Origin of the sequence: Sphingobacterium chuzhouense, assembly GCF_014692525.1 — a bacterium.
Lineage (GTDB): Bacteria > Bacteroidota > Bacteroidia > Sphingobacteriales > Sphingobacteriaceae > Sphingobacterium > Sphingobacterium chuzhouense.
Genome location: NZ_JACNYL010000002.1, coordinates 692,056 through 807,398, shown reverse-complemented (window position 1 = coordinate 807,398; position 115,343 = coordinate 692,056). Strand labels below are relative to the sequence as shown.

Below are 115,343 nucleotides of genomic sequence, written 5' to 3'. Positions count from 1 at the left end.
ACATCGTACCAGTTTACATTGATGGTAAAAATTCTAATTTTTTCTATAATTTAGCTAGACTGAGACAAAAATTTGGATTAAAAGTAAACATGGAGATGTTATATTTGCCGGATGAGATGTTTTCTCAACGAAACCATACGGTAACCATACGTGTCGGAAAACGAATTCCTTATCAGGAATTTGACCGATCCAGAAGTGAACGCGAATGGGCTCATCACGTGAGAGAGATAGTATACAGAATGGGAGACAAAAAATAATATATGCAGGAGATTATACCACCGGTAGACAGAGCGTTAATTAAAGCGGAATTGACACAAGATGCTTTTGTACGCTATACCAATAATGGAAATAATGAGGTTTATTTAATCAACTATCATACCGCTCCCAATATTATGCGTGAAATCGGCCGCCTCCGCGAGGTGACTTTTCGCGGTGCAGGAGGTGGAACAGGATTACCGCTCGATATTGATGAGAATGATACATGCGAACATAACTACGACCAACTTATTGCCTGGAATCCAGAAGAAGAAGAAATCATTGCCGGCTACCGTGTTATAAAATGTTTAGATGCAATTGATAGAGAGGGAAACCTTCATCTGTCTACGGCGCATTACTTTCATTTTTCCGATAAATTCAAAAAAGAGTTTTTGCCGTATACATTGGAACTTGGGCGCTCTTGGGTACAGCCTCGGTTTCAACCTTCTATAGACAACAGGAAAGGACTATTTTCATTAGATAATTTGTGGGACGGCTTAGGTGCGTTGGTTGTTATTAATCCTGATGTAAAGTATTTGTTCGGAAAAGTAACCATGTATCCACACTATAACGAAGTCGCACGCGATTTGCTGATTTACTTCATGGAATACTATTTTCCGGATAAAGATCAATTAGTCGTGCCTTTTGAACATCTCAACTTAAAATATAAAACGGATATTACACCGTTTGTAGGTATGTTCGATGGTTTGGCTTATAAAGAAGGATACAAGCTGCTTAACGCGAAGATCCGGGAATTAGGTGAAAATATTCCACCGCTTATCAATACCTATATGAATTTATCGCCTACCATGCGTACGTTCGGCACCGCGTTGAATGACGAGTTTGGTGAAGTGGAAGAAACAGGTATCATGATTACGTTGGAAGATATTTATCCCGCTAAAAAAGAACGACACATGGTCACTTATGAACGGGATAAAGATAAAGGGGTGAGGTCAACTTAGTAACGACTTCACTACTTCTGATATCGTCTTTCCATCTGCTTGGCCGGCAAGTCTCTGATTTGCCGCGCCCATCACTTTCCCCATTTCTTTGATGGATGTTGCCCCAACTTCTGCTATAATGTCTTTCACAATGTCTTCAATGGCAGATCTATCCAGTTGTTTAGGTAGATACTCCTCTATGACTTGCAGTTCTTCCATCTCGATTTGATACAAATCCTCGCGATTTTGGGTTTTGTAGATATCTCCTGATTCCTTACGTTGTTTTGCAAGTTTTTGTAACACCTTGATTTCTGTATCTTCACTGAGCTCTTCCACTTGGATTTTTTCTGTTTTCGCTAGTAATATAGCTGCTTTGATAGCACGTAGACCACGTAGTTTAGCGTTATCTTTGGCTATCATGGCAGCTTTAATATCCTGATTGATTTTTTGTTCTAATGACATATTTTTATGAGTTAAGCGTTATAAATTATAAGTATATCTTATTGACAAATCACGAACCCGTCATCCGGCGGGCTCATAGAAGATTTAATCACGTACAACGACTGTTCCATTGGCTTGTGCTGTAGGCATAACCAAAAGATCGTTGATGTTGACATGAGCTGGTCTTGAAAGTACAAATGAAATAATCTCGGCAATATCTTTCCCAGAAAGTGGTGTCAATCCTCTGTATACGTCCTTCGCACGTTCTTTATCCCCTTTGAAACGCACTTCCGAAAACTCGGTTTCGACCATTCCCGGGTCGATGGACGTTACCTTAATTCCTTTTTCCAGCAAATCGATTCGCATGGCTTTTGTCAACGCATCCACTGCATGTTTGGTTGCGCAATAGACATTCCCATTAGGATAGACATCCTTGCCTGCAATAGAACCTAAGTTGATAATGTGTGGCGCTACACTTTGCTCCATCAATGGGATGGTATGTTTGGTGACATAGAGTAATCCCTTGATGTTTGTGTCTATCATCCTGTCCCAGTCCCCAATATTTCCATTTTGTATGGGCTCCAGTCCCTGGCTAAGCCCTGCATTGTTAATCAAGATGTCGATATTCCGCCATGCTGCAGGAAGATTGTTCCATATTTTTTCAATTTCGTTGTTTTCACGTACATCAAGTTCAAAGCAAAACACTTCGCAAGTAGGGTGGGCGGATTGAATTTTCTGCTTAACTTCCTCCAGCCGTTCCAGACGACGTGCGCAAAGCAACAGTCTATATTTCGACTCGCTTGCCAGAACCTCTGCACAAGCTTTTCCAATTCCTGAACTTGCTCCTGTTATAAGTACCGTTCTCATCGTTGTTGAAAATTATCATTTGGTGCACTCGTAAATAGTACAGAACCCGAACGTTTGTGGCCTTACCTTGGTTTCCTTAAAACCTACCTTCTGCGTAATGGCGGCAAACCGTTCGCCGTCCGGAAAATTGGCAACGGATTCGGGAAGATAAGAATAAGCGCTCGAATCTTTCGATATCAGTTTGCCCAATGCGGGTGTCAATTTATGAAAATGGAAATGATACAATTGCTTTATTGGAAAGGTGGTCGGATTGGATAACTCCAAGATGACTGCCTTGCCGCCCGGTTTTAATACACGACGGATATCAGCAAGCCCCTGCTCTAAGTTTTCAAAGTTACGAACGCCGAAGGCAACGGTAACTGCGTCAAACGTATTGTCGTCGAATTGCAGTTTTTCGGAGTCGCCAAGCTGAACTTCAAATTGCTCTTGTAGTTCTTTTTTCTCAATTTTTTCACGGGCTACATCGAGCATCCCCGCAGAAATATCTACGCCGATAATCTTTTTAGGATTCAATATCCGAATGGACTCCAACGCAAAATCACCTGTACCAGTAGCTACATCGAGAATAAGTTGCGGATGGATGCTGCGTAATGACCGAATCGCCTTTTTGCGCCAAATTGTGTCGATACCCATAGTCATCATCCGATTTAACATATCGTACGTTTTGGATATGTTGTTGAACATATTTGCTACTTGTTCTTTCTTTCCACCTTCCTGTGCTTTGTAAGGTTTTATCGTTCGGGTATCATTTGCCATAAAGCAAAGATACAATATTGATTTTTATCTTGCTAAAAACCGTTTTCTAATCTCGATAGATAATGATGACATCTTCGTATATCCGCTATACCTGCTTTACCCTTTCTTTAGACCAGCTTCGCCCAATTAACGACGTTTTAATGAAGATTTAAACTCACGGTAGATTCACGTTAAACCGGCGAACAAAGTCTTGATTTGATATGAAGAAAGTCTGAATATAAAAACAAGTTCTTAACACCCTCGGGATTTATTAACATTCCTATAACTAGTTGGATTAAAAGAGACTTTTTTTCGCTTTCACACGTTATTAACAGAGGGTGTGGAAAACGTTGGTATGGAAACCCGTATCCATAAGGAAGTTATAACGGAGCTTTTTTACGATACTCCGAAGTGTGTACAAATAGATGGATTGTTCCTGTTTATTTTTTATATTTTTGTTATTCGTTACGATCAACACTAACAAATAAAACAGAAGAATTTTTTGGAATGGCGATAGAGAATGAATTTTCGAACAATGCGGGGAGCAGAACCAATTTTGCTAAGAAACGGGCTAGCCTTAATAATTTAGTTAGTGGATTAGGAAAATTGCCCCCACAAGCTTTGGATTTGGAAGAAGCTGTTTTGGGGGCCTTGATGCTAGAAAAGAACGCGCTTAGTGAAGTCATCGATATCCTTAAACCCGACTCATTCTATAAAGAAGCACACCAAAAAATATACGAAGCTATTTTTAATTTGTTTCAACAGACTTCTCCTATTGACCTATTAACGGTGACAGCTGAGCTCAGAAAAATGGGTGCATTGGAAATGGTGGGAGGAGCATATTATATTACACAGCTGACGGACAGAGTTGTTTCCGCTGCGAATATAGAGTATCACGCGCGTATTATTTCCCAAAAATATATCCAGCGGGAGCTTATTAAAGTGTCGACAGAAATTATAAACAACTCTTACGACGAAACGACCGATATATTTGATTTGTTGGATCATGCCGAGAAATCCCTGTTTGACATTGCACAAAATAACTTACGTCGTGATTCGCGGAAGATGGATGATATTATGCGGGAAGCGATTACTAATTTGGAAGCGCTTCGTGACCGTACGGATGGATTGACAGGTATTCCTTCCGGATTGACTGCACTAGACCGGATGACCTCGGGTTGGCAGCCTTCTGATCTCGTTATCATTGCGGCGCGCCCGGCGATGGGGAAGACAGCCTTCGTATTATCTGTCGCGCGTAATGCGGCCGTAGACCATCAACGTCCAGTGGCGGTATTTTCATTGGAGATGTCGTCTGTACAGCTAGTTAATCGTTTGATAGCCGGTGAAACGGAAATTGAACAAGAAAAATTAAAAAAAGGAAATTTGGCTGACCATGAATGGCAGCAATTGCATTCCCGGATAGGAAGATTAACGGAAGCGCCCCTTATCATTGATGATACACCGGCATTAAATGTTTTCGAGTTCCGAGCGAAATGTCGTCGTTTGAAAGCACAACATGATATTCAAATGGTTATCGTGGATTATTTACAGCTAATGCACGGAAAGAGCGAAGGAAAAGGTGGTGGCAACCGTGAGCAGGAAATCGGTAGTATTTCACGTGCATTGAAATCTGTTGCCAAAGAATTGAATATTCCAGTATTGGCGCTTTCTCAGTTAAGCCGTGCTGTGGAATCCCGGCCGGGAAATAGTAAACGTCCGATGTTGTCGGATTTGCGGGAGTCGGGGTCTATCGAGCAGGATGCCGATATGGTATTGTTCCTTTATCGTCCAGAGTATTATGGACTCACTGAAGACGAAGAAGGACGTCCTACGGCTGGTGTGGGCGAGGTGATTATTGCGAAACACCGGAATGGTGAAACGGGGATTGTGCCGTTGCGCTTCATCGGTAAGTACGTAAAATTTGTGGATTTGGAAGAGGATTTCGGAGGTGCGGATTCATTTGCAGGAGGAATGGATAACTTTTCTGCAATGGGGCCATCCGATGCATTTGGCGGAGCCGGAGGTTTTGGCGGTGGAGGCATTACTATGCCTTCAAGAATGAACGATATGCCGGACGACGCGCCGTTTTAAAATGAATAGAAAAGCCTACATTACGTAGGCTTTTCACTAAACTAAACATTGAAACAAATACCCAGTTTCTATGGGTAGGTCGTTACTACTTTACTTACTTTCCAGCCGTCTTGGCTGTGGTTTAGCGTAATATAATCTACACGCGTAAAGTTATCGAATTTCATGATGGCCTTGGCGACGCAGGCTTTGCCACTTTCATCTAGCATCTCGTAGGTTGTTTCACAGTTGAATTTCAACCCCTTATTTGCCTTTAAAAAATTAGTGTAGGTCTTTTTATTGTAGCATATATTGTTAGCTGTATTTCGGTATTCAAAATCTTCCGAAAACAGGAATTTGTTGAATTCGATGCTGCCAGCAGTAGCGGCCTCTAAATAAGTCGCGATGATGTTCATTGAATTGAGATCTTTCAACGGGTTAACTTTTTCAGCTGCAAAAGAACTGAATGATGTCATCATGATAAATGCTGTTGCGATGGTTGCGATTGTCGTTTTCATTGTAGTAAGTTTTTAATATTGTTAATTTTGTCTTTATATTTTTTGTCTTTATTCCTTCATCCTTTTCGTTAACTCAAAAGTAGTCTGCTATTGATTGGTACAAAATGCTAATTAGACCAGTATTTGATATTTCTCGGTAAAACCGGTATAATGTTCGGTGAATTTTTTACCGATTATCGTTATGGTTTTATTGTTCATATCTTCTGGTCTATACTATCCAATCGCATTGCCAAAAATTAAAATGTTTCATTATGAGCTGTTTGTGATTTTCTTTGTTTTTCGGATTGTTCGAATATGAACAAAAGGTGTGCATATGCGGACGCATAATCTTGTAAAGGATTTGAGGGGCGTTTACAATTGGATGTTTTTTCTTCCAATTATTTCTTTATATTTTTGCAGTCAGTTTTTAGATCAACTTAAGCGAGGGAAATAGTATGCCAGTCAAGATACCAGATAATCTTCCAGCTATTCAACTTTTGGAGAAAGAGAATATATTTGTGATGAGCGATTTACAGGCGGCCGCACAGGACATTCGCCCGTTACGTGTGCTTATTCTTAATCTGATGCCCCTTAAGATAACGACGGAGACTGATTTCATAAGGCTGTTGTCCAACAATCCTCTACAAGTCGAAATAGAATTTGTACGATTGGACACCCATACTTCAAAAAACACACCTGAAGAGCATTTGGAAATGTTTTACAAGGGATTTAGTGAAGTGCGCGATGATTTCTATGATGGTATGATCATCACCGGAGCACCGGTGGAGATGATGGATTTTGAGGCTGTATCCTACTGGGAGGAGATTAAGGGCATATTTGATTGGGCAAGAACCCATGTTACCTCTACATTGTATATCTGTTGGGCCTCTCAAGCAGCGCTCTATCATTTCTATGGGGTCCAGAAATCACCTTTGGAAGAAAAATTGTTCGGTGTGTTTAAGCATACAGTTACCGAGAAACGACATCCATTGTTCAGAGGCTTTGATGATGAGTTTTTTATTCCACACAGCCGTCACACTACGATTTTAAAAACATCAGTAGCAGATAAAAAATCGATTTCTGTTTTGTCTGAATCAAAGGATGCGGGGCTTGCTATTCTCTCTTCCAGAGGAGGACGTGAATTCTATTTCACCGGTCATTCCGAATATGCACCCCTCACATTGGATGATGAATATAAAAGAGACTTAGAAAAGGGGCTAAACATTGATATGCCACTAGACTATTATGTGGATAATAATCCCGATAATCCGCCGTTGGTGCGCTGGACCAGCCATGCGAACTTATTGTTCAATAATTGGCTGAATTATTATGTATATCAAGCAACTCCGTTTGATTTAAAAGACGTTCCAAATTTGGGAGAAATAAAACTACAGGGATAGGAATATATCTCCAAACTTCTGCGGTCAAAAATAAAAGGAAGTAGTCAGGTACGCGGCACGCCCGGTTCCCGCGACCTGACCTTTCATACTTCCTTGATTTGATGTTTCGATATAAGATGTCTTGCCGATCACAATTCAGTTTTTATTTATTTTTGACATCAGAAACATACAGAATAGCTTTCTTTTTCACGGTGATGCTAAATTGTATATTTAAATTTTTACCGCCAAATAAAACTGGAGGAAGTATAATTTCCACGGTATATGGCTGTTTTTTAGGGGTGAAAAATAGGGGTTAGCTAGTTGCTGTAGATATTTTATATATACGACAAGCGTTCGGTAGCTGTTTTCTTCTTGGGACTAAAAGGCAAAAGATACCCCCATAGCGCCGCCGAGGTGAAAGGTTCCGGGTAGCTTGTTGTCGGAGGTTGTTGATTCGGAATAGGCTAGGGAAGGCGCTGTATAGAGGTGCCAATGCTTGGTGATATGCCAATGAGGAATGACGCTAAATGTAGATCGAAATGCATCGTGAAAGTGTAATCGTTTATTAAAATTGTAGCGTTGCACCAATTCTGTAGCCAAACTGAACTTTTGCCTGTCTATCAGAAATGCGCCTAATCCGAATTCTGCTCCATATTGGAGGTCTTTTTGTTCTAAATAACAGCCAATGCCAATTACACTGTACATAACTCGTCCGCCGGAACGAAACCTAAAACTTATCAAACGGCTTTCGTCCATCTGTAGTAAGATTTCTTTTCGTCCATATTTAATTAAGTTTAAGACGGCAATTGGATAATCACTGCTATCTGCAATGTTCAAAAGAGCAGCTAGTTGTATACCTGTCACTTTTTTTGCAACGTTTATCCCTCCGGCAACTTGGCTACCTGCTTTTTCGTGTGAAATATTCATCGCACCTGCTAATTGTAATCCTGCCGATTCATTGGTGATATTCATACCGCCCGTTACCTGGGCTCCTTTTTTTAAGGTATCGGAGGTATTCCATACACCGGCCATTTGTAATCCTTTCAGGTTATGAAGCAATACATTTCCTGCTCCAGCCATTTGAACTCCCTTCATGTCACCCCCTACTATATTTAAGACGCCTGAAAATTGTGCACCTCGCATGTCGTATTGGTTGACATTGAATCCTCCCGCCAGTTCGGTGCCGTTTACGCCTGCCGTCGAACCTCCAATAATATTCAACGAAAACTTATTGACCACTTGAGCATTGAAAAGACCATGTGTACTTAGGCTAGGAGTTAGTGACACTTGAAATGGACTGTATGCGAAAAAGCCGTTCAGGTTCGTGCTTTGAATATGTTGAGAAGTTGTAGTGAAGAATTTTCCGAAAAAATTGTTGAAAACATTCTTGCTGTCTTGTGCTGCTCGATAATATCCCGTTTTCTTATCCCGGAGGACTATTGCTTCCACGGGCAGCAAAAACATAACGGAGGTGTCCCTATAATTTGTCTTATTCAATGAAATAGCTATCAGGTGGTCTGGCTTTTTGATATCTAACGTAAAATATCCGTTCTTATCGGATAGCGTAGAGGTATTCAGCGTCAGCTTATCATAGACACTGGCGTCTGCTATAGCCCGGTTCGTCCGCAAATCGCGTACATATCCAGAAACTACCGCTCGGTTTTTCTCGTTAGTGTTGACGTCCGCATTTATTGCCATACGTTGCGGGGCGTAACTGATAATAATATGCGAAGCGGTTTCCTTAAAAGCAAAATCTGTTCCGAACAGATATTCCAAATAATCAATACATAAGCCTTTGAAAGATTGTTTGGATAGGATGCTATCCATGGTTAATAGACGGCTATCGTACGAAAATTCCAAATGTTGTTTTTCTTTTAATACACCGAAAATTTGTCGAAGACTCGCTTGTTCAAAATGTGGCATATTGATCGTTTCGCTCAATCGGCTTTGCGCAGAAAGTTGTACAACGAAAAAACATAGGAAGGCCGCAAACAGCTTTGCCTTTTTGATAATATAAATGATAATTTTGATATGTTGGATGATATTATATTTCGACATAAACTAGTTGATATGATATTTGTTTTTCTTTTTTTCAATGTTTAGATTGAATGTTTTTGTGATAACCAGGAGCATTTCAGAAAGTGTCTGCTGTTCAAAGGTTACAGTAAGCGGTAATTGTGCTGTTTTAGGGTTATCAATAACAAATTCCACATCGTAGGCTTTACTCAATGTAGCAAAAACGCGAGCGAGTGATGTGTTTTCAAAAACGAACTGTTGATGAATATAATAACGATACAGATGATCCGGAACCGTATCTACTTTTAGAGCCAGCCGGCTCGTGTCGGAGACGATCACAGACTGTTCTGGTTTCAAAACAATTTCTTGATCGGCATGGTTGACTTTAACGGAGCCGCTGGCCACGATAACTTCCGTTTCAAATTGTTCCCGACGTACATGAAAACTAGTGCCTAAAACAGTTATACGTGTGTTACCACTTTTGATCACAAACGGTCGTTTCGCGTCTTTCTGAACATCAAAAAATGCTTCACCGCGTCGGATATAAACCTGCCTATTTTTATCTCGCCAACCCTGATGATAATATAAGTCGGTATTCTTGTTTAAATGGACCGAACTGCCGTCAGGTAAAGAGTGGTGCTGGAATTGATTCGCCGTTTCGAGGTGTAGGTCGTCCGACAATAGAGGGCGTATTAGCCAAAAAGAAACGATACCCAATATGGCGATGGAAGCGGCCCCCCACCACAGCTTCTTTTTTAAGTTTATGTTGCGGACGGATGCTTGGCGACCTGCTACCCGTTCATTCCGTAAATGAATAAAATTATCCCATGCACGGTTTACATCTATATCGGGCACTTCTTTCTTTAATTCGGTCATTTCCCACATTTCCTTTATATCCAAATACTCTTTTTCATGTAGCAAATCTTCCTTGCGCCACTGTTCTATGTGCATGCGTTCTTCGGGATTTGCGTTGCCGTTGATATATCTTATAATTGAATCCTTTTTCATAGCCTGTCTATACATAATAAAACCAAAACATTTAGATAGTCCACCAGATGTAGACGCAAGTGTTTTAACGCTTTTGTCATGTGACCTTCGACCGTTTTCAAAGGTATGTTGAGCATGTCGGAAATCTCCTGATAGCGTAATTCCTGAAAACGGCTCATTTCGAACACCGTTCTACTTTTTTCAGGCAATCGAGCTAGGGCAATATGCAATTGCTTTTTTAATTCTACATCGCTCACATGCATTTCCTGTTGCGTATCTGCGTGTGTAGCCTGATCGGCTTCATATTGTTGTTGCAATTTGTTTCGCTTGATTATATTTACGCTATGATTATGCACAGCTCTATACAAGTATGCTTTCAATGAGGTTTGTATCGTTTGTTCCCAATCTCGTTCCCACAAACGCAAGAAAACTTGTTGCACAACTTCTTCGGCGATATCAGTATCTTCAAGCATTCGGTATGCATAACGGTGTAATTCCTTAAAGTACTTCCGGAAAACCGTTTCGAAACTTTTCTCTTTTTCTTTGTTTTGTAACATTCCTCGATTACGAATACCTAATATTATGGGTTTCAATATCCCCTTTTATACAATAGACAAACAAAAGGCGTTTTACCCTTAAAATTTTTGTTTTAATTTCTTTTGACAAACTTATGTCTGTGGCAAATATTGTTGAATCGGTGACTAAATGTTCTTTTTTAGGTATGTATTATTTTATAGTGTTCTTTTATAGGCTTGTCACTAAGATAATGAATATTGTCCCTTTATATCTTTATCTTCAAAAGATTTACTTAATTTTTTGGTGTATTTCATGGAACCCCGATCCGGACGGGACTATGGGCATGGGAACTGACCACACCATGAAAGCTTAGTATTAACACTTAATTTGAAAGACATGAAGATTTTAAAAGTATGGTTACGTAAAGCGATCACAGGTCGTCGGGCACAGGTGGCTTTGCCAACAATGGTAGCATTTTGGGATGTTGAAGCTGCTTCTAAGAAAGAACCAAAATGTTTTTTTAGAACGATCTAAATTAAATTAGTTATAGAAAGCCTGACTTGGCACATCGGAGATCAGGCTTTCGTTTTACTTCTAATTTCAGATTCAACAGTAATATGTATGATAATGGATTTTTTGGAAAGAAGCACGACGAGCGAGAATGACGTGGCAACATCTTGGCTTTATGCTTTATTTGCCGCTAACCTGTATAGATTTTGTCCACAGATAGATACCGTTAATTATCCCGATATTTATCGCCGTTTAGTAACGTCCAGGTATCGCGCTTCAGACGATCAGTTGTCGGAAGTACTGCCAGTCAAACAAGAAGTTTTAGTGGGTTTGACCTCATATATTGAACAAATCAAGGGTCGACCTGGTATTGTAGCCACATTTCACACGGGCTCATATCGCCTACTTAACCGTGTTATGTGTATGCAAGGACTACAGGTGGCCGTTGTTATGTCCAGCGAGATTATAGCCGAGCAAGGAGACTACCTGTTTGCGCAACATGCGAAAATGGAAAATGCTGGAGCGTTACAGTTAATCGATGCCGATGCCAGCAATTGTCTCATCAAATTGTTGGGAGCCTTACGGAATGGTTATCATGTTTTGGTATATATGGATGGAAATCACGGGTCAATACCAGCAAAAGATGGTGCAGATAGCGAGGAGGTGCCGTTTTTCAATTGTAATCTTCTTGTACGTAAAGGCTTAGCTGTACTATCACATAAACGGAATATTCCCATCTATCCAATTCTTTCTTCTTTGGACGATCAGGAAAATACACTTTACAAAAGCTACCCCACTATTTCCCCAAATAGTGAAGAACCATTGGAATACTACATCTCGCGTGTGTTTCGGACGTTATATACACATCTACAGGAAGTTATTTCCTCCAAACCAGAGATGTGGGAAGGATGGCTATATGTGCATACTATGCCTGGAAAGCGGGAACGAAGCAACAAAACAAGACGATATCAGTCATACTGGCCTTGTCGTGTGGGAACTCGGTATTATATGATGATCAGTCCTCGATACACCTGTCAGGAAATCGGAAAATTATCTTTTTTGTGTATGCGTAAGTGGAAACGTTTGACAAGGCAGATGAAGAGTTAAATATTTTTTGTAATTTTAGCGGAAGAAAGTTTGTGTTGACATCCTAAACTTATGTGAAGCACTACCTTATTCAACCGCGATGAAGAAAATAGCTGAACTTAAAGTTCCTGTTCACATTCTCATCCATCTATTAGGGTGGGTGGCTTACTATTGGTTAACTGTTTCGCGTAATCAAAACGAATTTGAGGGCAATATATACCTAGCGGTGGGGAGTTTCCTTTTGCTCTACATTCCGCTTTTCTATATTGTTTGGTTTATTATTGGGTACAGCGCGACCCGACGTGCCTGGAAATACTGCATTTTTATGCTGCTTCTACTTTATCCGGCATTGGTGAGCATAGCTTATTTGATGATTTATAAGTTGTTTCCGTTATATGGAATCGTATTCTATAACAATGAATACAGACTGATGTGGAGTGATCTTTTCTCCACATGGATCGTCGAATATTGTAAACTGTTGTCACATGTGTTTCTGTTGAAGCTGATTATATGGGGTATTCATGCAATCACTGTTCTTAAGCAGCAGAAAAATGAGAACAGCGAGCTAAAAGAGCAGCAATTGCGATTTGTATTGGATGGTCATTTTCAATACAATGTGCTTTCAGCGATAGCAAATCAACTAGCGTTGAAAGGAAATTGGGAGTTTGCAAGATCATTGGGCAGGTTAGGGAGCGTCCAACGATACAGTTACGAAAAAACGCAAGCCCGGCTTACGATGATCAGCTTACGGGAGGAGATCAATCAGGTAGAAAGTCTGATCGATGTCATACGTCTCCAACATGGGCGTAATGATGTGGTGGAATACGTGAAAAAAGGAACGCTAGAAGGACATAAGGTACCACCTGTTTTACTGTTGAGTTTCATGGACAATGTCTTAAAGTATGCGTCCGTTAAGGGGAGTGGTCGTTCCGTTAAAATAAAATTAGAATGTCAAGACGATATGTTTACGTTTGTTGCCATCAACAAATTCGAAGGTAAACGGCAGTTCGGACGTAGTAGCGGTATTGGATTATCCAGTGTCCAAGAACGTTTAGATCTTCTGGCACAACAGCGATACAGCTTGCGCTACGGCAAGCGTTTAGGCTATTTCTTTGTGGAGCTGACCATTAAACAAAGTGAACATGGATCAGCCTAGCGGTAGATTACGTGTATTCCTTTTGGATGACGATCCGGTCATGTTGCGTGTATTATATACTTATTTGCAGACGGATAGCCGTTTGATCGTTGTTGGTACCGAGACAGACAGCGTGCGTGCACTCCAATATATGCGAAACAATCCCGTAGATCTTTTGATTTCGGACGTTGTTATGGAAGGGTTCGATGGCATTTCCTTAGTCAAGTCTATGCAGCCCCGCCCCGCGGTAATTTTGGTCACCGCGTATGCAGAGCGCGCCATGGATGCCTTCAATATAGAGGTCGACGACTGTATTCCCAAACCCGTCGATTATGCCCGCTTGGCAGAGGCTATAAATCGTGTGATATGGAAACCCGCTCGTTCTGAAGCCTCTGGAAGAGGTTTTATGTTTGTGAAGGATGTAAAGGAGGGATTTGATACAAAAATCGTTTTTGCAGAAGTAGGTTTGATAAAAAGCGATAAAAATTATGTCTGTTTTCATCTGTCTGACAAACGGAAGATAAAGGCTCGTACTACCCTTCGGGAATTATTGTCTATATTACCTCGCAATATATTTATCCAAGCACACCGTAGTTATGTTGTTAATATCCATAAGGTAATGAAATTTTCCCGGGCGATGAGACAGTTTTATCTACTAGATTATGACATACCTCTTTCTATCGGTGCTGAATACCTAGATGATTTTGTCAAAGCATACTACCCTTCGGAAATGTAATCATTGAGGCAATATAGAGATTTTTCTCATATATATTATTTATATATTTGCTCTTTGTTTGATTTCTAAAATTCAGATTTATTATGTTCAAAAAGATTTTCTTTTTTATTTGCTCTTCAAGACGGATATAAAAAGGGACCAAGTGGTAAAAGTGTGGATCGCTGAAAAATCTAATATCGCTCTTATAAAGGGTGACACCTGGCAGGAAGATGGTTTTGGATATGAAATTCTTGCTGAACCTAATTATTGATTCAAGAGATACTAAAATAGTGATGGTCGGGGTAAACTGTTTTAAAATTTCAAAAAATATACAAACTTTTCCTGTTTTTGGTTACATTTGTTTATGTGTGTCGGCTGCATAGTATAATTATGCAGCCGATGTTTCAATTTATAAACCGTTCCAAAAAAATATTATGCACGTTAACAACACGTCTACAGAAAAAGAAAGTCTGACCAAGCGAAAATCTGCCTTAGGCATACGCTTATTTTTCATTTACCTTATTTGCTATGCCGGTTTTGTGCTGATTGGCGTATTTCAGTATGAATTATTAGCTTTTCAAGTACTCGGGGGGCTTAATTTGGCCCTAGCATATGGAATTGGCCTTATTGTATTTGCTGTTATTCTCGGAGTAGTGTATAACTACTATTGTACGAAATACGAAGATGAAGCGGATGCTGAACAATCTGATGAAATAGAAGAGGGAGGTACTGTATGATTTACGAAATTTCGTACACTGCACTTATATTCTTTTTTATTTTTGTTGGGCTGGTAGTGGGGCTTTCTTTCTATTTTGGAAGAAAAACGCGCTCGTCCTCTTCTTACTATGCTGCAGGCGGACAAATTCACTGGGGAGTCAACGGAATTGCCTTTGCTGGCGATTATTTATCGGCGGCGTCTTTTCTGGGAATATGTGGGATGATTGCTATATCTGGCTTTGATGGATTTTTGTATGCTATCGGTTTTTTAGCAGGGTGGATAGTTGCACTGTTTCTCATTGCCGAACCTTTTAAACGCCTAGGAAAATATACCTTTACAGATGCCCTGAATGCCAAATTTAATTCGCGTGCAATAACGCTATCAGCGTCTATCAGTACGTTGATCGTATCGGTCTTCTATCTCATTCCCCAGATGGTGGGAGCTGGTGATTTGGTAATGCCTCTTCTAGGTATGCCACATTGGGCAGGTGTGTTGTTGGTAGGAGCAATCGTGATCATCATTGTAGCTAGTGCTGGTATGGCCTCTACGACCTATGTACAATTCTTAAAGGGTGGTTTACTGATTATACTTTCTGTGGTGCTTACATTCTTTATTTTGAAGAACGGATTGACGCTAACACCCGATTTTAAAGGTAGCAGTAGTCACTATACATTTATGGAACTGACGCCACAAGTCGAGAATGATAAGGTGACAGCTGTGTCCGGCTGGAATGTCGTTGCACAGCAGACCGTTGGAGATAAAACATTTGTTAAGCTTACACAAAACGGGGTTGAACGATGGTTTGATTGGACGAAAGACCAAAACGGGTCTTCATTGAAAGAAACGTTAACTGTTACGCAACAGGCCAATGGGCAAGCGTTGTACAACGGAGAGCCTAAGGAAAATCGCCGATTTTATCAGGTAGGACATATGAGCAAGATTGTAGTAAATGGGCAGGAAGTACAACAAACAGGTCCAGTTGGGCCATTCGAATTTCTATCGACACTGCAAGAGAGTGAAATTGTCCGGTTCATGCAAGTAAAATTTGCGGATGGGTCGGATCAGGTTTCACTTTATTATCAGGAGCCTACGACGGGTCAGTCTTTTATGCTTCCCGGTCTCAAGTATAAGATCGGTCGTGATGCGAATCTGTGGAGCAAACTGGATTTCATTTCCTTGATGCTAGCATTGTTTTTAGGAACGGCTGCGCTACCACATATCCTTATTCGTTATTATACCGTTAAAACACCACGTGATGCAAGAAAATCAACTATTCTAGCGATAGCTGCCATTGGAGGTTTTTATATTCTTACCTTATTTATGGGACTTGGGTCGGCGGTGAATGGCGTTTTAGATGTGGAATCAAGTAATATGGCTGCTCCGTTATTGGCGCGCGCATTTGGTGCCGTACTATTTTCAATTATCTCTGCGGTGGCGTTTGCTACGGTATTGGGAACGGTAGCGGGATTGATTGTGGCCTCTTCAGGCGCGATAGCGCATGATTTCATTGATATATATCTAAAACGAAATATGAGTGACCATCGGAAAGTTCAAGTCGGAAAGATTGCTGCTTTTGCAGTAGGGATTTTTGCTATCTTACTAGGTATGGCATTCAAAGGAATAAATGTTTCTTTCTTGGTAGGCTGGGCATTTGCTATCGCTGCATCAGCGAATTTGCCGGCTATCCTGTTTTTACTTTTTTGGAAGAAAACTTCGGAAAAGGGAATAGCGGCATCGATCATTGTGGGCATTATATCGTCTTTGTTGATTATCCTTACTTCGCCCACGATGTGGGATAAATACGGGTTGGATCCAACAAATGCACTGCATCAACTGGAAAATCCAGCACTGATTTCTTTCCCGCTCGCGGTATTGACAGTCTATTTGGTGTCCTTATGGTATCCTAAACGAAACGTCGCGGTTACCCAGGCCTAACATAACATAACATTAAAAAGCTCGATCCTTTAAATAGGATCGAGCTTTTTAATGTTCGTCCACTTTGCTTAGGAATATACACTTTCCTTTTTGAACTTCTTAACGAGCAATGCATAAACGATAACACGATATTTGTTCCTGTTTGATTTTCCAACCTGCTCGATAACTTCTTCCATAGCGGCGTCCAATGCCGGACCATCTGCTAACCCCAACTTCTTCACTAAAAAGTTGGTCTTCACACGATCAAGTTCTGCTTTATCGGAGGCGGCGATGGTTTCAGCGTCTGCATTATAAATAGACGGACCTAATCCTTTAGCTACTGCGGCGATTAACTTTTCATCAAGAGAAAGGTTTAGTTTTTTCGCTTCCGCCACATAAGCGGCGATTTTTTCTTCTAATTTGCTCATAATATATTTTTAAGAAATAATGACTAATAATTAAAATTAAAGACTATTTCCTGTATTAGAAAAGGAAAGCGATTTTTAAACCAGATTTGTAGCGATTATTTGATTAACCCCGCTCGTTTCAATAATGCGTCTACATTGGGTTCCTTGCCACGGAACCGCTTATAAAGCGTCATGGGATGTTCGACACCTCCCTTAGAAAGAATATTTTCCTTGAATTTATCAGCAACTGTTCGATCAAAAATCCCTTTTTCTTGAAAATATGCAAACGCATCAGCATCCAATACTTCTGCCCATTTATAGCTGTAATATCCTGAAGAATATCCGCCATTGAATATATGTGAAAATGATGGACTCATTGCATTTTCCTGAACGTCAGGTAGCAGTTGCGTCGAAGTAAAACATCTATTTTCAAATGACTTTATATTGTTGACGCTTGTTGGGTCTTGTGCGTGCCAACCCATATCTAATAGTCCGAAGCCAAGTTGACGTAGAGTCGCCATCCCTTCCATAAACGACGCCGATGCCTTGATTTTATCAATAAGTTCCATCGGTAAAGTTTCTCCGGTTTGATAATGTTTAGCAAAAATCTCCAGTGCCTCTTTTTCATAACACCAGTTTTCCATGATCTGACTGGGCAATTCCACAAAATCCCAAAAGACAGAAGTTCCTGAAAGGTTAGGGTAGACTGTATCGGCCAACATACCGTGCAGGGCGTGACCGAACTCATGGAAGAGCGTGCTAACCTCATTAAAAGTCAAGAGAGAAGGTTTTGTAGCTGTCGGACGTGTAAAATTGCATACAATCGATATATGGGGGCGTTCATCTTGGCCATCTTTGCGGTATTGTGGTTTAAAAGATGTCATCCAAGCGCCGTTACGTTTACCTTTTCTCGGAAAGAAATCAGCGTAGAATATAGCGATTAAGCGCTTGCTATCATCTGTAACCTCAAACGTACGTACCTCTTCGTGGTATTTATCGATGTGTTGCACTTCGTGAAAATGTAGACCGTAAAGCTTCTGGGCTATGGTAAAAACGCCATCCAGTACATTTTCAAGCTGAAAATAGGGTTTTAACAACTCGTCGTCTAAATCAAATCTTTCTTGCTTCAACTTCTCACTATAGTACGCCGTATCCCATTTTTCAAGTTGTTCTATTCCATGTAGTTCGTTCGCAAAAATACTTAGATCCCGAAACTCTTGTTCCGCAGCGGGCCTTGCTTTATACAACAAATCATTTAAGAACGCTTCCACGCTTGAGGGATGCTGTGCCATACGCTCTTCCAGCACGAAATGGGCATGCGTATCATAACCTAGCAATTGGGCACGTTGGAAACGCAAACGCACAATTTTAAGGATGTTTTCTTCATTATTGTATTCATTATCCTGAAAAGCTTTACGTCCGGCAGCAATGGTAATTTCGCGACGAAGTGAGCGGTTATCTGCATACGTTACGAAGGGAATGTAACTTGGATAGTCTAATGTGAATATCCATCCTGCTTTATCCTGTGCTTTGGCTAGCCCTTGCGCCGCTTCGATAGTGCCTTCGGGTAGACCGGCTAGATCCCCCTCATCCGTAATGTGTAGTTGATATGCATTCGTCTCAGCCAATACATTTTCTCCGAATTTTAGCTTTAATACCGCGAGCTCAGCATCTATTTGACGTAACGTTTCTTTCTTTTCATCATTCAATAAGGCGCCGTTTCTAACAAAATCGCGATAAGATTTTTGTAATAACGTTAGCTGCTCGGCGTTTAACGAAAGTGTGTCTTTTTGATCGTATATTTTTTTTATCCGTTCGAATAACTGTGGATTCAACGTGATGTCGTTAGCAAGCTTGGATAGCTTTGGAGCAACCTCTTGGGCTATTTTATCGAGCTCATCGTTCGTTTCGGCGGAATGTAAGTTAAAAAATATATTAGAGATGCGGTCTAGTTCCATGCCAGAGTAGGCCATTGCTGCTACGGTATTCTCGAAAGTAGGTGTATCCGGGTTGGAGATGATGGCAGCGATTTCTGCTTCTGTCTTTTCGATGGCGGCGTCAAATGCCGGTAGATAATCTTCGTTTTTTATTTGTGAAAACGGTGCCGTATCATGCAACGTATCGAATTTTTGGTTTAATATAGACATACGGCAAAATTACAAAAAAAAGGGGTATCATAGTACCCCTATTCAATTCAACGATGCTTGATTACCTTTTATTTTTTTCCTTTGGAGGTCTTTTTCTTTTTGGCATCTTCAAAGTCTCTAAAGATCAATCTTTCGATTGTTTTTTCGATACGTTCCCGACCTTCGTCCTCGTTAATGTCAATACCGCTGACTGTGCTTCCGTTGTTTTTGGCATGTAATGTTAAATAGTAAATTCCACCAAGAATAACGGCGAGCGTGGCTTGAATGTCTACGTCGGTATCCTCAAATTGGGCAGCGATAACATCAAGGGCACTTTTACCGACTTCTTCCCGATCTTCAGCGATTTTTCGTAATAATTTGTTTTTTACACCCATTTCCCAATGGATAATACGTTGCATGGACTTATCTTTTAGGAACGAATCAAATTGTAGTTGGAATAAGTCGTTGGTATCTTGCGCATTAATGGGTTTTGGATTTTCTGCAAACTCTATTATTTGTGTTTTAAGTTTTCCTGCCCAAAAATCTTTTTCTAGGATATATTCCTCTATCAATCCGTCCAAGTTTCCAAAATATAGATATATGAGTTTGGGGTTTAGGCCGGACTCTTTCGCTATATTGGTAATGGTAAGCCCCGCATACGTGTATTTTTGCAAAACCTTGCCTACTGTTGCTATCAACCTACGTTTTGTTCGCTCTTTGTCCCGTATCGGACCAGCTACAATTTTACGTGGTTTTTTTTCTTGTACAATTTCTGACGCTTCAACAGCTTTATTTTTCTTTCTCGCCATGGTATGTTTTTCTTTTTATCTGTTATTATCTATACTTTGTAAAGTTGACTAATTATATTGGAAATATCAATAGGGTGGAATTGTTTTTTATTTGTTTTTTTCCTTGTCTATTAAGGTGTTATTGCAATTATATAGATGAAATTAAATTGATTAATTCTCAACTTATTTCTTCCATTGGAAAACAGGAGGAAGGAAATAGAAAGAATAAAAAAAGGCAGTAGGATAATAAATTCTACTGCCTTTTTTTATTCTTTCTAATAGAAACTATCTATTCTTTTATACTCGGTACTTTGACTACTTCGTTGGTGTCCTTATCATAATCTACCGTGTCAAAATTGAAGCCGAACAAGTTAAAAAAGTCATTACGATAACCGGCTATGTCGGATATTTGCTCCAGATTTTCTGTGGTAATTTCATCCCATAGTTTCGCCACTTCCGTTTGTACGTCTTTCCGCATTTCCCAATCGTCTACTCGGATACGTCCTTTTTCGTCTAACGGTATTTCGCCATTGGCATAAAGACGATCAGCAAATAACCGCTGCATTTGCTCGATAGTACCTTCGTGTATACCTTTCTCTTTCATGACTTTATAGAGCAAGGAGATGTAGAGTGGAACAACCGGAATTGCAGAACTCGATTGTGTTACCAATGCCTTATTTACAGAAACATAACTAATACCACCTATATCTTTCAGCAAATCGTTGAGAACCGGCACAGTACCTTCCAGATCGTCTTTTGCCCTACCAATTGTACCGTTTCTGTAAATTGGATAAGTAAGCTCTGGTCCAATATAAGAATAGGCAACCGTTTTTACACCCTCTGCCAATACGCCAGCTTCTTTCAGTTGCTCTATCCAAAACTTCCAATCTTCGCCTCCCATAACGGCAATTGTGTTATGGATATCGTCTTCGCTTTCGACTGGTTGGATGGAAATATCGGAGACAACACCAGAGTGGAAATCTACCGTTTTATCAGTAAAAGCTTGTCCGATAGGCTTCAAAACCGACGTATGAACTACACCCGTTTTGGGGTGGGTACGGCGTGGGGAAGCTAATGAATATACGACTAAATCCACCTGTCCGAGGTCTTCTTTGATTAGGTCGATAGTCTGCGTTTTGATTTCATCAGAAAAGGCATCGCCATTGATGCTTTTTGCATAAAGTCCAGCAGCATGTGCTTCGTTTTCAAAGGCAGCTGTATTATACCAGCCGGCGGTACCCGGTTTACCTGGGGCGGCGGGTTTTTCAAAAAAAACACCAATCGTGGCAGCGTCTGAACCAAAGGCAGCAGTAATACGGGAAGCCAAACCAAAACCGGTGGAAGCACCGATTACCAAAACTTTTTTAGGGCCGTTTTCTATTTTGCCCTTGGATTTTACATGGTCTATCTGTTGCTTAACATGTTGGGCAGTTCCTTCCGGGTGTGAAGTTAAGCAGATAAAACCTCTTACACGTGGTTGTATAATCATATCGTTTTTCTATTCTATTTCAATTCGTACCGCAAACCTAAATAAATTCGCCGTTATATGCAATATAACCATTTATGCATGTAAGATGAATTATTCATACGTGTTTGTTTTTAATGAAGAACCCCAAAGGGCTCATCAAAGATAATCACAGCAAATTGATATTTTGCGATGCTAATATATCTCGTTGCTCATTATCCCATATACTTACTTGTACTTCGCCGATATGTGCTTTTTTAAGCATAAACATACAAACACGCGATTGACCAATACCACCACCGATAGATGGAGGAAGCTGATTGTTTAATAACATCGTGTGAAAAGGGAGTGTCGCCCGTTCTAGACTACCTCTGAGTTCCAGTTGGTGCAATAAGGCTTTTTTATCAACCCGAATACCCATCGAGGAAAGTTCGAATGCGGCATGTAAAATAGGATTCCATACTAATATGTCACCATTTAAGCCCTTATGTCCGTTTTCATCATCAGTACTCCAGTCGTCATAGTCAGCCGCACGTCCGTCATGTGGAAATCCGTTACTAAGCTCACCTCCAATACCATAAATAAATACAGCGCCATGTTCTTTGGCAATAGCATTCTCTCGCTCCTTCGGCGTTAAATCGGGATACTTCGCTAGAAGTTCCTCGGAAGCAATGAAATGAATATCTTTAGGAAGTACAGCTTGTTTTTCCGGATACCGTTGCGCTACTTCTTGTTCTGTTTCATAAAGCGCTTGATAGATTTTTAATACCGTATTTTTTAGATAAGGCAGCGTACGATCCTCACTGTCGATGTGTTTTTCCCAGTCCCATTGATCTACATAGATGGAATGGATAGGACTATAGTCCTCATCTGGACGTAAAGCACGCATATCGGTCAATATACCTTCTCCTGACTGTATCTCCAATTCTTTTAATCGTACTCTTTTCCACTTCGCTAAGGAGTGTACGACAACCGCACGCTGTTCGTTTAATGATTTGATAGGGAACCCTACGGGGCGTTCGATGCCGTTGAGATCATCATTGATACCTGTCCCATCCAATACAACCAACGGCGAGGAAACAGGGATAAGATTTAATACCTGAATTAGTTTCTGCGAAAAAATGTCCTTAACAAACGTGATAGCTTGTTCTGTTTTTAGTAAGTTACGTCCCATAAAAATGTTAGCGCTCAAAATATCATAATCCAGTTATTAAAGATTGATATTTTTTTAAATTTTATAAGCAAAAATAAAGGTTTTATTAACAAAACAAATGATGTTTTGAAAATTTTACTAAAAAGGGAGTTGTTCAAACAACTCCCTTTTAATAATATCCTGTAGAATAGGGTTATACGGAGAAACTCTCGCCACATGCGCAAGTGCGCGATGCATTTGGATTGTGAAACTCAAAACCTTTACCTGCAAGTCCGTCCGAATAATCCAACTCCGTTCCTGCTAAATAAAGATAAGATTTTATGTCTAAACAGATTCTAATACCTTTGTCTTCACAAAACTGATCTCCCTTTTTCTCTTCATTATCAAACGATAGTTTGTAGGAAAGACCGGAACACCCACCGCTTTCTACTGCAACTCGCACAAAGTAGCTTTGGTCGTATTTTTCTTGCTGCATTATCTGCTCGATGCGTTGCTTTGCTTTATCTGTGATTGTTACCAATTCGTTCATCGTTTTTCTTTATTGAATGTACAAAAATCGTTATTCTTTTTTTTACTTCCAATTATTGGCGGTTGAGGAAATGTCAAAAAATGTAAATGCAATTGCTAAAATCATCACTGTATCAGCCCCTCTTTAAAAAGTTGCCAGATGGGAGAGGAGGAGCGGAGACGTTGAACGGCCTTGGCAAGATCGTTTATGGTCTGTTCCACATCGGCTTTTTTGGTAAATTTACTCAAGCTAAAACGGATACTAGCGTAGGCGTCATCATCGCTAACACCCATTGCTTTTAAAACATGTGATGGATCCAATAAACCGGAGGTACAGGCAGAACCCGAAGAAAGTGCAATATGTGGGAGGGCGGTCATGATCTCGGCTGCTTTAATATGTCGGAAGGCGATGAAGCTAGTGTTGTGTAATCGCGGAGCCTGTTCGCCATGAATAATAATCTCCGGGATTTGAAGCTTGATTTTTTTTTCCAGCTCATCCCGGTATTGTTCGATCTCTGGATAGGCATTTGCCATTTCCAGTGCCTTCCCACAACCTACAATATTTGGAACATTTAATGTTCCGCCACGAAAACCTTTTTCTTGCTGTCCGCCTGATATTAACGGGGGGATTTGTATCGGTTTACGTTTGCGACGTACATATAATGCGCCTATACCTTTGGGACCATGGAACTTATGTGCACTAAAGGTCAGGATGTCAATGGGTATTTGTTGTAAATCTATTTCCTGTTTGCCCACCATTTGTGTCGCATCGCAGAAAAACAGGACATCCTTTTCTCGACAAATCTGCGCTATCGCAGAGATAGGATGTACCACACCTGATTCGTTGTTTGCCGCCATGATACATACCAAAACAGTGTCCGCGCGTATGCTATCCCGAAGCATCTGTAAATCTATTGCGCCGTTATGATCGACGGGCAAATACGTTATTTCGATACCGTTCCGTTCTAATTGGGCACAAGTTGTCAAGACAGCTTTGTGTTCTGTTTGGCAAGTAATGATATGTTTTCCCTTTCGAGCATAAGCGAAGGCAATTCCTCGAAGCACCGTGTTGATACCTTCCGTTGCACCAGAGTTAAAGAAAATTTCACTCTCTTTCACCTGAAACTTCTGCGCGATTTGTTCGCGTGCCAACGCTACGGCTTGGTTGGCTTCACGCCCGATACGGTGCTGTATACTGGAGGCATTTCCATAAGACTCCTGCAAGAAAGGAAACATTGCGTCCAAGACCAGAGGGTCTATTTTAGTGGTGGCATTATTATCCAAGTATATCCATGACATCGTGTTAAAGATAAGCAAAAGGTTTGTTTCTATATAGCGAAATGTCAATCCAGCGAGCGTGTAAGGATGTAATAACGGTAAGCCAGTAGTGCTTGTTCCCATTTGCTCAATTTGCTAGGGTCTTTTCCTGATAATTTAGGCAATGCCGCTTTATTAAGTTTGTTCAAAAGACGAAAAATACTTTTTACCATGACATTCTCTGTTTGGACTATAATACATGATAAACAAACAGCCCGATAAAACGTTTTATCGGGCTGTTTGTTTTTGTTAAATGTCACGTCATTAAGTACTCTAGCTCTTTTGGTCGAATCATCGTTTGTGTATAGGTTTTCCCAAAACAGTCCGTAACTTTGATTACTAAAGTGCTGGTGGCACTAGAAGCCTTCGTTTTAAACATATGGGCTGTTTTGGCGGTTACGAAATCTGCTGTAGGGACTGCATTGACATCCAGACGCTTGGCAGAATAGGAAATGATATGCAACGGATCTTCGATATGTACTCTGGTGACGGGTAGTATGTTCCCTTCTTCTGTCACCTCCACGCTCCATTCAGTGTCATAATTCCAAACGTTGATTAGTATTTCGTTATCTGTTTTTAGATTAGCGTATCCAACAGCATATTTGTTCCACTCTATACCTGTATATTTCGGGGCAAATTTTTCTTTTGTGAGGTGAACTTTGTTTAGGTCGTACACTCTAAATTGATAGTCGGCATTTTGTCGGATGCTTTTATACGTCCATTTTAACTCTTTGTCTTCCATTTCCCATATTGCATATCCCCCTGGTGTACCATCTTTACAAATTTGGTTACCGGCATAACCAGGTCTTCCTGTCCACCACCATGTCGCACATACGGCTGCAATGTTATGTTCCATGATAGAAGATGAGTAACGGATATTGTAGTTCATATGGGTATGCCCAGTAAGCACATGTACATTATCAAAACGGCTCAAACAAGCGATAAAATCCTGAGAATTTGATAAGCGCGCCGTCCGTGTTTCATTACTGCCACTCAATCCGGGATTGGAAAAGAGCTGTATGTGCATAGCTATGATAATGGGGGTATTCTTGTCTGTTAGAGTAGCGAGATCCTTTTTCAGCCACTCCAGTTGATCAGCAACAATTGTTGCATTATAGTTTCTGTCTTTGGTATTAAGGTATTCGATATTATCAAGGACGATATAGTGTACTTTTCCGAGATTGAACGAATAATAAGTTGGGCCAATTACGTCTCTGTACCTATCCTCCGCACCCCAATCGTTGATAATGTTGGGATCATTGTCGTGGTTCCCCATTGTATTAAAAACGGGTGCATTGATTTTATTCATCTGCTGGAGATACTGTGGTAGGCCGAAATTATTGGAATACCAATAACCATCCCAGGTCATATCTCCCAAGGTTAACGCATACACTTTTGTGTCTGATTTTTTAAAGCTTTGAATAGATTGGTTTACATCTTCCAGAAACCCTTCTTGAAATTGGGCTATGTCACTATTTCGATTAGCCAGATGCATATCTCCTAGAACCATAACAACATGCTTATCGTTATTTACTGGTATTAGCTCAAAATCTACAGTTTCGACAGTAGCTGTAGACCGTGTCAATCTTTTAAAGAACTGGGGAGCGCTTTGGATGGTGGCAACTTCGTAATTTGTGGGTATGGAAACGAAAACATAATTACTTTTCTTTGTCGAAGAAAGATAATATATTCCATTTTCATCCGTTTTGGTAACTTCGAAACCATCCGATACAACCACATTAGCGAGACCTACGCCAGCAGCATGGACAGCACCCTTTATTGTCATTCCCTCTTTGTTGGGGATATTAGGATTAAAAACAAAATTTAAATCTATTCGTCCCAATGTGGCCGTTTTCGTGCCGCGTCTCACCGAAATCCTATATTCCTGTGAAGTCAGTTTTTCTGGTAATATGAAAAGAATCGTGCTCGAAGTAACACTTGTTACATCTACGATTTGCCTTTCTCTGTAATTATATAATGAATCGAAAATAATCTGATCTCCTTGTACGAAACCATTGCCTTGGATGGTAAACTCCATCTGTTTGGTGACGTCTAATCGGGAAGGTATAACAATATTCGTGATATTTAAGGATTCCGGGCTATCTCCGTCTGGATCGGAAGCAGACTTTTTACAACCAATCAAGTTCAACGTTAATCCCAAACCAGTCACTAAAGAACTGTGGATAAATACCCTTCGGGTATAAGTGTATTTCTTTTTCATTTTTTGGGTTATAAATTAGTTACGTCAACTATTGTTTCGTCAATCTAAAATTCGCAAAATAATATACGATGGGTTTCGGTACAGTAAATGTTCCACTTGGTTCTCCGCCGATATTGATCACAATCACGCGATTGTGCTTGCCAATCATGTTCGCTAGATTCACCTCCATGTCGTACCATTGTTGTAAATTAGCATCAGGTATTCTATAATCATTGGCCACTGTATTCCATAATTGCTGGCCGTATGAACTTTCGGTGGAAAAAGCCCATAGGTAATTCATAAAGCGTGGCCATAGCCTTTGGAAATTCGCTGCGAAAGTGCCATTAAAAGAAGCTTTATCCGGCGCATATACTTTGAAACGTAAGTATTTATACTCCTCCGCATTAAACTCATATTCCGGTGGTAATATAAATGCAAATGCCGAAGATCTGTCGCCGGGAACAGCTCGTATAATATTGATTAAATCAGTACCAGTGGGATAGGAACCAGGATTTTCTTCCAGTTCTATTTTCCAATTAGCAGCTTGTACGGTACCATTTATTAGGAATTTAAAAGGGATGAGCGCTTCCTGTGGAGTCTGTACCAACTCCACTTTTCCAGACTGAATATATTCGGTTAGTAGATGATCTATACCGAGCGAATGAGGGATGTATTTAACCTTCCGTACTAAATCATTCTCTAGAAGATCAATTAAAAAACGTGCGTTAACATCGGGCATATCACCTACACGTCGTACATAGGGGAGAAATTCACCGCCTCCAAGTGTAGCCACGACGCTGTTTCTATTGTAGGAAATGGTCTTCATTTCAAAGATGTCTCCTCCTGTAAGATCTATCTCCTCTAGATTGGAGAAATAAAACAAATCCTGTAGGCTACTTGTATGGACTGGAAAGACCAATTTACGTATGGTAGATACACCCTCTGCAGAAAATGTGGTAATTCCATTTGCTATTAGCACTTCTGGTTCTGCCGGTTGAAAGAGAGAACTAGCGGTCGGCATGTTGAAAACAACAGGTTGATGGAGCTCGACCGTATCTAATATCGGTTCTCCATTCACCTTAGGTACTACTCTATAATTTACATCGATGGTAATCTGTTGTCCTGGATTCAAATTGCCCGCGAATATTCGTGGATTTTCTTTTCGCTCTCCTTCACGTTTAACACCGGTGTTATCGGTGTAGGAATAGGACAGATCGTAATAGTCCAGTAAAATGGAAGACATGTTGCTGGTCCAATCTAATACAGCGGTAGTGGGGGAGGCGAGAACACGAGGAGATTGAACCGCTATGGTGCTGAGTTCACTTTGTGTATAAGGTATCAAAGCTATTTCTTGGGGAACGGATTTATTGTTGTATTCATCTTCCGTGTAAATTTTGAAACGATATAATTTAGATACTGTCAATCCTGTGATATTCACCCAAGAAACCACAGAATCGATAACGACTTTTTTATTGTCATATTCGACTACAGTCTTTTGCGCTTTCCCCATGTAAATGCGGTTTGAGGGAATTCGCCCAGCTTTCAATAGTTCGATTTCCACACGCTCATAGCCGATGTAGCCGACGATAGTGTCGTATTTAGCGGGATATATACTTTCTTGACTATATGGATCCAGGTTATCATACATGCCTTTACATGAACATAAAAGTATGCTTATGAGGAAAATCCCACTAAAGAAATAAAATAATTTTTTCATCTGTTTATTTTTTGTTTTTAATGATGCCTTTGCTGTTGAAATAATTTATTATCAATCCGTTGCCTTTCTGCCGTACAGCGTAACTTCAGATAAGCAATGTCCATCATCTAGTGTATAATTGGACGTAAAACCTTTTACGGCTTCATAGCGAAACCACCTTGTTTTTTTAGTGTATTTTGGTTCGTCCGGATACATGTAGGCTAAGTCGCCCGCTTCGCCGAGTTTGACATAATCTAGATCGCTCAATCCTTCTACTACCGGTATCTGATGTTCACTGATCAGTTGCCAATCTGCCAAATCATCATCCCAATAATACATGCGGTAATGCCCCACATTATTCGCTTTATAATATTGACCACGATTGATATTGGCTAAGCCACCGGAGTGTCGTTGAACGGTCACGATACGGCTCAATTCATAGTAGTCTCCCAAATCAATCATAAGGTTCCATGGCATATTCCCGTCTGCAATTCTGCCAGTACGTCCACGGGTATTTGTGTGCATAAAATTGAGATTGTCACCCCTATCGATTATACCGTCTATCACATTACGGGTTCTACCTTCCAGTCCGTCACCAAATACCATGGGGACACCTCCAATGGAATCATTTGCATTGGGGAGTGTCCAACCAGCTTTTGGAATTTCCATATCTTCCAACAACGAGATCTCTCCTTTGTCAATTTGGTCGGTCATATTGCCATAGACGTCTTCAACCCTTACCTTGACCTTGATCTTCTCGTCTGATTTTAAATATAGATCGTTAATAAATCGACGATCCTTTTCCAGATTGGAAGAAAATACGGATGTCAATGTCCTATTTCGACCGCTTTCATTAAATTCAAAGTCGACATATACATTGATATTTTGTTTTAGTTCATTTTCCCAATCCACGAAGAAAGAACTAAACCCACTTTTTACTTCCATCGTATTCGCCACACGTAAATAGGCGGGCTCAAGAGGTTCTATTTCTACTTCGACGGGTTTTGATCTATTGCCCGCACGGTCTACCGCAAACAACCGGATAGTATGGAGGTCTGTATCAGGCAAACCGTAAACATCTAAGGAATCAACAAAATAAGATGCCGAAAATTTAAAAACCTGATTTTTAGTATTTGTAAATTCAGCTTCTACGCTGAGTAGGTCTTCATCGTCAGGGAGCATATAAAAAAAACGAGCTCCTCCATACAAAGGTTTGTAAGACTTCAAAAAAGGCTGACCAGGAGGCGTGGTGTCGTTTTTGTTTATATCAAACCGTTCCATTTCCTTACACGAGAAAACTATGAGAACTGAAACGAAAGCATATATTACTGTATATTTCATGTCTATTTTTTTAGAAAAATTACCAACCGGGGTTTTGAATCAATTTACTGTTCGTATTCATCTCATTGAGATCTATCGGCCATAAATAGTCTGTAATGGTAAATCGTCGTTGCTGTTTTACTTCCTGAACGAAGAATGTACTGGCCGTTGTACCCGTATGAGTCCACCCCCAAACAGGTGAAGAAAAACGCTGTGATGCATACTTGTAGCGCCACATATCCCAAAAATGAATTCCTTCGAATGCGAATTCTATCGAACGTTCCTCCAGAATGATGTCCCGTAAACCCTCTTTTGTTAGATGTTTATTAACCGTGCGTGTAAGACTTGGATCCGACCAAACGACTTCTACGTCTGGTATACCGGCGCGCCGTCTTATTTTATTTATATCTTCGTATACCTCGGCGCTGGGTCCATAGTATTCGTTCATAGCCTCGGCACGCATTAGATATAGATCTGCCAAACGTATAATAGGGTAGGGGAATTTAATAGTTCGTTGCCAACCGCCCGATTGGGATTCAGGATGCACGACTTTCTGAATCCCAATACCGGTTGCCAAAAAATCTGTGGCGTTGATAGAGGAGTTAAACCCACCATCCGAATTAGCAAAAAACATAGTGTTAATGCGTACCGCATGCGCTCTCCAATAGCCGCCAGTTATACCTAAATTAGCGTAGAAACGAGGTTCCCGATTAAGATAAAGGTTGATTGTTTCTGCCCCCGGCTGCATATAACCGTAGAGTTCTTTGTAATTTTCATCCATTACACCTGGAGTCTCGACAATTTCATGACGCATATTCATGTCATAAGAAAGATCTTCCTCCAAGGGCAAACCGTTTTTTGTATAATAGCGCTCTGCCATTTTGTATGTGGCACCTAGCCATTGATAGGAGAAACTTGCATTATTCCTTACCCCATCTCCATACCCTTCGGGTAGACGAATATTTGCTCCAGAAGAAAGTCCGCCATCGGCGTAATAATCGATATTGGAATAAGCCCACACCAATTCTCTATTCCACGGATCACATAGTAGCATACGAAGATCGTACAACGTCTGCATTTTTTCGGGATTCTCTTCAAAAGCTTCTCTATCGTATAGAAAAGGTTCGCTTTCAAATCGGTATAACTGCACACCGTTAGCCTCCGCAATTTGAATAGCTTCATTAATGGCATCTAATGTTACTTTCCATTTTTCGCGGTTTTCTTCCAACGGGAAGAACGGTTCGCCCTCTGCATTATAGAAATCTCCAAAAAACTCCCTGTTTCCGTTAAAAAACGGACTGGCGCGATAAAGTAATATTCGAGCTTTGATGGCTTTGGCTGCTAGCTGGTCTACTTGTCCGAGATCGTTTTCATTTACCCGTTCTTTGAGGTGAGGCATCGCCTCATCAATAAGTGACAAAATAAAATTGAATGAATCCTCTACTTTCGCGCGGGGCAGAAAAAGTTCTTCTTTGGTAGATTCGGGAGTTACCATTTTTTCAGGTAGGATAATAGGGCCATATTGGCGAATTAGTAAAAAGCAGTAATAAGCTTTCATAAACTTCACCTGAGCGGACCAATTGTCCTTTTCGTTTTGAGACATATCTCTTACCTTGTCGATGTTCTGTAAGAAGACATCTGCTTGTCTCAAACCTTGATAGAGCGGTTTTCCACCTTGTGTACCAGACCAAAGACCTAGCTGCGGGGATGTCTGAGACTGCAACCCTCTCATGATACGCAACGCCCTCAAATGATTCAGATTATTGTCTAAATCCAATCTTCCTAACCATTCATCGCCTAGTGTCCAAGAGGTCAAGTGTATCTTGTCATCCTGTGGCATATAACTGTATACTTTAGCGAGAGCATTCCAGGCATCTTCCCTAAGGTCGAAGATATTCTCGAGCTTAAGTGTATTATCAGGCACGACGTCCAAGTATTTAGTACAGCCCGTTATAGAGAAGAAAAGACTGCTGACGAGAAAAATATTCTTAAATTTCATAATTTATAGCAATTAAAACATTAATTGAATACCTACATTAAACCTTCTATTGGGTGGATAACCTAAACCATTTCTTCCCATTTCAGGATCCCACAACTTAAAAGTGCTGAAAACCAATGGATTTTCTGTGCTGAAATATATCCTTGATCCCTTTCTAAACCCTATGCTTTCTAGGTTTCTGGGACTATAGCCGAGTTCTACCGATTTTAAACGCATAAAGCCTCCGTTTCTCAACCACCACGAGGATTGCTGGACATTGTTATTTATTGCTTCGGTAGAAAGGCGGGGCCAAAAAGCATGAATGTTTGGGTTGGTTTCGCTCCAGTAATCCTCCGCAATGATGGATAGTGCGTTACGACGGTTTACAAAGGGTGCAATGCCGGAATCGCCCGCATTGATAAAGAAAGAAGTATTTGCATTACCTTGGAAAAAGAAAGAGAAATCTATTGCCTTATAACCCATAGATGCGCCAAAGCCATATTGTATTTCTGGAACTGTTGGATATCCGAGAGCAACTCGGTCATTGCTATTGATAACGCCGTCTCCATTTATATCTTTATACTTAATATCGCCGGCCATATATTCTCCAAAATCCTGGTGAGGTGAATTTTCAATTTCATGTTGATCTACGAACAATCGTTCGGCGACCAGTCCCCATTGTTGATTGATATTATGGCCTAGTCGCTTCAGGTATTGGTCTGGATAGTCCCGCTCATCTAATTCGACGAATTTGTTGACCGCGTATGTGAAATTGCCGCGTAATGATAACCAGAAATCAAGTCCAACATATTTTTGAAATTCGATGGAACCATCAAATCCTTGGGAGGTTACCTTGCCGACATTCCCACTAATGCTGGCCTCCAAACCAGCCGAGGAGGGGAAGTTCTGTCTGGTCATATAAATTTTACTTCGGTAGTCCCGAAAAAAATCACCTTGTATTTTCAATGCACTGTTAAAGAAACCCGATTCGAAACCTAGATTCCACTTCTCGGATTGTTCCCAAGTGATGTCAGGATTGGCGTAGCGGTTTACCGTATAGCCATTATATGAATTCATAAAGGAGGCTCCCCAACGGTATTGTCCTCCTCCAAGATCGATATCGGATAAATAGAAAAACCGACCCGCTCTTCCTGCAATTGCGTCGTTACCAACCAAACCCCAAGTAGCTCGTAGTTTGAACATATTCACGACTGATTCAATGGGTTTCCAAAACTTTTGATTTGATATCATCCAGCCTAAACCGAAAGAAGGGAAAAAACCATAACGCATATTACCCGTAAATTTTTCTGAACCATTGTATCCATAAGCAAATTCCGCAAAATAAGTGTCATCAAAACCATATGAAAACCTGCCCGAATTGCCCATATTACGCTCGGGCAAAGTTTCATAAATGGAAACACTGTTGCCACCCGTGAGGAGTTTTTCCTCCATCATGCCTACCGTCATTGCCGACAGTGTATGCTTACCAAACATACGGTCCCAGTTGACTCTCGCTTCAAAATAAAAGTGGCCGTTTGCATCCCGTATCGGGATTACGTTGCCCAGATAGGGTTGCCCCGACGTTGGGTTTAGAACCATCAACTTATATTCTTCGGTAATTTGGTTATACGATTCCACATCATAATAGTAAGGGTTGTAACTCCTTCGACTCGCGTACCTGCTCCAGGTGTTGGCGGACGCTTTACCTTGAAATTTCAAGCCTTCCGTGATAAAATCAAGGTCTTGTGACAATGTCGCCTGTGCAATTATGGTGGTTTCATTACGATCTTCATAGCCACGGACCATTTGCGCATAGGGGTTCGGCATCAAAGACGCCCCGCTGCTAAAACTGTTACCGAAAAGAATATGCTCGGTATATAGATTCGCTTCATCAGGCTCATATACAGCAGGGAAATCTACAGGGTTGATATTCATAACCATATTAAAAATACTTGTTGCTGAAGCATACGGGCCGTTATAACGTTCAAATCTACTCTGCATACGTGTATCCAATTTCGTTGTAGGTGTTAATTTAAATAAGACATTACTGCGGATATTGTATCGACTTATATCGATATTGTTATTAAAATTGTTTTTCTTATCCACTTTCAATAACCCCGACTCTTTGTCAACTCCGACAGCTACATAATAGGTAGCTACTTGCCCACCGCCCGAGAGGTTAATGTTTGCTTTTTTATTATTGGTGGATCTGTTGAATAATTCGCTGTACCAGTCGGTGTTTGGGTAAATCATGGGATTTTCTCCGTTTTGGGTAGATTGGATCTTTTGCTCACTGTAATAATTTCCCAATAAAGGATTACGATTGATACGCGCCGAATTATAGAGACGCATGTAATCCACCCCGTCTAGCATCTGAACCATAGACACAGGAGTTGTGACGTTGACATCTAATCTAGCACTCACTTGGACTGGGCCCTCTTTCCCTGCTTTTGTATTAACCATGATAATGCCATTAGCACCTCTTGCCCCATATAGAACTGTAGCAGAGGCATCCTTAAGAATACTGAACGATTCGATGTCATCTGGTTGCAATCTGGCGAGGTTATCGGTTGTTGATTCAAAACCGTCAATCAAAATAAGAGGGGATGACTGATAGCCAAAGGTTGTTACGCCGCGTACGAAAAATTGAGCGTTATCTGCGCCCGGTTCACCCGACGGAGAAAAAGAAATAAGTCCCGGTATACGGCCAGCAAAAGCGGATGTGAGATTCGAAGAGGGAACTTGTAGATCACGGGCATTTACGGTCGTAACCGCACCGACGATACTTGATTTTTTCTGCGTACCAAAAGCTACAACAGTAACTTCATCGATCGTGGACTCGTCTTCTTCCAGCTGGATTTCGATGACGTTTCGGTCGTCCACTGGTTCCTTATACGGCTTGTATCCTACAAAGGTAAAATCTAAAGTATCTTTCTGCACGACGGTGATGGAGAAGCCTCCGTTGTTATCGGTGGAAGCAGTGATACCTCCCTTTCGGGCAAGAATGCTCACACCTTCTAATACTTTTCCCGTCTTGACATCTTTCACAATGCCTGAGATAGTTTTTGTCTGAGCCATTAAACTTGTAGGAGACAGGCAGACACAAATACAGATTGATATCAAATAACTGTAGATCTGATTCATATTGGTTGTTATTTTGAAATATTATTTTTTTCTTAATAAATTAATATAATTTAATTTAGGTTATTATTTAGTTGTTTTTAGAAATGTTAGGTAAAAAAATTCTCGCCCTAATCGAATTTTCTCGTAGAGTATAACTAGATTGCGAAATAAAATCTTAGAATTAGGCAATACATTCCCAAAAGCAACTTTCAGGTTGCTATCGGTATTCGTCAAAGCAAATCAATGATAACTTATAATAAAGGTTATTACCGGTTCCAATTGAATTCCGGTGGAGAGTTTATATTTTTAAGAATACCTCTGAAAAAATAAATTATAGGGTTTGAATTACAGTTAGTTAACATCGTTAATTGAGATTTATCGTTAAGTGATCAGTAACAGTTTGTGTTCTTATTCAAAGATAAAATAAAACTATTAACCAAACAAATTTGTTTGGTTGTTTTTTTAAAATTATTTCGTGCTTAGTAAAAATGGATACAGATTTGTATAGTTTTAAGATCAATCTCGGGAAACGGATAAAGGCACTTCGCGAAGAACGTGGCCTTACTCAACCCGTATTAGGGGCTCTTATTGACAAGGATTATCAAGTACTTGGTCGGATTGAAAATGGAAGAGTTAATCCTTCTTCGTTTTTGGTGTACCAAATAGCCTCCGCATTAAAGGTCACTATGAGTGAAATTTTCGATTTTTCGAAGCTCTCCGATTCATAGAAAATATTCTGTGCTCCGTGGATTCCGAGTAATAATTTTGACGAAAAATATAAACAAACAGCCCGATAAAACGTTTTATCGGGATGTTTGTTTTGGAATATGTTTTATACGTTATTATCGCTGTAGAAGAACCTTCTCCCTGTTCCAGGTAAAGGCGGTAAACAAAATCGCCAGTCCGCAGGATAATAATACGATTTCAAAGCTGGCGTTCCACCCACTGTGGTCTACGACAGCACCAAGAGCTGCATTAGCCAACAGGTCGCCGATAAAATAGCCGAACAATCCTGTTAATCCTGCGGCGGTACCTGCCGCCTTTTTAGGTACTAAGTCCAGTGCCTGTACCCCAATGAGCATAACCGGTCCGTATATCAGAAAGCCGATAGCCCATAGTGAACCATTTACGAGCCAAGCCGTTTCTCCAGGCGTTATCCAATAAACGAATACCGCCAGGAAAGTAATCGTCATATAAATAATCGTGACAGGCGCGCGACGTCCTTTGAAAATCTTATCGCTCATTAATCCGCAAAGAATAGTGCCTGGGATAGCTGCCAGTTCGTAGATGGAAGCGGACCACGTAGCTTCGGATGCGGTAAAATGTTTGGCCTCCTGCAAATAGGTAGGTGCCCAATTGATAATTCCGTTGCGGACTAAATAGACAAAAGCATTGGCGATGGCGATAAACCATAACATTTTGTTGTTAAAGACATATTTAAAAAAGATATCCTTCGCACTAAATTCTTTTTCCTGCGATTTGTCATACGTTTTGGGGTAATCCTTGTTATGTTCCTCAATAGGGGGGAGACCGCAGGATTGGGGAGTGTCGCGCACTAACAATATTGATATGAGAGCAACGAGTATTGCCGCTAAACCCGGAAAATAAAGACGGGCTTGCCAATCCATAAATAATTCGACACCCAGAATAGCCAAGGGCCCCACTAAAAAACCACCTACATTGTGTGCCAGATTCCAGATAGACATGGCCGTACCGCGCTCCTTGATGGAATACCAGTGCACCACCACGCGGCCGCAGGCAGGCCAACCCATACCTTGTACCCAACCATTGACAAACAGCAGGGCAAATATGATTCCTATAGACGATGTCGCGAAAGGCGAGAAGCCCATAAAAATCATGGTCAAAGCCGAAAGAATCAATCCGGTTGCCAGGAAATATCGAGCATTGCTTCGGTCAGAAACATTACCCATAAGAAATTTGCTCAGACCATAAGCGATCGATATGGCAGACATCGCAAAACCCAGTTCAGCTTTGCTATAACCCAAGGAATCCTGTAAATCCTTGACGGCAAATGAAAAATTCTTACGAACGAAATAATAAGCAGCATACCCAATAAATATACCGATGAAAACTTGCAGACGTAACCTCTTGTATTCGGCATCTATTTTATCTGCCGGTAATTGGGGTTTATGTGCTGCTGGTTTGAAAATATTAAACATAATTAATTTTGATAAGGTGGTGGGCGTATTTAAAACAAATTAGGATAATCGCTAATAATGCCGTCCACTTGGAGGGTCTCCAATTTTTCTATTTCTTTTTTGTCATTTACCGTCCAGGGAACGACTTTGATGCCGGCTTCGTGCGCTGCTTTGACAAAATGATCGTTTACGAGTGAATAATGAGGGCTAATAATAAATGGGGTAAAACCGAGATCATTGATCAGTTCAGCTATGGATTTCTTATTATTACCGCTAATAAGATAAGAAGTTTTTATCTGTGGATAAACTTTGTTTATATATTGAATGGTGCGTTTGTCAAATGATTGTATTACTGTTCGCGAAGATATTCCCTTGTCTATAACAACTTGCAAGACCAAATCAGAAAACTCTTGCGGTCCGGGGTGATATTTGTTGTCTTTTCCCGCTTGGCTTTTTGTCTCTATATTATAGAACATTGGGCTTTCTCTCTTTTCTTTAGCATAAGCTTCAGCTGCGTCGATAAGTTCAGAAAGTAGAGTTATTGATGTTTTGACTTTCTTTTGTTCCGGAAAATCTTCGTAAAACTTACTGCCAATATCAAATTTTGCCAAATCAGCATAATTATAATCGTATATGACCCCTTTATTGTCTTTTCCAGTAAGGGGCTTACCGTCTGTATATTGAACAAATTTTGGGTTCAAAGAATCGTCATGGTATACAATTACTTTTTTGTCTTTGGTGATATGACAATCCATTTCTAAAGTTGTAATCTTAGGAAGGTCAATCGCTGTTTTCATGGCACCAATAGAATTTTCCGGATAAAGACCACGTGCACCCCGATGTCCCTCATAAGAGAAAGCAGGGAATGTGTTACTATCTAGTTTTTGTTTATTCACAGAAGACAAACTCCCACAAGCACTAAATAAAATAATTGAGCCTATAGCTATGGTTGTCTTAAAATGTTGTTTTTTTATATTCATTTCTGAGAAATCTTAAGATGGATATAGGTATGTTGCATATTAATAGATAGCAACATACATGGTGGAGGCTATCAGCGCACCTATAATAGGACCAACGATGGGCACCCAAGCGTACGGGGCATCAAAAGATGCTTTGTTTCGGATAGGTAGCATAGCATGCATGATACGTGGACCCAAATCGCGGGCTGGATTTATCGCGTAGCCCGTAGTGCCACCTAACGAAAGACCAATAACCCATACTAGAAAAGCAACTGGGATAGCACCTATGGAGCCTAAACCGATAGGAGTGCTTTCATCTGCTCCTCCGAGCGATGCATCCGTGAAATGCAAAATCGTAAATATAAGAACGAACGTACCTACAATTTCACTGATAAGGTTGATGGGCAGGTTTCGGATTGCCGGGGCGGTACAGAATACCGCCTGCTTTGCCCCTGCATCGTCTGTTTGGGAGAAATGGTCTTTATACACTACCCATACGACAAAAGCACCCATCATCGCTCCGAGGAGCTGTGCCGCCATATAAGATAAAGAAGTCATTAAATCCAGTTTGCCGAGGGCAAGGTTTGCGATGGTAACTGCCCAATTCAGGTGTGCGCCACTATAAGGGCCTGCAATAGTCACTCCTACAAATACGGCCATTGCCCAAGCTGTTGTGATAACTATCCATCCGCTGTTATTGCCTTTTGTGTCTTTCAACACGACATTAGCTACAACGCCTCCACCCAATAAAATCATGGATGCTGTACCAATCAACTCTGCCAAAAAAGGTGTCATAATTATGAGATTAAAATCAATGTCTTATTTATAGTCTGCCCAGAATTTTACGGTATCTGTAGCTCTTTTCCACTCTTGAAGTAGCGGTTGATATTTCTTTTTCGTATCGGCGACAAATGTCCTCTCCTCTTGCCATAACGATTGCAATTGGTCTATATCTTTCCAGAAACCAACCGCTAACCCTGCCAGAAATGCTGCTCCCATGGCGGTTGTTTCTGTGATGGCCGGACGAATGACATTTGTTTTTAAAATGTCGGCTTGAAACTGCATGAGGAAACTGTTTTGTGTGGCACCGCCATCTACCCGAAGTTCACGGATTTTCGATTTAGAATCCAATTCCATCGCTTTCAGTATATCGTAGGTTTGATAAGCAATGCTTTCCAATGCAGCTCGTGCAATATGGGCATCATTTGAACCACGAGATAATCCAAGAAGTGTTCCTCTTGCATCGGGATTCCAATGAGGCGCACCTAAGCCTGAAAACGCGGGAACTAAGTATACGCCATCTGTACTCTCTACGCTCATGGCCAGTTGCTCGACTTCACTTGCTTTTTTGATGATACCCAATTCATCGCGTAGCCATTGAACAACAGCTCCTCCGATGAAAATACTTCCCTCTAATGCATAGTTGACTTCTTTACCAATTTTCCACGCGATCGTTGTTACAAGTTTATGCGTGGAAATAACCGGTTTTTTACCGATATTCATCAGCAAGAAGCAGCCCGTTCCGTATGTGTTTTTTGCCATGCCTTTTTGCGTGCACAATTGGCCAAACAAAGCTGCTTGTTGATCGCCAGCGATACCGGCAATAGGAATCGGCCGGGCACCTAAAGTTGTACTTGTTTCTCCATATACTTCAGAACTATCACATACGGTGGGCAACATGGATGCAGGAATGTCAAAGATATCTAAAAGCTCCTCGTCCCACGCTAACGTATGGATGTTGAAGAGCAGCGTACGCGATGCATTGGTGACATCTGTAATGTGCTTCCCTCCATCGGTTAGGTTATAGACGAGCCAGGAATCTATTGTGCCAAAAGCCAATTCACCCTTTTCGGCTAATTTACGAGCTCCTTTAACATGCGCAAGAATCCAGTTGATTTTGGACGCCGAAAAATAAGCATCGATTAAGAGACCGGTTTTCTCTTGTATAGTTTTAGCCAATCCCTTTTCCACAATAGATTGGCAGTAAGCGGCGGTACGTCTATCTTGCCAAACAATAGCGTTGTGTATAGGTTCACCTGTTTTTCGGTTCCAAACAACCGTGGTCTCACGTTGATTCGTAATACCTATGGCTTTGATGGACTCCAATTTTATTTTTGCTTTCGCAATAACTTCCGTTAATACACTAAGCTGTGATGACCATATTTCCTGCGCATCGTGTTCAACCCAACCCGACTGTGGAAATATCTGTGTAAACTCCTTTTGGGCAATGTTTTCAATTTCACCTTTCTTATTGAAAAGGATCGCCCTGGAACTTGTCGTACCTTGGTCTAGCGCTAAAATAAATTCTTTCTTCATTCGAATAACATGTTTAAGGCTTTATCCCAACGTGGGATTGCTATGGTTGCTTATTTCGGGACACAATGTATAATTTTTTACTAAGAGTTCATAATCTGCGAGCTCTCTATTTATCCATTCTTCGTCTTTATCTAATTGTTCTGCCATGATTTTAGCGACCAACGGAGCAGCTTCTAAGGAAGCCTGGGCATCCAATAGTAACAATCGAATCCGTCTGGCAAGAAAATCTTCCACTTTCACGATCATTTCATTTTTACAGGCCCAAATAACCTCAGCCACTGTAAAATCATGATCCTTATGGATTTTTTCGGCAAGGGACGGGTTATTGTCCATCAATTTTTGAATAGCCAGCATATCGGAGCCGTACACTTGCCAGTGTCCCGGATGTTTGTCTTTCGTATATCCATGTAGTGGAAGATGATCGGTCTTACAAGGGCTTTCCGGAAGATTTCCCGTTTTAATTGCTAAATCAACAGTTTCTTCTCCCATTTTCCGATACGTTGTCCATTTACCCCCGGTGATGGTGATAAGCCCCGAATCGCTTTTGATCAGCTTATGATCTCTGGAAATTTCTTTCGTACTGTTGCTATCGCCGTTTGTAGGTGCAGCAAGCGGTCGTAAGCCAGCAAATACACTGCGTATATCTGCACGGGTAGGGGCATTTTCCAAATATTCGTCTGCCGTAGTAAGGATAAATTCAATTTCTTCTTCCAGCGGCCGGGGTTCAATTTGATGCTCGTTTAGCGGGGTATCTGTTGTGCCCAATAAAACTTTTCCATGCCATGGGACACCGAAAAGAACGCGTCCATCGCTTGTTTCCGGTATCATAAGGGCATCCTGATTGCCCAAAAACTTTTGATCAATAACAATATGCGCGCCTTGGCTAGGGCGTACTAAGTTTTTATGTGTAGGTGTATCCAGTTTGAGGATATCGTCTACAAAAATTCCCGTGGCGTTGATGACCGCCTTAGCCTGCACGTCATATATTGTCCCGCTTTCCTTGTCCACAAAAGAAAGCCCATTTACTGTTCCGTTGCCGTCTTTCCGAATGGCTGTTGCCTCCGCATAATTGAGTGTGACGGCGCCGTATTCCGTGGCTGTTTGCGCGAGGTTTATCGCCAAGCGCGCGTCATCAAATTGCCCATCAAAATATTGTATACCACCGCGCAACCCACCGGTTTTTACTTTAGGGAGCTTTTCTACTACTTCCTTTTTACTTAACAGGGAGGATTTACCAATACGTAGGCTGCCGGCCATCCAATCGTACAGTTTAAGGCCGATCAGGAATTTTAATTTGCTGAATACGCTATAAGACGGGATAACAAAGCTTTGTACAAAAGAAACGTGAGGTGCGTTCTGGAAAATCAGACCACGCTCTTTGAGTGCCGAATACACCAGTTTAACATCGCCATTGGCTAGATAACGTACACCTCCGTGCACTAATTTAGTGCTCTTGCTTGACGTACCTTTAGCAAAGTCATACTTTTCTATTAAAAGCGTTTTGTAACCTCGAGCAGCAGCATCTACTGCAATGCCCAACCCGGTTGCTCCACCACCAATGATGGCAATATCCCATGCGCTATCGTTTTTTACTTTTTTTATAGCTTCGGTTCGTGTGAAAATCATTTTGGTTCGTTTCGTTGATATCTTTCTGTGTTGTAAAATTAGTAAAAAACGTAAACAAACGAAACTTTTTGAAATTTTTTTAATATTTTGATTTGCGATTCGGATGGAATGCGTATCTTGGAGCTATGAATAACGTTGAACGCCATCAATTTATAATTAAACAGATTGAAAAAAATGGCCATGTTTCTGTAGTTGATCTATGTGAAGAACTGAAAGTCTCTTCTGTTACTATCCGTAAAGATTTACAATTTTTAGAAGATGAAGGCATGGTGTTTCGCACCCACGGCGGGGCAACCAATGTGAACCCGTATCAAAAAGACCGTTCTATAAATGAAAAGGCGCTTTTACATTCAGATGCTAAGAAATGTATAGGATTAGCGGCGGCTAAATTGGTGGAACCGAACGATTCCATTATTATCGCTTCTGGTACAACGATGCAATATTTTGCTATGGAGATCGTGCCGCAAGAGCGGCTAACGGTCATCACCTCCGCTATTAACGTAACGATGGAACTCATTAAGCATGAAAGTGTAGATATCATTCAATTGGGTGGACCCGTAAGAAAGACATCCTCGTCTATTACCGGACGTTATGCGGAAGATTTATTAGGTGACTTTTTTTGCTCTAAGTTATTCCTTGGTGTCGACGGTATTGATGCAGAATTTGGAATTACCACAACAAATGCGCAAGAAGCCCTTTTGAATCGTAGGATGATGGAATCTGCCCATAAGGTCATTGTTTTGGCAGACGCTTCTAAATTTGATAGAAAGAGTTTGGGCAAGATTTCTTCGCTTTCCAAAGTAGATATGATTATCAGCGATAGTATACCCACCAAATACCAACAATTGTGTGACAATCTAGGGATTGAATATAAAACATGTGGAGGACAAACTTAGATATTTGCTTTCCTTATCTGTGATTCCAGTATGCTGTCGATGACAATGCTGATATTTCCCATTAAACTTGCATCGCGCCGTAGTTCCGAAAGCGTGACTTTCGTGTCTTCTCGAATCTTCGCCATGCTATACGTGTTGATCGATTGGATAATGGGAATGGTAATGTACTGCTTGGCCTCTGCAATTTTCCCGCCAAGTATAATTACTTCGGGATTGAACAGTTGTATCAGGGTGGCAATACCTTTACCCAAGCTGTTTCCTAGTTTGGACAACATGCTTATCGCAAATTGGTCGCCCTGATTAGCGGCTTCGATAACGATATGCGGCTCTATTTCATTGATTTCTTGTCCAGATAAGCGGTTTAGTAGAGAGTGCTGTCCCGACTTGATGCCTTCTTTTACCATTCTGGCAAGGGCAATTCCGGAAGCTACAGTCTCCAGACAGCCTCGCTTGCCGCAGTAGCACAAGGCGCCGTCATCTACAAAAGGCATGTGGCCGATCTCACCGGAAAATCCTTTGGCTCCCTTTCTAACTTTTCCATCCATGATAATGCCCAAGCCAATTCCCCAATCCAATAAGACGACCAGTGCGTCTTTTCGGTCTTTGGCCAATCCGTGACGAGATTCGGCAATGGTAGCCGATTTGACGTCATTTTCAATAAATACCGGATAGGGAAACATCTGTTCGAGATTCTCTTTCAAGTTAAAATTTCCTTCCGAAAGATAGGTGTAATTGATGTATTCCTCACTACTGATCAAGCCAGGCATACTCATTCCGATACCAAGTATTTTGCTGGTATCAATGTCCGAATCCTGGATCAGTGCGTCAATAAAGTCTCGAATCGTATTTAGGACGGATATATCTTTAGAAATGGAAAGCGGTAGTTGTCTAATGCCGCTAACATTATTGTTGTTGTTGTCAAAAATGGCTGCCCGCACATGGAACCGCTCCATGTCTATGCTCACGACATAGTAAGAACCATCCTTCAATCCATAGAGATCCGGTTTTCTTCCGCCGACAGATACACCTTTCCCTTTTTTTTCTATCAGACCAAGATCGGTAAGCTCCGCCACCAGAGTTTGGCACGTGGGATGGCTTATACCAAGTTTCGTAAATAGTTCTAGTATGGAGGACGGGCCATTTTCGTATAACTGTTTTATCAAATTAATTTTTTGAGTATATTTTTTCCGGTCAACATTCCCCATGTCAACAATGTCTTGATCAATAGTACCAAGTATAGGGTCGGCTAGTGGCATTTGATATAATTAAAAGCTGTTATTCTTTGAAATTTTTAATAAAGATAATTTTTATTTTTAAATTTTATATTAATCAGGTAACTTTTTTGAAAAAAATAATTTATGTTTTTGTTTTAGTGGAAAAAATAGTATAATTTGGCTTAAGAAATAGGTTGGGAGGGTAAAGGAGTTGTCGTTGATATCGAAGTAATGAAATTCAAAATATAGCAGTAGAATCTCAAATCATAAAGAATATTTGAAACCTAATTTAATCAATAAACAAGCATGAGTGAAAACAACACATCAAGACGTAATTTTCTGAAGAAGACGTTGATTGGTGCGGCAGCTTTTACCATTGTGCCCAGACATGTGCTCGGAGGTAAAGGTTTTTTGGCGCCCAGTGACCATTTAACTAAAGGGGTAATCGGTGTAGGATCCATGGGAAGAGGGCATTTCAAATATGCCGGTACAAAAACAGTAGCCATTTGTGATGTGGACACTAGACACCTAGCATTAGCGCAAAAGGCGCTCGGTGGCGGGGTGACAGAACATCACGATTTCCGGGAGTTAATCCAAAACCCCGAAGTAGATATTGTACATATCGCGACACCGCCACATTGGCATGGTATCATGGCCGTAGAAGCTGCCCGCTCTGGTAAAGATATCTGGTGTGAAAAACCCATGACACGAACGATTGGGGAAGGCAAAAAAGTAAAAGAGGCAGTAGCCCAACATGGGAATATCTTTAGGTTAAACACCTGGTTCCGCTTTGATGCTAACTTTTATGGGATGAATGTGCCCGTCAAAAAAATCAAAAAATTAGTTGACACCGGTATGTTAGGTTGGCCGCTAAAGGTGACGATTAGTAAGCACACAGGATTTGACTGGAAGTTTTATTGGGTAGGAAGGGAGAATCTACCTGTAGAGCAACCTCCTAAAGAATTGGATTATGAAATGTGGTTAGGACCAGCTCCACACAAACCCTATAGCACACACCGCGTACATACAACATTCCGGGGATACTGGGATTATGACGGTGGTGGACTGGGCGATATGGGACAACATTACCTAGATCCCGTCCAATATTTTCTAGGCAAAGACGAAGAAAGTCCTGTAAAGATCGAAGTAGACGCACCACAACAGCATTCGGATGCTGTGGGAACTTGGAGAAAAATTACCTACACCTATGCTGATGGATGTCAGATTGTATTGGATGGTGCTGGTACAGAAGAAGGATTGGCGTATATTGAAGGACCGAAAGGGAAATTGTATAAAGGATTCATATCTGATATTCCCGATATGGAACGTAAATTAGCGCAATATCCAGATCCTGCTCCGCAGATGACTGATTTTGTGGAAGCCTGCCGAACAAGACAGAAATTCGCATTGAATGAACAAAACGGTTATTATTCAGCCACCTTGGTTAATTTGGGTTTAGCAGCCCTGCGCTTAAACCGGACGCTGAAATTTGATTCTGAAAAGCAGGCATTTGTGGACGATGAAGCAGCGAACAGATTAATTGATCAACCTATGCGTGGTCCTTGGATTATCTAAATTAACCTCTTGAGAACAAATGAAGAAAGTATTTAATACATTATCAGCACTGTTGCTTATACAAGTTGCGGCGTATGCCCAACAACCAGCAAACAGAACTTCAGCAACAAAAATTGCGGATGTGTTGGCGCAGCAACCTGCTGAAGAAATAAATAAATTTACAGCTGCCATGAAGGAACTCCAAAACTTCACGGCAGAAGATGTAGCAAATCTACTCGCGGGACTGAAACCCCAAGGAGGAAATAACGCAGCAACGGAATATGCGGCTAATTCCTATTCCTTCTATGTTATGCAGCCTGGTATGGAAACGCAACGTGAAGCCTTTTCTAAAGGTTTGATATTAGCGTTGGATAGATTGCAAGACAAGGACAACAAGGGCTTTGTATTACAATTGATGAGACAAGCTTCGAAAAATGAAGCAATCGATGCACTCATTCCGTACTTGAAAGATGAATACCTAGTCGATAAAGCGGCGATGGCATTAAACGGCATCCGTACACCGGAAGCGGCACAGGCGTTGTCTAATGCATTAGCATCGTCGGCTTCTGAAAAAACAACAATAGCAATCGTAGGTGCCTTGGGTGATCTACGCTCAAAAAGTGACGAAGAAGCTATTATTGCTACATTGGCGCAATACACATCCGAAAATTACCAACGTAACGCTTATACCGCATTGAGTAAAATTGCCGGTACGAAATCGGCACCGGTGTTCTTGGCAAAGCTAAAGGAAGTCAATTATCAATTTGATAAAACCAATATTGGTGGGCTGACATTGGATTATGCTAACAACCTGCTGGACGAAGGACAGCAAAAACAAGCTATTTCCATCGCCAATATCATTGCTAAAGAAGCTGCAAAGGCAGAAGCTCCAACATTACAAGTGGGTGCATTAACACTATTGACAAAAGCTAACCCTACGAAAACGCGTAAGCAATTGATGAAAGCGGCGTTAAGTAATGATCCGCTGTACCGTGCGGCAGCATTGAATCTTTTAGCGGAAAATGGAACAGATGCAGATACCAAAAAATTGATTGGTACATTGCGTAAATCTTCGCCAGAGGTGCAGGAAAGTATTCTCAACTATCTCGCAATGGAAGGTACTGAAGCACTCGTGCCAGACATTAAAAAATCATTGGGTAACTTAAAGTATACAAGAGCAAAAATTGCCGGCTTAAACACGCTCTCTAAACTATCTAGTGATGGTAGTACAGATTACCTGATTTTAGAGTTGCCAAACGCTGACGAAGCAACGACGCAAGCGATTGAAGCGTTGCTCCTATCTTCAAAAGATGCAGATGTTGTTGAAAAAATAAACAGCGCGGTTGCAGGGGCAGATACAAAAACGCAGTTAGCACTGCTTAAAGTTTTGGCTACCCGCACAAATGCCAATTCGTCTAAAGTAGTTTTACCGTTGTTGACAGCTAGCGATAACAACGTGAAAGTAGCGGCATTAAAAGCACTACCGAATGTGGTAAGTCCTGAAGATGTAGATGCGTTGGTCAATGTATTGGCTAATATGTCAGAAAGTGATGCCCGTTACGTACAAGAAGCTTTGGTCATTGCGTTAAATGCACGTAGTGACAAGGACGCCAAAATAAATCAGTTGGCTGTGGAAACATCACGAAACCCTTCGCCGACTTCTGCTAAACTTTTTCCTGTATTTGCCGGTGTAGGTGGAAAGGAATCCTTAAAAACTGTCCAAGGCTTCTTTAAGAATAACGAACTCAAAAATTCAGCTATCCTTGCACTTGCTAATTGGTCAGACCCCGAAGCTTTGCCTGTGTTGGTAGAATTGTCTCGATCTGAACGCGTCAGCGAACATTTTGGTGCTATTTTCAACGGTTTGGTTAAGCATATTAACGCGAGTGAACATACCAATGCGCAAAAAACGCTGTTGTTAAAAGATGCATTTGAACTGGCAGAAAATGCGGGACAAAAGCGTACTGTATTAAGTAGCTTACAGGCAACCGGTACTTATCAGGCGCTGATGTTTGCTGCAAAATATATGGACGATAAGGACTTGAAAGGTGCTGCCACGAATACGGCGATTAATATTGCAACGGACAGTTATAATTTTATTGGGACAGATGTCCGTAATATCCTGAATAAAGCGATGGAGAATCTGACGGGCAGCGAGAGTTCTTATTTAAGAGAAGCCATCATTCGTCACCTAACGGAGATGCCGGCAGGAGAAGGTTACCTATCTATATTTAACGGCACGGATCTTACCGGTTGGAAGGGACTTGTTGAGAATCCTATTAAACGTGCCGCGATGTCTTCAAAAGAATTGGAGCAAAAGCAAGCCGCGGCGGATAAAAAGATGCGCGATAGTTGGAGAGCTGTTAAAGGTGAACTCGTTTTCTCCGGGGAAGGAGATAATATCGCTACCGTAAAACAATATGGTGATTTTGAGATGTTGGTGGATTGGAAACTGGATCCTAACGGGAAAGAGCCGGATGCAGGTGTTTATCTTCGTGGCACTCCACAGGTGCAGATATGGGATATCTCACGCACGAATGTAGGTGCACAAGTTGGATCCGGTGGTTTATACAACAATAAAAAACATCCATCCACACCGTTGAAAGTTGTCGATAATGCGCTGGGGGAATGGAACACATTCAAAATCCGTATGATGGGTGAGAAAGTATGGGTATGGTTAAACGGTGAGTTAGTTGTAGACAACGTAACACTTGAAAACTATTGGGATCGCAACCAATCCATTTTCCCTGTTGAACAGATCGAACTCCAAGCACACGGCTCACAAGTGTGGTACCGGGATATATATGTAAAAGAGCTAGCGCGCAAAGAAACATATACGTTGAGTGAGGGAGAAAAGAAAGAGGGTTTTGAGATGTTATTCGATGGTAATGATCTAGATAAGTGGACAGAAACGCCAGCTTACGAAGTAACACCGGAAGGTTATATCAGAGCAAATCCGGATGCTAAGTTTGGTAAGAACCTTTATACGAAAAATGAATATGGCGATTTTGTATATCGTTTTGAGTTCAAACTGACACCTGGTGCGAACAACGGTGTAGGTATCCGTACACCGTTGGAAGGAGATGCAGCCTATGCAGGTACGGAGATACAGATTTTAGATAATGACGCAGAGATTTACAAAAATCTGAAAGAATATCAGTATCACGGTTCCGCCTATGGTATTATTCCTGCAAAACGCGAAGGGATGAAGCCAATCGGCGAATGGAATGAACAAGAGATCCGCGTTCAAGGCGATAAGATTAAAGTAACGCTTAACGGCGTGGTTATCTTAGATGGTGACCTTGCGGAGGCTTCAAAAAATGGAACCTTGGATGGCAAAAAACATGCTGGATTAAGCAAAAAATCGGGTCATATCGGTTTTCTAGGACATGGTTCAGAAGTTTTCTTCAGAAATATACGTGTGAAGAGACTTTAATAAATGTTTTTATTAGAGATGAAAAGGGAGTTGCTGTTGAGCGGCTCCCTTTTTGGTTTTAAGCATGAAAGTATAAGTACCTCTGAACGATAAAAAAGTACTTGAATCCATATTAACACCCGCAAACTAAACTATTTTATAACTATCTTGTATTATAAATAAAATGATTCCAATATGTTCGACGTCGACATTAAAAACTTGCTAATTGCAAGCATCGAATGGCATTTTATTGCGGAAATAATTATACGTACCGCCATCATGTTTTTGATGATTTTATTGGTGCTCCGTCTGTCGGGAAAAAGAGGAGTACGTCAGCTTACCTTATTTGAAGTGGCGATTATACTGGGACTAGGTTCTGCTGCGGGTGATCCGATGTTCCAAGAGGATATCCCCGTTTTTCATGCTTTAGTGGTTTTTGCCGTCGTTATGACCATATACAAAACGTTAACGTGGTTAGCTTCTAAATCGCTTTCCATTCATCGAATTCTAGAGGGTAAGGAGATGATTGTGGTCGAAAATGGCGTGTTCAGTGTAAAAAACGAGAAAGACAATGATCTTTCTACTGTAGAATTTTTTGCGGAGTTACGCAATCAATCTATCGAGCATTTGGGTCAGGTTAGGATGGCCGTATTGGAAACAGATGGTACACTCAGTGTGCTTTTTTATGCTAATGAAGCAGTGAAGTTCGGTTTACCATTGTTCCCTGACGTTTACAAGGAAGCTGATTTATCTGCTGCTGATGGCGTGCTGGCTTGTATGCATTGCGGTTGTATACAGGAACCTGAGACCGTGCTGAAAAACTCTACATGTCCGCGATGTAAATACAATAAATGGGCTAAGGCGTTGAACACAAGACGTATAGCATAACGATAGATTGGAAATAGTGGCAGAGAAGATTTGAACGATTTATACTAAACGATTTTTTTAACGTAAATGGATAAATAAATAAACTATTCAATGGACTTAATTGTTGAACTTGAGAAACAAAGGGAAGTAAAGGTTGGAAGTTAAAATGGAAAAGACAAAAATATTATTGGCGGAAGATCATCTAGTGGTCAGAAACGGTATCAAGCTGCTTTTGGATTCTCAGGATAATTTTGAAGTCGTAGCAGATGTAGGCAGTGGTAAGGAAATATTGGATTTGGTAGCAGCTGGGGTAGAAGCGGATATTTTAATTACGGATTTAACCATGGATAACGTGGATGGATTACAGTTGATTAAAGAATTCAACCAAAAAAACATAGGGATACGCGTCATTGTATTAACTATGTTGGATGAGGAACAATATGTCGCGCAATGTTTCCAATTTGGAGCCAGGGCTTATCTTGTTAAAAATGTTACGGCAGATGAAATGCTTTTTTGTATAAACCACGTGGCTAAAGGCGGACGTTATTTATGTGAGGAGCTTACTATGAAATTGGTGGATAAACTTATTAATAAGGAAGAAACTCAATCCTATAAAATAGACCCGGCGGAATTATCACTTTCCTCGCGGGAAATGGAAGTACTGGAACTGCTTGGCGAAGGACTTACTAATCTGGAAATATCCAAGAAATTGTTTTTGAGTAAACGGACAGTAGAAGGACATAGACAGAGCTTAATTGATAAAACAAAATCAAAAAACACCCCCGCACTAATCAAATTTGCTATTCAAAATGGGTTACTGAAATAGTCTATGGATAATACAATGATAAAGCCCATTATGCAAATAGATGAAAAAGCTTTAGCAGCTTGTGGCGAATTTTTCCAAACCCATGGTTTGAAATTGTTGTGTACTGAGAGTATGACAGCGGGATATCTAAGTTCGCTATGGTCGCTGGAATTTCACAGTGGTGATTATTTTTTAGGTTCGTTGGTCTGTTATGATGATCAATGCAAAACCCAACTGCTTTCTGTTCCAAAAAGTAAAATCGAAAAATATTGTGCAGAATCCGCAGTAGTAACCTTACGTATGTTAGATGGGTTAACGGGGGAATCTATTCCCGAAGCCGATGTGTTTATCAGTGTAACAGGATTGGCTTTTAAAACCAACAACCCAAAACAAAAAAGGGAAATAGGCACGGTTTATTATGCCTTTCGGTATAAAAAGGAAAAACGAATCTATAAAAAGCAATTTTCCGGAAACTCCGGTGCCATACTTATTCAGACCTGTAATAGTATATTTACGGACTTGATTAATTGGCTCCCCATGATAACTATGGTAGAGAAAAAACAAACAAATGACATAGCAAAAATTGGATAGGAAAAAGTTATTTTTTTTAAAAATGTAGAACAAAAACGGAATCTGTTGGTTCTTTAAGTAGACAATACATTAAAAGGAGGAAACAATGAATAAATTAACATGGAAAGGTCGTTGGAACGAAGTAAAAGGAAAAGTTAAACAGCAATATGCGGATTTAACAGACGACGACTTGTTATATGCTGAAGGTAAGGAAGACGAATTGTTGGGGAGATTGCAAAAGAAAACAGGAAAGACTAAAGAAGAAGTAGAAGATTGGTTGAATAGTCTGGATTAAACTATAAATCCTGTTTTGTAATTAAACTGACAAGTATGTTGGATGAAAAATAGGCTGTCTTAAAAAGGCAGCCTATTTTTTTGTATATTTTACTATTTAAAATGAATGGATTACGCGTTATACGGTTTGCTTATTTCTTTCTACTGTAGTGATTGAGTATTACTACTTAAATTGGAAAAAACTTCGAACTAATAAGGCAAATAAGGTGTTCTATTTGCAAACAAACATAAATAGATTATGGCACAGATGAATGAAAAAGGCAATATGCCAAATGCACATTTACACGAATTAATGGTAGATGAAATGAAGGACATTTTGGGCGCTGAACGTCAACTGTTGAAAGGGTTAAAGAAATTGGCTAATGCGGCTAACAGTCCAACGCTTAAGAAAGCATTTGAAGAACACTACGAACAGACGGAAAATCATATAGAGCGTCTAAAATCAGCGTTTTCTAATTTAGGCCTCAATGGTCGCGGCAAAAAATGTAAAGCTATGGAAGGTCTTCTAAAAGAGGCTGAGGAGATCATTGAAGAGTTTGAAGACAGCCCAGAGGTAGTAGACGCTGCATTGATTGCCGCAGCGCAAAAGGTAGAACACTACGAAATCGCGAGTTATGGATGTGTTGTTACTTATGCTAAATTGATGGGGCATACCGAGATTAAAGATTTGCTTGGGCAGACATTAGCGGAGGAAAAGGAAACAGATGAATTATTGACCAAAATAGCGATGGAAGAAGCTAATGTAGGAGAGACCGCTTAGATCATAAGAAAGCCAGTAAACACTGGCTTTTCTTTTTTATTTGATGTTTAATAGGTGTATTACACAGTTAGCAAATGACGAAGAAGCAACACTACGTCAGGTGCTCGTTTGTTTTAACAATTTCATCAGCTGATTTTGTACCATTTTGTCGCTGAACTTCTGTTTGTTTTGGATTGTCTTTATCCATTTATCTAATGCCGTACTTTCATAGGCAGAGAGAATTTCAGGATGGATATAGTAGTTACGCGTAACCGTTCTCGTATTGCCCAGTTCATGTGCAACGTAATCAATAATATTTACCAAGTTCTTTTTTCTCTCCGTGATCGTACTAGGAAGAGGTAATGTTGTCATGTAAGACAACGCCAATAAGCAACCGTTCCATGTTCGGAACGTTTTGCAGCTCACTTCTGTTAGCATTGCTTCTTTCAGATAAGCGTTGATCGTACCAGAGTCAAGTGGTTTTACATTACCCTCCTCGTCATAATATTGAAAAAGCACCTGCCCGGGGATATCTTTAACTTTTGTTAAGGTTTTTACCAAAGCTTTTTCACGTAAGTAGCATTGTTGCACAACACCTTTTTTGCCAACGAATTTAAAGAATATTTTATTGCTGGAAATCTGTTTGATATGTTTATTCCGTAACGTCGTCAGTCCATAGGAACCATAATTTTTTTCATAGTATCTATTCCCTGTTCGAAAAGAAGTTTTACCCATAATGGCAATTGCCAGTGCACAAACTTTTTCACGGGATAATTTCCTTTTTCTCAAATCTTGCAATACCCTTTTTTTTAAAACGGGGAGTTTATTTCCAAATGTGAAAAGATCGGCAAATTTTTTTTCACTTCGCAAGGATAACCATTTTGGATGATATTTGTATTGCTTCCGGTTGTTGATATCGAGTCCGGTAGCCTGTAAATGCCCATTAGGAGAAGCACAGATCCAAACCTCTCGCCAAGCAGGCGGTAATACCAATGAACGGATACGGGATAATATTTGTTCGTTGGTAATCTGACGGCCTTGTTTATCCAGGTATATAAAAGAATCCCCCTTAGCTTTTCGACCATATCCTTTCTCTTGGGGAGAAGAATAGCGAAGACCGGATTCCTCCAATTCCAATAGAGCCTCCTGTTTTATGTCCATTGCAGCTCTATCAATGGTTCCGGATTGCATTAATAAGTTCCGACTTATTCATTTTGTGACGGCCTGTAATGCCAATCTTTTTTGCTTCCTGCAGTAGTTCTTCCTTTGTGCGGTCGTCCAATGGGTCTGCTTTTCCACCCTTTTTACTAGCATTGGGAGTATTGGATATACGTGCGGCTTTTTCTTTGCTCATTCCTTTGTCACGTAATGCTTCATACTTCTTATCATCTTTGATATTCTTTCCGTGATCTTTTGCCATGATATTAAAATTTAGTTGTCTCTAAAAATCTTTTTAGAGTGAACCGCAGTAAACCTGAATATGTTTTAGGTTTTTATACGGTTTAATTTGATTAAAATACTGGTTTTTTAGGTTGCATATTGATTTTTTTACGTATAAATACTTGTTATCTGGCACTTTTCAAACCTAAATGTTAAACTGTTTGTTTTTATGTCAACGAGTGTAAGACTTGTAAGAAGGTTTAAACTAAAAAATAAAGTTATGGAAGATAACAGAGAACAAAATGATATGGAAATGGACGAATCCATGCACGGTGTACCACGTAAAGAGGTACCGGAAGTTGCAAAAGAGGAACCTGATGATAAGCCAGCAGCTCGAACAATTCAATGGACGATCATAATTGCTGTCGTTATCCTCGCCATTATTTACTTTGTATTTCTCTATTAGTCTGTTTTTATTCGAATAAGAGAATACAATACTATAAAACATAAACATTTATACAGATGAAGAAGCTTATTTTTTATACACAATTGGTTGCAGCCACGGGTTTTTTATACGCTTGCGGTGGTAATCAAAGAGAGAACATACAGGATACTCCGATTGAACAGGATATACCTTTAGATGAAGGTATCGTACCAATTGACTCACTCGAACGTGATAGTTTGGATACTGTTGAACAGATGATGCCAACACCTCCGTTAAATGAGTAATATTATTAAAATAATAATTATCTAACATATTGATATATGAATACATATAAAAAAGGTAATCCCAAGGATTTGTATCCTAAACCTCCTTTCCCCAAACAAAGCCAAGATCCACCGGGAGTAACGTCGGCTATGCAGCCCCGACCAGATCACGGTGAAGAAAGCTATATCGGATGTGACACATTAATAGGCAAGGTAGCGGTTATCACAGGAGGAGATTCCGGGATTGGCAAAGCTGTTGCTATAGCAATGGCGCGGGAGGGAGCGGATGTTGTGATTTCGTATAAAGATGATATCGAAGATGAAGATGCATTTGATACGCGCGATTGGGTGGAGCGTTCAGGACGTACTGCGTTACTCTTTAAAGGAAATATCCGAAACGAATTACTATGCAAACGTATTGTGAATGAAACAGTAGCAAAGTTTGGGAAAATTGACATCTTGGTCAATAACGCCGCTTATCAAATGAGTTATGATAGTGTAGAGGATATTTCTGAAGAGGAATGGAATAAGACCTTTCAGGTAAATATGAGTGCGATGTTCTATTTTGTAAAATATGCAAAGAAACACATGCCTCCAGGCTCGTCTATCATCAACACCACATCCGTCAATGCCTATAATCCGAATCCCAGTCTGTTGCCTTATGCCGCTACCAAAGGGGCGATCCAAAATTTTACGTCCAGTTTAGCACAAATGTTTTTGCAAGATGGATCAGGGATTCGGGTAAACGCCGTGGCTCCGGGACCGGTATGGACACCATTAATTCCAAGTACAATTCCCGACCATGAGAATTTTGGAGAGGATACACCCATGGGGCGGCCCGGACAACCCGCCGAGATAGCTCCAGTATATATTTTCTTGGCATCAGATGCGGCTTCTTATGTATCCGGGGCTACTATCCCCGCAACTGGAGGAAGAGCAACGATCTGATAACACGGGATATTTTTTTAAACAAAAAAACAAGTCATGATGAATAAAATAAAATATATCGTAGCTTTAATGGCCACTGCACTGTTTTTTTCTTGCTCGGGCGGAAATAGCAATTCTTCTGATGTGGATACAGATACCGTTTCTCCCGGGCCAGTAAGCGAGATGGATAGATCCCGCTACAACCTTAACCAACCTGATGAAATGCTGCACGAAATGCAGGATTCGGCCGGAATAGGAACAGGAACAACAGATTCAGTGGAAAAGAACAAGATGGATACGCTGATTGATTAATTAATCTCAAACTTTAAAAAAATCGGCACTTATTATCCTTTCCGCAGGTACTTAGTCAAAATAACAATTGTCTGTCCTTCTATTTTACCTTCGATTTGTTCAGGGTTGTCTGGTACTAGACGGATGTTTTTGACGACAGTACCTAACTTCGCAGAAAGAGAAGATCCTTTTACATCCAATGTTTTAACAAGCACCACGGTATCTCCCTCATAGAGGCGGGTACCGTTGCTATCTATATGAAATTGTACAGTTCCTTCCTGTTCATGGTCACCTGTTTTTTTCGCCCATTCTAAATTTTCATCATCGAGATACAAAATATCAAGGTTATCGGACGCCCAGCCTTCATGCCGTAGTCTGCTTAACATACGCCATGCTACTATCTGCACAGCAGGGTACGCTGACCACATCGTTTCGGAAAGTACTTTCCAATGTTCGGCATCCAATTGTTCTCTTTTCTCGATTTGATCCAGACAGGTGTTGCATACATAAATAACATTGTCAATTGTTTGCTGATCGAAAGGAGGAACTGTATATATGGATAACGTTGTTGTATTATTACACAATTCACATATATTGTTGCTTCTTTCTATCAATTGTTGTTCTAAAGACATAATAACCGGGTTGAACTGCGAAAATACGAAAAAATATGGATATACATTCTTGGCAAATATTTTGTAGTATTGGAATTTAAACAGATAAAATTATGAAGTGGCAAGGCGGCCGTAGAAGCGGCAATATCGAAGACAAACGAGGAATGAGCGGAGGGCAGAAGCTAACATTAGGTGGGATTGGTGGCGTTATCGTCCTGATTATCGGCTTTTTATTGGGCGGAGATCCGGAGCAGTTACTGAACCAGATGCAGCAAACCGCTCCGACGGAACAGGGCGAATACCGGTCGACACCTGAGGAAGATCGATTGATAGATTTTGCTGATATCGTTTTGGGAAGCACAGAGGACGTCTGGAAAAACATTTTTGCAACCAATGGATCGGAGTATCCGGTCACCAAATTAACTGTATATAATGGTGCGATAGAAACCGCAGGATGTGGTGTAGGACAATCGGCCTTTGGACCATTTTACTGCCCAGGTGACCAAAAGATCTATCTGGATCTTAGCTTTAACGAAGAGTTGTCAAAAAAGTTTGGGGCAAAGGGTGAATTCGCTTTAGCTTATGTTATTGCCCATGAGGTGGGACATCATATACAAAATGTACTGGGTGTACTGCAGCAAACCAATGCTATGCGTGCAAAAATGAGCGAGCGTGAATACAATAAAGTATCGGTCATGACCGAATTACAGGCGGATTTTTATGCCGGTGTCTGGGCCCATCATGTCAAGAATTACTCCGATATCGAACTGACCTATGACGATATTGTCGATGGTATGCGTGCTGCAGCTGCGGTAGGTGATGACCATTTACAGGAGCAGGCACATGGACACAGTAATCCCGAATCGTTTACCCACGGCACTTCTGAACAACGTGCTTATTGGTTTAAAAAAGGTTATGATACGGGAGACATCAATGCAGGAAATACATTTAGTGATCCGAGTTTACAGTGATTTTAATCACTGCACCAATAAATTGCATCCCCGGATATCACTATTGTCGAAGCGACCCAAAATTTCGAAACTACCTTCTTCGTGTAGTTTTCCCAGATCTTGAGTAGCAATAAACGAACAGGAATAATAATTGGCTAGATCAATAACATTGATAGCGCCTGTTTTTCCGTGTTCGATAAGGCTTAATGGATCATTGGTGTCGCGCATCAAAACTTTCATCCAGGGAGGCGTCCGGAAAATTCCGTCTCCAAACGAATACCCCTGTGAGAGCAGTTCCGTCATACCATACTCCGAGTGTATCTTTTCTACACCAAAACCTTTAGTTAGGATCCGGTGAAGCTCTTCCCGGATCATTTCTTTCCGTTTACCTTTCATACCGCCCGTTTCCATAACCATAAGATTGGAAAAATCAACTTGGTACTGTTCGCAGAAATCCAGCAGCGCATATGTCACGCCAATTAACAGCGTTTTCGTGCCGCTTTTTTTCAGTTCAAGGAGCGTGCTGCATAAATCTTCGTGGTTATATAAGAAATAGCCCGATGACGGATGCTGGCTTCCTTCGATCAGATCATCAACCATATAGATTAACGAAGAACCCGAACGTTCCAGATAGGAGGGAAGGAGTGCCAACACTGCGATATTTTCAACCTCGCCGTAAAACCGTTGAAAGCAAGAGCGAAAGCTCTTTTCGTACCATGAAAGGTCCGCTACCTGGTGCTGGCTCGTAACCATACCGGTCGTGCCCGAACTGGTAAAAGTAATTTCCGCTTGATGCCCTTCAGCAAGTATCTGTTGGGTTTTAAAAAAATCGATCGGTAAAAAAGGAATCTGTGTATAATGATTGATATCGGTTTTCGCTTTGCCTAATAAGTCTACGTATTTTCCATAAACGGGACAATTGACCTTTTGATAATGGTATACCTCTAAACAAACCTCATTAAATTTCTCCTCGCTGTCGATCGAAAAAATACGTTCTTGCATGCTTATATTGTTAAAAACAAATATAGGAATGTAAATTAAAAGGGGGAAATCTATCCCCCTTTCTTTAGCAACGGATTTCCTTACGCATAAAAAAATAATAAGAAGCCGCAAAACACACAATAGTACAGGCGATCAATGCCACCATCTGTGACCAGGCTACTTTGATACTTTCCCAAATAGGCAAAGGTGACGGTATTGCTCCCTGCAATTGCTCCATGTGTAAAGGCCCTAGACTTCTGATGGACGGCATGAGTAACATATTCGTTCCATCACTATAGAGCTGGCTCGGAGCAAAGCGCATGAGTGTCAGCATAAAATGTTGGTATTGCATGATTTCTGCGTCCGAAGCGTACGGGTTCGGTTGTACGGCTTTTGCTACGATATTGATAATAATAGGGTAGAATACCGTGAAGAATAACCAAATGGCAATGGCTACCAAAGCAGACGTCGCCGTATGCCTAAAACGAACCGAAAACAGGATGGATAAATTGAGCCAGAAAGCAACATACACGATGGTTAACAGCGTGAACAGGAAAAGCCTGTTGCATTCCATAAAGGTTGGCGGAAAACCTACCAATAAAGTCGCGGCTCCGATGGTTAGGAGAATAAGGGACGTAAATAAAACGCCTATCACAGTTAGTGCGCCAATGAATTTAGCATTGAGGAAATAATCCCGGTGGATAGGCTGGGACAGGATACGGCCCAACATACGTCCGTTAAATTCGGAGTTGACAGCATCAAACCCCAAACAAATGCCGAGCAACGGACCTAAAAAGCCAACGAATAGGTGAAATGAAGGCATCGTGCCATCGGATGTGGTAAAAATCTTAAGGAAGAAAAATGCCGCGTCAGGATCGTTCGGTACTGGTGCGGTATTTTTCAATGCCTGTAAAGCTGTGTATAAAGAGGCTATACATGTCAACAGAATGATAGCCAACAGGATAATGAATTTCCAGCTACGGATATGATCGGCAATTTCTTTCTTCACTAAAATGGAGAAAGCATATAGGTTATTATTTTTATTTAGCGTCATCGGTAGATCCTCCTTCAAAATAATGAGCATAAATATCTTCGATACCATACGTGCGTTGTTGCAGCTGTATTATATGAATATCGTGCTCCACCAGCTTTTTTGCCACATGGTGTACGATAATTTCATCTGCATCGATGAGAAAAAGATCGTCTTTTTGTTCGATTGACTTCATATTTTGCATCTCTTCCAAGATACGGTGGGTTCGCTGCGTATCTGTTTGGTGCACTTTGAGTTGAATATGACGAGGCTTGTCTTGGAATAGACGTGATGCCAAACCTTGAATAGGGCCATCGGCGACCAACTTGCCTTTAATAAACAAACCCACCCGATCACAGATTTGCTGTACTTGATAGAGCTGGTGACTGGATAGGATGACAGTTAGTTTTTCCTCCCGGCTCAGACGTAATATAAGCGACGTGAAATCTTTGACACCCATCGGGTCCAATCCCAATGTGGGTTCATCCAAGATCAAAACTTTGGGTTCTTTGATCAAACTGTCTGCTAAGCCAAGCCGTTGCCGCATCCCTCTGGAAAATTTACCTACTTTTTTTTCAGCCACATCCTGAAGACCTACTTTTTCCAATAAGGAAAGAGAACGTCTTTTCGCTTCCGTGTAAGAAACCCCATTCAATTGTGCTGTCAAGATCAGATTTTCGAGCGCAGTCCAACTCTCATAAAAGCCGATGTTGTCGGGTAGATATCCTACCAAACGCTTGACGGCGATAGGTGACCGGACGGGATCGGTGTCACAAATCTCTATTTCGCCGGATGTAGGTTCGCTTAAACCGAGAAGCATCAAAATAGTTGTCGATTTTCCGGCACCGTTTGGTCCCAACAGACCAAAAATCTCACCAGTTGTGATGTCAAGATCCAGCTGGTCTACTGCGGTGAAATCCCCATACATTTTCGTCAATTTCCTTACGCGAATAATAGGGTTGTCCATTTTATCTCCTTCCATATTTGCGGATCAAAAAATAAACAAGTGCAACAGCGATGGCTATAATCAAAATTCCCACCCAACCCCATAATAGAGAAGTTTCGACGGTCACGCGAAATTTAACACTATCGCTCGTTTCGTTATTTTTTGCATCTAATGTAATTTGATAGTCTCCTGCAATAGCCTTTTTAGCGGGTTTAATGATGGCTGTAACGGTTTGGCTCTCGCCAGCTTTGAGCGTGCTGATCCGGCTGGGCTCGAAGTGGGCTTCCCACTGTGAAGGGGCAGAAGCATTGAGATTGATTTGGCTCAAATCCGAGCTACCGGTGTTTTTAACCAAAAATTGAATCGATTTATCTCGGTTGGCCGTGGCGGTTGTACTCAATAATCCCTCGGGTGTGGTGAGCTGTAATCCATAGGAACCCGTAATCACGACTTCCAAAGAAAGATCGGATTGATTTAGCGGACTTTGGGCAAATAGCGGGATCGTGTATTTCCCCTTTTTGACACTTTCCGGAGGAAGGATTTCAACTAAGATATCCTTCCGTTGATTTCCTTCTATATTAACAGATGAAACTTGCTTTCCATCTACCTTAAACGTTGCGCCCCACCCAGGTTGAAGATTGGCGCCCAAGCGATATACCTGTGCTTCTGAAGAACGATTTAACAAGGAGGCGTTGAACGTAAAGGTTGATTTTGCCGAACCTTCCATATTGGTTTGCGGACTGTTGAATTCTGACGATGATTTCCCATCGGTGGTGACATCAACGGTTAGGGGTAAAGATGATTCGCCTTGCGCGACCAGCTGGAATCGGTACTGCCCCTTCTCTATTTTAGAGGGTACGATCACTTTGAGGTTAAGGGATTTACGTTCTTTCGGTAAAACGGAGATTTCTTCCGCACTATAATTCCCCGACTTCATTTCATAATCCCAATTTTTTGGGAGATTCTGCAAGCTGATTCTTCCGTTTCGTGTAACCGAACTGTTGTTGATCAGTTCCACATTGTAATCAATGACCTCTCCTGGTGACACCGAAATCTTCGGATAGGTCGTGTACAACTGCAAATTTTGAGCAAAGGCAACGTTTGATGCCAAAATCATGCCCAATAAATAGATTATTCGACTTTTTAGCATAAAGCAAAAATTTTAAAAAGAGTTGGTTTTATTAATTATTGGCATAAAATTAAAAAGCCCTCGACATTCCTGTCAAGGGCTTTAACATTTTTTTACATTCTGCACACCTATAACATACCACCATCTACCGGAATAACCTGTCCATTAATATAAGAGGATAGATCAGATGCTAGGAATAGACAGGCATTGGCCACGTCTTCTGCTTCTCCGGCACGTTTCAATGGAATATTTGCTTCCCATCCGGCGACGACTTTCGGATCAAGCACCTCTGTCATCTCCGTGCGGATAAATCCAGGAGCGATTACATTCGTACGGATATTGCGGGAACCCAATTCTTTTGCTACAGATTTAGAGAAACCAATAATCCCTGCTTTAGAAGCAGCATAATTCGCTTGTCCGGCATTACCCTGTACGCCCACAACCGAACTCATATTGATAAACGAACCTTTACGGTTTTTCATCATAATTTTCGAAGCTGCTTTGGTCACATTGAAAATGGATTTTAGGTTGACGTTCATGACATCATCCCAATTTTCTTCCGTCATGCGCATCAACAGACCGTCTTTTGTAATCCCCGCGTTGTTGACGACGACATCGATTGTTCCAAATTCAGCAACGATATCTTCGATTAATTTTTCTGCCTCGTCAAATTTTGATGCATCGGAACGGAAACCTTTTACACGTGCTCCAAAAGCTTGTAATTCCTTTTCTAATGCTTCTCCCTTTTCTACAGAAGATAAATAGGTAAATGCAACGTTCGCTCCATGCTGAGCAAAAACTTCGGCAATTTTTCTGCCGATACCTTTTGATGCTCCTGTAACTAGAGCTGTTTTGCCTTCTAATAATTTCATCTGTTTGTTTTTCTTTTTAAACCCCAATATCCAACAAAGATGTTAAATATCCTAAAATATCACAATTTTATTCGTCTTCTATTTTTGCGGCCTACTAGTCTATAATTCGCCTTGCATCCCGTTCTAGCCTAATATTTCAACACAATAATGAAGACGAAACACTAGTTTTGTTTAGGACATAAATATATGTTTAGGCAATAATATTATTTGTGTGCGTTGTATATATATGGAAGTTTTCGAAAAACGAATAAATATGAACAGAAATAAATTTATTATGCAGAAATTAAAAGTGATTTTATTAGCCGTGATTATGCTGGGAGGTCTTGGAGCTATGGCACAAGCACCCGATCCGATGCAAGCACCGGAATTGAAAGAAGATTTCAAAAAAGACGAATTAGTATCGTTCGTGAAAGCCAGTTCGAAAGTGGAAGCCTTGCAGATGGGAGCACAGGAGAGTATGGCTAACGCTGTTAAAGACGAAGGGTTAACGGTGAAAAAGTTCAATGAAATGGCCCAAGCAAAAGAAAAATCAGAAGACGGGCTTCAAAATGAAAGTGCTGAAGATCAGAAAATGTTCAATAATGCGATTGAAAAAATAATGAACATCCAAGATGAAATTGGAGGGAATATTCAAGCAGCGATAACCGAAGAGGGTATCGATATACAAACATTTGAACAGATTATGTACGCTTATCAAAACAGCGAAAAAGTAAAAGGTGAGTTGGATGGTGTTTTGCTAGAATTGCAACAGGAACAAGGCGCGCAACCTCAGCAGTGATATTTACCAGCTGCAACACTAATATCATCAAACCCATGGATTTAAATATCCATGGGTTTTTTCTTTTTGAAAGAATTTTGACACTTTCATTCGGTTATAACCAATTTGAATGTTAATTTTGTACGCAATTTTGAAACTATGGGTAAAAAAGCTAAAAAATCTGAAGTCGATGTCGTATTGATCGGTGCAGGTATCATGAGCGCCACGTTGGGAACTTTAATCAATGAACTAAGTCCCGACATCAATATCGAAATCATCGAGCGGCTGGACGTTGTTGCCGCCGAAAGTTCAGATGCCTGGAATAATGCCGGTACAGGGCATTCTGCTTTATGCGAATTAAATTATACGCCAGAACAACCCGATGGTAGTGTTAAAATAGATAAAGCAATTAATATTGCAGAACAGTTTGAAATCTCTAAGCAATTTTGGGCTTATTTGGTGGAAAAGGGGATTTTAAAAAATCCAACGGAGTTTATCCGTCAAGTACCCCACATGAGCGCCGTGTTTGGCGAAAAGGACGTCCAGTTTCTGCGCACCCGCTATGCTGCGATGGAAAAAGAAAACCTGTTCAAAGGCATGGTATATACCGAAGATAAGGCAGTCTTGCAAGAGTGGATACCACTCATGATGGATGGCCGTCCGGAAGATGAAGTGATGGCAGCTACACGTATGGAGATAGGAACCGACGTGAATTTCGGTTCGTTGACGCGCGATTTGATTCGCCACTTACAGACGAAAGATAATATTAAGCTGTCGCTCAATCAGGAAGTACGCGATATTGATCGTGAAGATGATGGACGTTGGGAGGTGGAAACCAAAGATTTAAATACAGGCGAAAAGCGTAAGATAAAAGCAAGGTTTGTGTTTATCGGTGCAGGAGGGCGTTCTTTACTTCTCTTAGAGAAATCCGGTATCCCCGAAGCAAAAGGATATGGTGGATTTCCGGTAGGCGGACAATGGTTGCGTTGTACAAACAAAGAAATTATTGAAAACCATCATGCTAAAGTATACGGAAAGGCATCGGTAGGTGCGCCTCCAATGTCGGTTCCTCATTTGGATACCCGTTATATAGATGGTGAACAAGCGCTCCTGTTTGGTCCGTATGCAGGTTTTTCGACGAAGTTCTTAAAGAAAGGTTCTTATTTTGATCTTCCGGCATCGATTAAGCTGTCGAATATTAAACCGATGATTTCTGCTGGTCTGCATAATTTGGATTTAACAAAATATCTAATTACAGAGGTTATGAAAAGTCCTTCAGATAAATTAGATTCGTTGAAACAATTTATGCCAACCGCAAAATTAGACGATTGGAAAGTTGAGGTGGCGGGGCAACGTGTGCAGGTGATTAAAAAAGATCCGAAACATGGCGGTATCTTAGAATTTGGTACGGAAGTGGTATCAAGCGCCGACGGTTCCATAGCAGCTTTATTGGGCGCGTCTCCAGGAGCATCTACATCTGTGCCTATCATGATCAATCTGTTGAAACGCTGTTTCCCGGAAAGAGCCAAATCGGATGAATATCGCAAAAAACTTCGTGAATTGATCCCATCGTGGGGTAAGAGCTTAAATGATGACCCTGCCTTGTGCGAAGAGGTTAGACATCGTTCAAAGGAAGCTTTGCAATTAGCGTAAGCTAAAAACATACTTTATGGGGGTGCTTTCGAGTGATTCGTGAATCGCTTGATTTAACAAGGCTGAGAATATACCCAATCCCGTCGTATAGCGGGAGGAACCTGATCCAGGTAATGCTGGCGTAGGAATAATAGAATATGCATATATCTGAATTTATCGAGCAAATACAAAACGGATTTCTTCAAACCTCCTGGTTGGAGCGATTAGCTGTGCTCTTTGGCATTGTGCAGGTGCTGCTATCCCGTAAAAATAAAATATCCAATTATTTCTTTGGTATCATAGGCATTTGCCTGACCATTTTCGTGTTATATAATGCGAAGCTCTACGCTGAAATCTTACTGCACGCGTATTATCTGATCATGAGTATCTATGGTTTATGGTATTGGAAATTTCGAAACCAAAGTCAGCAACAGGCGTATATCACCCGGTGTAGTAGACAGGATTGGTCAGTTGTCGCCGGCATTGTTGTAGGTGGCTATTTTCTATTGTTTGTTTTTTTGACATACTTTACCGATTCTGATGTGCCGATAATGGATGCCTTTGTCTCTAGTACTGCCTGGGCGGGGATGTGGCTGCTTGCCAAACGTAAAATCGAAAACTGGATATTGTTGAATATTAGTAACTTCGTCGCTATACCTTTGTTGTTTCACAAAGAATTATATCTTTTTGCCTGTTTAACCGTATTCCTGTTTATCGTCGCTATATCCGGCTATATCAAATGGAAGAAAATAATGTCCACTCAATTTTAATATCATCATGCTCCATACCGACATCCGATACACTATTAGAGATAACGTGCTGGCCAGCATCGAGCGAAAGACATTGACGCCCGAATTGTTGGCATTAATATATCAGCAAAATTGGTTTAATTTATGGGTGCCTGACATGTATGGAGGCCTAAATGCGGAGTTGGAAGTGGGCTGCCAACTGTTGGAGGAATTGGCATACATTGATGGTGGTTTTGGCTGGACGGTAACCCTCTGTGCCGGTGCCAATATGTTTGCCGGATTTATTGATCCTGCACTCGCAGAAATAGTTTTTAAAAAAAATAAGGTTTGCTGGGGCGGAAGTGGTAAGCCGTCTGGAAGAGCAGATAAAAAGGGAGACAGCTTTATCATCAGTGGAGCATGGAAATATGCTACGGGCGCTCCACATTTAACGCATTTTACCTTAAACGCTTGGGTATACGAGGAGGGAGAGCCGGTCTCCGATGTCGATGGAAATCCGATCTATCATTCTTTCTTTGTAGACCGGGAGGATGTACTTATACATTACGACTGGGATACTTTTGGATTGGAATGTACGGCAAGCCATAGTTTCTCTATCAACGAATTGCGTGTTCCGAAAGAACGTGCATTTGATCTACGCCCCGATAGGCGCACAAGCGACGAGCCGGTTTTTTATTATCCGTTCATGACTTTTGCGGAATGTACATTAGCCGTTAATTATATCGGTATGTTCCGGCGCTTTCTTGACCTGTTCGAAAAACAGCTTATTGTTAAATCGTCCAGCCCGGAATGGGCTGCGGAGAAAGGAAAAACATTATTTAAAAAAATTGATGGGGTAAGAGGCGCTTTTGAGGAGAAACGTGCGCGTCTTTATGAGCTCATAGATGCAACTTGGAATAAGATAGCCCCCAAAGACGAATATTTGGCGGAAATCGCTACACTAAGCCGGGAGCTGGTGCGCAATATTCGAACAGAAACAGTGGAATTGTTCCCTTACACGGGTATTGCCGGTGCACAGCGTGATAACGAACTGAATATTGTTTTTCGTCATATTTTTACGGCTTCACAACATGCTTTACTGAATATTTAGTCTTTGTGATCTAGCGTGTAGAAATTATCAAAACAACCTTTTCCCGTGTTTGTTCTTTAATCAAGATGCGGTGTGAAGAAGTTTGGTAACGAAAAGACGATAGGATGCAAAGACGGACATTTTTAAAGCATACAGGTTTGGCAACGGCAGGAATGGCAGCTTCCGTGGCACTACCTGCATTTGTAACAGATTTATCGGATAACAGTAATAATAAGACAATGGAACAATTTCAGAATTCAGCAACACATAAGCGATTTAGACCGAAGAATAAAGTGGGATTTGGTGGCGTAGCATTGGGAAACGGCTTTAATGTCAACCCCGATATTGCATGTTTGCAATCCGTAGAAGCGGCTTGGAACGCAGGCGTTCGTTATTTCGACACGTCGCCGTGGTATGGTTTAGGTATAAGTGAACGCAGAATGGGTTTGTTCTTAAAGGATCAACAACGGGAAGACTACGTCATTTCAACCAAAATCGGACGAATCCTTCATCCGCATGATGACTTTAAATTGGAAGAGAACTGGAAAGGTCAATTGAATTTTTCCTATGAATATGACTATACCGCGGAAGGTGTCCGCAGAAGTGTGGAAGATAGCCTGCAACGCTTAGGTATCGGCTCTTTGGATATTGTCTTTATCCATGATCTGTCTCCCGACAATGGCGATATGAAAGATGATTGGTTAAAATATTTTGACATAGCCGCCCAAGGCGCAATGCCAGAACTGACAAAGATGCGGGAAGAAGGACTAATTAAAGGCTGGGGATTGGGAGTCAATACGATTGAGCCTATTTTGAAAACAATCGAAGTTGCCGATCCCGATATCTTTCTTTCAGCTTGCCAATATTCTCTTATTCATCATCGAGATGATTTAAACCAAGTATTTCCGAAAGCCGCAGAGCGCGATATTTCAATTGTAGTAGGCGCTCCGCTGTGTGCGGGATTTCTAGCCGGTAAAGATCGTTACCTATATGGCGGTGATTTTCCGGCTGGGGTAAAAGAAAAGCTTGCTGCTTTGCAACGCGTATCAGATAATCATCGGGTAGATTTACGTACAGCAGCATTACAGTTTGCCGCCGCTCCAGAGGTGGTCTCTGCCGTTATTCCGGGGGCACATACGATTCAGCAAGCAGAAGAAAATGCGGCATCTTTTAAAGAAAAGATACCTGCCGCTTTTTGGGAAGAGTTGAAGCAGGAGAAATTGATTGAAGAAAATGCGCCTGTACCGAAATAGGTGATAGGCGCGCTAGCTAAAATACATCCTTGATGTGCTTATAATTACTTTTAATGATGTTGGCAACATCTTTAAAATCACCATGGAGCATCATCTTGCCCATCGCTGATGCCATCCCTTTCAACTGTCCAAATTCTATTTTTGGAGGCATTGCGAGTGAATCGGGATTGGTATATACATGGATCAAAGCCGGCCCGTTGGCAGCGAACGCATTTTGCAATGTTCTCTCCACGTCATCTGGGGAATCTATCGTAAAGCTATTCATGCCCATCGCATCACCTATTTTGGCAAAATCAGGGTTGAACATATCGGTTTCGCCATCGGGCAGTCCTTCTACTTGCATTTCCAATCTTACCATGCCTAATGAACGGTTGTCGAAAACGACAATTTTTATCGGCAGTTTATATTGCACGACGGTAGCCAGATCGCCCATCATCATGGATAGCCCACCGTCGCCACAAAGTGCGATAACCTGTTGGGCGGGCCTGGCTAAAGCAGCTCCTATCGCATGCGGTAGCGCATTCGCCATTGATCCGTGACTAAACGAGCCTAATAATATCCGTTTTCCGGTTGCGTGTAAGTATCGGGCTCCCCACACACAGCACATGCCGGTATCCACAGTAAAAATAGCGTCGTCATTTGCCAATCTATTGATGGTATCCGTTAAAAATTCGGGAGATATGGCATGTTGCTTCCCTGTATCTTCCACATAGGTACGAAGTGATTTCTTAACATCTTCATATTTATCCAATTGTTTTTGCAGGAATGCATCGTCTTTTTTTTCTTCAATGAGGGGGAGTAACGCATCCAACGTGTCTTTTATGTTTCCTGCTAAACCTAATGATACCTTTGCCTTCCGTCCGAGACGCTCCGCGCGCTTATCTATTTGTATGATTTCGAGATCGTCAGGCATAAATTCCTTATAGGGGAAGTCTGTTCCTAACAGCAACAACAGCTCGGAATGATGCATGGCATAAAAAGCGGAAGGTAACCCAAGTAAGCCGGTCATGCCTACCTCAAACGGATTGTCATACTGTATGCCCATCTTACCTCGAAAGGAATAAGCCACCGGTGATTTTAGCAAGCCTGCCAATGCAATTATTTCTTGATGTGCTTCTGTTGCACCAAATCCACAAAAAATAGTGATTTTGGACGCTTTATTTAACCGTTGGGCAAGTTCTCGAAGCTCATTATCCGAAGGTCGGAAAATAGGTCGTTGTCTCAGCAGATAAGGAGCCGTGCTACCTTCTTCGGCTTTTTCCTTCGTCAGATCTCCCGGAAGTCCAAGAACAGCTACCTCTCCTTTGGTGTGCGCATGCTGTAATGCGGCTTGCAACATGCGGGGAAGTTGCTTCGGGGTGGTCGCAATTTCGTTATAGCCACTGCAATCTGCAAAAAGTTTTATCGTGTTGGTCTCTTGAAAAAAGCCCGTACCAAATTCGTCCGTTGCACAAGTGGAAGCAATCGCCAGTACCGGAACATTATTGCGCTGTGCCTCATATAGCCCGTTGATAAGATGTACATGTCCGGGGCCGCTGCTCCCTGCACAACAGGCGATCCCGTTGAGTTCGGCTTCGGCGGCGGCGGCAAATGCACCTGTTTCTTCGTGCCTCACGTGTATCCATTGTATATCGCCAGACCGTCGCACGGCATCGTTGACCTCATTTAGACTATCTCCCGCAACGGCATAAATCCGCTTAATGCCTGCCTGCGCTATGGTCTCTACTAATTGTTCTGCTATAATTTTTGCCATATTCTTTCGATAAAGAGCGTTAACTGTTTAAGGATTAACTATAAAACACGATAGGCAGTAAATGGTTTTAAAGCAGATGATGTAGCCGTTTTGATAATCAAACTCAAATTTGATTTGTAAATAAAAATATTTAATATTGCGGTTACAATTATAATCCATTGTTCCATTGAATCGGTCAAGACATATATATACAGCCTATAGTTTAGACGAACTTTTGCAGCTTATAAGAGAGTCGGACAGCCTTGCTTTCGACGAACTGTATCGCCGCACCTGGAAGAAATTATATGTTCATGCTTTCCAAAAATTACGAGATGAAGATTTAGCCAAAGATATTGTTCAGGAAGTTTTTGTCGATTTTTGGAACAAAAGACAATTACGGGATATCCAGCGTGTAGAAGCTTATTTAATGCGAGCAGTTAAATTCAAGGTGATTGACAGATTCCGGAAAAAGGATTTTATCGTAGAAGAGATCGAGGATTTTGCAGAGGTATTGGTCAATAGTGAATTTTCCGACAGCAAATTGCTAGACGACGAACTGGACAAACTTCTTCATCATTGGATACACCAACTTCCTAACAAGCGAAAAGAGATCTTTTTATTAAGGTATGAGGAGGACTTGAGTACAGAGGAAATAGGGAAACTATTGAATATATCAACCAAAACTGTTCAAAATCAAATTCTTAATGCTACTACATTTCTCCGTAGTTTGATGCAGAAGATTTTATTTTTATTTTTTTTATTTTTTTTTGGGAGTTAGCACTGCTTTCCACGACATATAAGAAAGCAACGATTATAGATCATTTCTTGTATGTCTGGGAATTCAAATAGAATAAAAAGCAAGCTGTCGGCAATCTTCAAAAGATATGTCAACGGTGAAGCATCAGCCGAAGAGGAGCGTTTCGTAGAACGGTTTTACCAACAGGTTGGTGATCAAAAAGAAAATGCAGATATCAATTTCGACCACTTGGAACAGGAAATTAAACAGACTATTGACAACCAAATCTCTTCAAAAAATAAGGTCATAAAACTTAGCTACAGTCCCTATATCCGGCTTGCCGCTTGTTTGTTGCTGGTATGTACTGCAGTTTTTGTCATTTTCCGGATGAGTGGATCAGATAGTTCTTCGAAGAGTTTGCAAACTACCGGTATAGCGAAAGAAAATCCAATTTTATCGATTGGTGCCGAGAAATCTTATCCGCTGGATGAAGAGGTGCAGGATAGTTCAGCTTATCGCATCATTGACGATCAAAAGGTGTTTTTGCTATCAGCACTAGCAGAGGAAATAGCAGACGATGCACCGCGGAAAATTACAAATCCTACCAAAAAAGTTTTCACGTTTTTATTGGATGATGGGAGTCAGGTTTGGTTGAATGCTCATTCTTCGATCGAATTTATGTCGAGCTTCAATAAAACCGAACGTATGGTGCATGTATCAGGCGAAGTAAGTTTAGATGTTGCCAAGCGTGAGCAAGACGGGAAACCGATGCCCTTTTTTGTCAAAACGCCTTTGCAAACGGTGGAGGTGTTGGGAACACAGTTTAGTATGAATACGCAGGAGGCTGGTGAAGAAAGCGTAGTCTTGCTGGAAGGAAAAATAAGATTAAAGCATAATAAATATAATACTTCTGTAGTGCTCACGCCTAATCAAAAAGCATTTTTGAGCCCGAGCAATAATCGTATACTCGTGGCATCCGCAGATGAGAACAACAAGGTTCGTGCCTGGCGCAAAGGACTCTTTTATTTTGAAGGAGAGCAGGTTGCAGATGTTATGAAGGAACTTGCACAATGGTACGAACAACCTATTCAAGTAGATCAAACAGTACAGGAATTACCTATTACCGGGATGATAAGCCGGTATGAACAGCTAATGGATGTATTGGAAATTATGGAAATGACGAATAATATAACATTTGTGGAAAAGAAAGGAGTTATCTATGTAACAGCAAATGACTAAACCTACAGGGAAGAAAAAATTAGAGGTGCGGCGAACACCTCTAATAAGAGGACGCTTTTTAGCGACCCCATGTATTGATCATGTTTAAATCAACATTCAAATGTATAAATTACTAACGAGAATTAATACACTAAAAAGGTGTAATGGAAGATTGTTATGCCTAATTATTGTTTCAAATTTATTAATAATATCGCCTGTACTGGGACTGGGACAGGCTTTGCGTCAACTAATTAACGTTGAGTTTAAAAATACGGCTATTAAAGATGCTTTTAAGGAACTCAATAGTTTAGCTGGCGTTAAATTTGTTTATTCGCCCAAAGATTTGGACGAGAACAAAAAGGTGTCGGGAAAGTTTGTTAACAAATCAACAGCATCTGTTATTGATTTCCTGCTTTCGGGACAGAACGTGACGTATTCTGTCAAAGATAATACGATTATCATCCGTAAAGTAGCGCAAAGCAAGCGGCAGCCTGTACAGCAGCGATCTATCACGGGACAGGTTCTTGACGAACACGGGCAACCCTTGGGAAATGTCACGGTAAAGACGAATACTAATTCTCATCAAACGGTGACAGACGATGGCGGTAATTTTAATATCGCTGTGGCAACTGAAGACCATCAACTTATTTTTAGCTTACTTGGTTATCGTGCATCGCAGGTTGACTTAAACGGACAAACCAGCTATACGGTACATCTGGCTAACGCGGAACAAGATTTAGATGCAGTAGTGGTAGTCGGGTATGGTACGCAGAAGAAAGTTAACCTAACCGGCTCCGTGGCTGCAATAAGTGGCGATGAGCTTTCAAAAAGATTGGTTGGACAAACGTCGATGGCATTACAAGGTGCATTGCCAGGCGTTACCATAACCCAACGATCTGGACAACCGGGAGCAGATGCCGGCGGAATACGGATAAGAGGCATAGGGACATTGAACGATGCCAATCCGTTGGTACTTATCGACGGAGTGGAAGGCTCTATGGAGAATATCGATCCTTTGACCATCGAGAGTATCAGTGTTTTAAAAGATGCAGCATCTTCCTCTATCTACGGTTCGAGAGCGGCAAATGGGGTAATTTTGATCACGACGAAGAGAATGGCAGGTAAAGGCTTTGCTATAAATTATTCTGGTTATGGTGGAGTCCAATCGCCAACAGATCTAAGGGATATGGTTAATGCGCAGGATCATATGAGCTTAATGAATATAGCGTATCAAAATACGGGCGCCTCTCCAGTTTTTGATCCGGATAGGGTACAGGACTATGCGAATCTGCATGCTTCCGATCCAGACAATAATCCGGATGTGGATTGGCAGGAATTGGTGTACACGGAAAGTGGATTTACACAAAATCACACAGCAACGATCAACGCGGGCATGGATCGAATCAAACTTTTGGGTTCTTTCGGTTATTATAGTCAAAAAGGACTAATCAAGAATACCGATTTCAACCGATATTCGTTGCGGTTGAATACCGATATTGACCTCACAGAGAAACTGTCGTTAAGAACGGATATAATGCTTCGGCAGATGACTCGCGATGAACCCGGATCGAGCGTAGCGTCGGTAATCCAGTGGCTGAACCGTCTACCTGCTACAGAACCGGCGCTTTATACAACGGGGTTGTACGGTCATGGGTGGCAGGGAAATAATCCGCTTGCTATGACATTGTCAAGTGGTTTTATTGAGCAGATCACACCATCCGTACAGCTTAATTTAGGTGCGAACTACAAAATAACAGATAAATTAAAGGTTGATGTTGCTTATGCTCCCCATATATATGAGGAACATTATAGAAGGCTGCAATTGGCGCTACCGACGTACTATCCCGACGGATCTTCGGCATATTCCATACCGGAGAAGACTATGCTCATCCATAAGAACACGCGATTTCATAAGGGAAATGTCAGGGCTACCATTCATTATGATGATAGGTTTGACGACCATGGTATACAGCTTCTCGGCGGATGGCACCAAGAAGATTATTCGGAAAGATGGTTCCAGGGCTCACGTAGGGGATTTGAAATTCCGGGTTATGAAGTGCTCGATGCAGGATCTAGAGATGAGCAATTAGCGTCAGGAGCAGGATCTGATTGGGCTTTACGGTCTTTTTTCGGAAGAGCCAATTACGATTTTAAAGAACGGTACTTGTTCGAGGCTAATCTTCGTGTCGATGGTTCGTCCAGGTTTGCACCCGGTCATAGATGGGGTGTGTTTCCATCCTTTTCAGCAGGGTGGAGAATTTCGGAAGAGTCGTTTTGGGAACCTGTTCGGGACAAGCTCCCTGAATTTAAATTTCGCGCTTCTTGGGGGCAATTAGGTAACCAGAATATTGGAACATATCCGTTTGATGCCTTTGTAGATTTGGATCAACCTTATGTCTTTGATAAGAATGTATACAATGGCGCTGCCTTATTGGCCATGGCCAATAATCAGATAACATGGGAAACGACAGAGATGACCAACTTCGGCGTGGACTTTAGATTTCTCAACAACTTCCAGATGACATTCGATTACTATGTCAAAAACACAAGGGATATCTTGTTGACGCTGGATGTGCCGAAGATTATTGGTTGGACTGCGCCATATCAAAATGCGGGAAAGGTTAGAAATAAAGGCTGGGAATTGGCATTGAATTATGCGAATAAGGTAAACGATTTTTCGTATAATTTTGGATTTAACTTATCGGATGTAAGAAATAAAGTTATCGATTTAAGAGGTGTTAACAATACCGGTTTAACTGTTAATAATGAAGGTTATGCGATGAATTCCATTCTTGCCCTGGAAGCTACGGGCTTCTTTACCAGCCAAGACCAACTAAGTAGCCACGCGCAACAATATGGTAATTATACATTAGGCGATATCATGTATAAAGACCAGTTAACGCGTGATACGGATGGTGATGGCATTCCCGATGAAGCTGATGGGATTATCAACGAGGATGATAAGGTGATCGTAGGGAACACTATACCGCGGTTTACGTTTGGTTTTACGACCAATTTATCCTGGAAAAGCTTTGATTTCCATCTCATGCTGCAGGGTGTCGGAAAAGCCGACGGATATCTGTATGCTGCGTCAGTGATGCCTTTCTATCTGGGCGGAACAGCACAAGAAGCGCATAAGAACTATTGGCGGGAAGATAATCCCAATGCGGCATTTCCCCGGCTTGCATTCAATGAACCTAATAACGAGAATCACTCTACTTTTTGGATGAGGAATGCGGCATACTTGCGCGTTAAGAACATTCAAATTGGATACACTTTGCCCCAGCGGATATTGAACAATATAGGTGTTCAGAAATTAAGGATTTTTGCAAGCGGCCAAAATGTGTTCTCGTTCGATAGCTTTTGGGATGGTTTTGATGTAGAAGCACCGGTCGGTACAGGTAATTATTATCCACAAGTCCGCAATTTTTCAGTTGGTTTAGATCTTAATTTTTAATGAAATGAAACGCATAATATATATAAGTTTGTTTACGGGATTAATTGGCTTTTCAAGCTCTTGCTCCGACTATCTCGAAAAGTACCCGATTGATAAACCTGCAAGTTCAACATTTCTAAAATCGGAAGTCGAATTGGATCACGCAGTTGTCGGTGCGTATCAACGGCTATGGAATGGATATGGCGGGTATAGCTTGCCATTTGAAGTCATGTTGGATTGTACGACCGATATTGCTTGGGAACGTGCAGACGCATCATGGCAAGCATTAGGTAATGGTAAAGTGGATCCGAATAACTGGGTTATTGGTAATGTCTGGACGAGTATCTATGAAGGTATCCAACGTTGTAACTTTATTATTGAAAACGTTGATAGAATTGAAAATATAACTAATCAGACAAGGGTTAATCATAGTGTAGCACAGGCAAGATTTCTACGTGCCTATTGGTACCATCACCTGATCGAGATGTTTGGTGACGTACCCCTCGTGACGACCTTGCTCGATTTAGAAACGGCCTATGTAGGAAAAGATGCTAAAGAAGATATTTATGATTTTATTTTGGATGAATTGGAAGCCTGCTCTGAAATTTTACCGGATAGTTATACGGAATCTAGAGATAAAGGAAAAGCGACTAAAGGCACGGCACTCGCTCTGAAGTCAACTGTCGCACTTTATGCCGGTAGATGGAATGTTGCTGCTGATGCAGCAAAACGCGTGATGGATGCTGGCGTTTACCAATTGGAAAGTAACTATGAAAATCTTTATATTAAGAGCAAACAAGATGTTTCAAAAGAAATCATATTTCAAATCAGTTTTTTAGCGGGTACGCGAAATCACTCTTTTCCGGGTGGTGTTAACACCCGTATGGCAAAAGGTTATTCGTCAAAAGTACCGAATCAGGCATTGATTGACTCTTATATGTGTACAGATGGTTTGCCTATCGATGAATCACCGCTCTATGATCCGAAAAAACCGTTTGAAAACAGAGATCCAAGAATGTATGTTACCAATGTCGTACCGGGAATGATATCCAATGGGTATCAGTTTGAAAGCCATAAAGATAGTACACAGTGCTGGAACTATAATACTACACCCGCGACGAGAGTAGCCAATCAGGACGCCACAAATGCCTATGCTACATTCTCTGGCTATTGTTGGAAAAAATACACGGACATGGAAGACCCAGACTATCTGAACAGAAGTAATACGGCGTTTTTATTGTTACGATATGGTGAAGTCTTGCTAAACTACGCGGAAGCTAAAATAGAAGCTAATACCATCGATGAATCTGTTTATACGGCTATTAATGAAATCAGGAGACGTGCGGGGATGCCTGATATTGACAATGGTCTTACACAAGCACAATTGCGTACAATTATCAGAACGGAAAGAAAAATCGAATTGGCCCTCGAAGGAAAGAGATTATATGATATCAGACGTTGGAAAATTGCGGAAGACGTCCTTAGGGGAAATTTATTGGGGCGAATTGAGAGAGGATTATTGGCTAATGCTCCCCGAATTGATGAGAACGGAAATCCGCACTACGATAACGTAACGAACAGAAATAATATGCGGGTTATAGAGGTACGGCTTTTTAACCAAAGAAACTACTTGTGGCCAATCCCACAAATTGAAATCAATGTCAATAGAAATATAAAGCAAAATACAGGTTATTAGATTATCCTTAAAAACAAAAAAATGAAAAAGTATATCATCATATTCATTGGGACTTTTAGTCTATTTACTAATTGTGGTAGTAAAGAAAACGCCGAAATTCCAATTAATCCGCCGGGTGAAGATAAAGAAACCGTCGATTTGCTCTGGAACCAAGGTGTAAAAAAGAAAAATTATACACATATGAACTCGCACGACCGGGGTAGACAACCTTCCTTATGTGCTGTGAGTGATTTAAGTGAATTGATTCCGGGCAAGCCTTCCAACGTAAACGAGACATATGCCTGTTTGGAAGGTGGCAGCATTGCCGCGACAGACCGATCGGCTCCATCGGTACATCTGGTATCGATAAATTGTGATGGGCATGAATATATATATGACTACCCGAACAGTACACGAAAAACAGGATTTGCGTTTAATCCAAAACGGGAGAATCCGGACGATCCGATCGAGTTTCAGTTTGTGAACTTGGCAAGCGGATACACCAATGCGGATTCCCTAAAATATTTGCGGGAAGTGGGGCTGGTATTTTCCAATTGGGGAAAGAGCAACACGGGTAATTGGGCGTTCAAGCGAGATTTTACGATCGGTGAATTTGATAAAGACATCCAACTGAAATTCTTCGCTAAACTGGATCACGTAAATAAACCAAACGCAAATAACAATATTTATATTACCTGCGATTTGAGATATGTGTTTTGGAATGGTAATCAAAAGGTAAGAGCCGATCTTGTGGGCGTATTGGTGTATGAAAATCTAGCTAATCCAAGCAATCCCGATCCGGTTTATTGGAAAAGTTCGTCTAATGTTGGCTCCGATCCTTCAGAACGATGGTTTATACGAGGTGCGCGTACCCAAGTACCACAGCTGACTAGCGAATGGAAAGAAATCACAATAAATTTCAATAAGTTTATCGAGATGCTTCCAGATCCGCCGGCAGGTGTGAGCTATGATGACGCTGTTATTTCGGGATTTGACCTGTATTCTTCGATGCGGGGCCAAGATGTGGTGTTTAGCGTAAAAGATGTCCGGTTAGTAGGCTATAAACCAACAAACAAATAGGGAAAAAGTAAATAAATCCATCTGTTTTTTTATCTGTTAGCAGTGGAAGAAGTTAATCCCCGCTTCTAACAAAACAGCTGTAGCGACGTTAAAAACGATGCAGCAAGGATACTGTTTTTGTATAAAAACGGCAGATGGCGTGCTGCATATTGCCACGAACCAGTATAAACTAAAAGAATAACTAACGATGAATAAAATAACAATAAGTAGCATCACGATGCTACTTGCCTCCATCATCCTATCTTATGCGCAGCGTTTGGATACGCATACCTATCCGGTGACCGAGAACGGAGAACAACTCCGAAATATTTTTTTGAGAAGCGCTCTTTTAAATTCGGGTAACACGGTTTTTATAAATGATGTGGCCGGTGGGGAATCAAGGGGCTTTGTCGAGAAGAATGGAAAACTATATTTCGCGAACCGAACCTCCAACACCAATCCCGGTCATATTGCACAAATCTTTGAAGTTGACGGCGCAACGGGGGCATTATTGAAGACGTACGACTTACCTAAAGCAGCATATGACGGTCTGACGTTTTCTGCAAATGATATTGCCATTGACGATGCTGGAAATATATTTATTTCTAATATGGTAACCACCTCTGGTGAGTTCCGGGTGACATATATTAATCCAACGCAATCACCTATAGAATGGAAAACGCTATTGAATACGACAGTCAACGGAAGATTTGAAACGTTTGCCGTATCCGGAGATTTAAAAAATGGCAACGGATTTATACTTGTTCCTAAATCTTCCAGTAATATCGTCCACCGGTATAATGTTACGGGTGGGGTAGCCAATCCTACAGCAGAAGAAATAACCTTGTCAGCGTTGTTCCCCGAGCCAGCGGCTACTGCGGTTACAGGATTTGGACAGAGTGCTAGAATCCAGATTATTTCCAGCAGCCGTTTCTATCTGGACGGCGCATTTCGTAATCCTACCCTTTATGATCTGTCAGGCAAACCGGTGGACGGATTTCAGAATAATATGGAATTGGCGCCTACTAATATAACGCCGAAACCCAATAATGCAGATGATAAACGTGGTGGGCCAACGGGCGTTACAGAATTTACGCTCAACGGAAAGCATTATCTTATTGTAGCTTCCGCCAACACAGATTTTGTTACGCCGCAACAGTTTGATCTGTTCCAGTTTAAGGATGATAACAAAAGTTTTAGCGATATGACCTTTATGTATCGTTTTCCGGATGCGGGGATGGGGAGAACAAGCAATGGAATTGCGTCCGTATCCAACGTTCAAATCGTAAATGATGGAGCGGAAGACAAAGCTCGTATCTATATATATGCTTTTAGAAACGGATATGGAATATACGATTTCGTAACAAACGTGGTTGAAGAACCATCATCGGAATACGAGTGGTTAGTTGCTCCCGCTATCTTTTTTGATGGTGACGCAACAGCTAAAGTCGTTGGGGCGGGTTCAACTAACTTCGTTAAGTTTTTTGTCAACAACAACGAGGTAGAGCTTACGAATGGTATGGCTGATCTATCAGCATTCTCGGGAGCAATATCCTTGAAGGCAACAACCGCCAATGGTGATCAGGTAATACGTTTGCAAATAAGAAAATAAACACAACAATTTATGAAGATGAAAAAGATATTAAGATATTGGATATATATACTGGTGCTCGCATCAGTTAGTTTTGCCTGTTCGAGTAAAGATAGCCTTCCGCAACCCAAGGAGTTTTTAGTAGACTTTGATCAGAAGGAAATCTCTTTAAAGGAAGGCAAAAGAGAGACGCTAACGGTCAAATTTAATGAAGAAGCTTCAAAACTGGATTATGATTGGTCCTCCAGCAATTTGGATGTTCTTTCAATAGAGAATACCGACAAAAATCAAGCTGTTATTCGAGGACTATCTATAGGATCGGCTATCGTTAAGCTTGAATCCACTAATAAAGAGGTGGCTGCGCAGTGCGAGGTAGTCGTTACGGAACGGGGTGTTATCAAGATTCTAGCAATAGGAAACAGCTTTACACAAGATGCTGTCGAAACGAATCTGTACGAACTGGCGAAGGCAGCTGGAATTGATTTGACAATAGGCAGTATAACCAAAGGGGGAAGCGCGTTAGCCACACATTGGCAGAATATCTCGCAAGACAAGGCCGATTACAGTTATTTGAAAATTGTAGGCGAAACCAGAACGAGAAACCCCGAGCCGCAGCGTATAAGTTCCGTCCTCCAAGAAGAAGATTGGGATTATATCAGCATTCAACAGGTGAGCGACAATTCTGGGCTGTACGATACCTATAGTAATTTACCCGATATTATGCAGTATTTGCGAGAAAACGCGACGAATCCCGATGTTGAATTTATTCTGCACCAGACTTGGGCGTATCAGGCAAATTCAACGCATGCAGGTTTTCCGAAATATGATAAGGATCAGCTGAAAATGTATAACGCTATTGTGGAAACAACAAAACGGGTAGCAACGGAACAAAACATAGGAATTATTGTTCCGTCCGGAACCGCCATTCAAAATGGAAGAACCAGCTATCTCGGCGATAATTTTACCAGGGATGGTTATCATTTGGATTTAAGCTATGGCAGATATACTGCAGCGTGTGCTTGGTTTGAGAAACTGTTTGGGCTAGATGTGAGAAACAATTCCTATACACCGAATGGTTTGAGTGAATCCCGGTCGAATGTAGCACGTGCTGCCGCTCATCTGGCGGTACAAAAACCTTATGAGATCACCGAGTTGGTGGAATTTAAAGATAATCCAGATATTAAAGAACTAACAAAAGCGGTTTATATCGATTTTGGTAATACCGGAGAAGCCGCGTCTCCCGCGCCCTGGAACAATATCACTTCTCGGACGGTAAATTCATCTGTCGAGTTGCAGGATGAAGATGGAACTGCCCTAGGGATAGAATTGACCATTAAGCAAGGATTTGGAGGTATAAACGGCAACGGTACAACGGACCCGCAGGTTCCTGGATTTGATATGCCGGTAAGTGCATCTAGGGATTCTTTTTTTGGAAATGGTAACCCGTTTAGCGGACAAACAAGCCCACTCGCGGAGATAGAGATAAATGGATTAAATCCCGACAAACAATATGATTTCCTTTTTTTTGGTTCCCGTGATGCCAGTGACAATCGAGAAACTGCCTACACGGTTACAGGCGTGAATGAAGAGACGGTATATCTCAATGCGTCCAGTAATAAAACTATTGCGGTGGGAGTAGAGAACATTAAGGCATTGGCGGACGGAACGATCCGTATAAAGATGACGTATGGGCCAAATAACACCAGCGCCTCTAAATTTTATTATATCAATGCCATGAAATTGTCACCTGCTAAATAATGAAATTGTCATTCTTTATAAACGCTAAAAAAATAGAAAACATGAAAAGAATATTCAAAGTCTTTGCGATGGTACTGCTTGCGGGATTGCTATGGTCTTGTGAAAAAGATATGAAAGATTCACTATCAAGGCTGCAGTTAGATAATACAGATGTGACGATAACATCCATAAATACACCTGTCGTCTTAACGATTACGAGTGGTAACGGAGGGTATACCGTACAATCGGAAGATGAAGGGATTGTTACGGCGGAGATTTCCGAGACATCCGTTATTTTGACCGCTACGGGCGAAGGCACCACCAGAATTTTCGTTACCGATAGTGAGCGAAGATCCGTAGCTGTATCCGTAAAGGTAACCTTTACGTTGCCAGATTCCGAGATTTTTATCTGGAATGGAGCCGTAACACCATTTGATACACCTGATGGTTATGGAATTTCTATCCTATCCAGCAGCATCGCATTGACAGATCTCGTTTCGGAGGAGAAAAAACAGATTGTCCTTTCCTGGAACGGAGGGCTTACCGTAGGTGATAAGACGAGTGGATCGCTTACGATGCTTACGGCAGAGGATGTAGAAACCGTACCGCTTACTTCCGTGAAAATTCTTAGAGCAGATGCTTCGGGTCATTATATCGTCTTTGGAGACGGCACGCGAAGTGGTGAATGTTTTGTAAAAATTAATTAGATGAAACAGAAACTATTGGTTATACTGCTGCTATTTGTCAGTTTGTATGCTTTTCCACAGAAGAATTTCAGTTTGAAATCACCCGATGCCAAGATCGAGATAAAAATTGAAGTGGGGCAAAAAATAACATATACCGTTATTCACCAAGGAGATGTTATGATTAACCCTTCAACAATTGCACTGGAACTGGAAGATGGAAGCTATTTTGGTGTAGATGCAAACGTGATAAAGGAGAAACGAACCCAAATAAATCAAGTGATTGCATCTCCGTTTTATAAGAAAGATCATATTAAAGATAATTGCAATGAGTTGATCCTGTCTTTTAAGGAAGGATTTGATTTGGTATTTAGAGCTTATGATGAAGGAGCAGCTTACCGGTTCGTATCTACCCGAAAAAGAGATTTTGTAGTGAAGGATGAAATAGCAGAATTCCATCTGGGAGAAACAAGTCAAGCGTACGTTCCTTATGTGAAAACAAATATTGCTTCCAAAACAGACCCGGTGTTCAATTCTTTTGAGAATATTTACGTACATACCCCCATCAACCAATGGCAAGGAGACCGGTTGGCTTTCCTGCCTTTGTTGGTCGAAGCGGTCAATAATAAAAAAATCGTGATAACCGAAGCCGACTTGGAGGATTACCCGGGGATGTTTATCGAGAATCAAGATAAAGATACTATTCTCAAAGGACATTTCGCCCGTTATCCAAAGCGCGTAGAACAGGGTGGGCACAATATGTTACAAGGCGTAGTTAAGGAACGGGAAAATTATATGGCTAAATGCGATGCAAAAACACTGTTCCCCTGGCGCGTCATTTCCATATCATCGGATGACAAGCAACTTTTGGATAGCGACCTTGTCTATAAGTTGGCGTCTCCAAACCGGATAGGCGATGTTTCCTGGGTTAAACTGGGTAAGGTGGCTTGGGATTGGTGGAACAGCTGGAATCTATATGGCGTTGATTTCAAGACAGGAGTAAACAATGCCACCTACAAATATTATATAGATTTTGCATCAAAGCAAGGAATTGAGTATGTCATTCTCGACGAAGGCTGGGCGGTAAACCTGAAAGCCGATTTATTTAAAGTTATTCCTGAAATCGATCTTCCTGAATTGATAGCGTATGCGAAAGAGCGAAACGTAGATCTTATTCTTTGGGCTGGTTACCATGCATTTAATAAGGATATCGAAAATATTTGTAAACATTATGCGGAGATGGGGATAAAAGGTTTTAAGGTCGATTTCATGGATAGAGATGATCAGCCGATGGTCAAGTTTCACTATGATGCCGCAAAAATAGCGGCAAAATATAAGCTATTATTGAATTTTCACGGGTCATATAAGCCCACCGGTTTGCAAAGAACCTATCCAAATGTTATAAACTTTGAAGGTGTTCACGGTCTGGAAACAATGAAATGGTCGCAAGATACGATTGATCAGGTTACATACGATGTAACAGTTCCTTATATCAGAATGTTGGCCGGGCCTATGGATTATACGCAGGGAGCTATGAGAAACGCCATTAAGAAAAATTATCGTCCTGTTTTTACGGAAGCCATGAGTCAGGGAACACGTTGCCGTCAGTTAGCGCAATATATTATTTTCGAAGCGCCGCTAACCATGTTGTGTGATAATCCCGCTAACTACGAACGAGAAGAAGAATGTGTGGAATTCATTACCGCTATTCCCACGGTTTGGGACGAAACGATCGCATTGGAAGGCAAGGTAGGAGAGCATGTAACTATCGCCCGGCGAAAAGACGAAGTATGGTATGTGGGCGCGATGACAAATTGGGATGAACGTTCGATTGAATTGGATCTATCATTCTTGGGTACGGACAGTTATCAGGCTGAAATCTTTAAAGACGGAATAAACGCAGATAAGGTGGCAAGAGACTATAAACGACAGATTATAGACGTTCCTACGGATAGAAAATTAAGTGTCTCGCTTGTCAGCGGTGGCGGATGCGCTGTAAAAATATTTAAGAAGAAAAAATAACGAAGGACGCTATATAAATGCTTTAATTTCATAATTTTATAGAAACATGAAGATTTTTTTAACAGGAACGCTAATCTTTTTTTCACTTTTAAATACGATCGCACAGAAACGTTATGATGTTGTTATCTATGGTGGAACGCCAGCTGGAGTCGCTGCCGCTATCCAATCCTCCCGCATGGGGTTGAAGGTGGCATTGCTTGAACCGGGAGATCATCTTGGCGGGATGCTGGTCGAAGGATTAGGTGGATCCGATATTGATAATCATCTGCCTTTTCAGAATAGTGTGGCTGTCGGTGGTATCGCACTGGAGTTTTATCAGCGGATAGCTAAAGCTTACCAACGGGACGCTGCGTTCGAACAAATGATTCGGCATGGCGAGAAAGACCCGGACTTATGGCGCTTTGAATCGAGTGTTGCTGAAAAAATAATAAAAGATTGGGTGGCAGAGGAAAATATTGACGTATTTTACCGACACCCATTGGGTGAAGAAAAAGATGCTGTGGTAAAGCACGAAAGTAGAATACGGACTATCCGGACGACCGATGGTAAGGTTATGGAAGCGGAAATATTTATTGATGCAACGGTGGAAGGAGATTTATTGGCGGCCGCAGGCGTCAGTTATACGATAGGTCGGGAGGCTAATAGTCTATATAAAGAAACGCGAAATGGCATACGTGCCGAAACTACCCACGCCCAGTTTGAGGTGAAGGTGGATCCTTATGTTATCGAAGGAGATCCGAATAGTGGTTTAATTGCTACCGTCCAAGATGAACCGTTAGGGGAACCAGGTAGTGGAGATCACAGAATACAGGCTTATTGTTTTCGGATGTGTCTAACACAAGATGATAACAATAAAATTCCTTTTACAAAACCAGCAAATTATAATCGGGATAATTATACCATCTATCTACGGTATTTAAAAGCAGGAGGCAAACTGTATACACCAGTTAAGGGATTACCTAACGGAAAAACGGATATGGGAGCCTGGCACGATCTGTCTCACAATCTTTATGGTATGAATCATGGATACCCTGACGGAAGTTATTCCCAGCGAAAGGAGATATTACAGTATCACCGCGATTTTACGCAGGGGCTGTTCTATTTCTTTGCTAACGATCCGGAAATTAAAACACTGGATCCCGATTTTCAACAGAAATGGGCTTCCTGGGGTTTGACAAAAGATGAGTTTACGGATAATGATGGTTGGCCCCGGATGTTTTATGTGCGGGATGCGAGGAGAATGGTTTCGGATTATGTTATCACAGAGCACCACGTCCGTAAAGATAACCCAGAACCGGTTCCGGATCCGATTGCAGTAGCGTTTTGGCCACCTGATGTGCATAGTGTCAGACGGATAGTCAAAGATGGTTATGCATACAACGAAGGTTTCGTTTTTGGTGGTGATTTTTGGCAACCGCTACCTATTTCGTATCGGGCGTTGGTACCAAAAGCGGAGGAATGTCAAAATTTACTTGCTCCCAGTTGTCCATCGTCGAGCCATATAGCCTACGGTGCCATAAGATTGGAATGGACATTTATGGCGCTAGGACAAGCTGCAGCGACAGCGGCTAAAATTGCATTAAAAAATAAATTAAGTGTTCAGGAGGTGGAATATGATGCGATTAAAGAGATCCTTCTTCATGATGGACAGGTTCTCCAGCTAAAGAGATAACTAATTAATAAACATACATGGAATATTTAAACGGTGTTAATGCCCTTACCTTAGTGTTTGTAGCACTATTATTATTTGCAATCGCTTACCGCTTTTATGGTATTTTTATGGCGAATAAAGTGCTGCGGTTGAATGAAAAGAATGTCACGCCGGCAGTGGAGTTTGCTGATGGTAAAGATTATGTGGCCACCAACAAGAATGTCCTATTCGGACATCACTTTGCCGCGATCGCAGCAGCGGGTCCGCTCGTGGGACCAGTTTTGGCCGCTCAATTTGGCTATCTTCCCGGAACATTGTGGATTTTGATCGGCTGTGTGCTTGCCGGAGGGATACACGATATGGTCGTGCTTTTTGCCTCTGTAAGACATAAAGGGGAAAGCCTGGCGACAATAGCGGGTAAGGAAATTGGTAAAGGTACGGGCTTAATCACCGGGTTTGCCGTGTTGTTTATTCTCATTTTAACATTAGCGGGCTTGTCTTTGGCGTGCATAAGCGCGATGCACGAAGCTTCTTGGTCTCTATTTACCGTTATTGCAACTATGCCCATTGCAGTTCTCATGGGATTGATTATGCGCTATCGGAAGAATAGTGTCACATTGGCAAGTATTATCGGTGGAATATTGTTAATTGCGAGTATTATTGGCGGCCACGAATTGATGCAGATTGCGGCCATCAGCAGCCTGTTTCATTGGCGGGTAGAAACGATATCCATTGCCATCACCGTATATGGATTTTTAGCATCGGTTTTACCTGTATGGTTGCTCTTGGTTCCGCGTGATTATTTATCAACCTATTTGAAAATCGGTACGATTCTGATGTTGGCCATCGGGATTATTTTTGTGCAACCGACGATAGAGATGCCGGCCCTTACATCCTTTATCCATGGTGGAGGTCCGGTCATCGGCGGTCCCGTGTTACCGTTTATCTTTATTGTGATCGCTTGTGGAGCGATTTCTGGTTTTCATGCCGTCATTGCGACAGGTACGACACCGAAGATGTTGAACAATGAAAAGGAAATTCTTTTCGTAGGTTATGGTGCGATGCTAGTAGAGGGATTTGTAGCATTAATGGCGTTGATTGCTGCTTGTACGTTGGTTCCTGGAGACTATTTTGCGATCAATACGCCCAAAGAAATGTATGAATCCTTTATTGCCGCCCATCCACATTTGCAACCTGTAGATTTAGCACATTTCAGCGAGAAAATAGGGGTTGACTTGCAGGGTAGAACAGGAGGAGCGGTTTCGCTGGCCGTAGGTATGGCGCATATTTTTAACAAAATACCGTTTATGGATGACGTGATGGCATATTGGTACAATTTTGCCATCATGTTTGAAGCGGTCTTTATTTTAACCGCAATAGATGCGGGTACGCGAGTAGGACGATTCTTTTTGCAGGAAATGCTGGGGACAGTAATGCCTAAGTTTAATGACAAGAACTGGATGCCCGGCATTATTATCTGCAGCTTGATTTTTACATTTTCATGGGGATATTTGGTCTATACCGGCAACGTAAGCAGTATATGGCCATTATTCGGGATCAGTAACCAGCTACTGGCAGCTTGTGGACTTATCGTATGTACAACTATGTTGATCCGTATTAACCGAGGCAAGTATGCGTTGTGTGCAGCAATACCCGGCGTATTTATGGCGATTATTACGTTCTGGGCAGGTTATGAACAGGTTCGTTTTATTTATTTACCGCAAGGACAATACCTATTGGCGTCATTGGCTTTGTTAGCAATGGTGTTAATGTTGATTGTTTTTATCAATACGTTTAAACGATGGCATCGCTTGACAAAAATGAGAGCCGATAAAGTGGATCGTTATGGTGATACCGTTAAGGAGTTAGTGGAAAGGTAAGATAAATATTCTCTGTCTATATATAATAAAAAAACTAATATTTTTAGTATTTTTGTGTATGGATTTAAAGGAAGAAGAATATTTTAAGGGAAGAGGGGCGCAACTAAATCCCAACAATAAGTTTTTCGGGCATAGCTACGTGCAGGAATATATAGAAGGATTGGATGAACCTTTTTTAACATCTGATTCCACGAAGATTATAGCGACATATCCGAAAGCAATTTTATCTAAGGTAGATAGTCCGGATATTGGGTTTTACCAATCGCTAAATCCTTATCAAGGTTGTGAGCATGGCTGTATTTATTGCTATGCCCGCAACTCTCATGAGTACTGGGGTTACAGTGCCGGGCTGGATTTTGAACGGAAGATCTTGGTGAAATATAATGCTGTGGAATTACTGGAGAAAGCATTTGACAAGAAGAGTTATGTTCCAGAGCCTGTCTTTATGTCGGGGAATACAGATTGTTACCAGCCGATCGAACGGAAATTGAGGATTACCCGCCAACTTTTAAACACTTTTCTAACCTATAAACATCCGGTTATGATGATCAGCAAGAACGTGCTTATGCTTCGCGATTTGGATTTATTGGCAGCTCTTGCCGAATTAGGATTGGTCAGTGTATCGGTCACGATTAACAGCTTGCGGGAAGAAGTGAGAAGGAAGATGGAACCGCGAACGGCAACTGCGGGGGCACGGCTAAAGCTAATTGAAAAATTGGCAGAGAAGAATATCCCTGTTTCGTTAATGATTGCCCCGATTGTCCCTGGAATAAACAGCGATGAGATGCCGGCATTAATAAAACGGGCCGCTGATGTAGGAGCAAGATGGGCTAGTTATACCATTGTGCGTCTAAACGGAGCGATAGCAAATATTTTTAAAGACTGGGTGTATAAGAATTATCCAGATGGGGCAGAAAAGATTATTCACGGTATAGAGGCGTGTCACGGAGGTAAGCTCAACGATAGTCAATGGGGCAGGAGAATACGTGGGGATGGTGAAACGGCAGAGGGTATACGTCAGCTGTTCAAGGTCGCGGTCAAAAAATATATGGGGCAGCAAGAATATCCGATTTTGCGTACTGATTTATTTGAAAGACCGAATCGTGATGCGCAATTGCGGTTGTTTTGATATAAAAGATGTAGAGACGCGGTATCCGCATCTCTACATAAATATTATTGTTGGATTGGTTCTGGCGCTTCTTCTTCAAATAAAGGCAATTCCTTTATAATATTATACCAAGTTATAATCTTTTTGATATCAGAAGAATAGACTCTTGATTCGTCGTGTCCCGGCGCTACTTCACGGAAGAATTCCCGCAATGCTTTTCCATCCTTTATATCGGGTGTATCACCACCTTTTTCTTTGATGGCTTCAAATACATCAATCAGCCGTATTTCCTCCTCCTCGCCATAAATGGTGATATCTTCCAAGGTAGCCATTTTAGTAGTTGATAGGTTAACGGTGGATTTTATTTTTTTATCATCCAACGTTTCCAATATAAATCCACTTTTACTTTGGCCAATCAATTTAAAAAGACCCGGTTTTCCGGTAACTGATACTAAAGCTCTTAAATTCATGTCTATTTAGGTTTTACTCTTCAATAATTTCCACTCCCAGGATGCGGTCTCCTTGACGGATATCGTCTACAACATCTACGTTCTCAATAACTTTTCCGAAGCAGGTATGGTTTCTATCTAAATGCGCTGTATTATTACGGCTGTGGCAGATGAAAAATTGCGAACCGCCGGTATTTCTTCCCGCATGTGCCATCGATAATACCCCTCTGTCATGATATTGATTATCTCCTGTTAATTCACAATCGATCTTGTAACCGGGACCGCCTGTGCCCGGCATGCCTGTCGCTCCTTCGCGAGTATTGGGACAACCTCCCTGAATAACGAAATCGGGGATGACGCGATGAAATGCTAACCCGTCGTAATAACCAGATTTTGCCAATTTAATAAAGTTGGCTACCGTATTTGGAGCGTCTTCCGTGTAAAATTGCACAGTCATATCGCCTTTTTCTGTCTTGATAATCGCTTTACTCATTGTTTTGATATTTATATGGAATTGCAAAGATAAAGTTTCTCTATGAAATGCAGGACTTGAATCGGTTAAGAATTGTTAATGCGTTTTGTGCCAGTAAGTTTGTTTTTGCTAAAAAAAATAGTAACTTTAGTGTGCCGTTATATACTTGTTGACATGGAAAAACTAATCATCCGGGAATGGTCAGAAGCAGATCGCCCACGCGAAAAACTATTAGAGCAAGGTAGAAGGGCCTTGACAGATGCAGAGTTGATGGCCATCCTGATCGGTTCCGGCTCTAGAAAAGAAACCGCCGTCGAACTATGTCGTCGCATACTATCTGATGCCCAAAATAATTTAAATAATATCTCCAGACTGGAAGTCCCCGACCTATGCCGTTATCGAGGAATTGGAGAGGCAAAGGCAATCAGTATCATTGCCGCGTTGGAGCTAGGACGCCGTCGAAAAGAGATGGAACCGGAGACTGTTTCCGTCTTGAACAGCAGCAAGAAAGTTTACGATTATTTTGGTCCTTATATACAAGACCTGCCCCATGAAGAGTTTTGGGTAATCTATCTAAATACAGGCTGTAAATTGTTAGATAAGAAAATAATAGGCCGCGGCGGTAATGATGCAACGCCAGTCGATATACGGGTTATCCTGCGATTTGCGTTGCAAGTACAGGCAAACTCCATTATCTTGGTTCACAACCATCCATCAGGTACATTACGAGCTAGCAATGCCGATAAAATAATCACCAAGAAAATTGTTGCTGCCGCAGAACTGATGGATATCCGGGTGAACGACCACGTTATTTTTACAGATAACGCTTATTTCAGTTTCCGTGATGAAGGGCTGCTATAAAGTATGCCGTGTTAAAAAAGTCCGAACATTTCGGCTTCGATTTTTTGGATGATATGCCCCAAATCTTCGGGTTTACTGGCAAAGTCGAGATTGTCTTTGTCTAACACCAACAGCTTTCCATCGTTATAATTGCCTATCCACTTTTCGTATTTTTCATTGAGTTTGGAGAGGTAATCTAAACGGATAGCTGACTCATAATCACGCCCTCTTTTTTGAATGTTGCTGACCAGTGTTGGTACGGAAGCCCGTAGATAAATCAACAAATCGGGTGCTTTGATATAGTGAACGATACTCTGAAAAATATTACTGTAGTTCTCAAAGTCGCGTGCGCTCATAAGTCCCATATCATATAGATTTTCGGCAAAAATATAAGCATCTTCGTAAATTGTCCGGTCTTGAACCATATTGATACCGCTATTCTGCAAATCAACAATATGTCTAAAACGGCTATTTAGAAAGAATATTTGCAGGTTAAACGCCCATCGTTTCATATCGCTATAAAAGTCCTCCAAATAAGGATTATCTTCCACCGCTTCAAACTGCGCTTCAAAATTAAGATGACGTGCGATCAGTTCTGTTAAAGTCGTTTTTCCTGCTCCGATATTTCCTACAATTGCTATATGCATATTTTAATACAATTTTTTAATTCCAATGATCTCGCGTACTTCCTTTATTGTTTTAGCAGCACTTTCGTGTGCTTTCTCAGCACCCATCCGAATCACTTTTTTAACGTATTCGTCGTCATTGGAAATTTCTTGAATGCGTGAACGCACAGGTTCAGTAGCCAGCACCATATCTTCGGCAAGCTGTTTTTTAAAATCACCGTAACGTATTTCACACTTGTTGTACAAGTCTTCAAAATGTTGTAAAGTATCCGATGTAGAGACTACTTTCATCAAATCAAACAGATTCTGTATAGGCTCTGGCTTTATTTGGTTCATTTCTGTAGGGCCGGCATCAGATACCGCACGCATCACTTTTTTGCGGATCGCTTCGGGTGAATCACTTAAATATACACAACTTGCCTCACCATTGGATTTACCCATTTTTCCGTTACCGTCTAGCCCCGGGATTTTAACTAGCTTATCACTATAAGAAAAAGCAAAAGCCTCCTTGAAATATTCGACGTTGTACAACCTATTAAAACGGTTACCGAATGTACGTGTCATTTCCAAATGCTGTTCTTGGTCTTTCCCTACGGGAACTTTCGTGCCGTGATGGATCAGGATATCACAAGCCATCAGCACCGGATATGTTAAAAGACCGGCATTTACATTGTCGGGATTAGCCCGAACTTTATCTTTGAATGCGGTGGCCCTTTCCAATTCACCCAAATAGGCGTTCATGTTCATGTATAAGTAGAGCTCCGCTACTTCCGGAACGTCCGATTGTACATATATCGTGGACTGTTCAGGATCAATGCCCGCTGCTAAATATTCCACTACAACTTCTCTTACTGTACGATTTAAGTGCTCAGGAGTAGGATGTGTAGTTAGGGAATGCAAGTCTGCTATGAAGAAGAAGCAGTTGTATTCGTGCTGCATTTTGACGAAATTGTTCAACGCTCCATAGTAGTTGCCCAAATGTAACTTACCGGTACTTCTGATACCGCTAACAACAGTTTCTTTCATGTCGCGAATTTACGGATTAATTGGTAATTAACGGCAAGCTCGCTATATTAGTTTCATAAATGGAAGTTATGCGGTTAAAACAAATTTCGATAGGATCTTTTATAGTGGTATCTCTCTTAAATTTCGCCATTGCCCAAACGAAAACTTGGACATTTGACGATGAATTATGTACATATAAGGGATATTACAATAGCAAAAAATATACAGAACAGCAACTCATCGATACATATAACCTTTTTCGTACCAGTCATTACGTTCATGATAAAGGGACATTTGAAGAGTTAACCGTCCGATATGATAGTGTGATAACATCCGTAGAGAACTTACAGATTGTCCAAACACATTATTTCCAACGTTTGAAAAAGGACGTATTACGTTATTTGCTGGAGACGTATGCCTTAAAGAAAGTACAAAATAAAGCGAAAGAACAACCCGAATCGTTGATCGCGGCAGTGGAAGACGCACAAGCGAGGGAATATGCAGAAGCACTTTATAAAGGAGGTAATGATTTGCTGGAAGCCTACGAACATGTAATAAAAGAGCAGATGAAAAATAATAGTACGCCGGAATATCTATGGCATAACTATGAAGCTACGATGAAACATGCTGATAGGTTAGATCGCGCTTTCGACTATGTATTAGTATATGGTTGGTGGAATAGTGCGAACGATTCGGTACACCATATTAACTATGATGGTACACAAATGCAGCAGTTTCATAAACTATTTGTTAAAGTAGATACTTTAGATTGTGATGAGCCTTGATGTGTATTTTTTAACCTATAATTTCTTCGCTTCATTCCAATACACATCCATTTCGTCTAAGGTCATTTCTTTGAGGTTCTGTCCGTTTTCAGCAGCTCGTTTTTCCAAATGGCTGAATCGTTGTATGAATTTTTTATTCGTACGTTCTAACGCATTTTCTGGATTGATGCCGAGGTGTCGTGCGTAATTAATTAAAGAAAATAGCAGATCACCAAATTCTGCTTCAGCTTTCTCCTGGTCAACAGCCGCGTCGTCTGTAAGGTTGAATTCATTTTTAAATTCTGTCAATTCTTCCTCCACTTTTTTCCAAACTTCGGTTTTGTCATCCCAATCAAAACCGACGCCTCGTACTTTATCTTGAATACGATAAGCCTTTACAAGAGCAGGCAACCCTTTCGGTACGCCGGATAAAACAGACTTATTTCCCTCTTTTAGTTTGATAGACTCCCAATTGTTTTTTACATCTTGCTCGTTCTCTACCTGTGTATCCGCATAAATATGCGGATGCCGGACGACTAGCTTATCACAGATGGCGTTCAATACGTCTACCGTATTAAACTGCTGTTGCTCATCGGCAATCTTAGCATAGAAAAGAAGATGTAGCATTACATCGCCCAGCTCTTTTTTTATCTCGTCATAGTCTTTTTCTAGAATCGCATCCGTCAGCTCATACAGCTCTTCCATGGTAAGATGCCTTAATGATTCCATCGTTTGTTTTCGATCCCATGGGCAGGCAATACGGAGTGTATCCAGGATGGTAATTAATCTTTCGAACGCTTTTCCGGGCGTGTATTGAGGTTCGGGTATAGGATATGCCATGATTGTTTTACGACCTAGTTTAACAAAGATGTCCAAAGCTAGCCAAAAAAATACGAAAACAGAACTACCCTTTGGTGTGTTATCTTATTAAATAAGACAAACTTTAGATATTATGGAAACAAAGCACAATTATGAAACTACGGACGTAGCATTAGCTAGATTGAAAGAGATGGGATATACCATAGATTTTAACGTGGAATTTGACGAAATATTAGAGGATGCAGACAATTATCAGATTGATCATCTTTATCGTTATGAAGGAGCGTCTAATCCGGACGATGAATCGACCGTCTATGGTATTTCAAATAGCAATAACGGTAAAAAAGGTGTGTTTGTTGCCGGGAATTTATCTTTGATAGAAGGCAAAAAACGTGATATTATATTAGCACTGGAAATCAGATATAAAACAGGTAGTAAGGCGTAGGTAGTTTCGTTTTTTTACATAAATTATCTTATTTTAGGGAATGCAGTTGATTCCCTATTTAAAAACCACATTTGGTTTGACAGATGACCTGTTAGAACACCTTGAGCAAGTGGCTGTCACGAAGCGTTATTTGAAAAAAGATATCATTCTAGATGCAGCGCACTATTCGCGAAAGGTGTTCTTTATTGAGCAAGGGTTGGTTCGAATGTTTTACTATAAATCGGGTAAGGCTATTACCCATTATTTTTTTTCAGAGCAAACTTTTGCGGGGGGTACAGAAAGTGTATTCTATAACAAAAAATCAATGTACGGTATTGAAGCGCTGGAGCCATCGATCATTACATTAATCCCGTTTTATGCAATAGCGGAACTTGCATCTCATTCTATAGCCATGAATAAACTTATACAAGCGATATTGCTACAAGCATTGATTGGGTTTTCTGCTCGATTACAAAGCTTACAATTTGAAACAGCCCAGGAGCGTTATCACAAATTAATGGAGCAGCACCCGGATATACTCCTTCGTGCTCCATTGGGAGATATCGCTTCTTATTTAGGAATTTCTCAGCAGACACTCAGTGTGATTCGATCACAACGCTAATCACTTTTTAAGATATCTTAAAAAAAGCAAGCCATATAAATCAGATATTTGTTTCGCGATAAATAAAACAAGTTATGGTAAAAAAATGGGGATGGATCTTTATTATGTTTAGCATTGCTTTTCAACAAACGGGGCGGGCACAATCCATTATAGATCCAAAAGTAAAAGAAATTATACAGCAATCGTTTCAGGCCAATCACGATCTGAAACTCAAAAACTACGAAGTAGATAAAGCGAACCTGGAAGCGGAGGGTGTGAAAGCGAATAAACTGCCCCATGTATCGGCGACCGGCTTGTATGGTTTTATGTACAACAATGGGAGTCTTGATATTCCTACACTCAATCTGCCGGTATTGAATCTAGGACTATTTGACGGTGCGACAGATTTTAACCTTAGATCACAAGCTGCATATGCGGGTGTATCTGTAAGGCAAGTTATTTTTTCGGGATTGCAGATACCCAATGGCGAACGTGCCCTTCAGGAAAAGGCACGGGCACAAGGCTATTTGGCCGAAGCGGGAAAAGAGGGAATGGCGAAGGAGATTGCGTCTACGTTCGATCAGCTGATGCTGTTGAACGAGGTAGATAAACTGATTGTAGATTCCGAGCGGAGGTTGAAAAAGGAACAGGAAAAAGTGAATAAGGCCATCGAAAATGGATTGGCTATTCCATATGATCGGGATAAACTTAAACTTGCTCTGTTGGAATTGGAAGAAAAAAAGGTGGAGTTAGCTGGAAATCGTGCGTTACTGGTCAAAAAAATACAACAACAAACAGGTTTGTCGACATCAGCAGTAGAAGAGGTATTGTATAATCTTTCGCCCATCTATTTATCGGATGTACCAACGGGAGTGGAAGAGCGTTCCGAATTAAAAGCGTTGGATGCGTCATCTAAAGCTTATGAATATCTGTATAAAAAAGAAAAAGGAGCGTCACTGCCGACGGTTTTTGCTTTCGGCTCAGCGAGCTATTTGAATCTTCATAACACGAATTTAACCATTAAAGACAGACCCGTAATAGGTGATATCGACCTTTCTACCAACTATCTAAAAGGTAGGCCTAACTTTATGGTTGGTGTCGGGGTGAGATGGGATATCTTTAACGGTGGGGAGCACCGAAATAAGGTAAAGCAAGTACAATTAGATCAAGCCATCAATGAAACGAAGCTTCTTGACGCAACGGAAAAATTAAATCTGTTGCTGGATAAAAACAAAGTCAGTTATACGACTAGCAATCAAAAATTGAAAGTCGGTGACCAACAGGTAAAAGTTGCCCAAAATAATTTGCAGATGGCTTCGAAGCAATATGAAGCTGGCTTGATTGACGTAACGGAATTGTTGGCAACCGAAAATGAATGGTATAAAGTCAATCTTAATTTTTACAGCCATGTTTTGCAGCAACGTGCAGTGGCATTGGAATTATTACATACATCAGGAAAACTATTACAAACCATATACGAATAGAAATGAAACAGTTGTACCTTATACCCTTGGCTTTCTTATTTTTTGCTTGCAAAAATGAAGTTCGGGAGAAGCCTTTGGAAGGAAAAGTAGAACGTGAACAGATAACGGTTGTGACGAAAGTTCCCGGAAAGGTGGCGGAAATACGTGTTCAAGAAGGAGAGTTTGTACATGCAGGAGATACGTTGGTGATATTGGATATCCCCGAAGTAGATGCAAAAGCAGAGCAGGCACAAGGCGCTTTACAATCTGCCGAAGCACAATATAATATGGCGACAAAAGGCGCTACACGCGGGCAATTGGTACAATTGCAGGCTAAGGTAGACGGATTAAAAGAACAATATGAATTCGCCGAGAAATCTATCAATCGCTTGAAAAACTTATTGCGTGACAGTTTAGTGTCGCAGCAAAAATATGATGAAACGTACGCCAAATACCAAGGAGCGAAAAATCAATACCTTGCGGCGCAAGCGGAAATGGAAGAGGCGCGGAATGGTGCTCGTTACGAGCAGCAGGTTATGGCATTAGGTCAGAAAGAGCGTGCTTTAGGGGCGGTAGCGGAGGTTAAGGTAGCCGCACGGGAAAAATACCTTATCGCTCCGCAGGATATGAGTGTGGAGACCGTTAATTTAAACGTAGGGGAACTCGCCACTGCTGGATATGCTGTTATCAATGGTTACATTAACAATGCGACTTATTTCCGGTTTACCGTTCCTGAAAATAGAGTAGGTAAATTAAATAGAGGAAGTGAAGTTATCCTGCGTGTCCCTTATTTGGATAATAAAGAAATCAAAGGTAGGGTAGTAGCGATGAAAGCATTGAGCTCATATGCGAATATTTCTACGGCTTATCCGGACTATGATAACCAACTCACTGTATTCGAGGTTAAAGTAGTGCCTCAGGATCATGCAGAGGTAAGTGATTTATTAACAAAGACGCTGGTTGTTCTTCAAGCACCATAGAAAGGATTAGAACGTGAAAAAATTTATCGAACTCATTCAACGCGAGTTTAAGCTCTTTTTCAACAACAGTGTGCTGATGATGCTCTTTATCGGCGCACCGATTCTCTATGGTGTATTGATAGGGCATGTGTATCAACAAGGGAAAGTAACAGAAATGCCAATTATTGTTGTCGATGAGGACAGTAGCCCAATGAGCGCTACTTTTGTTGACATGATGAACGACAACGAAAGCATCAAGGTGGTGCGTATGCTGCCATCGCTGTTTGACTCAAAGGAGATTGCTATTGAACATGATGCAACGGTTATCGTACATATCCCGAAGGGCTTTGCCGCAGGTGTCCAGCAAAAGCGCGTTCCGGAAGTGACCATTTTTGTGGATGGTTCCAATACCCTGACTTCCAATACAGCCGCCATGGCGGTGAATGTTTGTGCCATGACACTGAAAGCCGGCGTACAAATAGAAACGCAGATGAAACAAGGCGTTCCTGCCAAGATTGCAGCTGAACAATACGAACCTTTCAAAACGACGATGGTCAGGCAGAATATCCGAAGTGGTAACTACCTTTATTTTATGCTGCCGGGTGTATTGATTATTGTATTGCAACAGGTACTACTGTTGGGGTTGGCGTTATCTTTTTCCTCGGAATTTGAAAACGGCACCTTTGTCGAATTAGCGCAGAGAATGCGGAATCCCGTAGGACTTATCTTTGTCAAGATTATTCCTTATATCCTCATGTCCATTGGTATATTGGTCTTGTATTGGGGATTTGGAAAATGGTATGAGATGCCGCTGCATGCCGACTTTTGGTGGTTTGTGTTGTGTACATTCGTGTTTATGTTGGCCGTATGTTTTATCGGTGTTCTGGTCAGTATCGTTTTGCCGTCACAATTGAAAGCCACGGAAATATTGATGGTTATCGCAACACCAGCATTCATTTTAAGTGGTTTCACTTGGCCGTCTAGTTTGATGCCAACCTGGGTACAGCTTATTGCGGATGTCATTCCTTCTACCCACTACTTACGCATTTTTAGGATTATGTTTATCCAGCACGGAGAAAATTATCATACCTATAGCGGTTTAATCGCCATGGCCATTATTGCTGCGGTATGCTTTATTGTTGCCACTGTAGTGCTGGCCATGAAGATACGGAAAGTGACTCGTCGCTAAATCCCCATTTCCTTTAAAATGAATTGCGCATTGTCGATTTTGTCGGCTATCCATAATACATAACGGATATCTACACCGATGGAGCGGCTATAATCTTCGCTCCAGGCAAAATCGTTTATCGTCGCATCATAGGCACGGTCAAAGTTAACACCGATGAGCTCACCATGCGCATTCATAATCGGCGAACCAGAGTTTCCACCGGTTGTATCCATATTGTAGAGTATATTGACTGGAACATCGTTGAGATCTTTTTTTACATATGCACCGAAGTTTTTTTCCAACCATGCTGCTTTAATACTTTCGGGGTATTCAAATTCGGGCAACCCCGAATTTCCTTTTTCTATAAGCCCTTTTATTGTTGTAAACGGACTCATATACGTTGCATCGGCAGGACTGTATCCTTTGATATTGCCGAAAGTAAGGCGTAGCGTGGAGTTCGCATCTGGAATAAAGTTTTTTGACTGGTATTTTTCCTTCACGGCTACATAATCTCCCATAAGTCTATTTAAAACGCCTTCACGTCGTTTTTGCTCTGCATTGAATACCTCCCGCTCAGCATCCAGCTCTTTTAGAATTGTTAATAAATCATCGTTATAATTCTTTAACGACTGGATATCTTTTAATACCGTGTTGTAGAGTGTCTCTTTGCTGTTAAGTTTGGACTTGTCTAAAGCTGCTACTATATAATCTCCCGCTTCCTCTTTATTGGTGAAGTTTTTCTTGGCGAAGTAATCCAGTTGGTTGGGGCCATCTAATTGATAGGCGTCCTCAAACATACGGCGTCCAATATTTTTGTCGACCGTAAGATGGTAGCTACCGTAGATGTTGTCTAAATATTCCCGTAATTGGTTAATGTTAAGTGCGAATACCTCTTCTTGTGTGTTAAGTCCATTTTGCTTGAGGATAGCTTCTTTAAAATCGTTTATCGTATAAGCTACCCGAAGCAAAGATATACTGTTATAAATGTTATTGAACCAAAGCTCTTTTGGAGCCACCTCAAAAACAGCTTGGTAATGCTTATCGATGTCGGCCATCAATGTGCCGTATTTAGCTTGGAGATCGGGTTTGCTAGTAATGAATTTTGTTAGTGCTTCATCTTCCTCTCGTTTGTCGCCTACCAAATCCAAATTCTGAAGCCCTTTCAATTTACCACGATAGTTTTTCATGACGTTCGCGTTTCGCTTGATACGTGTTGCCAGCGCCAGTTCCGTTTTCGGATCTTCTTTTCCCGCTGCAAACATTTGCTGGTTTTGAAAATCATAGAGTTCGGACGTGTAAGGCAGTAAATACCTTTGTTGGTATTCGATATATTGAGCCGGACGGTGCCTAAATGTTCTGCCTGGATACCCCAATATGAACACAAAATCATTTTCGTTGACGCCTTTTGGATTTACTTTGAGGTGTTTTTTAGGTTGGTAAGGCACGTTCTCTTTGGCGTATTTTGCCGACGATCCGTCTGGTGCTACGTAAGCACGTAGAAAAGAGAAGTCTCCCGTATGCCGCGGCCACACCCAATTGTCTGTTTCACCTCCGAATTCACCGATATCTTGCCGAGGGACATAAACTAGACGTACATCTTCGATTGTTTTGTAACGGAAAAGTACGTAGCTTTTGCCGATGAACATTTCGGATACTTCCGCTTTAATGGTTGGATTGTCCGTCTCTGCTCTTTTTGCAATTTCAGACCGCTTTTTACTGATCATATTGATGCGTTCTGCTGGATCGCTAATAGAAGCTACCGCGCTTAAAATCTCTTCTGATACATCTTCGTAGGATTCCGTAATGCGGATGGTTAAGCCTTCAGCTTCAATCTCTTGTTCGTAGGATTGTGCAACAAAGCCATTTTTCAAATAGTTAAATTCGGGTGAACTCGCTAGCTGCACGGCACTAAATGCACAGTGATGGTTGGTAATGATAAGACCGTTAGGGGACACAAAAGAACCTGAACAACCACTTACCTGTACCAGTGCATCTACCAATCCGATTTGCCCGGGGTTATAGATGTCTTTCTCCGCTATCTTTAGTCCCGCCTTTTTTAATCCTGCACGACTAAGCTCGCTGAGCGGAAACATCCCTTCATCGGGTATGGATGCGGAAAAGTTGAATACACTGGCTCCTAATAAAAAGGCACACAACAAACCGCGCTTTGCTTTTAGTTTGATCATAAACTTCCAAATTTTAGCTTCTCCCCAAAGTTAAGCATTAATTGGTGAATCGTAAATTTGTGAAGTTGTAACAAATTCACATCTTCTCAAATAAAATGTACCTTTGCATAGCTAAAATTGATAGGATGACACTGGTGCAATTGGAATATATTATAGCTGTGGATACATACCGTAGTTTTGTTGCTGCGGCAGAGCACTGCTATGTAACACAGCCTACGTTGAGTATGCAGATTCAGAAATTGGAAGAATCGTTGGGAGCGAAAATATTTGACCGTAGCCGGCAGCCTGTCGTACCGACCGAAATAGGCGAAAAGATCATCCGACAGGCACGTGTTGTGTTGAACGAGAGCAAAAAAATAGGAGAACTATTGCAAGAGGAGAGAGGGGTAATTTCTGGTGAATTAAAACTAGGTGTTATTCCAACCATAGCACCTTATTTGCTTCCCGATGTGCTGACTAGGATATTACAAAAATATCCGCAATTGCAATTGCAGATATGGGAATATACCACAGAAAAGATCATTCAGGAACTTAAGATGGGGCGTTTAGATTGTGGTATTCTTTCCACGCCTTTACAAGAGGCAGGTATCGAGGAAACACAGTTGTATTACGAAACCTTCGTCGCGTATGTCTCAGAAAAGAGTCCACTATATGAAAAAAAGATAGTGACAGCAGACGAAATTTCCAATGAAAAGTTATGGCTTCTTAATGAGGGGCATTGTATGCGAGGGCAAGTGTTGAATATTTGTCATTATAAGCATAATCAAGCAGCTGACGGAACGTTTGAATATAATACGGGTAGTGTGGAGACATTGAAGCGGATGGTGGATATCAATGGAGGAATTACTATATTGCCCGAAATGAGTATTTTGGGATATGATGAAGACCAGCTTAATCACGTAAGGTATTTCAAAATGCCAGAACCCGTACGAGAAATCAGCTTGGTAACGACATCCAACTTTGTGAAGAAGCAGGCGGTGAATGCATTGAAAAATGAAATTTTAGATATTGTACCTGAGCGTTTCAAAACAAAAAAGAAAAGGGAAGTAATGGGGTTTGACCTCTAAAGGAGGCCATGTCAATATGAGCATAAATATTAGAAAAAAATTAGACGAATTGAACCGGTGGCGGATGCAGAAGATTTCAAACCGGAATTTTCTGATTATACTGGCTTTTCTCGTCGGGATTATTGGGGGATTGGCGGCTGCCCTATTAAAAGGTCTGACACATTTTATTGCCGCCACATTGCAGAATGACATTGAATGGCATTATAAATATTCTTTTTATTTGGTCCTGCCCTTACTTGGTATTTTGTTAAGTGTATTATATGTACGCAAGTTCCTCAAAAAGAAAAAATTTGAACATGGCATCACACCTATTATTTACGCCATATCGAGGAAATCCAGCCGTATAGAACCACATAATGTTTATTCGCAAATCGTAACGAGTGCCATCACCGTTGGATTCGGTGGTTCATGCGGATTAGAAGCTCCTATTGCGTATAGCGGCTCGGCCATCGGTTCCAATACAGGGCGTTTCTTCGGCTTACAATATAAAGAAATTACCATGCTATTAGCCTGCGGTGCAGCAGCTGGAATTGCGGGCGCATTTAATAGCCCTATTGCCGGGATGATTTTTGCCATTGAAATTTTGTTGCCCGAGTTTTCCATACCCGCATTTATTCCTTTGTTGATTTCCGCTGCGTTAGCTTCCGTTGTTTCGCGATTGTTATATAGTGAACCTCTTTTTCATACGGCCAGTACCGAATGGGAGGTAGGTGCACTTATCTTCTATATATTACTGGCTGTCATTGTAGGATTGTATACGGTTTATTTTGCAAAAATAAGCACAACGGTAAAATCCTGGTTCTCTAAAATCCGTAATCCCTACCATAAAGTATGGTTTAGTGGCATATCGCTTGGACTGATGATTTTCATCTTTCCGGCGTTATATGGTGAAGGGTACCTTACCATTCAACAAATGCTGGATGGACAGTTTGATGCTATCGTGAAGAATAGTCTCTTTGCCGATTACAGGCATATGGCGGGTGTTATTGTATGCTATACCGTTTTGACATTATTTGCAAAATCTTTGGCATCGCTTTTTACCCTAAACGGCGGCGGAAACGGGGGAGTGTTTGGCCCGAGTTTGGTGATGGGGGGGCTTCTTGGTTTTGCCTTCGCTTACGGCATCAATCAGACCGGTGTTGTGATGCTCAATGTGCCCAATTTTGTGGTGGCAGGTATGGCAGGTGCGTTAGCGGGTATTATGCACGCCCCGCTAACAGGTTTGTTTCTAATTGCGGAAATTACGGGCGGGTATACACTCATGGTGCCATTGATGTTAGTTACATCTATATCCTATCTTATCAATCGTTCGATACTCAAACATTCCATTTATACGAAAGTCTTGGCGGATTCCGGCGACCTGCTTTCTTATGAAGATAAAGATCGAACTGTGTTGAGCATGATGAAACTCCGCTATGTCTTGGAAACAAATTTTATCATATTGCGGCCGAATGAAACACCGCTCGATCGGAAATCAGATATTATACATTCAAAACGTAATATATTCCCGATTGTAGATGACGATGGTAAATTGTTGGGGACAATTTACAGCGAACGCCTTTTTTCCATTTTATTAGGTGAAGAGGAAGGGGCAGATAAAGCTTTCGGACAATTAGCTCAAAAACCAAACGATGTAGTACGGGACAAAGAGAACATGGAAATTGTGATGACAAAAATGAACAAAGACGATGTATGGATACTGCCTGTTCTTGACGAAAATGACCGATATCTGGGATTTATTTCGAAATCCAGCGTATTCAATAAATATCGAGCTTTATTAGTTCGACAAGGGCATTATTTGGAGTGAAACTATAATTCGTAACTAATTACGAACGACGCATAGCCATCATCTTGGAGACGTACTTTCCTATAATATCAAACTCCAGATTAACGGTGTCACCCACGTTAACCTGTTGCAGGTTGGTATGTTCAATAGTGTATGGAATAATAGCTACAGAAAATTGATTGATTAATGAATTGACCACCGTCAGACTAATTCCGTTTACCGTAATAGAGCCTTTTTCCACCGTGATGTTTTGTTCTTGAGGTTCATAGGTAAAGGTGAAAAGCCAGCTCCCGTGTTGTTCTTCCTTCGCAATACATCGTGCTGTTTGATCTACATGCCCCTGCACAATGTGACCGTCGAATCGACCATTAGCGGGCGTACAACGCTCTAGATTAACCAAATCACCAATTTTTAACGCACTTAAATTTGATTTCAGCAATGTTTCCTGTATCGCTGTTACTTTGTGAACGTCCTCTTCGATTCCTACAACCGTTAAGCATACACCATTATGAGACACGCTTTGGTCAATCTTCAGTTCATTAGAAATATGGGATTGCACAAAAAAGTGCAAATTCCCTAATTCTTTTTCGATCTTGGTAACTGTTCCCACAGTTTCAATAATGCCGGTAAACATAATCTTCGTCTTTTTGCAAATATAACTTTTTTTATATTTTCTTTTTTTTATACCTTTGTCATAGGTTTAGGTTGATTACCTCTAACAAGAGGTCATATTTTTAAAGCCTGGGAAATCGCCAGATTACTCCCAGGCTTTTTTAGTACTACAATTTATAGGTAATTTCAATGAAAGTAGCATTATTGTGCATAGGGAAAACAGATGAGAGTTTTGTCAAAACGGGAATAGAAGACTACGTAAAACGGCTAAAGCATTACGTACATTTTGATGTTTCTGTTATTCCCGATATTAAAAATGCCAAACACCTAACGCAGGACCAACAAAAGACTAAAGAAGGCGAGCTTATCTTAAAGCAATTGAATAATGGGGATTTTGTGGTATTGTTAGATGAACGTGGAAAAGCATTTCGTTCTATCGAGTTTGCGAATTTTCTGGAACAGAAAATGGTTGGCTCTGTTCAGCATATCGTGTTTATTATCGGTGGGCCGTATGGTTTCTCGGATGAAGTGTATAAGCGAGCCAATCAACAGTTATCTTTGTCCAAAATGACATTCTCCCATCAGATGGTCCGTTTATTTTTTGTAGAACAGCTTTATAGAGCATTTACTATCTTAAGAGGCGAACCCTATCACCACGAATAAATAATTTTTTATGTAAATTTACAGTTATTATCATCACCATAGAAAAAGGAGGCAATTATGGATATGAATAAATTCAAAAGAGACTATAAATTTAAAAGTGCGGAATCGGATAATGATGGTAAACGGAACCTGATTATTATTATTGTGGGGATTGTTGTCGTTATCGCACTGGCGTATTTTTTGAGATAAAGTAGAGAGACGCGATTATCTTTTATGAACTCGTCAGGGGGTCTGTTAATTGCGTCTCTACAAAATCAATTCTTTGAATTGATGCCATGCCATCTTGTCTGTTTTGAATGTGAGATCCGCTTCTTGTAGGCCATCAATCGGCATAAACCGAAACACCTCCATTTTTTCTTGTTGTTTTTCTTTGGAGAAATCAAAAGGACTTGTTTTTATATCGAATAGGATTGGACTTTTAGCCTGTACTTGATAATAGATAGAAATAATTTGACTATCATTAAAACTGGATTTTTCGTAGAAATCTGTTGTGTATATATGGCGGACGATATCGATTTCCAGTTGACACTCTTCCATGAACTCCCGTTTTAGAGCATCGATCAATCCCTCGCCATATTCAAGTCCGCCACCCGGAAACTTCGTGAAAGACACGTTGAGGGTCTTTTCGTCACTAATAAGAATTTCCTTTGTATCTGTAATCAATAGACCGTAAACGCGTACATTAAAATACATTTGAGTTTATTTTGATTTTGTTAAAGGGGTTGAAATCCGTTTTCGATGGCCAGTTCATCCACGCCGAAAAAAGAGTAGTGCTTAGGTAGAAACCATTGGATGGTATTCATGATGGTGTTAAAATCCTTTTCCGAAGCAAATTGCGTGGGCATGATATTGAATACCAGATCCTGCGATGCACGTTCTTCATCCGTATAATTACGGGCTATTAACATGATTTTTGGATTCTTGACCCCAGAATATTGTAAAAACTCGCGAATTTGTCTTCTAAGAAAATTGGGGAAAACCTCTTCAGAAGGTTGTCCTACCAAAATTTCCTCATCTTTGTTGATGCCTAGGTATTCTTCTGGATTGGAAAAGACACTGTTATCGGTATAAAAAGAACCGTTTAATTTAAGATTTGCTAAATCACCATAGGAAAAAATCCAATCAGGTCGATCCAAATGCGCATTGATAGCGATGCCAAACCCTTGTTCTAATATAGTGTCTAATTGGTTGTTGATAACAAAAGCTTGAAAACTCTCGCCGGTGGTTACTGTCTGGAGTTGGATATAAGGAAAACCGTCTTTGCTAATGGCTACTTCTGGTTCACCAAGCTTTAGGTTTGCCTCATCAATATGACTCAAAAACTGATCTCGCCACTGCTCATCCCGTTCGGAAAACACAGTGCCCATCAATTGGTTGACAACGATGGTTTTTTCTAGGTCTCCTAATAGACTATCCCGCTGTTTGTTGTTGTTATTGCTTATACTCATTGTTTCTCCACCCTAAAAAGAGCCTAAAAGTAAGGATTAAATTTGATTTTACTATATTGCTGCGTAATTCTTCATTCAAAGATAAAAATGTAAGCATTAGATAATACCGTATGATTCCTAAAGAAAAAGCGATATCTTATATCCAAAAGCATCAAAAGATAGTATGCACGAAGCAAGATTTTAACAGTTTCATTGGTCTGTACCAAACATTGGGTCTACTCGTAAGTAACCAATTTCGTGATTATTCTGATGGAAAAATAAACTTAGATGACTTCTATAAGCAGCTTAGCGAAAATACCGGGATCAATCCTTGGAAGTGTGAAGAAGGGAAGAAACTTGCCTTGACACTTTTTGGACCCGTTATTTCCCCTTATATCGCTGATATGTGGCAATTGATGGACCAGTTGCCTTATCAAAACGGTTATTACCGCCGTCCGTTCCGGATAGATCCTAAAAATGGTTATATCACGACTAAAATCCAACAGCTGGTCAACCTATATTACGGTGGTGGAAATGGATTCAATTCCATGTCGATTACGGATCAAATACAATACGCCGTTTATTCCAGCCACGGTGGATTGTCGCTGTTTTTAGCTACGGTTTTGGCAAAAGATCAAACTATATATTATCCGTTGCTGGAGGAAATCTTTTTAGGCGAACATGAGATTGGAGGAGTTTCGGGCGAGTTGATTAAAGCGCTGCTTATCTCGGAAGATAGCGTCAACCACGAGTTGGTCGAAAAGCTGCTGTTGGCAGCCCAACAGCAGGAGGGGTTAAGACAAACCATTTTGGAAACATTGGATTTCACTTCGGTGAAAGCGTTAAAGCGATTTATCAACGTTATATTGGAACATAACTTGGTGCGGTTCAGCAGTGTCGTTAGAGCAGTAGATACCTGGTTTGGGTTTTCTTGGGATGCCCCCAAAGCTAGCACCATTCGACGGGTTTTGGAATTGGCCGACAAGTATCTGAGTAATCCTGGTGAAATAGAACAAGGCCTCAAAAGCCAGGACAATATGGAGGTGTATATCGCATTATGGGCAAAAGGGATTGAGGAAGTAGATGCAGCAAATTTATTGGCTTTCCAGCTTGTTTTTGATGAAAATGCAGAACATATAAAGAAACTTATTGCGCTATTCTTTGTTTACGAAACCCAAAGAACACGTCACGATCTTATTCCTTACGCAGAGAAAAACCTAGGTAAAGATATTGAATTAGATTATTGGATGACCGTGAATTTCCCTGCATTTGATCTGAGCGAAAGCCTGTTTCAAAAAATATTCGCGATCGTACAACTGTTGCCATCAGCGGGCAAAACATTTGAAGGACGTGGTTTTTCATGGAAGAGTTATGTCATCAAACCGGAATATTTCTTCGATATATTGATAAGAAATGCTACTCCGGCGCAAGTAATAGCATTGTCTAAAGAGCTACACACTATTCCCTCTAATTCCAGAGAGCAGTTGATGCGGAAGGTATTTCCGGACCATTATACGTACAGTTGGTCCAGCCGAACGGGTAATAACAAGAGTGCAAAGACGTTCGATCTGGAAAAGGATGCCTGGCAAAGACAGGTAGCACGGCAAGCGTTTACGGATCGGAATGCGAGTGTTGCCGCTACCGGGATGACGGTATTGCGATCCGTCACCTTATACCCGGAAGATATCGATGTGTTGGAAAATGTGCTTAGCCGGAAAGGTAAGGACCTCCGGAGTACAGCTATCGGGCTTTTAGCAGATCAGGCAGATGAAAGGGTAAAGGAGAGTGTTGGAAGGTTGATCCACTCGGGAAATATCGACCAGCGATTGGCAGCCTTAGAAATATTAGTGCTGTTGGATGAATCGGAACGTGTGTCCGATTTTGTACATACGCAAATCGAAACGTACAAAACCCGTCAGCTGACGAAGAACGAGCGGATATTTGTGGATAAGTTTTCTGATAACACCACTGCGTATGGCTTCGAGAACGGATTCGGAGCGATAGACTACAATCAGTTAACGAACTTCAAATTGCCCGAGGAAAAATTCAAAAGAAAGAAGAAAAATATACTCAAACGCTTAACGGGAAATAAATCTGCGTTTCTATTTGGAGAGCTTATCGATACCAGAAAGACCGTTGAGGCAGTGAACAAATTATTTGAGCTGTTCGATAAACATAAGGACTATGAATATCAGCATGAGGGATATAGGAGCGAAACAGCAACGTCCATATTGGTCAATAATTTACGTCCGTTACGTTTGCTTGAACGGGAAGCTAAAGCGGAAGCACATTTAGATAATTTGCCGTTGGCAGAAGTTTGGAAACAATGGTATCATGACACCGGGTTGAATGACTTTGAAATTTATTCGGTTATCCAATACTGTTATGATCACTATTATAATCATCTAGACTACGAGGGCTTGCGGGATTTCAAAGCACAGTATCTACCAGACTTTAAAGGCATAAACTTTGGAGACGAACCCTATTATTACCAGAGCCGTACAGAAAAAATATCGCGCATATTGACCTGTCTTGCGGATGTATACGCGGACAAGAAAATGTGGACAAGCTATAAACTGGATGTCTTGGAAGATTTGATTTTCCATTTTCCGAAAGAGTTAAAAAATAAACCTTTCAAACAGTCGAGCTATTATTATTCGAACGAAGTATATTGGTATAGCTTCGTATTAAATCTGGCGTATAGTATCTATGAACCGGATTCGGAATTTTTAGATGAAGAACAGCAATTCCGTCTTTGGCAATTGCAATACTTTGTATTGGCAAATGAGTTGTCAAAAAATGCGGATATTCAACATATCAAAGAATGTATCCCACATTTACCGAAAGTACTGGCGCCGGAAATTTCCACCAAGTTCATGACACCATATACCGAACTAACGCTTTCTCTATTCAATCAAGGTAAGCTCAATAAGGACGACCTGTTGTTTCTCGGCTTGTTAGACAATGATTTGTTCTACTTCCTGGACGGCGGACAGAATTACCATACCAAGCGATTTGAGCATATCAGCATTCCGCGGATAACAGAAAAGTTAAAAAACAACCTGTTACAGGTTGAATTGGAAAGGGGAGACTTACCTACGGAGGCTTCCCGTTATATATCGAATTTTGCTACAGTAGAAGGTGTACGATTCTTTTTTGAGGTGTTGCAACGTATGGGAAAGGATAAGTTTGATCGAGGATATTCGTATGGTACAAACGTTAGCAAGAAATATACGTTCAGTCAGATACTGAAACTCAGCACACTTTCTGAAGAGGATACTTACGATACTTTTGCTGAAACGCTCCGGGAGAATAAGTTTGACAAAAAGCGTTTGGTAGAAGTATCCTGTTACGCCACACAATGGGCGGAATGGTTAGGCGACTACCTGAAAATAAACAAACTCCAAGAGGCTGTTTGGTGGTTTTTAGCCCATACGACGGATTATATGAATGCCGAAAAGGAAACCATTATTTCGAGGTATTCTAATGTACCCAAAGACGATTTTCAAAAGGGTGCTATCGATATAGAATGGTTTCAAAGGGTATATGGTAATTTGGGTAAAGCGAACTGGAAACTGGTGCACGAGGCGGCGAAATATCTTTCGGATGGTATGGGCTATCGTCGGGTGAAGCTCTATTCATCGGTGTTATTGGGAGAAACCAAGATTACGGAAACATTAAAGAAAATCATAGAAAAAAGAGATAAGGACTATGTGATGGCGCTTGGGCTGATTCCGATTAGCAAGGCTAACCCCGAAGCCGACTTGCTAAAGCGGTATAATCTCCTGCAAACCTTTTTACAGGAAAGCAAACAATTTGGTGCGCAGCGTCAGGAAAGTGAGAAACGTGCAGTCGAGATCGGGTTGGATAATCTTGCCCGGAATGCCGGATTTGACGATAGTGTACGCTTTTCGTGGGCAATGGAAGGAAAAGCAACGCAGCAGATTATGGATAATGCAAGCGTAGAGATAGGAGACACGATATTGGAGCTGGTTATGGATGAGATGGGTAAAGCTGATATCGTGGTCAACAAGAACGGCAAGGTTCTAAAGACTATTCCGGATAAGATCAAAAAAGATAAGCGCGTAGAGCAACTTAAAGAAGGTAAGAACTACCTGCGCAAACAATATGCACGTACACGCCAATCGTTGGAAAATGCGATGTTGCGCCGAGATGAGTTTAGTGTAGAAGAGTTGGGTAAAATCATGGCGCATCCGGTTGTCCATGCCATGTTAGGCAAACTGGTACTGATAGATAGGCATGCTGGAATTTCGGGATTTTGGAAAGATGGCCAGTTATTAGGAGTAGACGGTAATTTGCAATCTCTCCATTCCGAACAACGTTTTGTGGTTGCTCATCCTGCGCATTTATACGAAGCAGTTCAGTGGGACCTGTATCAACGTTATATCTTTGATGAACAAATACAACAACCATTTAAGCAGGTATTTAGGGAGTTATACGTTTTAACAGCGGATGAACGGGAACATAGTAACCGTTCGGAACGCTATCAAGGCCATCAAATTCAACCCAATAAAACAGTTGCCTTGCTGAGAGGGAGAGGTTGGACAGTGAACTACGATGAGGGCTTGCAAAAAGTGTATCACAAGGAAGGTTACCTGGCGACGTTATTTGCCATGGCAGATTGGTTCTCTCCATCAGAGGTAGAGGCTCCCTCATTGGAATATGTTTGTTTTTATTCGTTAAAGGACGGCAAGGTGGTTCCACTGACGGATATCGATCCTGTTATTTTTAGCGAAACGATGCGGGATGTCGACCTGGTTGTTAGTGTAGCCCATGTGGGTGAAGTAGATCCTGAAGCCAGCCACAGTTCGATGCAGATGCGTGCTGCATTGGCCAAAGAGAGCGCCCGTCTGTTCAAGCTGGATAATGTGGAGATCAAAGAAAGACATATACTGGTGAAAGGCAAGTTGGGTAGTTATAGTATACATCTGGGAAGTGGTATGGTCAGTAAAAATGGATTGCAGCTATCGATAATTCCGGTTCATAGCCAACATCGCGGGCGCATGTTTCTTCCGTTTGTGGATGATGATCCTAAATCAGCCGAAATCATTTCGAAAATGCGGTTGTTAGCACAGGACGATAAAATCAAGGATCCGACCATTTTGGTACAAATCAACAAATAGCAGCACATGGAACAAGTTGTTTTGCAATTAAAACGTTTGGGAAAAAAGAAAATCCTAACCGTCCCCTTTCATGTCTCTAAAAAACCGGATACCTTGCGTGCATTAATAGAGGAGTGTGTAACGCAGGAGGTTCAGCGTTATAACAAAGAGCGTGTGGAAATTCAGTTGATTTCCTTTCTCACGCCCAGCGAAATACAGGAACAGTCTGAAAGTGGAAAGATCGGGTTTGGTGATATCGAAAACAAAACACCGGCTTATGTGAATGAAGCGCTTGAAAATGCTTTTTTGGCTTTCCAGGACGGGCTGTTTGTGGTCTTGGTCAATGATACGGAAGTTAAGCAACTAGATGATCTGCTTCATCTCAACGATAAAAGTGTAATATCGTTTATACGACTAACGTTTTTATCCGGAACGTATTGGTAAAGGGCATTGCAAAAAAGACCTGTCGAATTGCTCGGAGAGCCGGAAAGTAAAATAAATAACAAATTTAATTACCACTTAGGGGCGGCAAGACGAGGTATTGACACAGCAAGCTTAGTGATAAAATTTGATGAAACGGGAAAAGTAATTGAGTTTAAAATATGGAGAGGTTAACAAACTGTAAAATCTTTATATATAGAATCTAGCGGTTAATGAACCACATTAGGAGATTTTTTACTTTTGCAGGTAAAAGGCTATCTTTGTATAAGGTTAAGTTAAGCGTATGACTATGCAAACATTAGAAATTAAAGTTCCGGAAGAAAAAGCCCCTTTGATTAAGGCGTTGTTAAAAGAATTAGGTATCACTGTAAAAACGAAGAAGCAGAAAGAGCCGAATAAAGAAACGATTGCGGCTATGAAGGAATTGAAAGAAGGAAAGGGAAAACAATTTGAAAACGTGGAAGAACTATTCAATAGCATCTAGTTTCTCGTTATGTCTACGTTTAAACTTATAACCTCAAAAAAATTTCTGAAAGATCTTAAACTACTTAAAAAACGTTCCCCAAAAGACTTCTGCTTACTTCAAGAGGTTGTGTCAACTCTTGCTGAACACGGGCATGCGGGATTATTAAAAAAGCATAAAGCCCATAAGCTCAAAGGTAGTTATACCGGATACTGGGAATGTCATGTTAAACCGGACTTACTGTTGATTTGGGATGAAAACCAAGAAATAAGACTCCTAGAGCTTGTACGAACAGGCACACACTCCGATTTATTCAAATAAATTTTTGCAGAAAATCCTTATCTTGGATTCCTATGTCAGAAAAAAAACTGGATACTCTTGATCGTCGGGCGTGTGCGTATATATTAGAACACTATATGGAGCCCGATCTGGATCGGCACCGTATTGCTGCTGCTCTTGGCTGTTCAACCAGAAATCTGAGCCGTGCATTTGAAGGAAGTGGTGTTAAACTTCATGCGTATATCCGTTTACTTCGTCTGCATAAGGGCCGGGAATTGTTGCATAAAAGACCGCATCTCTCCATTGAACAGATTGCCGATAGATTACATTTTTCCAGTGCTAGGCACTTTGCAACCCGGTACAAAAAAGCATTCGGACTTTCTCCCGCCGAAGAACGGAAATTGATCCGTAGGAGGAAGTAAAGCGCACTATGCTTTATTATATCAGTGCTAAGTTTTGACTTATTGGTAGCTACTTTGTCTCATAGACGATAGGCTATGACCCATTGATAATATATCCTGGCTTATCGTACATATGCTATAGCTCATGGATGATATGCTATGACGCATTGGTGATGTGCTTTAGCCCATCGCGTATGTGTTTTGGTTTATTGTACATGGGTTTTGGTTCATAGGTGATATACTTTAGTTCATTGTGTATGTCTTTTGACTCATAGATGATATGCTATGACGCATTGGTGATGTGCTTTGACTCATTGCGTATATGTTTTGACTCACTGGTGATATGCTTTGGTTCATTGTGTATGTGTTTTGACTCATTGTACATCACTTTCTATCCCTGTTGTATGCAGGCGTTTTGAAATATAAAAACCCATTAGCACACTGTTAATAACGATTTTAAGCAAGGGGAACGATAAAAGAGAGATTTTTAACCTCCATATTTTAGCCAAAAAAATCAACGTTTTCGGTAGCATCAACAGAAAACGTTTTACCGAACACGCCAAAAAAACTATCTTTGTGCCTAAAATAAAGATTCTAAAATGAATATTTCCTATAATTGGCTTAAGAACTACATAAACATAGATAAAACACCGGAAGAGCTATCCTTGATTTTGACGGATATCGGACTGGAAGTAGAGTTATTAGAGACGGTGCAGAGCATCCCGGGTGGTCTAGAAGGGTTGGTTGTAGGAGAGGTGAAAACGTGCGGGCAGCATCCCAATGCGGATAAATTGAAGGTCACAACAGTAGACATTGGTGGCTCGGAGTTGTTGCATATCGTTTGCGGCGCACCCAATGTACGGGAAGGACTAAAGGTGATTGTGGCCACTGTCGGAACTTATTGCTACCCCACGAATGGAGAGCCGTTTAAAATTACGAAATCGAAGATTAGGGGAGAAGTTTCTGAAGGGATGCTATGCGGTGAGGACGAGATCGGTTTAGGAACTTCACATGCCGGAATTGTAGAGCTGAGCGCTGATGCAGTGGTAGGTTCTCGCGTGAAGGATTATTTTAATGTACAAGATGATTTTCGATATGAAATCGGTTTAACGCCGAACCGTGCAGATGCTGCGTCTCATCTAGGCGTTGCCCGTGATTTGGCTGCATATTTCCGTAAACCTTATACACTAGCTGATGTTTCCGCTTTTCAAGAAGGAAAAGACGCAGGTGTACAGGTAGAGGTAAAAGCACCTACGGCAGCCCCTCGTTATGCTGGCGTGACTATTTCCGATATCACCGTAGGAGAGTCACCCGACTGGCTGAAAGAAAAATTGAATGTCATCGGCGTGCGTCCGATCAATAATATCGTAGATATTACAAACTATATATTGCACGATTTAGGGCAACCATTGCATGCATTTGATGCTGCGAGGATTGCAGAAAATAAGGTAGTAGTACGTTATGCTAATGAAAATGAACCTTTCAAGACATTGGATGGTATAGAAAGAAAGCTTTCTTCGGAAGATTTAGTGATTGCAGACGCAGAAAAGCCGATGTGTATCGCCGGAGTTTTTGGAGGCGAGTATTCCGGTGTTAACGAAACAACAACACGTATTTTCTTGGAATCTGCTTACTTTGATGCGGTATCGGTACGTAAAACGTCGAAACGTCATGGATTAAAAACAGACTCTTCGTTCCGTTTTGAGCGCGGTACAGATCCTAATATGCCCGTATATGCGTTACAAAAAGCGGCACTGATGATTCAAGAAATTGCCGGTGGTCAGGTCGTTTCGGCTGTAACAGACAGCTATCCGGCTCCGGTTTCGCCATTTATATTCCCTGTTGATTATCGTCGGGTACGACAATTGATCGGGAAGGAAATACCAAATACCGAGATTAAAGCTATTATCGAAGCACTGGGAATCGGTATTTCGGAAGAGAGTGGTGAGGAAATTACCGTAAGCGTACCTGCTTACAAAGTGGATGTTACGCGCGAGGTAGACATCATCGAGGAGGTGTTACGTATCTACGGTTATAACAATATTGAATTAAAGCCACAGATTAAATCTTCTTTAAACACAACCGAGAAACCAGACAAGGAAGTTGTATTGAATCAAGTTGCCGATTTATTGATAGGCAATGGCTACCGCGAAATATTGAACAACTCCCTAACGAAATTATCGTTTGTGGAGGACGAACAAACAGCTGTTCGTTTGGTAAACCCATTGAGCTCGGATTTGGATACGATGCGTCAGAATTTACTGTTTTCAGCCTTGACAACCGTAGCCTACAATCAAAAGCGCAAAAGCCCGAACGCTAAGTATTTTGAGTATGGTAAAACGTATTTCAAAACGGACGAGGGATATCGCGAGCGACAGAATCTATCGTTGTGTGTAGCCGGCGATCAACTAGCGGAACAGTGGAGTTTAAAAAGTAAAAAGACGAATTTTTATCATCTGAAAGCTGCTGTTGATGCTATAGTCAAACGTTTGAATATCCAAGGAGTGCAGCTACAGGAAACGGATGGAAAGTATTTTGATTACGGATTGGATTATAAGAAAGGGCAGAAGGTTCTGGTGACGTTGGGTGCTGTCTCCGCTGGTAATCTAAAAAAAGCCGATGTGGATGGAAAGGTTTACTTTGCTCAATTTGATTGGGACCTAGTCATGAAGGTAATCCGTAAGAACACGATCAAATATAAAGAGGTGTCTAAATTTCCTGCGGTGCGACGGGATTTATCGCTGTTGATGGATGATGCGGTGACCTTTGAAGAACTTACCAGAATAGCCGCGAAAACCGAACGTAAATTGCTAAAAGAGGTTGATATTTTTGATGTCTACAAAGGTTCAGGGCTTCCGGAAGGAAAGAAATCTTATGCTTTAAGTTTTACGTTGCAGGACGAAGAAAAAACGTTAAATGACAAACAAATTGACGCCATAATTAAAAAATTAATGCTTAACTTTGAACAAGAGATTGGTGCGGTAGTGCGCTAATGGACACGTTTAACGATTAATTGCGAAAAGATTATATGGCTGGATTATCTACACAAATGAATGTTATCGTCGAGAAGACGAAGAATCTTATTCAGTTGTGCGAGGCCTTACAGGAAGAAAATGATTTGTTAAAGCTCGAAGTACAATCTTTACAAGTAGCGTTTCAGACAAGTACAGATAAAGTACATCAGCTGGAGGAAAAGGTTAAGGCTTTGGCAGTTGCAAA

General features: G+C 41.1%; 103 protein-coding genes (2 of these 103 only partly in view). 59 read left to right on the top strand and 44 right to left on the bottom strand.

Going from position 1 to position 115,343, the window contains the following annotated elements; genetic code table 11:
- Together H8B21_RS09850 and H8B21_RS09845 are read left to right on the top strand one after the other, a co-directional pair.
- Positions 1–257, top strand: the final stretch of a protein-coding gene (locus H8B21_RS09850) for a 1-acyl-sn-glycerol-3-phosphate acyltransferase (protein ID WP_190313580.1). 577 nt of this gene lie to the left of the window's left edge; only the last 257 of its 834 coding nucleotides appear in the window; the start codon falls outside the window, past its left edge; the stop codon is at positions 255–257.
- Positions 258–260: 3 nt separating this feature from the next.
- On the top strand, positions 261–1,217 hold the full coding sequence (locus H8B21_RS09845; protein WP_190313579.1) for a GNAT family N-acetyltransferase: 957 nt from the start codon (positions 261–263) through the stop codon (positions 1,215–1,217).
- Here the strand turns inward: H8B21_RS09845 and H8B21_RS09840 are convergent.
- From H8B21_RS09840 to ubiE, 3 genes are all read right to left on the bottom strand, one after another.
- Positions 1,209–1,658, bottom strand: coding sequence for a GatB/YqeY domain-containing protein (locus H8B21_RS09840; RefSeq protein ID WP_190313578.1), 450 nt, complete (start codon positions 1,656–1,658; stop codon positions 1,209–1,211). The two genes, H8B21_RS09845 and H8B21_RS09840, sit on opposite strands and share 9 nt — an antisense overlap.
- Before the next feature lie 84 nt (positions 1,659–1,742).
- The gene (locus H8B21_RS09835) at positions 1,743–2,504 is read right to left on the bottom strand and encodes an SDR family NAD(P)-dependent oxidoreductase (RefSeq protein ID WP_190313576.1); all 762 of its coding nucleotides are present in this window, start codon (positions 2,502–2,504) and stop codon (positions 1,743–1,745) included.
- 15 nt (positions 2,505–2,519) lie between these two features.
- A complete protein-coding gene (gene ubiE / locus H8B21_RS09830) occupies positions 2,520–3,260 on the bottom strand; it encodes a bifunctional demethylmenaquinone methyltransferase/2-methoxy-6-polyprenyl-1,4-benzoquinol methylase UbiE (RefSeq protein WP_190313575.1) in 741 nt (246 codons plus the stop codon).
- A 486-nt stretch (positions 3,261–3,746) separates the two neighbouring features.
- Between ubiE and dnaB the strand changes: the two genes are divergently transcribed.
- On the top strand, positions 3,747–5,330 hold the full coding sequence (gene dnaB, locus H8B21_RS09825) for a replicative DNA helicase (RefSeq protein ID WP_190313573.1): 1,584 nt from the start codon (positions 3,747–3,749) through the stop codon (positions 5,328–5,330).
- A 68-nt stretch (positions 5,331–5,398) separates the two neighbouring features.
- On the opposite strand, the gene H8B21_RS09820 is transcribed toward dnaB, so the two are convergent.
- Entirely contained in the window at positions 5,399–5,824 is a 426-nt protein-coding gene (locus tag H8B21_RS09820; RefSeq protein WP_190313572.1) for a hypothetical protein, read from the bottom strand.
- A gap of 434 nt (positions 5,825–6,258) precedes the next feature.
- Here H8B21_RS09820 and metA point away from each other — a divergent pair, with 434 nt between their 5' ends.
- A complete protein-coding gene (metA, locus tag H8B21_RS09815) occupies positions 6,259–7,203 on the top strand; it encodes a homoserine O-acetyltransferase MetA (RefSeq protein ID WP_190313571.1) in 945 nt (314 codons plus the stop codon).
- 357 nt (positions 7,204–7,560) lie between these two features.
- Here metA and H8B21_RS09810 read toward each other — a convergent pair whose 3' ends face one another.
- From H8B21_RS09810 to H8B21_RS09800, 3 genes are read right to left on the bottom strand one after another with little or no spacing between them, the layout of a single operon-like run.
- Positions 7,561–9,240 carry a peptidase associated/transthyretin-like domain-containing protein gene (locus H8B21_RS09810; protein WP_190313570.1) on the bottom strand — a complete coding sequence of 560 codons (1,680 nt, stop codon included), beginning with the start codon at positions 9,238–9,240 and terminating at the stop codon, positions 7,561–7,563.
- Positions 9,241–9,243: 3 nt separating this feature from the next.
- Complete coding sequence (locus H8B21_RS09805) at positions 9,244–10,206, bottom strand: FecR family protein (protein WP_190313569.1); 963 nt, start codon at positions 10,204–10,206, stop codon at positions 9,244–9,246.
- A complete protein-coding gene (locus tag H8B21_RS09800; RefSeq protein WP_190313567.1) occupies positions 10,203–10,742 on the bottom strand; it encodes an RNA polymerase sigma-70 factor in 540 nt (179 codons plus the stop codon). The genes H8B21_RS09805 and H8B21_RS09800 overlap by 4 nt, the downstream gene beginning before the upstream one ends.
- Positions 10,743–11,097: 355 nt before the next feature.
- On the opposite strand from H8B21_RS09800, the gene H8B21_RS09795 reads away from it, so the two are divergent.
- The 6 genes from H8B21_RS09795 (at position 11,098) to H8B21_RS09770 (ending at position 16,800) form a co-directional block, all read left to right on the top strand.
- The gene (locus H8B21_RS09795) at positions 11,098–11,235 is read left to right on the top strand and encodes a hypothetical protein (RefSeq protein WP_190313566.1); all 138 of its coding nucleotides are present in this window, start codon (positions 11,098–11,100) and stop codon (positions 11,233–11,235) included.
- 87 nt (positions 11,236–11,322) lie between these two features.
- The gene (locus tag H8B21_RS09790) at positions 11,323–12,318 is read left to right on the top strand and encodes a lysophospholipid acyltransferase family protein (RefSeq protein WP_190313565.1); all 996 of its coding nucleotides are present in this window, start codon (positions 11,323–11,325) and stop codon (positions 12,316–12,318) included.
- A 79-nt stretch (positions 12,319–12,397) separates the two neighbouring features.
- Positions 12,398–13,453, top strand: a complete 1,056-nt coding sequence (locus H8B21_RS09785; protein ID WP_190313564.1) for a histidine kinase — start codon at positions 12,398–12,400, stop codon at positions 13,451–13,453.
- Positions 13,440–14,168: a LytR/AlgR family response regulator transcription factor gene (locus tag H8B21_RS09780; protein WP_190313563.1), complete on the top strand. Its 729-nt coding sequence runs from the start codon at positions 13,440–13,442 to the stop codon at positions 14,166–14,168. Before H8B21_RS09785 ends, H8B21_RS09780 begins: the two co-directional genes overlap by 14 nt.
- A 413-nt stretch (positions 14,169–14,581) precedes the next feature.
- Positions 14,582–14,884 (top strand): DUF485 domain-containing protein, encoded by a 303-nt coding sequence (locus H8B21_RS09775; RefSeq protein ID WP_190313561.1) that lies wholly within the window; start codon positions 14,582–14,584, stop codon positions 14,882–14,884.
- Positions 14,881–16,800, top strand: a complete 1,920-nt coding sequence (locus tag H8B21_RS09770; RefSeq protein WP_190313560.1) for a solute symporter family protein — start codon at positions 14,881–14,883, stop codon at positions 16,798–16,800. Before H8B21_RS09775 ends, H8B21_RS09770 begins: the two co-directional genes overlap by 4 nt.
- Positions 16,801–16,868: 68 nt before the next feature.
- On the opposite strand, the gene H8B21_RS09765 is transcribed toward H8B21_RS09770, so the two are convergent.
- From H8B21_RS09765 to H8B21_RS09705, 13 genes are all read right to left on the bottom strand, one after another.
- On the bottom strand, positions 16,869–17,207 hold the full coding sequence (locus H8B21_RS09765; protein ID WP_190313558.1) for a DUF2853 family protein: 339 nt from the start codon (positions 17,205–17,207) through the stop codon (positions 16,869–16,871).
- 95 nt (positions 17,208–17,302) lie between these two features.
- Positions 17,303–19,333 (bottom strand): M3 family metallopeptidase, encoded by a 2,031-nt coding sequence (locus H8B21_RS09760; RefSeq protein ID WP_190313557.1) that lies wholly within the window; start codon positions 19,331–19,333, stop codon positions 17,303–17,305.
- 68 nt (positions 19,334–19,401) lie between these two features.
- Positions 19,402–20,121 carry a TetR/AcrR family transcriptional regulator gene (locus H8B21_RS09755; RefSeq protein ID WP_190313556.1) on the bottom strand — a complete coding sequence of 240 codons (720 nt, stop codon included), beginning with the start codon at positions 20,119–20,121 and terminating at the stop codon, positions 19,402–19,404.
- A gap of 268 nt (positions 20,122–20,389) precedes the next feature.
- A complete protein-coding gene (fabV, locus tag H8B21_RS09750) occupies positions 20,390–21,589 on the bottom strand; it encodes an enoyl-ACP reductase FabV (RefSeq protein ID WP_190313555.1) in 1,200 nt (399 codons plus the stop codon).
- Positions 21,590–21,734: 145 nt separating this feature from the next.
- Positions 21,735–22,739 carry an aspartate--ammonia ligase gene (gene asnA / locus H8B21_RS09745; RefSeq protein WP_190313554.1) on the bottom strand — a complete coding sequence of 335 codons (1,005 nt, stop codon included), beginning with the start codon at positions 22,737–22,739 and terminating at the stop codon, positions 21,735–21,737.
- A gap of 172 nt (positions 22,740–22,911) precedes the next feature.
- Positions 22,912–23,238, bottom strand: coding sequence for a HesB/IscA family protein (locus H8B21_RS09740; RefSeq protein WP_190314014.1), 327 nt, complete (start codon positions 23,236–23,238; stop codon positions 22,912–22,914).
- A 113-nt stretch (positions 23,239–23,351) separates the two neighbouring features.
- Entirely contained in the window at positions 23,352–24,524 is a 1,173-nt protein-coding gene (locus H8B21_RS09735; RefSeq protein WP_190313553.1) for a cysteine desulfurase family protein, read from the bottom strand.
- Positions 24,525–24,568: 44 nt separating this feature from the next.
- The gene (locus tag H8B21_RS09730; protein WP_190313552.1) at positions 24,569–24,715 is read right to left on the bottom strand and encodes a hypothetical protein; all 147 of its coding nucleotides are present in this window, start codon (positions 24,713–24,715) and stop codon (positions 24,569–24,571) included.
- A gap of 83 nt (positions 24,716–24,798) precedes the next feature.
- Entirely contained in the window at positions 24,799–26,763 is a 1,965-nt protein-coding gene (locus H8B21_RS09725; RefSeq protein ID WP_190313551.1) for a calcineurin-like phosphoesterase C-terminal domain-containing protein, read from the bottom strand.
- 28 nt (positions 26,764–26,791) lie between these two features.
- A complete protein-coding gene (locus tag H8B21_RS09720; protein ID WP_223814945.1) occupies positions 26,792–28,459 on the bottom strand; it encodes a DUF4998 domain-containing protein in 1,668 nt (555 codons plus the stop codon).
- 51 nt (positions 28,460–28,510) lie between these two features.
- Entirely contained in the window at positions 28,511–29,779 is a 1,269-nt protein-coding gene (locus H8B21_RS09715; protein WP_190313550.1) for a DUF4959 domain-containing protein, read from the bottom strand.
- Between the two features lie 19 nt (positions 29,780–29,798).
- Positions 29,799–31,757: a RagB/SusD family nutrient uptake outer membrane protein gene (locus tag H8B21_RS09710; RefSeq protein ID WP_190313549.1), complete on the bottom strand. Its 1,959-nt coding sequence runs from the start codon at positions 31,755–31,757 to the stop codon at positions 29,799–29,801.
- 12 nt (positions 31,758–31,769) lie between these two features.
- Positions 31,770–34,814 carry a SusC/RagA family TonB-linked outer membrane protein gene (locus H8B21_RS09705; RefSeq protein WP_190313548.1) on the bottom strand — a complete coding sequence of 1,015 codons (3,045 nt, stop codon included), beginning with the start codon at positions 34,812–34,814 and terminating at the stop codon, positions 31,770–31,772.
- Between the two features lie 533 nt (positions 34,815–35,347).
- Between H8B21_RS09705 and H8B21_RS09700 the strand changes: the two genes are divergently transcribed.
- A complete protein-coding gene (locus H8B21_RS09700) occupies positions 35,348–35,587 on the top strand; it encodes a helix-turn-helix transcriptional regulator (protein ID WP_190313547.1) in 240 nt (79 codons plus the stop codon).
- A 114-nt stretch (positions 35,588–35,701) separates the two neighbouring features.
- Here the strand turns inward: H8B21_RS09700 and glpT are convergent, their stop codons facing one another.
- From glpT to H8B21_RS09675, 5 genes are read right to left on the bottom strand one after another with little or no spacing between them, the layout of a single operon-like run.
- Entirely contained in the window at positions 35,702–37,039 is a 1,338-nt protein-coding gene (gene glpT / locus H8B21_RS09695; protein WP_190313546.1) for a glycerol-3-phosphate transporter, read from the bottom strand.
- A 29-nt stretch (positions 37,040–37,068) separates the two neighbouring features.
- Complete coding sequence (locus H8B21_RS09690; protein ID WP_190313545.1) at positions 37,069–37,998, bottom strand: glycerophosphodiester phosphodiesterase family protein; 930 nt, start codon at positions 37,996–37,998, stop codon at positions 37,069–37,071.
- A gap of 39 nt (positions 37,999–38,037) precedes the next feature.
- Positions 38,038–38,772, bottom strand: coding sequence for an MIP/aquaporin family protein (locus H8B21_RS09685; protein ID WP_190313544.1), 735 nt, complete (start codon positions 38,770–38,772; stop codon positions 38,038–38,040).
- Positions 38,773–38,796: 24 nt separating this feature from the next.
- On the bottom strand, positions 38,797–40,293 hold the full coding sequence (gene glpK, locus H8B21_RS09680) for a glycerol kinase GlpK (RefSeq protein WP_190313543.1): 1,497 nt from the start codon (positions 40,291–40,293) through the stop codon (positions 38,797–38,799).
- 21 nt (positions 40,294–40,314) lie between these two features.
- Positions 40,315–41,919: a glycerol-3-phosphate dehydrogenase/oxidase gene (locus tag H8B21_RS09675; protein ID WP_190313542.1), complete on the bottom strand. Its 1,605-nt coding sequence runs from the start codon at positions 41,917–41,919 to the stop codon at positions 40,315–40,317.
- Between the two features lie 125 nt (positions 41,920–42,044).
- On the opposite strand from H8B21_RS09675, the gene H8B21_RS09670 reads away from it, so the two are divergent.
- Complete coding sequence (locus tag H8B21_RS09670; protein WP_190313541.1) at positions 42,045–42,815, top strand: DeoR/GlpR family DNA-binding transcription regulator; 771 nt, start codon at positions 42,045–42,047, stop codon at positions 42,813–42,815.
- On the opposite strand, the gene H8B21_RS09665 is transcribed toward H8B21_RS09670, so the two are convergent.
- Positions 42,812–44,071, bottom strand: a complete 1,260-nt coding sequence (locus tag H8B21_RS09665; protein WP_190313540.1) for an ROK family transcriptional regulator — start codon at positions 44,069–44,071, stop codon at positions 42,812–42,814. The two genes, H8B21_RS09670 and H8B21_RS09665, sit on opposite strands and share 4 nt — an antisense overlap.
- A 264-nt stretch (positions 44,072–44,335) precedes the next feature.
- On the opposite strand from H8B21_RS09665, the gene H8B21_RS09660 reads away from it, so the two are divergent.
- The 7 genes from H8B21_RS09660 (at position 44,336) to H8B21_RS09630 (ending at position 52,294) form a co-directional block, all read left to right on the top strand.
- Complete coding sequence (locus H8B21_RS09660; RefSeq protein WP_190313539.1) at positions 44,336–45,604, top strand: Gfo/Idh/MocA family oxidoreductase; 1,269 nt, start codon at positions 44,336–44,338, stop codon at positions 45,602–45,604.
- A 19-nt stretch (positions 45,605–45,623) separates the two neighbouring features.
- Positions 45,624–49,019, top strand: a complete 3,396-nt coding sequence (locus tag H8B21_RS09655) for a family 16 glycoside hydrolase (RefSeq protein WP_190313538.1) — start codon at positions 45,624–45,626, stop codon at positions 49,017–49,019.
- A gap of 174 nt (positions 49,020–49,193) precedes the next feature.
- Positions 49,194–49,886 (top strand): YetF domain-containing protein, encoded by a 693-nt coding sequence (locus tag H8B21_RS09650; protein WP_190313537.1) that lies wholly within the window; start codon positions 49,194–49,196, stop codon positions 49,884–49,886.
- Positions 49,887–50,031: 145 nt separating this feature from the next.
- Positions 50,032–50,691, top strand: a complete 660-nt coding sequence (locus H8B21_RS09645) for a response regulator (RefSeq protein WP_190313536.1) — start codon at positions 50,032–50,034, stop codon at positions 50,689–50,691.
- Positions 50,692–50,706: 15 nt separating this feature from the next.
- On the top strand, positions 50,707–51,261 hold the full coding sequence (locus H8B21_RS09640) for a CinA family protein (RefSeq protein ID WP_190313535.1): 555 nt from the start codon (positions 50,707–50,709) through the stop codon (positions 51,259–51,261).
- Positions 51,262–51,346: 85 nt separating this feature from the next.
- Positions 51,347–51,535: a CsbD family protein gene (locus H8B21_RS09635; protein ID WP_165294290.1), complete on the top strand. Its 189-nt coding sequence runs from the start codon at positions 51,347–51,349 to the stop codon at positions 51,533–51,535.
- 237 nt (positions 51,536–51,772) lie between these two features.
- Complete coding sequence (locus H8B21_RS09630) at positions 51,773–52,294, top strand: YciE/YciF ferroxidase family protein (protein ID WP_206367288.1); 522 nt, start codon at positions 51,773–51,775, stop codon at positions 52,292–52,294.
- Positions 52,295–52,390: 96 nt separating this feature from the next.
- Here the strand turns inward: H8B21_RS09630 and H8B21_RS09625 are convergent, their stop codons facing one another.
- Complete coding sequence (locus H8B21_RS09625) at positions 52,391–53,434, bottom strand: DNA topoisomerase IB (RefSeq protein ID WP_190313534.1); 1,044 nt, start codon at positions 53,432–53,434, stop codon at positions 52,391–52,393.
- Positions 53,435–53,444: 10 nt separating this feature from the next.
- Positions 53,445–53,693: a DUF7218 family protein gene (locus H8B21_RS09620; protein WP_190313533.1), complete on the bottom strand. Its 249-nt coding sequence runs from the start codon at positions 53,691–53,693 to the stop codon at positions 53,445–53,447.
- Between the two features lie 240 nt (positions 53,694–53,933).
- On the opposite strand from H8B21_RS09620, the gene H8B21_RS09615 reads away from it, so the two are divergent.
- The 4 genes from H8B21_RS09615 to H8B21_RS09600 are packed head-to-tail and all read left to right on the top strand — an operon-like array spanning position 53,934 to position 55,600.
- The gene (locus tag H8B21_RS09615; RefSeq protein ID WP_190314032.1) at positions 53,934–54,119 is read left to right on the top strand and encodes a hypothetical protein; all 186 of its coding nucleotides are present in this window, start codon (positions 53,934–53,936) and stop codon (positions 54,117–54,119) included.
- A gap of 56 nt (positions 54,120–54,175) precedes the next feature.
- Positions 54,176–54,382, top strand: coding sequence for a hypothetical protein (locus tag H8B21_RS09610; RefSeq protein WP_190313532.1), 207 nt, complete (start codon positions 54,176–54,178; stop codon positions 54,380–54,382).
- Positions 54,383–54,418: 36 nt separating this feature from the next.
- Positions 54,419–55,309, top strand: a complete 891-nt coding sequence (locus H8B21_RS09605) for an SDR family oxidoreductase (protein WP_165294284.1) — start codon at positions 54,419–54,421, stop codon at positions 55,307–55,309.
- A 36-nt stretch (positions 55,310–55,345) separates the two neighbouring features.
- On the top strand, positions 55,346–55,600 hold the full coding sequence (locus H8B21_RS09600; RefSeq protein WP_190313531.1) for a hypothetical protein: 255 nt from the start codon (positions 55,346–55,348) through the stop codon (positions 55,598–55,600).
- Between the two features lie 32 nt (positions 55,601–55,632).
- Here the strand turns inward: H8B21_RS09600 and H8B21_RS09595 are convergent, their stop codons facing one another.
- On the bottom strand, positions 55,633–56,211 hold the full coding sequence (locus H8B21_RS09595; RefSeq protein ID WP_190313530.1) for a PhnA domain-containing protein: 579 nt from the start codon (positions 56,209–56,211) through the stop codon (positions 55,633–55,635).
- 92 nt (positions 56,212–56,303) lie between these two features.
- On the opposite strand from H8B21_RS09595, the gene ypfJ reads away from it, so the two are divergent.
- A complete protein-coding gene (ypfJ, locus tag H8B21_RS09590) occupies positions 56,304–57,161 on the top strand; it encodes a KPN_02809 family neutral zinc metallopeptidase (protein ID WP_165294281.1) in 858 nt (285 codons plus the stop codon).
- Positions 57,162–57,167: 6 nt separating this feature from the next.
- Here the strand turns inward: ypfJ and H8B21_RS09585 are convergent, their stop codons facing one another.
- The 5 genes from H8B21_RS09585 to fabG all read right to left on the bottom strand — a co-directional run bounded on the left by H8B21_RS09585 (position 57,168) and on the right by fabG (position 62,098).
- Positions 57,168–58,142: a LuxE/PaaK family acyltransferase gene (locus H8B21_RS09585; RefSeq protein ID WP_190313529.1), complete on the bottom strand. Its 975-nt coding sequence runs from the start codon at positions 58,140–58,142 to the stop codon at positions 57,168–57,170.
- 64 nt (positions 58,143–58,206) lie between these two features.
- Positions 58,207–59,223, bottom strand: a complete 1,017-nt coding sequence (locus tag H8B21_RS09580; protein ID WP_165294279.1) for an ABC transporter permease — start codon at positions 59,221–59,223, stop codon at positions 58,207–58,209.
- Positions 59,162–60,133: an ABC transporter ATP-binding protein gene (locus tag H8B21_RS09575; protein ID WP_223814944.1), complete on the bottom strand. Its 972-nt coding sequence runs from the start codon at positions 60,131–60,133 to the stop codon at positions 59,162–59,164. Before H8B21_RS09575 ends, H8B21_RS09580 begins: the two co-directional genes overlap by 62 nt.
- Positions 60,120–61,247 (bottom strand): COG1470 family protein, encoded by a 1,128-nt coding sequence (locus tag H8B21_RS09570; protein WP_165294278.1) that lies wholly within the window; start codon positions 61,245–61,247, stop codon positions 60,120–60,122. Before H8B21_RS09570 ends, H8B21_RS09575 begins: the two co-directional genes overlap by 14 nt.
- A 107-nt stretch (positions 61,248–61,354) precedes the next feature.
- A complete protein-coding gene (gene fabG, locus H8B21_RS09565) occupies positions 61,355–62,098 on the bottom strand; it encodes a 3-oxoacyl-[acyl-carrier-protein] reductase (RefSeq protein ID WP_190313528.1) in 744 nt (247 codons plus the stop codon).
- A 253-nt stretch (positions 62,099–62,351) separates the two neighbouring features.
- Here fabG and H8B21_RS09560 point away from each other — a divergent pair, with 253 nt between their 5' ends.
- From H8B21_RS09560 to H8B21_RS09540, 5 genes are all read left to right on the top strand, one after another.
- Positions 62,352–62,876 (top strand): DUF4168 domain-containing protein, encoded by a 525-nt coding sequence (locus H8B21_RS09560; protein WP_190313527.1) that lies wholly within the window; start codon positions 62,352–62,354, stop codon positions 62,874–62,876.
- A 138-nt stretch (positions 62,877–63,014) separates the two neighbouring features.
- A complete protein-coding gene (locus H8B21_RS09555) occupies positions 63,015–64,508 on the top strand; it encodes a malate:quinone oxidoreductase (RefSeq protein ID WP_165294276.1) in 1,494 nt (497 codons plus the stop codon).
- Between the two features lie 137 nt (positions 64,509–64,645).
- Entirely contained in the window at positions 64,646–65,257 is a 612-nt protein-coding gene (gene pnuC, locus H8B21_RS09550) for a nicotinamide riboside transporter PnuC (RefSeq protein WP_190313526.1), read from the top strand.
- 7 nt (positions 65,258–65,264) lie between these two features.
- Positions 65,265–66,326 carry an acyl-CoA dehydrogenase family protein gene (locus H8B21_RS09545; protein ID WP_190313525.1) on the top strand — a complete coding sequence of 354 codons (1,062 nt, stop codon included), beginning with the start codon at positions 65,265–65,267 and terminating at the stop codon, positions 66,324–66,326.
- A 104-nt stretch (positions 66,327–66,430) separates the two neighbouring features.
- Positions 66,431–67,558 carry an aldo/keto reductase gene (locus H8B21_RS09540; RefSeq protein WP_223814943.1) on the top strand — a complete coding sequence of 376 codons (1,128 nt, stop codon included), beginning with the start codon at positions 66,431–66,433 and terminating at the stop codon, positions 67,556–67,558.
- A 16-nt stretch (positions 67,559–67,574) separates the two neighbouring features.
- Here H8B21_RS09540 and H8B21_RS09535 read toward each other — a convergent pair whose 3' ends face one another.
- Positions 67,575–69,311 (bottom strand): thiamine pyrophosphate-dependent enzyme, encoded by a 1,737-nt coding sequence (locus H8B21_RS09535; protein ID WP_190313524.1) that lies wholly within the window; start codon positions 69,309–69,311, stop codon positions 67,575–67,577.
- Positions 69,312–69,525: 214 nt separating this feature from the next.
- Here H8B21_RS09535 and H8B21_RS09530 point away from each other — a divergent pair, with 214 nt between their 5' ends.
- The 12 genes from H8B21_RS09530 to H8B21_RS09475 all read left to right on the top strand — a co-directional run bounded on the left by H8B21_RS09530 (position 69,526) and on the right by H8B21_RS09475 (position 88,107).
- A complete protein-coding gene (locus H8B21_RS09530; RefSeq protein WP_190313523.1) occupies positions 69,526–70,068 on the top strand; it encodes an RNA polymerase sigma factor in 543 nt (180 codons plus the stop codon).
- Positions 70,069–70,119: 51 nt separating this feature from the next.
- Positions 70,120–71,265 carry a FecR family protein gene (locus H8B21_RS09525; protein WP_190313522.1) on the top strand — a complete coding sequence of 382 codons (1,146 nt, stop codon included), beginning with the start codon at positions 70,120–70,122 and terminating at the stop codon, positions 71,263–71,265.
- Positions 71,266–71,482: 217 nt separating this feature from the next.
- Complete coding sequence (locus H8B21_RS09520; RefSeq protein WP_190313521.1) at positions 71,483–74,701, top strand: TonB-dependent receptor; 3,219 nt, start codon at positions 71,483–71,485, stop codon at positions 74,699–74,701.
- Positions 74,702–74,705: 4 nt separating this feature from the next.
- On the top strand, positions 74,706–76,376 hold the full coding sequence (locus H8B21_RS09515) for a RagB/SusD family nutrient uptake outer membrane protein (protein WP_190313520.1): 1,671 nt from the start codon (positions 74,706–74,708) through the stop codon (positions 76,374–76,376).
- 21 nt (positions 76,377–76,397) lie between these two features.
- Positions 76,398–77,435 (top strand): hypothetical protein, encoded by a 1,038-nt coding sequence (locus H8B21_RS09510; protein ID WP_190313519.1) that lies wholly within the window; start codon positions 76,398–76,400, stop codon positions 77,433–77,435.
- Between the two features lie 187 nt (positions 77,436–77,622).
- On the top strand, positions 77,623–79,026 hold the full coding sequence (locus H8B21_RS09505) for an NHL repeat-containing protein (RefSeq protein ID WP_190313518.1): 1,404 nt from the start codon (positions 77,623–77,625) through the stop codon (positions 79,024–79,026).
- Between the two features lie 12 nt (positions 79,027–79,038).
- Positions 79,039–80,763 carry a DUF4886 domain-containing protein gene (locus tag H8B21_RS09500; RefSeq protein ID WP_223814941.1) on the top strand — a complete coding sequence of 575 codons (1,725 nt, stop codon included), beginning with the start codon at positions 79,039–79,041 and terminating at the stop codon, positions 80,761–80,763.
- A gap of 41 nt (positions 80,764–80,804) precedes the next feature.
- Positions 80,805–81,449 (top strand): hypothetical protein, encoded by a 645-nt coding sequence (locus H8B21_RS09495; RefSeq protein ID WP_190313516.1) that lies wholly within the window; start codon positions 80,805–80,807, stop codon positions 81,447–81,449.
- A complete protein-coding gene (locus H8B21_RS09490) occupies positions 81,450–83,447 on the top strand; it encodes a glycoside hydrolase family 97 protein (RefSeq protein ID WP_190313515.1) in 1,998 nt (665 codons plus the stop codon). It begins immediately after the preceding gene.
- Positions 83,448–83,493: 46 nt separating this feature from the next.
- Positions 83,494–85,119 carry an FAD-dependent oxidoreductase gene (locus H8B21_RS09485; protein WP_190313514.1) on the top strand — a complete coding sequence of 542 codons (1,626 nt, stop codon included), beginning with the start codon at positions 83,494–83,496 and terminating at the stop codon, positions 85,117–85,119.
- Positions 85,120–85,136: 17 nt separating this feature from the next.
- Positions 85,137–86,978: a carbon starvation CstA family protein gene (locus tag H8B21_RS09480; protein ID WP_190313513.1), complete on the top strand. Its 1,842-nt coding sequence runs from the start codon at positions 85,137–85,139 to the stop codon at positions 86,976–86,978.
- A gap of 58 nt (positions 86,979–87,036) precedes the next feature.
- Positions 87,037–88,107, top strand: coding sequence for a PA0069 family radical SAM protein (locus H8B21_RS09475; protein ID WP_190313512.1), 1,071 nt, complete (start codon positions 87,037–87,039; stop codon positions 88,105–88,107).
- Between the two features lie 44 nt (positions 88,108–88,151).
- Here H8B21_RS09475 and H8B21_RS09470 read toward each other — a convergent pair whose 3' ends face one another.
- Both H8B21_RS09470 and H8B21_RS09465 read right to left on the bottom strand, forming a co-directional pair.
- Complete coding sequence (locus H8B21_RS09470; protein WP_165294264.1) at positions 88,152–88,556, bottom strand: DUF5606 family protein; 405 nt, start codon at positions 88,554–88,556, stop codon at positions 88,152–88,154.
- A 13-nt stretch (positions 88,557–88,569) separates the two neighbouring features.
- On the bottom strand, positions 88,570–89,028 hold the full coding sequence (locus H8B21_RS09465) for a peptidylprolyl isomerase (RefSeq protein ID WP_165294263.1): 459 nt from the start codon (positions 89,026–89,028) through the stop codon (positions 88,570–88,572).
- A gap of 153 nt (positions 89,029–89,181) precedes the next feature.
- Between H8B21_RS09465 and radC the strand changes: the two genes are divergently transcribed.
- Positions 89,182–89,868, top strand: coding sequence for a RadC family protein (gene radC / locus H8B21_RS09460; RefSeq protein ID WP_165294262.1), 687 nt, complete (start codon positions 89,182–89,184; stop codon positions 89,866–89,868).
- Between the two features lie 11 nt (positions 89,869–89,879).
- Here the strand turns inward: radC and H8B21_RS09455 are convergent, their stop codons facing one another.
- Both H8B21_RS09455 and trpS read right to left on the bottom strand, forming a co-directional pair.
- Entirely contained in the window at positions 89,880–90,494 is a 615-nt protein-coding gene (locus H8B21_RS09455) for a deoxynucleoside kinase (protein WP_190313511.1), read from the bottom strand.
- Between the two features lie 3 nt (positions 90,495–90,497).
- The gene (gene trpS / locus H8B21_RS09450; RefSeq protein WP_165294260.1) at positions 90,498–91,499 is read right to left on the bottom strand and encodes a tryptophan--tRNA ligase; all 1,002 of its coding nucleotides are present in this window, start codon (positions 91,497–91,499) and stop codon (positions 90,498–90,500) included.
- 68 nt (positions 91,500–91,567) lie between these two features.
- On the opposite strand from trpS, the gene H8B21_RS09445 reads away from it, so the two are divergent.
- On the top strand, positions 91,568–92,263 hold the full coding sequence (locus tag H8B21_RS09445) for a hypothetical protein (protein ID WP_190313510.1): 696 nt from the start codon (positions 91,568–91,570) through the stop codon (positions 92,261–92,263).
- A 15-nt stretch (positions 92,264–92,278) separates the two neighbouring features.
- Here the strand turns inward: H8B21_RS09445 and mazG are convergent, their stop codons facing one another.
- Positions 92,279–93,082 (bottom strand): nucleoside triphosphate pyrophosphohydrolase, encoded by an 804-nt coding sequence (gene mazG / locus H8B21_RS09440; protein ID WP_165294258.1) that lies wholly within the window; start codon positions 93,080–93,082, stop codon positions 92,279–92,281.
- Between the two features lie 112 nt (positions 93,083–93,194).
- On the opposite strand from mazG, the gene H8B21_RS09435 reads away from it, so the two are divergent.
- The 5 genes from H8B21_RS09435 (at position 93,195) to H8B21_RS09415 (ending at position 97,697) form a co-directional block, all read left to right on the top strand.
- Complete coding sequence (locus H8B21_RS09435; RefSeq protein WP_190313509.1) at positions 93,195–93,506, top strand: hypothetical protein; 312 nt, start codon at positions 93,195–93,197, stop codon at positions 93,504–93,506.
- Between the two features lie 40 nt (positions 93,507–93,546).
- The gene (locus H8B21_RS09430; RefSeq protein ID WP_190313508.1) at positions 93,547–94,107 is read left to right on the top strand and encodes a Crp/Fnr family transcriptional regulator; all 561 of its coding nucleotides are present in this window, start codon (positions 93,547–93,549) and stop codon (positions 94,105–94,107) included.
- Between the two features lie 74 nt (positions 94,108–94,181).
- Positions 94,182–95,570, top strand: coding sequence for a TolC family protein (locus H8B21_RS09425; protein WP_190313507.1), 1,389 nt, complete (start codon positions 94,182–94,184; stop codon positions 95,568–95,570).
- Between the two features lie 2 nt (positions 95,571–95,572).
- The gene (locus H8B21_RS09420; RefSeq protein ID WP_190313506.1) at positions 95,573–96,529 is read left to right on the top strand and encodes an HlyD family secretion protein; all 957 of its coding nucleotides are present in this window, start codon (positions 95,573–95,575) and stop codon (positions 96,527–96,529) included.
- Between the two features lie 13 nt (positions 96,530–96,542).
- Complete coding sequence (locus H8B21_RS09415; protein WP_190313505.1) at positions 96,543–97,697, top strand: ABC transporter permease; 1,155 nt, start codon at positions 96,543–96,545, stop codon at positions 97,695–97,697.
- On the opposite strand, the gene H8B21_RS09410 is transcribed toward H8B21_RS09415, so the two are convergent.
- The gene (locus H8B21_RS09410; protein WP_190313504.1) at positions 97,694–99,862 is read right to left on the bottom strand and encodes a S46 family peptidase; all 2,169 of its coding nucleotides are present in this window, start codon (positions 99,860–99,862) and stop codon (positions 97,694–97,696) included. The genes H8B21_RS09415 and H8B21_RS09410 overlap by 4 nt on opposite strands.
- A gap of 125 nt (positions 99,863–99,987) precedes the next feature.
- Between H8B21_RS09410 and H8B21_RS09405 the strand changes: the two genes are divergently transcribed.
- Entirely contained in the window at positions 99,988–100,929 is a 942-nt protein-coding gene (locus tag H8B21_RS09405; RefSeq protein WP_165294476.1) for a hydrogen peroxide-inducible genes activator, read from the top strand.
- 16 nt (positions 100,930–100,945) lie between these two features.
- On the top strand, positions 100,946–102,736 hold the full coding sequence (locus H8B21_RS09400; protein WP_190313503.1) for a chloride channel protein: 1,791 nt from the start codon (positions 100,946–100,948) through the stop codon (positions 102,734–102,736).
- A gap of 19 nt (positions 102,737–102,755) precedes the next feature.
- Here the strand turns inward: H8B21_RS09400 and H8B21_RS09395 are convergent, their stop codons facing one another.
- Positions 102,756–103,349 carry a riboflavin synthase gene (locus H8B21_RS09395; RefSeq protein WP_165294250.1) on the bottom strand — a complete coding sequence of 198 codons (594 nt, stop codon included), beginning with the start codon at positions 103,347–103,349 and terminating at the stop codon, positions 102,756–102,758.
- Positions 103,350–103,516: 167 nt separating this feature from the next.
- Between H8B21_RS09395 and rlmH the strand changes: the two genes are divergently transcribed.
- Both rlmH and H8B21_RS20740 read left to right on the top strand, forming a co-directional pair.
- Complete coding sequence (rlmH, locus tag H8B21_RS09390) at positions 103,517–103,990, top strand: 23S rRNA (pseudouridine(1915)-N(3))-methyltransferase RlmH (protein ID WP_165294249.1); 474 nt, start codon at positions 103,517–103,519, stop codon at positions 103,988–103,990.
- 57 nt (positions 103,991–104,047) lie between these two features.
- Positions 104,048–104,179 carry a hypothetical protein gene (locus H8B21_RS20740; protein ID WP_262887169.1) on the top strand — a complete coding sequence of 44 codons (132 nt, stop codon included), beginning with the start codon at positions 104,048–104,050 and terminating at the stop codon, positions 104,177–104,179.
- A 57-nt stretch (positions 104,180–104,236) separates the two neighbouring features.
- Here the strand turns inward: H8B21_RS20740 and H8B21_RS09385 are convergent, their stop codons facing one another.
- Both H8B21_RS09385 and H8B21_RS09380 read right to left on the bottom strand, forming a co-directional pair.
- Positions 104,237–104,683, bottom strand: coding sequence for an NUDIX domain-containing protein (locus H8B21_RS09385; protein ID WP_165294248.1), 447 nt, complete (start codon positions 104,681–104,683; stop codon positions 104,237–104,239).
- A 20-nt stretch (positions 104,684–104,703) separates the two neighbouring features.
- Entirely contained in the window at positions 104,704–105,438 is a 735-nt protein-coding gene (locus H8B21_RS09380; protein WP_165294247.1) for a hypothetical protein, read from the bottom strand.
- Between the two features lie 110 nt (positions 105,439–105,548).
- Here H8B21_RS09380 and H8B21_RS09375 point away from each other — a divergent pair, with 110 nt between their 5' ends.
- From H8B21_RS09375 to H8B21_RS09345, 7 genes are all read left to right on the top strand, one after another.
- Positions 105,549–110,561 (top strand): DUF4132 domain-containing protein, encoded by a 5,013-nt coding sequence (locus H8B21_RS09375; RefSeq protein WP_190313502.1) that lies wholly within the window; start codon positions 105,549–105,551, stop codon positions 110,559–110,561.
- A 6-nt stretch (positions 110,562–110,567) separates the two neighbouring features.
- Complete coding sequence (locus tag H8B21_RS09370) at positions 110,568–110,984, top strand: hypothetical protein (protein ID WP_190313501.1); 417 nt, start codon at positions 110,568–110,570, stop codon at positions 110,982–110,984.
- A 286-nt stretch (positions 110,985–111,270) separates the two neighbouring features.
- Positions 111,271–111,465, top strand: a complete 195-nt coding sequence (locus H8B21_RS09365; RefSeq protein WP_190313500.1) for a hypothetical protein — start codon at positions 111,271–111,273, stop codon at positions 111,463–111,465.
- Positions 111,466–111,474: 9 nt separating this feature from the next.
- On the top strand, positions 111,475–111,765 hold the full coding sequence (locus H8B21_RS20885; protein WP_190313499.1) for a type II toxin-antitoxin system mRNA interferase toxin, RelE/StbE family: 291 nt from the start codon (positions 111,475–111,477) through the stop codon (positions 111,763–111,765).
- A gap of 32 nt (positions 111,766–111,797) precedes the next feature.
- Entirely contained in the window at positions 111,798–112,145 is a 348-nt protein-coding gene (locus tag H8B21_RS09355) for a helix-turn-helix domain-containing protein (RefSeq protein ID WP_190313498.1), read from the top strand.
- 578 nt (positions 112,146–112,723) lie between these two features.
- Positions 112,724–115,117, top strand: a complete 2,394-nt coding sequence (pheT, locus tag H8B21_RS09350; RefSeq protein WP_190313497.1) for a phenylalanine--tRNA ligase subunit beta — start codon at positions 112,724–112,726, stop codon at positions 115,115–115,117.
- Between the two features lie 35 nt (positions 115,118–115,152).
- On the top strand, positions 115,153–115,343 hold the 5' portion of the coding sequence (locus H8B21_RS09345) for a hypothetical protein (protein WP_190313496.1). It continues 118 nt past the right edge of the window; the window shows 191 of its 309 coding nt (coding positions 1–191); it begins with the start codon at positions 115,153–115,155; its stop codon lies off the right edge, out of view.

Bases quoted from the DNA above. Each gene is read 5' to 3' on its own strand.
- H8B21_RS09845 (WP_190313579.1), top strand. From the start codon at position 261: ATGCAGGAGATTATACCACCGGTAGACAGAGCGTTAATTAAAGCGGAA.
- H8B21_RS09840 (WP_190313578.1), bottom strand. From the start codon at position 1,658: ATGTCATTAGAACAAAAAATCAATCAGGATATTAAAGCTGCCATGATA.
- H8B21_RS09835 (WP_190313576.1), bottom strand. From the start codon at position 2,504: ATGAGAACGGTACTTATAACAGGAGCAAGTTCAGGAATTGGAAAAGCT.
- ubiE (WP_190313575.1), bottom strand. From the start codon at position 3,260: ATGGCAAATGATACCCGAACGATAAAACCTTACAAAGCACAGGAAGGT.
- dnaB (WP_190313573.1), top strand. From the start codon at position 3,747: ATGGCGATAGAGAATGAATTTTCGAACAATGCGGGGAGCAGAACCAAT.
- H8B21_RS09820 (WP_190313572.1), bottom strand. From the start codon at position 5,824: ATGAAAACGACAATCGCAACCATCGCAACAGCATTTATCATGATGACA.
- metA (WP_190313571.1), top strand. From the start codon at position 6,259: ATGCCAGTCAAGATACCAGATAATCTTCCAGCTATTCAACTTTTGGAG.
- H8B21_RS09810 (WP_190313570.1), bottom strand. From the start codon at position 9,240: ATGTCGAAATATAATATCATCCAACATATCAAAATTATCATTTATATT.
- H8B21_RS09805 (WP_190313569.1), bottom strand. From the start codon at position 10,206: ATGAAAAAGGATTCAATTATAAGATATATCAACGGCAACGCAAATCCC.
- H8B21_RS09800 (WP_190313567.1), bottom strand. From the start codon at position 10,742: ATGTTACAAAACAAAGAAAAAGAGAAAAGTTTCGAAACGGTTTTCCGG.
- H8B21_RS09795 (WP_190313566.1), top strand. From the start codon at position 11,098: ATGAAGATTTTAAAAGTATGGTTACGTAAAGCGATCACAGGTCGTCGG.
- H8B21_RS09790 (WP_190313565.1), top strand. From the start codon at position 11,323: ATGATAATGGATTTTTTGGAAAGAAGCACGACGAGCGAGAATGACGTG.
- H8B21_RS09785 (WP_190313564.1), top strand. From the start codon at position 12,398: ATGAAGAAAATAGCTGAACTTAAAGTTCCTGTTCACATTCTCATCCAT.
- H8B21_RS09780 (WP_190313563.1), top strand. From the start codon at position 13,440: ATGGATCAGCCTAGCGGTAGATTACGTGTATTCCTTTTGGATGACGAT.
- H8B21_RS09775 (WP_190313561.1), top strand. From the start codon at position 14,582: ATGCACGTTAACAACACGTCTACAGAAAAAGAAAGTCTGACCAAGCGA.
- H8B21_RS09770 (WP_190313560.1), top strand. From the start codon at position 14,881: ATGATTTACGAAATTTCGTACACTGCACTTATATTCTTTTTTATTTTT.
- H8B21_RS09765 (WP_190313558.1), bottom strand. From the start codon at position 17,207: ATGAGCAAATTAGAAGAAAAAATCGCCGCTTATGTGGCGGAAGCGAAA.
- H8B21_RS09760 (WP_190313557.1), bottom strand. From the start codon at position 19,333: ATGTCTATATTAAACCAAAAATTCGATACGTTGCATGATACGGCACCG.
- H8B21_RS09755 (WP_190313556.1), bottom strand. From the start codon at position 20,121: ATGGCGAGAAAGAAAAATAAAGCTGTTGAAGCGTCAGAAATTGTACAA.
- fabV (WP_190313555.1), bottom strand. From the start codon at position 21,589: ATGATTATACAACCACGTGTAAGAGGTTTTATCTGCTTAACTTCACAC.
- asnA (WP_190313554.1), bottom strand. From the start codon at position 22,739: ATGGGACGTAACTTACTAAAAACAGAACAAGCTATCACGTTTGTTAAG.
- H8B21_RS09735 (WP_190313553.1), bottom strand. From the start codon at position 24,524: ATGTCATGGATATACTTGGATAATAATGCCACCACTAAAATAGACCCT.
- H8B21_RS09730 (WP_190313552.1), bottom strand. From the start codon at position 24,715: ATGGTAAAAAGTATTTTTCGTCTTTTGAACAAACTTAATAAAGCGGCA.
- H8B21_RS09725 (WP_190313551.1), bottom strand. From the start codon at position 26,763: ATGAAAAAGAAATACACTTATACCCGAAGGGTATTTATCCACAGTTCT.
- H8B21_RS09720 (WP_223814945.1), bottom strand. From the start codon at position 28,459: ATGAAAAAATTATTTTATTTCTTTAGTGGGATTTTCCTCATAAGCATA.
- H8B21_RS09715 (WP_190313550.1), bottom strand. From the start codon at position 29,779: ATGAAATATACAGTAATATATGCTTTCGTTTCAGTTCTCATAGTTTTC.
- H8B21_RS09710 (WP_190313549.1), bottom strand. From the start codon at position 31,757: ATGAAATTTAAGAATATTTTTCTCGTCAGCAGTCTTTTCTTCTCTATA.
- H8B21_RS09705 (WP_190313548.1), bottom strand. From the start codon at position 34,814: ATGGCTCAGACAAAAACTATCTCAGGCATTGTGAAAGATGTCAAGACG.
- H8B21_RS09700 (WP_190313547.1), top strand. From the start codon at position 35,348: ATGGATACAGATTTGTATAGTTTTAAGATCAATCTCGGGAAACGGATA.
- glpT (WP_190313546.1), bottom strand. From the start codon at position 37,039: ATGTTTAATATTTTCAAACCAGCAGCACATAAACCCCAATTACCGGCA.
- H8B21_RS09690 (WP_190313545.1), bottom strand. From the start codon at position 37,998: ATGAATATAAAAAAACAACATTTTAAGACAACCATAGCTATAGGCTCA.
- H8B21_RS09685 (WP_190313544.1), bottom strand. From the start codon at position 38,772: ATGACACCTTTTTTGGCAGAGTTGATTGGTACAGCATCCATGATTTTA.
- glpK (WP_190313543.1), bottom strand. From the start codon at position 40,293: ATGAAGAAAGAATTTATTTTAGCGCTAGACCAAGGTACGACAAGTTCC.
- H8B21_RS09675 (WP_190313542.1), bottom strand. From the start codon at position 41,919: ATGATTTTCACACGAACCGAAGCTATAAAAAAAGTAAAAAACGATAGC.
- H8B21_RS09670 (WP_190313541.1), top strand. From the start codon at position 42,045: ATGAATAACGTTGAACGCCATCAATTTATAATTAAACAGATTGAAAAA.
- H8B21_RS09665 (WP_190313540.1), bottom strand. From the start codon at position 44,071: ATGCCACTAGCCGACCCTATACTTGGTACTATTGATCAAGACATTGTT.
- H8B21_RS09660 (WP_190313539.1), top strand. From the start codon at position 44,336: ATGAGTGAAAACAACACATCAAGACGTAATTTTCTGAAGAAGACGTTG.
- H8B21_RS09655 (WP_190313538.1), top strand. From the start codon at position 45,624: ATGAAGAAAGTATTTAATACATTATCAGCACTGTTGCTTATACAAGTT.
- H8B21_RS09650 (WP_190313537.1), top strand. From the start codon at position 49,194: ATGTTCGACGTCGACATTAAAAACTTGCTAATTGCAAGCATCGAATGG.
- H8B21_RS09645 (WP_190313536.1), top strand. From the start codon at position 50,032: ATGGAAAAGACAAAAATATTATTGGCGGAAGATCATCTAGTGGTCAGA.
- H8B21_RS09640 (WP_190313535.1), top strand. From the start codon at position 50,707: ATGATAAAGCCCATTATGCAAATAGATGAAAAAGCTTTAGCAGCTTGT.
- H8B21_RS09635 (WP_165294290.1), top strand. From the start codon at position 51,347: ATGAATAAATTAACATGGAAAGGTCGTTGGAACGAAGTAAAAGGAAAA.
- H8B21_RS09630 (WP_206367288.1), top strand. From the start codon at position 51,773: ATGGCACAGATGAATGAAAAAGGCAATATGCCAAATGCACATTTACAC.
- H8B21_RS09625 (WP_190313534.1), bottom strand. From the start codon at position 53,434: ATGGACATAAAACAGGAGGCTCTATTGGAATTGGAGGAATCCGGTCTT.
- H8B21_RS09620 (WP_190313533.1), bottom strand. From the start codon at position 53,693: ATGGCAAAAGATCACGGAAAGAATATCAAAGATGATAAGAAGTATGAA.
- H8B21_RS09615 (WP_190314032.1), top strand. From the start codon at position 53,934: ATGGAAGATAACAGAGAACAAAATGATATGGAAATGGACGAATCCATG.
- H8B21_RS09610 (WP_190313532.1), top strand. From the start codon at position 54,176: ATGAAGAAGCTTATTTTTTATACACAATTGGTTGCAGCCACGGGTTTT.
- H8B21_RS09605 (WP_165294284.1), top strand. From the start codon at position 54,419: ATGAATACATATAAAAAAGGTAATCCCAAGGATTTGTATCCTAAACCT.
- H8B21_RS09600 (WP_190313531.1), top strand. From the start codon at position 55,346: ATGATGAATAAAATAAAATATATCGTAGCTTTAATGGCCACTGCACTG.
- H8B21_RS09595 (WP_190313530.1), bottom strand. From the start codon at position 56,211: ATGTCTTTAGAACAACAATTGATAGAAAGAAGCAACAATATATGTGAA.
- ypfJ (WP_165294281.1), top strand. From the start codon at position 56,304: ATGAAGTGGCAAGGCGGCCGTAGAAGCGGCAATATCGAAGACAAACGA.
- H8B21_RS09585 (WP_190313529.1), bottom strand. From the start codon at position 58,142: ATGCAAGAACGTATTTTTTCGATCGACAGCGAGGAGAAATTTAATGAG.
- H8B21_RS09580 (WP_165294279.1), bottom strand. From the start codon at position 59,223: ATGGTATCGAAGATATTTATGCTCATTATTTTGAAGGAGGATCTACCG.
- H8B21_RS09575 (WP_223814944.1), bottom strand. From the start codon at position 60,133: ATGGAAGGAGATAAAATGGACAACCCTATTATTCGCGTAAGGAAATTG.
- H8B21_RS09570 (WP_165294278.1), bottom strand. From the start codon at position 61,247: ATGCTAAAAAGTCGAATAATCTATTTATTGGGCATGATTTTGGCATCA.
- fabG (WP_190313528.1), bottom strand. From the start codon at position 62,098: ATGAAATTATTAGAAGGCAAAACAGCTCTAGTTACAGGAGCATCAAAA.
- H8B21_RS09560 (WP_190313527.1), top strand. From the start codon at position 62,352: ATGAACAGAAATAAATTTATTATGCAGAAATTAAAAGTGATTTTATTA.
- H8B21_RS09555 (WP_165294276.1), top strand. From the start codon at position 63,015: ATGGGTAAAAAAGCTAAAAAATCTGAAGTCGATGTCGTATTGATCGGT.
- pnuC (WP_190313526.1), top strand. From the start codon at position 64,646: ATGCATATATCTGAATTTATCGAGCAAATACAAAACGGATTTCTTCAA.
- H8B21_RS09545 (WP_190313525.1), top strand. From the start codon at position 65,265: ATGCTCCATACCGACATCCGATACACTATTAGAGATAACGTGCTGGCC.
- H8B21_RS09540 (WP_223814943.1), top strand. From the start codon at position 66,431: ATGCAAAGACGGACATTTTTAAAGCATACAGGTTTGGCAACGGCAGGA.
- H8B21_RS09535 (WP_190313524.1), bottom strand. From the start codon at position 69,311: ATGGCAAAAATTATAGCAGAACAATTAGTAGAGACCATAGCGCAGGCA.
- H8B21_RS09525 (WP_190313522.1), top strand. From the start codon at position 70,120: ATGTCTGGGAATTCAAATAGAATAAAAAGCAAGCTGTCGGCAATCTTC.
- H8B21_RS09515 (WP_190313520.1), top strand. From the start codon at position 74,706: ATGAAACGCATAATATATATAAGTTTGTTTACGGGATTAATTGGCTTT.
- H8B21_RS09510 (WP_190313519.1), top strand. From the start codon at position 76,398: ATGAAAAAGTATATCATCATATTCATTGGGACTTTTAGTCTATTTACT.
- H8B21_RS09505 (WP_190313518.1), top strand. From the start codon at position 77,623: ATGAATAAAATAACAATAAGTAGCATCACGATGCTACTTGCCTCCATC.
- H8B21_RS09500 (WP_223814941.1), top strand. From the start codon at position 79,039: ATGAAGATGAAAAAGATATTAAGATATTGGATATATATACTGGTGCTC.
- H8B21_RS09495 (WP_190313516.1), top strand. From the start codon at position 80,805: ATGAAAAGAATATTCAAAGTCTTTGCGATGGTACTGCTTGCGGGATTG.
- H8B21_RS09490 (WP_190313515.1), top strand. From the start codon at position 81,450: ATGAAACAGAAACTATTGGTTATACTGCTGCTATTTGTCAGTTTGTAT.
- H8B21_RS09485 (WP_190313514.1), top strand. From the start codon at position 83,494: ATGAAGATTTTTTTAACAGGAACGCTAATCTTTTTTTCACTTTTAAAT.
- H8B21_RS09480 (WP_190313513.1), top strand. From the start codon at position 85,137: ATGGAATATTTAAACGGTGTTAATGCCCTTACCTTAGTGTTTGTAGCA.
- H8B21_RS09475 (WP_190313512.1), top strand. From the start codon at position 87,037: ATGGATTTAAAGGAAGAAGAATATTTTAAGGGAAGAGGGGCGCAACTA.
- H8B21_RS09470 (WP_165294264.1), bottom strand. From the start codon at position 88,556: ATGAATTTAAGAGCTTTAGTATCAGTTACCGGAAAACCGGGTCTTTTT.
- H8B21_RS09465 (WP_165294263.1), bottom strand. From the start codon at position 89,028: ATGAGTAAAGCGATTATCAAGACAGAAAAAGGCGATATGACTGTGCAA.
- radC (WP_165294262.1), top strand. From the start codon at position 89,182: ATGGAAAAACTAATCATCCGGGAATGGTCAGAAGCAGATCGCCCACGC.
- H8B21_RS09455 (WP_190313511.1), bottom strand. From the start codon at position 90,494: ATGCATATAGCAATTGTAGGAAATATCGGAGCAGGAAAAACGACTTTA.
- trpS (WP_165294260.1), bottom strand. From the start codon at position 91,499: ATGAAAGAAACTGTTGTTAGCGGTATCAGAAGTACCGGTAAGTTACAT.
- H8B21_RS09445 (WP_190313510.1), top strand. From the start codon at position 91,568: ATGCGGTTAAAACAAATTTCGATAGGATCTTTTATAGTGGTATCTCTC.
- mazG (WP_165294258.1), bottom strand. From the start codon at position 93,082: ATGGCATATCCTATACCCGAACCTCAATACACGCCCGGAAAAGCGTTC.
- H8B21_RS09435 (WP_190313509.1), top strand. From the start codon at position 93,195: ATGGAAACAAAGCACAATTATGAAACTACGGACGTAGCATTAGCTAGA.
- H8B21_RS09430 (WP_190313508.1), top strand. From the start codon at position 93,547: ATGCAGTTGATTCCCTATTTAAAAACCACATTTGGTTTGACAGATGAC.
- H8B21_RS09425 (WP_190313507.1), top strand. From the start codon at position 94,182: ATGGTAAAAAAATGGGGATGGATCTTTATTATGTTTAGCATTGCTTTT.
- H8B21_RS09420 (WP_190313506.1), top strand. From the start codon at position 95,573: ATGAAACAGTTGTACCTTATACCCTTGGCTTTCTTATTTTTTGCTTGC.
- H8B21_RS09410 (WP_190313504.1), bottom strand. From the start codon at position 99,862: ATGATCAAACTAAAAGCAAAGCGCGGTTTGTTGTGTGCCTTTTTATTA.
- H8B21_RS09405 (WP_165294476.1), top strand. From the start codon at position 99,988: ATGACACTGGTGCAATTGGAATATATTATAGCTGTGGATACATACCGT.
- H8B21_RS09400 (WP_190313503.1), top strand. From the start codon at position 100,946: ATGAGCATAAATATTAGAAAAAAATTAGACGAATTGAACCGGTGGCGG.
- H8B21_RS09395 (WP_165294250.1), bottom strand. From the start codon at position 103,349: ATGTTTACCGGCATTATTGAAACTGTGGGAACAGTTACCAAGATCGAA.
- rlmH (WP_165294249.1), top strand. From the start codon at position 103,517: ATGAAAGTAGCATTATTGTGCATAGGGAAAACAGATGAGAGTTTTGTC.
- H8B21_RS20740 (WP_262887169.1), top strand. From the start codon at position 104,048: ATGGATATGAATAAATTCAAAAGAGACTATAAATTTAAAAGTGCGGAA.
- H8B21_RS09385 (WP_165294248.1), bottom strand. From the start codon at position 104,683: ATGTATTTTAATGTACGCGTTTACGGTCTATTGATTACAGATACAAAG.
- H8B21_RS09380 (WP_165294247.1), bottom strand. From the start codon at position 105,438: ATGAGTATAAGCAATAACAACAACAAACAGCGGGATAGTCTATTAGGA.
- H8B21_RS09375 (WP_190313502.1), top strand. From the start codon at position 105,549: ATGATTCCTAAAGAAAAAGCGATATCTTATATCCAAAAGCATCAAAAG.
- H8B21_RS09370 (WP_190313501.1), top strand. From the start codon at position 110,568: ATGGAACAAGTTGTTTTGCAATTAAAACGTTTGGGAAAAAAGAAAATC.
- H8B21_RS09365 (WP_190313500.1), top strand. From the start codon at position 111,271: ATGCAAACATTAGAAATTAAAGTTCCGGAAGAAAAAGCCCCTTTGATT.
- H8B21_RS20885 (WP_190313499.1), top strand. From the start codon at position 111,475: ATGTCTACGTTTAAACTTATAACCTCAAAAAAATTTCTGAAAGATCTT.
- H8B21_RS09355 (WP_190313498.1), top strand. From the start codon at position 111,798: ATGTCAGAAAAAAAACTGGATACTCTTGATCGTCGGGCGTGTGCGTAT.
- pheT (WP_190313497.1), top strand. From the start codon at position 112,724: ATGAATATTTCCTATAATTGGCTTAAGAACTACATAAACATAGATAAA.